The following is a 115,343-nucleotide window of genomic DNA, read 5'->3' as shown; positions in this document are numbered from 1 at the left end:
GCGCAACGTCAGCCGGGGAATTGTGTTGCTGGATCACGCGCAGCGCGATGGGCTGGAAGGTTTTATCACTATTACCGGCGGCAAGCTGATGACTTACCGGCTGATGGCCGAATGGGCGACGGATGCCGTGTGTCGCAAGCTCAATCATCATGCTCCCTGCACTACCGCAACCGCGCCGCTGCCTGGCTCCCGCGAGCCGACTGAACAGGCACTCAAAAAAATCATCTCTCTGCCGACGCCGCTACGTGGTTCGGCGGTCTATCGCCATGGCGATCGTACGCCAGCCTGGCTTGGCAGCGACAGACATAACCGCAGTCTGGTTTGCGAATGTGAAGCCGTCACCGCTGGAGAAGTGCAGTACGCGGTCGAAAACCTCAATGTCCATTCGCTGCTTGATTTACGCCGCCGCACACGCGTCGGGATGGGCACTTGCCAGGGCGAATTGTGCGCCTGCCGTGCCGCTGGTTTGCTTAACCGCATGCATGTCACGACTGAAAGTGAATCTCTGCACCAACTGGCCGATTTTCTTAATGAGCGCTGGAAAGGCGTTAAACCCGTCGCCTGGGGCGATGCGCTGCGGGAAAGTGAATTCACTCGCTGGGTTTATCAGGGATTGTGTGGTCTGGAAAAGGAGGCGGAAGATGAGATTTGATACGGTTATTATCGGGGGCGGGCTGGCCGGTTTGGTGTGCGGGATCCGTCTTGTTCAGAGCGGCCAGCGCTGCGCTATTGTCAGCCGTGGACAGAGTGCTCTGAGCTTCTCCTCCGGCTCGCTGGATTTGCTTTCGCATTTACCCGACGGTCAACCTATCGATACGCTTGATAGCGCCATCGCGCACCTCCAACAGCACCATGCTAATCACCCTTATGCCCGGCTCGGCGCAGACCAGGTTCGCCATTACGCACAACAGGCGCAGACGTTGCTGGCAGATTGCGGGCTGGCGTTACAGGGCAATGTTGATACGCCGCACCAGCGCGTGACGCCGCTTGGCACATTCCGCACCGCCTGGCTTAGCCCGCAGGAAGCGCCGGTAAAAACAGAAATTCACCAGCACACTGGCGTAGTCGGTATCAGTGGCTTTCTTGATTTCCAGCCGCAGCTTGCGGCAGGTGCGCTGCGTAAACGCGGTATTGATGCACAGGCAGAAGAGATAGATCTGCCGCTGCTGGATCGGCTGCGCGACAACCCCAGTGAATTTCGCGCGGTGAATATCGCCCGCCTGCTGGACGCACCCGAACACTACAACGCGCTGTACGAAGCGCTGCTGCCGCTAAGCCAGCACTACGCGATGCTCTATCTGCCCGCCTGCTTTGGTCTGACGGACAGTAGCGTCTTTACGCGCCTTAATCAGCAACTGGCCTGCCCGCTGCGCCTGCTGCCCACGCTGCCGCCTTCCGTACCGGGTATGCGCATGCAGCAACTCCTGCAACAGGCGTTTATACGCAGCGGCGGTAACTGGATGCCCGGTGACGATGTACTGCGTGCCGATATCGCCGACCAGCGTGTCACACAAGTGTGGACGCGTAAACATGAAGATATCCCACTGCGTGCGCGCAATGTGGTGCTCGCCAGCGGCAGTTTTTTCAGTAACGGGCTGGTTGCCGGGCGCGATCGCGTGCGGGAAACGGTGTTTGATCTCGACGTGCTGCAAAGCGCACAGCGTCAGGAGTGGTATCGCGATGATGTGTTTGACAGCCCGCCGTGGCAGCAGTTTGGCGTGCAGACCGACGCGCAACTACACGGCTTGCGTCAGGGGAACGCCGTGAACAATCTCTATGTGGTTGGTTCCGTGCTGGGCGGTTTTGATGCCATCGCCCAGGGGTGCGGCGGCGGCGTTTGCGTCGTCACCGCGCTGCATGCCGCACAGCAAATTCGCGCACAGGGAGGCGAACAATGAACAATACGCAATTTGAAAGCTGCATTAAATGCACCGTTTGCACCACCGCCTGCCCGGTCAGCCGCGTCAACCCCGCTTATCCTGGCCCGAAACAGGCAGGCCCTGATGGCGAGCGCCTGCGGTTAAAAGACGCCGCGCTGTATGATGATGCGCTGAAGTACTGCACCAACTGCAAACGCTGCGAAACCGCCTGCCCGTCCGGGGTGAAAATTGGCGATATTATTCAGCGCGCCCGTGCTCAGTACGCGCCGAAAAAACTCTCCATACGTAATACTATTCTCAGCCACACCGACCTGATGGGGACGCTATCAACACCGATGGCGCCGCTGGTAAATGCGGCAACATCGCTCAAACCCGTGCGCCAGTTGCTGGATACCGCATTAAAAATCGATCACCACCGCACGTTGCCAAAATATTCCAGAGGCACATTTCGCCGCTGGTATCGCAGCATTGCCGCAAAGCAACAGACATTTGCGCAGCAGGTGGCGTTTTTCCACGGTTGCTACGTGAATTACAACCATCCCCAGTTGGGTAAAGATCTGATCCGCGTGCTGAACCATATGGGCATCGGCGTACAGTTGTTGCAGCGGGAAAAGTGCTGTGGCGTCCCATTGATTGCGAATGGCTTTTTCGATAAAGCGAAAAAACAGGCGCAGTTTAATGTGCGCTCACTGGAGCAAGCCATCGGCACCGAGGGATTGCCGGTTATCGCAACCTCGTCCACCTGTGCTTTCACCCTGCGCGATGAATATCCTCACCTGCTGGATGTGGATAACAGCCATCTGCGCTCGCATATCGATTTAGCCACGCGCTGGATCTGGCGCATGCTCGACGAAGGTCGCTCGTTGCCGCTGAGAGAAACCCCGCTGAAGGTGGTCTATCACACGCCGTGTCATATGGAAAAAATGGGCTGGACGCACTACACGCTGGAGCTGCTGCGGCGCATCCCCGGGCTTGAGTTGACGGTGCTGGATTCGCGCTGCTGCGGGATTGCCGGAACCTACGGCTTTAAAAGCGAAAACTACCCGACATCGCAGGCGATTGGCGCGCCGTTGTTCGAGCAAATTGAAGCCAGCGGCGCGGATCTGGTGGTGACGGATTGTGAAACCTGCAAATGGCAAATTGAGATGTCCACCAGCAAACGCTGTGAACATCCCATTACGCTACTGGCAAACGCATTGGGGTAACGGCATGCCGTTACCCTCAGCGATTACTCTACCGACAGCGTTTCCACCACATTGATCCAGCCGTGATCGCTGGCAATATCTTTGCCCGCCAGCCAGCGGCGCAGAATGTTCAGCGCCATCATGGCGCACACTTCCTGGCGCACCACCAGCCCGTGGCGGGTAGTATTGAATTTCACCCGCAGCGCGCGGGTGCCTTCCGGCGTCGCCAGCGCGAAGTTAAGATGATCCTCTTCAAGACCGGTCACTGTCAGCGCCAGCCCGGCGAGATGGCGATTGCGCAGCTCGGTGGTCCAGCGAGCGCTTTGCGCCAGCGCTTCCGCCTGCGACGGTAACACTTCGCTGGCCAGCAGCGGCGCACCAGCGCGTGAAAGTTGTAATGCCACCAGACCGCCGGTGAACTGTTCGCTCAGCGTCAGACTGAGCTGACGTTCCCGCAGGGTTGCGGCAAGCGCGGCCGGTAAACCGTCGGTGCCTTCAAAAATCAAACTTTCCCCGGCGACGCGTTTCACTTCCGGCCACAGCGCTTCCATCGCGGCGCGATGTTCTGCCGGGCCAGTCAGTTTTAATTCGATAATCGGCATCGAAGAGCGGTAGCCCATCACCACGCCTAGCGGCAGTTGCAGGTGTTGCAGGCTCTGCGCCAGATCGCTCTCTGAGCGACCAAAAGTGGTTAAGCGCAGGCAAACCGGCGGCTCCGGCAGGGTAAAGCGTGCGCGCAGGCGCGGCAGAATTTCTTGTTCCACCATCACTTTAAATTCCGACGGTACGCCCGGCGTGAAGAACATCAGGCAACGGTTGAGTTGCAGAGCAAAACCACAGGCGGTACCGACCGGGTTATCCACCAGTTCGGCGCTGGCCGGGATCTCGGCCTGTTTGCGGTTACTCGGCGCCATCACGCGGCCACGTTCGGTAAAGAAGCGTTCCATTTGTGCCAGCCACGCTTCGTGTAGCACCAGCGCTTCACCTTTGGCGGTCGCCGCCGCCAGCGCGCTGAGATCGTCGCTGGTCGGCCCCAGGCCGCCATTCACAATCAGCACATCCGCGTGCTCACTACGTTCACGCAGGATAGCAACCAAATCATCAAGGTTATCGCCCACGGTGTTACGGCGCGTGAGGGGCACCCCCTGGTTAAAGAAAAAATCAGCCAGCCAGGCCGCATTGGTATCCACAATCTGGCCATGCAGCACTTCATCGCCGGTCGATAACATCTCCACATTTAACATCGTTAGCTCCTGCAATCGAGGTTGAAACACTATAGCGCATGCGCAGAGGAAAAACGGAGACAAACGGGCGCGGACAGATGCCGCGCCAGGGGATTAGAAACTGGCGCTAACGCCAACATACGGGCCATCAGCCACAGCGTTGTCCCGACGTCCTTCTTTACCGGTCATGTCGATGTAGCGGTAACCAGCCTCAACCGTCAGCGGGCGCATAATGGTGTAACGCGCCCCGGCGTTCGCTTCCTGGTACTCTTTCACGCCGCTGGAGAGTGAATCCGGCGAGTAGTAGTATTCACCGAAGATGCTAAAGCTACTGGCGATTTTCCACTGCAGCCCGCCGCCGACCGCAACGGCATAACCTTCGCTGCCCACATCCGGATTCAGATAAATGCCTTTCCCGCCGACGGTTGCAAGGAACGGACCAAGCGGGATGTTGTAACCAAGCCCCAGGCCGGCGATATCACCATCATCTTCACTGTGTGCCCAGTTACCGCTCACGGCGATGCCGCTGGTTTCGGTACCCAAACCAAAACCAAAGTTGGTGTAATCTTTCCCAATCTGGCCGTTCAGACTCACGGCCTGCGCCCCAGCAGAGACCAGCAACACGCTGGCTAAACCTAATAAAGCAACGTTCTTCATTTTTGATTTCCGCACATAACGGGCCTGATGCCCAAAAGCCTCTGATTGTACGCTTATTTTTCTGTCAGAAGAATGAATAAAAAGGTCAGTAAATATAGATGGGGTCAATTTTTCCGCACCAGCGATTGCGTTAACATGGCGCATTCTATTCATCACGCTAAAGGAATTAACCATGCGACAACGGACGATTGTATGCCCACTGATTCAAAATGACGGCGCCTATTTGCTGTGTAAAATGGCCGACGATCGCGGTGTTTTTCCCGGTCAATGGGCATTATCCGGCGGTGGTGTTGAGCCGGGCGAGCGGATTGAAGAGGCGCTGCACCGGGAGATCCGTGAAGAATTGGGTGGCAAGCTGGAGCTGAGCGAAATCACGCCGTGGACGTTTCGCGATGATATCCGGGTGAAAACCTACGCCGATGGCAGCAAAGAGCAAATCTATATGATTTACTTGATTTTTGATTGCGTCAGCGCCAATCGCGAAGTCAGCATTAATGACGAATTCCAGGATTACGCGTGGGTAAAACCTGCGGATCTGCACCGCTACGATCTGAACGACGCGACCCGCAATACATTAAGGATGAAAGGGTTGCTCTGAAAGCATGCTCAATGGCTGACCTTTTCCACCACTTCCGCCGGTAGCCCGGTTAATGTTGCTACGACATCGGGCTCCATTCCTTTTTCCAGCATCACTTTGGCAATGCGCAGCGCTTCTTGTCGAACACCTTCGGCTCGTCCCTTTTCCAGGCCAAACGTCATGCCTTCTTCGCGAAGATATTGTGCAATATTCATTAACGCCTCCTTTTGCTGATGATCCGTGGTTCTGCTGGCAATGGCGGTTAAAAACGCTGCCGGATCGGCGGTATGACCCGCCTTCAACAAATAATGCAGCAACGTCTTCAACTGTTCGCCGCCAGTGTAGCCCAGCGCCAGCAGGCTGACCAGTTGCTCCTGAAACTCCAGCATATCGCGTTGCCGGACATGTTTTTGTAAAAGCTCAAGCATCGCAATACGTCGATGTTGCACAATTTCAGCATCGGGAAGTTGGGTGATATCCACCAGTGGAAACGCGCTGGTGTAGAGTTTTTCCGCCTGCTGCGGCAACTGAAAGGCATCCAGCCAGCGTAGCGACCACGGATACGGCGTGACGCGTCCATGATAAAAAAGCATCGGGATAACCACTGGCAATTCACCATGCCCTTTATCAAGATGGCGCTGCATTGCGGCAATGGCATAGCGCATCAGGCGAAAGGCCATATTTTTATCCGGTGAACTTTGGTGTTCAATCAAGGCATAAAGATAACCGTCGCCAGCGCGTGTTCTCAGCGAATAGAGAATATCCGAGTAGCAATATCGCAGATCTTCCTCAACAAAACTGCCCGATTCCAGATGCAGCGTGGAAAGATCACACAGTGCAATCAAATGCTCTGGCAGGTGAATGTCGAAAAAATCACGAGCGGTTTGCGCATGTGATAATAATTTGCGAAACACCGCATCGTGCGGTGTAGAAGAGGATGAATGCGGCATCGCTATCCCTGCGTTTCAGAAGCCAGAGCGCAAACTAACACACTTGCGGGAGGGGGGTTTATCGGCCAGTCAGTTTGTCGTAAAGGCTCGCAAAAATAGTCCTGCCGCTATTTTTACGTGTTACCGTCAAGGGTGCTAACCCACTGCTGAACGGCGCGCCGGGAGATCTTAATACCGCCATTTTTAAGCGCTGCGGGCAACATCAGCCAGCGTACCGGCTGCTGGAAACGGGCCAGTTTATCAGCGACCCATTGGCTCAGCGCATCGGCATTTACGTCACCTGCGCACTCCACCACCGCCACCGGGCGTTGACCAAATTCGGCGTCATCGACAGGCACCACCAGCACCTGCTGCACTTGGGGGTGGCGGGCAATAATGCGTTCAACTTCTTCTGGCTGAATGCCTTCCCCACCGCTGAAAAAAAGATTGTCCAGACGACCGTGAATGGTCAGGCAGCCATTGTTCAGCTCGCCGCGATCGCGCGTGGCAAACCAGCCTTCACTGTTTACCAACGGGAGGAGTTCTCCGTTGCACCAGTAACCCGACGCCATGCTGGCGGCACGCAGCCAGACTTCCTCGCCGACAATTTTCACTTCACGCCCTGGCAACGCGTAGCCAACATCAGGCTGACCATCGGCTTCTTTCGCACACACCGTCGAGGCAAATTCAGTTAAGCCGTAACCGCACCAGCTGCGAATCCCGCGCTCGCGGGCCTGCTGCGTGAGTTCGACGGGGATCGCCGCGCCGCCCAGTAACACCGCTTTCAGCGAGACTGGTACATTGTCATTCAACAAGCGCCACAGCTGCGTTGGAACCAGCGAGGCGTGACTGCACCCGGCCAGCGCCTGCTCCAGCGGCGCTTTTTGCCGCACGGTGATCCGCGCGCCAGCCAGCAGCCAGCGCCATAAAATCCCCTGCCCCGAAACATGAAACAGCGGCAACGAGAGAAGCCAGTCGTCTTTCGCGGTAAACGGGATCAGCGCCAGCACGCCCTGTGCACTGGCAAAATGCGCCGCGCAGGTATGCACGGCGGCTTTCGGCAGCCCGGTAGAACCGGAAGTCAGGGTCATTGACGCCAGCCGTTGAGGCTGCCAGTCAACGGCGAAATCGCCATCAGCCTCGCTTAACGCCAGCGATGTTAAACCGGCGTACGCCGCGTGTGACTCCAGGTCGAGCGCAAAACGCAGCGTCAACTGTGGTAACAGCGCCTCCAGTTGCGTGGCGGGCAACTGCGGGTTCAGCGGTAAAACCCGCGCACCGCATTGCAACAGCGCCAGCCACGCCAGCAACGTCTCTGGCTGGTTGCGCGCGCGTAACATGACGCCATCGCCCGACTGCACGCCCTGGCGGGCAAACCCGCTGGCCAGCCTGTCAATACGCATACAGAGCTCACGCCAGTTAAGGCTTTGCTGCTCAAGACGAATTGCCGCCTGCTCGCCACGTACCTTACGCCAGTGACGCCAGGGCCAGTCGGGGAAAATCATAGCAATGGTTCCAGCGCATCAACCGACAAGCAGGGTAAATCACTCTCAGGCCAGCGGCGGAGCAGCTGCGTTTGCATTAATTGCAGCGTATCGAGACCCGGCACCGTTCCCGGCGTCAGCCAGGCGGCGATACGCGCCAGTTGCGTCAGACCAAGGCTCGATTCAATTGACGAACTGATAACGGTCGTCAGCCCCAGCGCTTTCGCCGCAGCAACCTGTTGTTGGACTTTCTGCAAACTGCCGGTCAGCATCGGTTTAATCACCACGGCACCGACTCCGGGCTGCTGCTCAAAACGAAAGTCCGCGTCACGCAGGCTCTCATCCCAGGCGAGGGTAATGCCGGTCTCGCGGGCAAACGCCAGTGACTCCTCGCGCGTCTTGCAGGGTTCTTCAAGAAACGCAATGCGCGAGCGATAAGCCGGATTGACATACTTCGCAAACTGTTGCGCTTTCAGCGGCGTCCAGGCGCGGTTAGCATCGAGGCGCAAACAGAGATCGGGAATCGACTCCAGCAGCAAGTTGACCACCATGCCGTCACGCACCGCTTCATACAACCCCACTTTCACTTTCGCCAGCTTCTCACCCGGCAAAGCAGCAAGCGCGACGAACAGTTCATCCGGGTCACCGCTACACAGCATCGCGGCACGGTAATCCGCCGCCTGCGGCAGCGCATCGCTAAGCTCTGCCAGCGCGCAACTCAAACCAAATGCCGCAGAAGGCGCATCCGGCAGCGGTGGCTGTTCGCCGTCGCGCCAGCTACGCACCCACGCCACCACAACAGGCTGAACGTCATCCAGCGTTTCCAGGCTAAACCCCGGCAGAGGGGAAATCTCCCCCCAGCCTTCACGCTCGCCCTCGGTGAGATGAACGAACAACCCGTCACGTGTTTTCAGGCGCCGCTCACGCAGCACCACGCCCGCATCAAGCGGGATTTGCCAGCGGTAAACCTGCGCCTGTCGCATTATGGATTCCGTTTGAATTTGCTGAAATCAGGCTGGCGTTTTTCGTTAAACGCATTGCGGCCTTCCTGACCTTCTTCGGTCATGTAGAACAGCATGGTGGCGTTACCCGCCAGCTCCTGCAGGCCCGCCTGACCATCGCAGTCGGCGTTCAGCGCAGCTTTCAGGCAGCGCAGCGCCATTGGGCTGTTTTGCAGCATTTCGCGACACCAGCGCACAGTCTCTTTCTCAAGATCGGCAACCGGTACAACGGTGTTGACCAGTCCCATATCGAGCGCCTGTTTGGCATCGTACTGACGGCAAAGGAACCAGATTTCACGTGCTTTTTTCTGCCCAACGATGCGCGCCATGTAAGACGCCCCCCAGCCGCCATCGAAGGAGCCAACTTTCGGGCCGGTCTGGCCGAAAATGGCATTTTCCGCCGCAATCGTCAGATCGCACATCATGTGCAGCACGTGACCGCCGCCGATGGAGTAACCCGCCACCATCGCCACCACCGGTTTCGGGCAGGTGCGGATCTGGCGCTGGAAATCCAGCACGTTGAGATGATGCACGCCAGAATCATCCTGGTAGCCGCCGTAATCGCCGCGCACTTTTTGATCGCCGCCGGAACAGAAGGCTTTATCCCCTTCGCCAGTCAGAATAATCACGCCCACGCTGTCGTCATAACGCGCATCAGCCATGGCCTGAATCATCTCTTTAACCGTCAGCGGACGGAACGCATTGCGCACCTGCGGGCGGTTAATGGTGATCTTGGCAATACCATCGGCCGATTTCTGATAACGGATGTCGGTGTAACCTTCAGAACAGTCACGCCATTCAACCGGCGCATAAAGCATGTTTTCATCTGGGTGGATCATAATGTGTCCTTTGTCTCAAGACGCAGAATACGCGCCAGGGCGGCAATAACGTCAGCGGGATTTTCCCGGTGCGCGTTGTGCCCGGCGGCAGGAATGGCGTGACAGTGGCGCGAGACTTGCGTCGCCAGCGCCTGAAATTTGCTGTCATGTTCACCGTATAAATAATGTACTGGCACAGAAAGTGTCTGAAGGGCGGCGCGCAAATCAGGCTGGCAGGCAAGCGAAGTGGCCTCCAGCATCGCCGCCAGCGTTGCGCCGTTATTCTCGTCGCGTGTGGCCACCAGCGCCGCTCGTTGCGATTCGCTCAGCGTGGCAAAAACGGGTTGCCGGTACCAGGCGTCAAATACCTCACTCAATGGCTGCTGGCGAAAACGCGCAGCCCACTGCTGATCATTACGCAGCCGCTGTGCGCGATCGTCAGCGGATGTCAGTCCCGGGTGGCCACCTTCAACCACCAGACCGCACAGCCCGGCAGGATGCAGGCAGGCGTGGTACATCGCCACGCGCCCACCAAGCGAATACCCCACCAGCCAGTAGTTGCGTATGTTGTAATACTCAAGGGTGGTGCGCAGCAGCGCGTCCAGCGCATCAAAGGACGCAACGCCAATATGGGCTGAACCGCCATGTCCGGGCAGATCGAGGTACAAGCGCGGGAAATCACTCAGCGCGTCGCCAACGGGTTGCCACTCGCGGTTATCGCCGGAAAAACCATGCAGAAACACCAGCCACGGTTGCGGCTGGTGTCCACTAATGGTTTTACCGTGCAGGATCACAGATGGCTCACCTGCGCCAACAGCGTTTGTAACGTCCGCGCGCCGTCGGTTGCGTTCACCACCAGTTCAATCACCGTCGCACCTGGCTTGCACCAGGCGCCTTCCAGCGCCTGCTCAAGCTCAGCCCAATTCTCTGGTTGATGGTAAGCCAGGTTAAACATCGCTGCAGCATGCGCAAAATGGACATTCTGCGGCATCAAATAAAATTGCTCGCGCTCGGCGGGCGGCGTGGGCAGTAGCGAGAAAATTTGCCCACCATTGTTATTCACCACCAGCAGGACGAACGGCGCAGAAGCCTGCCGCAGCAGCGCCAGCGCATTGAGATCGTAAAGCGCGGAGAGATCGCCCACAATCGCCAGCGTAGGGCGCGCGGTAGCGCGCTGAACGCCCGCCGCCGTTGAAAGCAAGCCGTCGATACCGCTGGCGCCGCGATTGCTGTAAACCGGATACCCGGCCGGGAGCTGCCCCAGTGCATCGACCAGCCGCACGACCAGGCTATTACCAAGAAAAAGCTGCCCCTGGGCTGGCAAATAATCCGCGATGCGGTGCGCCAGTTGCGCCTCGCCAAAAATATCGCGCTTCGCACAAACGGTTTCCCAGGCCTGCGCTGAAAGGTGTGGGATCGCCTCGCACCAGGGTGCGCGCGGTTCAGCCGGATGCAGCTCCAGCCAGTCGGCAACGCTTGAAACCAGCCGACGCCCGCGATGATGGGCCGGATCGAGCCGCCCTTGCAGGCGATCAATCAGCCAGTACTCTTCCGGTTCGCAGGTCGCCTGCCACTGCAACAGACGTTTGCCGGTCAGGCTGCTACCAAACTGCAACACAATCTGCGCCTGATTCAGCTCCGCCACTGCCTGGCCATTACCGAGCCAGAGATCGGCGCACGGCAGCGGTTGCCCGGTCTGCGAAAGCGCATCACCAATCAGCGGCCAGCCGAGCGTTTTCGCCCATTCAGCAAGCAAACGGCCTTCAGCCGCGCTCATGCGCCCTGCCACTATCACGCCGCGTTTTTGTCGCCAGAAAAACCAGTCGCGCTGCGTTTCGCTGCTCACCCTATTCGGTGCGCGCAACCATGGCGTGTCTGCCTGCCACCAGTCACCCAGCGCCTGCTGCCAGGCAAGGCCAGTATCATCCATTTCACCGTACAGCGGCTCAGCAAACGGGCAGTTAATATGTACCGCGCCGCCCTGTAACGAACCCAGCAGGTTATCAAGGGTGGAAACCAGCCAGCGCGCAGGAATGTCCTGCGACGGACGCGGGAGCGCGAGAGATTCCGTAGGATGCGTGGCAAACATGCCCGGCTGACGAATTGCCTGGTTGGCACCGCAGTCAATCAACTCTGGCGGTCGGTCCGCCGTCAGCAACACCAGTTTTTCACCGGTCAGCCCCGCTTCAATCAGCGCGGGATAAAGATTCGCCACCGCCGTGCCGGATGTCACGATCACCGCCACCGGCTCATTGCTGGCCTTTGCCAGCCCCAGCGCAAGGTGGCCTAAACCACGCTCATCAAAATGGGTGTGATGAATAAAGGCGTGATTTTCCGCTGCGGCCAGCGTTAATGGGGTGGAACGGGATCCGGGGGCAATGCATACATGCCTGACGCCGTGACGGGTAAGGGCTTCGAGGATCACCGCCGCCCAGCGTCGGTTAAATGAGCTTATCGACATGAATTTGTCCGGTATCAATATTACGGCTTAGTATAAATAATCAGGAACTATGTATTTTTGATATGAGTCGGTTATGCGTGACTAAGTTGTAATAATGATCGCAATCCCGCCGCTTTGTTCTCAATTTCCTGCCACTCTTGCTCCGCGTCTGAACCGGAAACAATGCCTGCACCGGCATAAAGACGTACGGTATTGCCGTCAATTTTTGCCGAACGCAGGGCAACGCAGAACTCACTCTGTTGCCGCGAAAGATAACCCGCCGAACCGGCATACCACTCGCGCTGAAAAGGCTCATGATGCGCAATAAATGCCCGCGCCTCACGGCGTGGCAATCCTGCAACTGCCGCTGTTGGCTGGAGCATTTTCAGGCAGAGCGCGTCATCCGGCGTTTGCAGATCGGTCCAGATACAGCGGCGAAGATGCTGTACTTTACGCAGCCGGACCACTTTCGGCGGCAGCACCTCCAGCGCACCAGTTTGCTGCTGTAAACGCTGGCAGATATCCTCCACCACCAGCATATTCTCCCGCTGGTTTTTATCATCAGCCATTAGCCAGTCGGCAAGCTGTTGCGCCTGCTGGTCATCTTCACGATTAGCAACCGTTCCGGCCAGCGCTTCAGTGCGTAAGGCGCTACCACGGCGACGCCACAGCCGCTCCGGCGTTGAGCCTAAAAAGGCCGTTTGCGCATTAAACGCCATCATGAAATGAAAACAGTGATGATTGAGGCGACGGCTGGCGGCCATCAACGCGGCGGCGTCCACTGCGCTGGCAAAATGGTAATCCGTTGCGCGGGCCAGTACGACTTTATCCAGCTCGCCGCTTTCCAGCGTTTGCAGCGCCTGCGCAATCAGCGTTCGCCAGCCATCGCGCTCAGGGATGTGATGCTGCTCAAGGCACGTTTGCTGCACGTTTTGCAACGGTGTCGATTCCACCAGCGCCGAAAGAAACGTGAGCGCGCGCTGCGCGTCATCATACAGGGACGTCTCGCTGAAAATATAGACGCGCAGAAAGGCATGACCGCCTTCCCGACGCCACTCCAGACGCGGTAAAAACAGTTCGCCTTGTATGGGATCAAACGCGTTAAGCCCCCAGATGCGAACATCTTCAGCGCTTTGCTGCAAAAAATCTTGCGCCTGGGGTAAAGAAGAGAAACGGCGCAATGCGCCAAGCGCGGCGGCTTCGTCATCGCCGCTACGTTGCTGCCAGTAAAATTGCGGCCACACGCCCTGGCTGGCAAGCCAGGTCAGGGGATCAAAAGCGTCGTTTAACGGGAAAGGGGCATCAAAAAAGCAAAATCCTGACGACCGGGGAATGTCGTCGGTCAGGCAACGGTGTAAGTGTGAAAGCGCCGAGGAAATGGAGTACACGCGAGCCCCTCCCTGTTAAAAACCACATAGTATACGGGGTACTTAGCGTAATAACAGTACCCCCTTCCAGGGAGGGGAAGTGAAACGTTAGCGGCGGGCTAACAGCAGACCGAGCACCAGACCCACTGCGGCACCGGCACCAATGCCCTGCCACGGTTTTTCATGCACGTAGTCATCTGCGCGATAAACGGCTTTTTTCGCACGGTAGTAGTACGTATCCGATGCACTGCTGACGCGGTTTTTCACTTCATGCAGCGCCTGTTCGGCACGGGCCTTCAACTCAATGTACTTTTGATCTGCGGGGTCGCCCGATGAGCGGAGAATTTCTTCCAGCGTTTCGCTCAGCAGGGTCAGGTCGTCATCAATATGTGATTCATAAGAATGATATGCCATCTGTTGTCTCCATGTTATGCACCTGTCCGCTAACTATAGACAAAGGCTGTCGGTTACGCCTGGCGGATCTCGCGCGCCATCCCGATATGTGCAATACCATCTTCGTCATACACATCGGTAACGGGTTGAAAACCAAAATGGGCATAGAAAGATTGGAGATGCGCCTGCGCGCCCAGATATAGCGCATGCTGCGGCCAGTGTTGCTCGCAGGAAAGCACCGCGCGTTCCATCAACTGATAGCCCAGTTTTTCGCCGCGAACCTGCGCACTGACAATCACACGACCGATAGCCACCGGAGAGAGATCATCATCACTTTTCAGAATCCTCGCATACGCCACCAGTTCGTCACCTTTCCAGCCGAGAAGATGGCGGTTCTCGCCCACCAGGTCATCACCATCCACATCCAGATAAGCGCAGGCCTGCTCAACCACAAACACTTCGCAGCGCAATTTCAGTAACGCATACAACTCAGAAACGGTCAGTTCGGAATGGTGCACATCCTGCCAGCGGATCATGTTGTTCTCCTCATTTATAGTGACCTCGTTATACTAGATTCTTTTTCATTCGGGCAAAGATTGTGGAACTGATTTTCTTAGGCACCTCTGCGGGCGTACCTACACGGGCGCGTAATGTCACGGCGATGCTGCTCAATTTACAACACCCAACCCGCGCCGGGCTTTGGCTGTTTGATTGCGGCGAAGGAACCCAGCACCAGATGCTGCGCACCGCCTTTCACCCCGGCAAGCTCGATAAAATTTTTATTACTCACCTGCACGGCGATCATCTTTTCGGACTGCCTGGGTTGCTATGCAGCCGCTCGATGGCCGGTAATGTTCAGCCACTGCAGATTTACGGCCCAAAAGGGATCCGCGAGTTTGTAGAAACCACGCTGCGGCTTAGCGGTTCATGGACCGACTACCCGCTGACCATTGAGGAAGTGACGCCGGGGCTGGTGGTGGATGATGGCTTGCGCAAAGTGACTGCTTATCCGCTGTCGCATCCGATCGAGTGCTACGGCTATCGTATTGAAGAGCATGATAAACCCGGCGCGCTGAACGCGGCGGCGTTAAAAGCGCAGGGCATCCCGGCCGGGCCGCTGTTCCAGCAATTAAAAGAGGGGAAAACTGTCACGCTGCCTGACGGGCGCATCGTCAATGGCGCGAATTATCTTGCCCCGGCAGAAAGCGGAAAAAAACTGGCGATTTTTGGCGACACCGCGCCCTGCCCGGCTGCGATGGAACTGGCGCAAGGCGTTGATTTACTGGTGCATGAAGCCACGCTTGAGCAGGCAATGGAGGAAAAAGCGAACAGCCGGGGACACAGTTCAACCCGCCAGGCGGCGCAGCTCGCCGCTGATGCCGGCGCAAAAAAGTTGGTGATTACCCATCTCAGTTCACGTTATGACGAACAGGGCAGCCAGGCGATGCTCGCCGAGTGTAAAACGTACTTTTCGCAAACGACATTGGCTGAAGATTTTGCGGTAGTTCACATTTGATTTTAATTTAGGCACTCTATTTTTTCTCCACCATGCCGATAATAGATATACGCAGGCATTTCCTATTTGAGGGCATGATGGACAATTTCCAGAAAGACATCGATGACAGGGCGAATCTTACTCTGTCGAACCGGTTTGAGCTGTTGCTGTTTCGCCTTGGCACATCGTTAGATGCCACCAAATCCGAGTTATTTGGCATCAACGTGTTTAAGCTACGCGAAATCGTACCGATGCCCACCTTTACCCGTCCCGCAGGGATGAAAGCGCCGCTGATGGGGATGGTTAACATCCGCGATCAGGTGATCCCGGTGATTGACCTCGCCGCAGTGGCGGGTTGTAAACCTGCAAGCGGTCTGAACATCTTACTCATTACGGAATATGCCCGTAGCGTGCAGGCATTTGCCGTTGAGTCCGTGGAAAATATTATTCGCCTGGACTGGAAACAGGTGCACACGGCCGAAAAAGCGATCAATGGTCGCTACATCACCAGTATTGCCTGCCTGGATGACGATAAGGATACCAACAACCTGGCGATGGTGCTGGACGTTGAGCAGATCCTCTATGACATCGTGCCTGCGGATCATGACGTTCACGGCGATCATGTGCCGGACAAGAAATTCAACCTGAAGCCGGGTTCTGTTGCCATTGTGGCGGAAGATTCCAAAGTGGCGCGCGCGATGCTGGAAAAAGGCCTCAACGCGATGCAGATCCCGAATGCAATGCATATCACCGGTAAAGACGCGTGGGAAAAAATCCAGTTGATGGCGCAGCAGGCCGATGCGGAAGGTGTTCCAGTAAGCGATAAGATCTCAATGGTTCTGACCGACCTCGAGATGCCGGAGATGGATGGCTTTACCTTAACGCGCCTTATCAAAACCGATCCGCGTTTGAAAAACATCCCGGTGGTGATCCACTCATCGCTCTCCGGTAGCGCTAACGAAGATCACGTGCGGAAAGTGCAGGCAGACGGTTACGTGGCGAAGTTCGAGATTAACGAACTCTCTTCCGTGATTCAGGAAGTGCTGGATCGCGCAGCGAATAACATTCGCGGCCCGCTGATCAGCCACCATCAGGTAACGTCTACCCCGCTGCTGGCGAAATAATCTTTCCACGTTTATTTGGTTAGCCCATAAAAAAACCGCCGATACCGGCGGTTTTTCTTTACCTCTTTCCAGGCCTTACATCATCGGCATCGCCAGTTGAACGATGCTGATCAGCGGCTGCGGATAGATACCTAACAGCAGCACCAGCAGCGCGGAGATAAGTACCACGATCCCGCCTGCGCTGTAAGCCCAGTTAGACGGCGCATCGCGGTTCAACTGTTGCGGTGCGTTCAGGTAGAGACTCACCGCCACGCGCAGGTAGTAATACAAACCAATCGCCGAGCCAAGCACCACCGCGGCAGTCAGCCACCACAGATGCGCTTCAACACCGACCGCCAGAATGTAGAACTTACCGATAAAGCCCAGCGTCATCGGAATACCCGCCAGCGACAGCATCATCACCGTCATTACCGCAGACAGGATTGGACGATGCCAGAACAAGCCACGGTAGGAGTAAAGCGATTCTGCGTCCGGGCCGCGATACGGGCTGGACATCAGGCTGACCACACCGAACGCGCCAAGGCTGCTGAACAGATAACCGGCCAGGTAAACACCGACGGTTTCCATCGACATCTGGCCGCCTTGCAGCGCAATCAGCGCCACCAGCAGATAACCCAGGTGCGAAATAGAGGAGAAGCCCAGCAGACGTTTAATGTTGGTCTGGCTCAGCGCCATCAGGTTACCGAAGATGATGGAGACGAAAGCGATGATACCCAGAACCACGCGAACCGCTTCGCTTTCACCCACTGGTGCGTAGAGAAACAGACGCATCACCACGCCAAAAATAGCGATTTTACTGGCGGTGGCCAGGAACGTGGACACCGGAGCAGGCGCGCCCTGGTAAACGTCTGGTGTCCACAGGTGGAACGGCACCAGCGAGAGTTTAAAACCAAGCCCGACAATCATCATGCCCAGACCCGCCAGCAGCAGCGGTTCATGTAGCATGCCTTCACCCAGGCTTTTACCGATCGCGACAAACGACAGGTTGCCGGTTTGCGCGTAAACCAGCGCAATACCGAACAGCAGGAACGACGAGGCGGCAGCAGACAAAATGGTGTATTTGATACTGGCTTCCAGCGAGCGTTTCTGGCGGAAGGCGTAGCCCACCAGCCCGAACAGCGGCAGAGAGATCAGCTCAATACCGAGGAACAGCGCCGCCATGTGATTCGCGTTCGCCAGCAGAATGCCGCCGAGCGCGGCAATCAGTACCAGCAGATAAAACTCTTCTTTGTTATCGCTGTACCCTTCCAGCCACGGATAGGCAAAGGTGCAAGTGGCGAGGCTCGCCAGCAGCACCAGCCCGGTGTAAAGCATGGCGTAGCCATCGACGCGCATCAGCGGGGTGACATCCATCGCCCCCGCCTGGCCGACGAACCACAAAGAGAGCAGCGCGACGTTCAGGCCAATGACCGACAGCGTGGCATTGAGAAAATGGTTGCGTCGCCACGCAATGGAGAGCATCACAACCACCACCGTCAATCCGACGATTAGCAGCGGCAGCAGCGCAATCAGGTGTTGTGGAGTTATCGTCATGGCGATTTACGGCCTTGTAGTAGTAACAGAATTAACAAACCACTGCTGGATATTGCCCATCGCGGCGTGCGATGTATCCAGAATCGGCTGCGGATAGAAGCCAAGCAGTACCAGAAGCACAACCAGGATCAGAATCATAAACAGCTCGCGCAGCGACAGACCCCGCAGTTCCTGGCTGGCGAGTTCGCTTTTCGCCTTGCCGAAGTAAGCACGATGCAGCATCGCCAGCGAGTACACCGACGCGAACACCAGGCCGAAGGTGGAAATCACCGTGATCGTCGGCACAACCTGATAGCTGCCGAAGAGGATCATGAATTCACCCACGAAGTTACCGGTACCCGGCATCCCAAGCGTTGCGACGGCAAAGAACATCGACAGCGCTGGCAGCCACTTAATCTTGCTCCACAAGCCGCCCATCATACGCATATCGCGCGTATGCAGACGTTCGTAGAGCTGGCCGCACAGAATAAACAGACCCGCAGCGGAAAGACCGTGGGCAATCATCTGAATCACCGCGCCCTGGTAAGCAAGCTGGCTGCCGGTGTAGATAGCAATCAGCACAAAGCCCATGTGAGACACGGAGGTGTAGGCGATAAGACGTTTGATATCGGTCTGGGTGAAGGCCATCCACGCGCCGTAGAAGATGCCGATCACGCCAAGCCACATGGCGATAGGCGCAAACTCTGCCGACGCGTTCGGGAACAGCGGCAGCGAGAAGCGCAGCAGACCGTAGGCGGCGGTTTTCAGCAAGATCCCCGCGAGGTCAACAGAACCGGCGGTCGGTGCCTGCGAGTGCGCGTCTGGCAGCCAGCCGTGCAGCGGCACCACCGGCATTTTTACCGCAAAGGCGATGAAGAAGCCGAGCATCAGCAGATATTCGACATTGCCGGACATCGGTGTTTTCAACAGATCTTCGTAAGCGAAAGTCCATACGCCGGTCGCGTTGTAGTGCACCAGCACCAGCGCCAGGATGGCAATCAGCATGACCAGACCGCTCGCCTGGGTATAAATGAAGAACTTGGTCGCCGCGGTAATACGCGTCTTCCCGTCGGAGGCTTTGTGGCCCCACAGCGCGATCAGGAAGTACATCGGCACCAGCATCATTTCCCAGAAGAAGAAGAACAGGAACATGTCGATGGCAAGGAACACGCCGATAACGCCGCCGAGGATCCACATCAGGTTCAGGTGGAAGAAGCCCTGATATTTCTCGATTTCACGCCAGGAGCAGAGCACCGCCAGTACGCCAAGGAAGCCGGTCAGCACCACCATCAGCAGCGACAAACCATCCATCGCCAGATGAATGCTAATGCCAAAGCGCGGGATCCAGTCATGCTTGAACGTTTCCTGCCACTGCGGAAGGCCGGTGACTTGCGTCAGAGAATAGCCGCCCTGCAACCAGAGTTGCAGAGAAAGCGCCAGCGTCAGTCCCATGGTGATCAGCGCGATCCAGCGCGGCACCTTCACGCCGAAGCGTTCGGTCTGCCAGCAGAGGAAGCCGCCGATAAAGGGAATCAGAATTAGCCAGGGTAGTAACATGGCGATTTTTGTTCCTTGTTTAAGTCCGTCTCAGGCTATCTTGCTCGTCATAGCGAACCCCGGCTGTGCTCGCAATCCTCACATACATCTGTACGCTCCGGTTGCTCTGCGCAGGCGGTGTCCACTCTGACTTCGCCGATAACGCCTGTCCATTCGGACCAGATTTTCAACGAATTTCTAAAAATTCTCTTTCCGTTTGCCAGCCGGATAAGCGCACTCAACCGGCCAACAAACTCAGCGCAATACCATCAACAGCGCCAGCACGACAACCGCGCCAATGCTCATGGATGCCACATACCAGCGCAGATAACCGTTCTCGCTAAACAGCAGACCTTTGCCTGCGAAGCGGGAAAGGATCGCCGGTATGTTCATCAGCGCATTCAGCGGATCGCTCTTCAGCAACCATGCAACACCGAGGTATGGCTTCACAAAGACGCGATCGTAAAGCCAGTCGAAGCCCCAGGCATTGAACCACCAGGTCCCGAAGAAACGTCCCGTAGCGCTGTTGGCTATCGAATGCACCAGTGTGCGATTACCCAGCCACAGCCATGCTGCCAGCAGGATACCGATAATCGCTACCGCACCGGATGCCACTTCCAGCATCACGACACTGCTGTGCGCAAGCTCGGTAGTTTCCGGCAACACGCCTTTCAGCGGCGGCACGATCATTGCGCCAACAAAAGTAGACAGCACCAGCAGCACGATCAGCGGCAGATGATGGGTAATTCCCTTCCCTGCATGCGCGTGGATTTGCTCTTTTCCGTGGAAGACAATGAAAATCAGACGGAAGGTGTAGAGCGATGTCATAAAGGCACCGACCAGGCCAGCAATCATCAGATTGATATGACCATTCGCAACTGCACCGGCAAGGATTTCGTCCTTACTGAAGAAGCCCGCGGTGATCATCGGCAACGCTGACAGCGCTGCGCCACCGACCAGGAAGCAAGCGTACACCAGCGGAATCGACTTACGCAGGCCACCCATTTTGAAGATGTTCTGCTCATGATGACACGCGAGGATCACTGAACCGGAGGAGAGGAACAGCAGCGCTTTAAAAAACGCGTGCGTCATCAGGTGGAAAATCGCCGCATCCCAGGCCTGTACACCCAGCGCCAGGAACATGTAACCAATCTGGCTCATGGTGGAGTAAGCGAGCACACGTTTGATATCGGTTTGCACCAGCGCGGCGAAACCGGCCATCAGCAGTGTTACCGCCCCGACAATCCCGACCAGATGCAGTACTTCCGGCGTCAACAGGAACAAGCCGTGCGTACGTGCAATCAGGTAGACACCGGCGGTGACCATTGTCGCCGCGTGAATCAGCGCCGAAACCGGGGTCGGGCCAGCCATCGCATCGGCAAGCCAGGTCTGCAACGGTAGCTGTGCGGATTTACCAACCGCACCGCCCAGCAGCATCAGCGTCGCCCACATCAGCATGTTATTGCCGTTAGCGAAGTGCTGCGGAGCCAGTTCAACCATTTCGCGGAAGTTCAGCGTGCCCAGTTCGTTGTAAAGAATGAACAGTGCGAAAGCGAGGAACACGTCACCCACGCGGGTGACGACAAACGCTTTCATCGCCGCGGCGCCATTCTTCGGATCGGTATAGTAGAAACCAATCAGCAGATAGGAACACAGACCCACGCCTTCCCAGCCGAGGTACATCAGCAGCAGATTATCACCCAGCACCAGAACGACCATGCTGGCGATAAACAGGTTGGTATAGGCGAAGAAGCGGGAGTAACCCTCTTCACCGCGCATATACCAGGAAGCGAACATGTGGATCAGGAAGCCGACGCCGGTGACCACCGAAAGCATGGTCAGGGAGAGGCCATCCAGCACCAGATTGAAGCCGATGTTGAAATCACCGACCGCCATCCACGTCCACAGCGGTTTTGCGAAAGGTTGCTGGCCATGATTGAAGAAATCAACGCCCGCATACGCGCTAACCAGCGCAGCCAGACCAATCGACCCGACACCTACGGTTGCAGAAACATTTTCCGACCAGCGGCCGCGGGAAAACGCCAACAGCACAAAGCCAATAAAAGGAAAAATAATGGTTAAGGCGAGCATGTTCATCCACGCATCTCACTTACTGAATCGATATTCAGATTCTGGCGGCGACGATGGAGTTGCAGTAGCAACGCCAGGCCAATGCTCGCTTCGGCAGCCGCGAGGCTAATGGCGAGAATATACATCACCTGTCCATCGGTCTGACCCCAGTAGCTGCCCGCGACCACAAAGGCCAGCGCAGCGGCGTTAATCATGATTTCCAGCCCAATCAGCATAAACAGCAGGTTGCGGCGGATAACCAGACCGGTCAGCCCCAAAACAAACAAAATCGCAGCGAGGATCAATCCATGTTGCAACGGGATCATGCGTGCTCCTCCGTTTTTCTTTTCGCGCGGTCTTCCGTGCGATTGCTCAGCACTTCACCTGGACGGTCTTCGCGACCCAGATGGAAAGCGACAACCAGCCCCGCCAGCAGCAGCATAGACGCCAGTTCTACCGCCAGTACATAAGGGCCAAACAGCGTAATGCCCACCGCTTTCGCGCCAATCGCCGTACCCTCGATGCCCTGATCGTTAACGCCGAGGATGGCGTAAATCATCACCGCCAGCAGCACTGCGGAGAGCAGCGCCGGGCCAATCCAGATTTGCGGCGACAGCCAGTTGCGCTCCTGCTCGACCACGGTATTGCCGAGGTTTAGCATCATCACAACGAACACAAACAGCACCATGATGGCCCCGGCATAGACGATGATCTCCAGCGCCCCGGCGAAGTACGCGCCGAGCGAAAAGAAGACCCCGGCAATGGCCAGCAGAGACACAATCAGATACAGCAACGCGTGTACCGGGTTGGTATGCGTAATCACGCGTACCGTCGTCAGGATGGCGACCAGGCCACAGATATAAAAAGCGAACTCCATTGCCCCTCTCCTTACGGTAACAGGCCCTTGACGTCGATAGGCTTGGCTTCATTTTCCGCTTCGCCTTTATCTTTGCCGTCGATTGCCATACCTGCCATCCGGTAGAAGTTATATTCCGGGTATTTGCCCGGACCGGAGATCAGCAGATCCTCTTTTTCGTACACCAGATCCTGACGTTTGTATTCGCCCATCTCGAAATCCGGGGTGAGCTGAATTGCCGTTGTCGGGCACGCTTCTTCGCACAGGCCGCAGAAAATGCAGCGTGAGAAGTTGATACGGAAAAATTCCGGATACCAGCGGCCGTCCTGCATCTCCGCTTTTTGCAGCGAGATACAGCCGACAGGGCAGGCTACCGCACACAGGTTACAGGCAACGCAACGCTCGGAACCGTCCGGGTCGCGCGTCAGCACGATACGGCCACGGTAGCGCGGCGGCAGGTAGACCGGCTCTTCCGGGTACATACGCGTTTCACGTTTGGCGAACGCATGCAGGCCAATCATCCAGATACTACGAACCTGGGTGCCGAAGCCCACGAGTAATTCTTTTAAAGTCATGGTCTTTTCACCCCTTATTGCGCTTGCCAGAGAATGACAGCCGCCGTTCCCAGCAAGTTAATCAGCGTCAATGGCAGGCAGACTTTCCAGCCGAAGGACATCACCTGGTCATAACGCGGACGCGGCAGCGCGGCACGGATCAAAATGAACATCATCATAAAGAACGCGGTTTTCAGCGCGAACCAGATGAATGGCGGTAACAACGGCCCTTGCCAGCCACCGAAGAACAACGTGACCATCAGTGCGGAAATGGTGACGATACCGATGTATTCCCCGACGAAGAACAGGCCGAACTTCATACCGGAATATTCGATGTGGTAACCATCCGCCAGCTCCTGCTCCGCTTCAGGCTGGTCAAACGGGTGACGGTGACACACCGCAACGCCCGCGATAGCGAAAGTCACAAAGCCAAAGAATTGCGGGATAACGTTCCACAAACCGGCCTGGTTGTTAACAATGTCGGTCATGTTGAATGAACCGGCCTGCGCAACCACACCCATCAGGGAAAGCCCGAGAAACACTTCATAGCTCAGGGTCTGCGCGGAAGCACGCATCGCACCGAGCAACGAGTATTTGTTGTTACTCGACCAGCCAGCGAACAGCACCGCGTAAACCGCCAGACCCGCCATCATCAGGAAGAACAGGATCCCGATATTGAGGTCGGCCACCACCCAGGTAGGGCTGACCGGCACAATGGCGAACGCTAACAGCAACGAAGTAAAGGCAATCATTGGCGCAAGAGTAAAAATCACGCGGTCCGAAAAGCGCGGGATCCAGTCCTCTTTAAAGAACATCTTGATCATGTCCGCAACCAGCTGGAGTGAACCACCCCAGCCTACGCGGTTCGGCCCGTAACGGTTCTGGAACAGACCGAGCAGACGACGTTCACCAAAGCTCATGAACGCACCGCAGGTGACCACCACCAGCAGAATGACGACCGCTTTCAGAATGCTTAACAGAATGTCGATAACATCCGGTGTTAACCAGCTCATGCTTGCGCCTCCTGCAGATTTTCAAGACGTGCTCCGGCCAGTACCGGCGCGATGCCCGGCATCCCCATCGGCAGACCAACCTGCCCTGCCGCCAGACCTTCAGAAACCTGCAACGGCAGGCTGATAGTCTGCCCTTCGTAAGTGAAGGAGATATGCGCACCCGCGTTCACACCAAGCTTCGCTGCGTCTGCCGGATTCAGCTTGATGTACGGCTGCGGCATGCGGCTCTGGAACACCGGCGAACGCTGCGACAGTTCGTCGCTACCAAACAGGTGATAGTAAGGCGCGATACGCCACTTGCCATCCTGCACTTCGAACGCGCCCGGTACGGTAGTGAAATAATCAAGACTGCTTTCAGATGCTTCGATCAAGCGTACGCCCGGATCGCCGTGACGCAGATGACCACCCACTTCGTCCTGGAATTTGTTCCAGGCCTGCGGGGAGTTCCAGCCCGGCGCCCATGCAAACGGGATTTGCGAACGCGGCGCAGACGGCTGGTTGTTCCCTTCCATTGAGAAAGCGAACATAGTGTCTTTGTCCTGCGGCTGACGCGGTTCATGCACGCTGATATTGGCGCGCATTGCTGTGCGACCACTGTAGCGGTGCGGTTCACGCGCCAGTTTCTGGCCACGAATACGGAAGCTCGCATCCGGCGCGGCGTCTTTAATACCGGCCAGTTGCGGCAGTGCTTCAACGGCCGCGTCGATCACGTGATCAAGCTGAGTCCAGTCCACTTCGCGGTTTTGTACGGTACTGTGCAACGAGTGCAGCCAGCGCCAGCTTTCCAGCATCAGCGTTTTGCTGTCGTAATAGGTCGGGTCATAAACCTGGAAGAAGCGCTGCGCGCGGCCTTCGTTGTTGATGACCGTACCGTCGCTTTCAGCAAAGCTGGCGGCGGAAAGCACCAGATGAGCGCTGTCCATAATGGCGGTGCGCTGATGATCAACCACCAGCACCAGCGGCGCTTTCGCCAGCGCCGCGTCAACGCGGGCCGCAGAAGCGTGACGGTGCAGATCGTTTTCCAGCACGACAACGGCGTCAGCACTGCCGCTTTCCAGCTCAGCCAGCGCGTCATCGAGGCTACCGCCGCCGATAAGCCCCAGCCCCATACTGTTCACCGAACGGGCAATCATGGTGATGCCGACATCGGAACCACGGCCTTTCAGTGCTTTCGCAACGTTTGCCGCCGCCTGAATCACCGCCGTGCTCCCGGCGTTAGTTCCGGAGATAATCAGCGGTTTTTTGGCCCCGGCCAGCGCCTGAACAATCACATCTACTTTGCTTTTCAGGTCGTTGCTCAGACCATCAACCGCAGGGGACGCCTCGTCCAGCGCATGCGCGATGGCGAAACCTAAGCGAGCCTGGTCTTCTACCGGTGCGCAGTAGGTCCACGCTGCGATATCGTCCAGACGCGTGCTGTCGACGTTAGTAACGAACAGCGGATGTTTAGCGCGCTGACCAATGTTCATGATCGCCGCGATCTGCCAGTCGGCCACTTTCTGCGCCGCCGCCATTTCACGGGCTTTGCCTTTCACCGCCTGGCGAACCGCCAGCGAGACGCGCGCGCCGGTCTGGGTGATATCTTCACCGAGGATCAACACCGCGTCGTAAGATTCAATTTCACGCAGCGCCGGTGTACGGATGCCGCCTTCGCGCAGCACTTTCAGCGCCAGCTCAAGACGTTCCTGCTCACCTTTGGCGATGCCGGTATAGAAGTTTTCCGCGCCGACTAATGCACGCAGCGCGAAGTTGCTCTCTACGCTTGCGCGCGGAGAACCGATACCGATCACTTTCTTCGACTGACGCAGAATATCCGCGGCACCCTGCATCGCCTGCTCGGCGTTAAGGGTGATCAGATCGTCGCCACGGCGTTGAACCGGCTGACGCGGTCTGTCTTTCAGGTTGACGTAGCCATAGCCGAAACGACCACGGTCGCAAAGGAAATAGTGGTTAACGGTACCGTTGTAACGGTTTTCAATGCGGCGCAGTTCACCATAACGTTCACCAGGGCTGGTGTTACAACCCAGCGAGCACTGCTGGCAGATGCTCGGCGCGAACTGCATATCCCACTTACGGTTATAACGCTCGGAGTGGGTTTTATCGGTGAAAACACCGGTCGGGCAGATTTCTACCAGGTTGCCGGAGAATTCACTTTCGAGCACGCCGTCTTCAGGGCGACCAAAGTAGACGTTGTCATGGGCGCCATACACGCCAAGATCCGTGCCGTCCGCGTAGTCTTTGTAGTAACGCACGCAGCGGTAACAGGCGATACAGCGGTTCATTTCGTGAGAGATGAATGGGCCGAGATCCTGATTACGGTGCGTACGTTTGGTGAAACGATAGCGGCGGAAGCTGTGACCGGTCATTACGGTCATATCCTGCAGGTGGCAGTTGCCCCCTTCTTCACAGACCGGACAGTCGTGCGGATGGTTGGTCATCAACCACTCGACCACACTTTCACGGAACTGCTTCGCTTCGTCGTCATCAATAGAGATAAAAGTACCGTCGGATGCCGGTGTCATACAGGACATCACCAGGCGGCCACGCGTGTCTTCCGCGTTTTGATATTGCTTCACCGCACACTGGCGGCACGCACCCACGCTCCCCAGCGCCGGATGCCAGCAAAAATAGGGAATATCAAGGCCTAAAGAGAGACACGCCTCAAGAAGGTTGTCTGCTCCGTTTACCTCGTATTCTTTGCCGTCTACATGAATAGTAGCCATTAGCATGCTTCCAGTTGTCTCAGTCAGCGACTAAGAGTTAATCAAAATTCTGTTCGCGTCCCCTCATCGGCTCGATGAAGAGAGAACCATTACCAGCGCGCTTTCAGCAAGTTTGGCTGGATACCGCCAATTGCATGGGTATTGCTGAATTGCTGTTTAATGCCCGCTTCGAACTCTTCGCGGAAATATTTAATCGCGCTCTGTAACGGTTCAACCGCACCTGGCGCATGCGCGCAGAAGGTTTTACCCGGCCCGAGTTGTCGACACAGTTGCTCAAGTGTCTCGATATCTCCAGGCTGGCCTTCACCGCGCTCCAGCGCACGCAGGATTTTCACGCTCCACGGCAGACCATCGCGACATGGCGTACACCAGCCGCAGGACTCGCGGGCGAAGAACTCTTCCAGGTTACGCACCAGCGGTACCATGCCAATTTCATGGTCAACGGCCATCGCCAGCGCTGTACCGAGACGGCTACCTGCTTTACCGATGCTTTCAAACTCCATCGGCAAGTCGAGGTGTGCTTCGGTCAGGAAGTCAGTACCTGCCCCGCCCGGCTGCCAGGCTTTAAATTTCAGGCCATCACGCATACCGCCCGCGTAATCCTCAAGGATTTCACGCGCGGTGGTACCAAACGGCAGCTCCCACAGACCCGGATTCTTCACGCGGCCGGAGAAGCCCATCAGTTTGGTGCCCGCATCTTTGCTGGTCGAAATGTTCTGATACCACTCAACGCCGTTAGCCAGAATAGCCGGGACGTTACACAGGGTTTCGACGTTGTTCACACACGTCGGTTTGCCCCATGCGCCAGAACTTGCCGGGAATGGCGGTTTGGAACGCGGGTTGGCGCGGCGGCCTTCCAGCGAGTTAATCAGCGCCGTTTCTTCACCGCAGATATAACGTCCCGCACCGGTATGCACGAACAGTTCGAAGTCAAAACCGCTGCCAAGAATGTTCTTGCCGAGCAAACCGGCTTCGGTTGCTTCAGCAATCGCGCGGCGCAGATGCACCGCCGCTTCAATGTATTCACCGCGCAGGAAGATGTAGCCACGGTAGGCTTTCAGCGCGAATGCCGAAATCAGCATCCCTTCCACCAGCAGATGCGGCAGTTGCTCCATCAGCAGGCGGTCTTTGTAGGTGCCCGGTTCCATTTCATCGGCGTTACACAGCAGGTAACGGATGTTCATGGATTCGTCTTTCGGCATCAGGCTCCACTTCAGCCCCGTGGAGAAGCCCGCGCCGCCGCGACCTTTCAGACCAGAATCTTTGACCGCGTTGACAATCTCATCCGGCGCCATGCCGGTCAGCGCTTTGCGCGCACCGGCGTAACCGTTTTTGCTCTGGTACTCTTCGAGCCAGACCGGCTGTTTGTCATCGCGCAGACGCCAGGTCAGCGGATGCGTTTCAGGAGTACGGATAACTGTTTTCATTTATACCGCTCCAGCAAGTCAGGGATCGCGTCCGGCGTCAGATGGCTGTGAGTGTCCTCATCAATCATCATGTTCGGGCCTTTATCGCAGTTACCCAGACAGCAGGTCGGCAGCAGCGTAAAGCGACCGTCGAACGTTGTCTGGCCCGGTTTGATCTTCAGATGGCTTTCAATCGCTGATTGAATGCCCTGATAGCCGGTGATATGGCAAACCACGCTGTCGCAATAGCGAATAACATGGCGGCCAACAGGCTGGCGGAAGATCTGGCTGTAGAATGTTGCCACGCCTTCGACATCGCTCGCCGGAATACCCAGCACATCAGCGATGGCGTAAATTGCGCCGTCCGGCACCCAACCACGCTGTTTCTGAACGATCTTCAGCGCTTCAATGGACGCCGCACGCGGGTCTTCGTAGTGGTGCTTCTCGTGCTCAATTGCCTCACGCTCTGCCGCACTCAGCTCAAAAGCCTCGGTTTGTGGTTGTTGATTCTCGTGCATAATTAGCGATCCACATCTGACATAACAAAATCGATACTACCCAGATAGACAATCAAGTCTGATACCAGACTGCCGCGGATGGCCGACGGGATTTGCTGCAGGTGCGCAAAACTCGGGGTACGAACGCGGGTGCGGTAGCTCATGGTGCTGCCGTCGCTGGTCAGGTAGTAACTGTTAATACCCTTGGTTGCTTCAATCATCTGGAAGGATTCGTTGGCCGGCATTACCGGGCCCCACGACACCTGCAGGAAGTGAGTAATCAGGGTTTCGATATGTTGCAGCGTGCGCTCTTTCGGCGGCGGCGTTGTCAGCGGGTGATCCGCTTTGAACGGGCCTTCCGGCATATTGTTGAGGCACTGCTCAAGAATGCGCAGACTCTGGCGCAACTCTTCAACTTTCAGCATCACGCGGGTGTAGCAGTCGCTCACGCCACCGCCAACCGGGATTTCAAAGTCGAAGTTCTCGTAACCGGAGTACGGGCGCGCTTTACGCACGTCGAAATTGATGCCGGTCGCACGCAGGCCTGCACCGGTCGTGCCCCACTCCAGCGCTTCTTTCGCGTTGTAAGCGGCAACGCCCTGCGAGCGGCCTTTCAGAATGGTATTACGCAGCGCCGCTTTCTCGTAAGAGGCCAGGCGTTTTGGCATCCAGTCGAGGAACTCGCGCAGCAGGCGATCCCAACCACGCGGCAGATCGTGCGCCACGCCGCCAATGCGGAACCAGGCCGGGTGCATACGGAAACCGGTGATCGCTTCCACCAGATCGTAAATTTTCTGACGATCGGTAAAGGCGAAGAACACCGGCGTCATTGCGCCTACGTCCTGAATAAAGGTTGAGATATAGAGCAGGTGGCTGTTGATGCGGAACAGTTCAGACAGCATCACACGGATCACGTTGACGCGATCCGGCACGGTGATGCCGGCCAGTTTTTCCACCGCCAGCACGTAAGGCATTTCGTTTACGCAACCGCCGAGATACTCAATACGGTCGGTGTAAGGAATGTAGCTGTGCCAGGACTGACGCTCACCCATTTTCTCCGCGCCACGATGGTGGTAACCGATATCCGGTACACAGTCGACGATCTCTTCGCCGTCCAGTTGCAGGATGATACGGAACGCACCGTGCGCAGAGGGGTGGTTCGGGCCGAGGTTGAGGAACATAAAGTCCTCGTTTTCGGTACCGCGTTTCATGCCCCAGTCTTCCGGCTTGAAGGTCAACGCTTCCATTTCCAGATCCTGCTTGGCTTTGGTCAGCTCAAACGGATCGAATTCGGTCGCGCGCGCCGGGTAATCTTTACGCAGTGGGTGACCCGTCCAGGTTTGCGGCATCATGATGCGCGTCAGGTGCGGGTGACCATTAAAGGTAACGCCAAACATCTCCCAGGTTTCACGCTCATACCAGTTGGCGTTCGGGAAAAGTTTGGTCAGCGTCGGCACATTCAGATCGTTTTCAGCCAGCGCCACTTTCAGCATGATGTCGCGGTTGCGATCGATGGAAATGAAGTGGTAGAAAACGGAAAAATCCGCGGCGGGCAAACCGGCGCGGTGTGTGCGTAGACGTTCGTCCATGCCGTGCAAATCGAACAGCATGACGTACGGTTTCGGTAATTTCTTTAAGAAATCGACCACTTCCAGCAATTGCTCACGCTTAACCCAAACGACGGGTACCCCGGTGCGGGTCGCCTGAACGGTAAAGGCATCCGGCCCAAAACGGTTGCGCAATTCGCCAATGACCGGATCATCCAGATGATCCCGGGTCTGCCATGCGGCTTCTTGCGCAGTTAAATCGGTCATATTGTTCACCATTGCAAAGGGTCCGTGGTGACTGTTGGGTATGGCTTCGCGTTATTGGATTATTGAAATGCGAAGTTTCTTCCATTACCCACAGGCGCAAATTAAATCTCGTCAGGCGTACGCAGATTGGTTACGGCGATACGCTCGCCACGCTTACGGTCGCGTTCCGACTGCATATTGGCGCGATAAACGCCCTGATCGCCAACCACCCACGAGAGCGGACGACGCTCCTTGCCAATCGACTCCTGCAGCAGCATCAGCGCCTGCATATAGGCTTCAGGACGCGGCGGGCAGCCAGGGATGTAAACATCCACCGGGATAAATTTGTCGACGCCTTGTACGACTGAGTAAATATCGTACATACCGCCAGAGTTCGCGCAGGCCCCCATGGAGATAACCCATTTAGGTTCCAGCATCTGGTCGTAAAGGCGCTGAATGACCGGCGCCATTTTGGTAAAGCAAGTGCCCGCCACCACCATCAGGTCTGCCTGACGAGGAGAAGCACGCAGCACTTCCGCACCAAAACGCGCAACGTCGTGCACCGCCGTAAAGGATGTCACCATCTCTACGTAACAGCACGACAGGCCAAAGTTATATGGCCAAATTGAGTTTTTTCGTCCCCAGTTCACCATATCGTGCAGGGCATTCTCGAGTTTGCCCATATAAACGCTACGGTTAATTTCTTGTTCCAGGGGGTCGGTTACGATCTCCTGTTTCTGCAGGGGGTAACGGTCGTTCTCACCGTTAGGATCTATGCGGGTGAGCGTATAATCCATCTTATTGCCTCGCGGTTAGCGTTGACTGTCAGTGTAGCTGTTAGTCTCTGGGTTGATTTGCTCACGGCGCGAACGCACGGGCGTCCAATCCAGCGCGCCAATACGCACCAGATAAACCAGACCAGCCAGCAGCACTAATATAAAAATTGCGGCTTCGACAAACCCGACCCAACCACTCTCGCGAATGGAGGTTGACCATGCGTATAAATAGAGCGCTTCCACATCGAAGATGACGAAGAACATGGCCACCAGGTAGAACTTGGCGGATAGACGTAAGCGAGCGGAACCGACGGAGTCGATACCCGATTCGAAAGGAACGTTTTTGTGCCTCGCGCGTGCGCGACCGCCCAAAAACCGACCGCCGATCAGCATCAGGCAACACAGGCCAATGGCGACAATAAGAAAGATAGCGAATGCCCAGTGATGAGCGATGATTTCAGTGGATGTTGACATACGCATTGCTTAACTCAAAAGGTAGCGTTATTACCTCTGCTCTTGCTGGCAGATGACGCCACATCGATTCACGGGGAGGAATAAAAAACCACACATTAACTGTGTAAAAGGCGAAAACAGCTAAACGATGTGGGTTTTTACTCCTTTCTATAACCTTTTGTCAACTTTAACAAAGGTTTCCTCACATTAGTTTACATCGGCAGCAATTCATTAACATTTAGTGCCGTTTTCTTGAACGGCTTCAAACATTCACAAGAAATATCCAGGTGTTGAATCGTGTCCGTAGCGAGGTTTTACACTCATTACCCGCTTATTTTGACAGGATTTTGTCCGGATTCCTCCCCCTCAACGGGAGTATTTTCTTGATCTGAGACACGCTTTTGTTAATTCATTCAGTGAAACAGCAACAATCCGCCTTGATTTTTAACATGACCAGCAGGCATGAAAGACTATAGTTGAAAAATGCAGATCTTGCTGTGAGTGATATTAAATTATTGAAAGAAAGAATAATTTTCAGGAAGAATGTTTCTGTGATTCAGAATCTGTGCGTAAAATGAACCGATAACCGCTTTTTTGCCGCCAGCGGTTCATTTTTGCACTTACATTTTGTTACCAGAATTGGCAGGGAATGTTAGCTAAAATCCCCTTCTATAACCAACGGATCGCCTCCTCCTTCGGGAGTACCGCCGCTGTAATGCCAGGGGTTTTGATAATGTTCCATGGCCTGGAAAATTACCTGTGCCAGCTCGTTGCGGCTTTGTGGGTTATAACAAAGCAGATATTCCGTATCCGGCAACAACGGCAGCCCTTCGGCTCTGCCCAGCACACGCAAATCAGGGCTCATCATTTCCACCGGTCGCGCGGTTACACCTAATCCGGCTTTTACGGCCGCTTTTACCGCCGACAGCGACGAAGCAACATAAGCCATACGCCAGGGAATATCCGCATCATTTAGCGAATTGATGACCATATCGCGAAATGGGCTGGGCTCATCCAATAAGACCAACGGTATCGCCTCACTTTTCTGTAACACATATTCAGCCGAGCAGTACCAGTGCGTTGGCGATGTGCGTAACGTCAGGCAATCAAACTGCGCGGAACGGTGAGTCGTCACCACGAGATCAACGTCATGCTCTTGTTCGCGTTCGTCAGAAAAGGGGTTGCGTTTCACGCGCACATCAAGAGCCAGCTTCGGGTATACCGAGCTAATACGATTAAGCAAAAACGGTAAAATGGTGTCCGCGGACTCATCAGAAGCGCCAATAGTTAAGACGCCCTGAAGATTGCTAAACATTAACGACGTGCATGCTTCGTCATTGAAACGTAAGATCTTTCGCGCATATCCCAGTAACTGAATACCATGTTCAGTTAAGAGTTTATTGCGGCCATGACGGGCAAATAATTCTTTTCCCACTAATTGTTCAAGCCGCTGCATTTGCTGACTTACGGCGGATTGTGTGCGACAAACTGCAGCAGCGGCCGCAGCAAAAGTGTTTAGATCGGCGACCGCAACGAAAGTTCTCAGCAGATCGAGGTCGAGATTCAATATCGGACGATTTGCATTTATCATAATTTTTCACTTACGGGTCGTTCGCGCGGAGTGACCCGGGTTTATGCTGTGCTCGTAAGATTAAGTAATTCCATTTAAAAAGTGCATCCAGCAGGATCATAACCAGGTAAAGCTGGCAGTCGTTCAGATGTTTATAGTTCGCTGTCTAACGCAAGCTGAACTGAATGGCTTTATTTCGCCTTCTGCCATTCCTTTTAGATATATAAAAGATGCCAAAGCGCGTTATTCCTTTTAAGAAAAACATGTTTGTGCAACGTTCATAGGCTATACATAGCACTGCGCCATATAGAACCAGCCTATATAACTGGTCAGAATTAAAAGCGAGTAATAACAATCAACTACAATTAAGAAATAAACCTTAACTAAAGCAAGGCTTTTGGTGTCGGTTCCATTTCTTGCCCCACGAGTTTAACCTAAAACCTTTATATTTATAAGCATTATTGCGAATAATCTTAAGCAAACAAATGGCTTGTACCACACCATCATCTTATTAATATTAGTGATAGTCATCGTTCCTATTCTCAATATTAAATAGCTATTAATTAAGTGAAGAACTAACTATTAATAATGCTTAACATTGCGTTTACAGCCAACTCACCTCTTCGCCTGGCGACTGAGGAGGTAATCTATCGCGCTGGTTTTGAGCAGGAAGCGAATTCTACCGTAGCACAGTCGCCTAAAACCGAGACTAAACGAACGCATTTAGAAGGTTAAAAATATCATCAGAAAAAACAGAATCAGCATGAAAAACCAAATTTAAAAACAAACGCGGAAAAAACAAAAAACAAAAAGCACGATAAATAGTTAAAAAAGCGTTAACCATCAGAGACGTTAAGACAAAATCTTCTCCTGCTAACCCTTCAAAACGGACCGACGTGGGAGTACATTGTTCCGTGCTCACTTCCACGGCAGGCAGTGGCTATTCTAGCTAAAAGGTCAAAGGTTCATGTCCTCCATCGAAAAATCCAGCAAATTAGATAACGTCTGTTACGACATCCGTGGCCCGGTTCTGAAAGAAGCAAAACGTCTTGAAGAAGAAGGCAACAAGGTCCTCAAACTCAACATCGGCAACCCAGCCCCTTTCGGCTTCGAGGCACCGGATGAAATTCTGGTTGATGTGATCCGCAACCTGCCCAGCGCGCAAGGTTACTGCGACTCCAAAGGGCTCTATTCCGCGCGTAAAGCCATCATGCAGCACTACCAGGCACGCGGCATGCGCGAAATCACTGTGGAAGACATCTATATTGGCAACGGTGTTTCCGAGTTGATCGTGCAGTCGATGCAGGCGTTGCTTAATAGCGGTGACGAAATGCTGGTGCCCGCACCGGATTACCCGCTGTGGACGGCTGCAGTCTCGCTCTCTGGGGGGAAAGCGGTGCACTATTTATGTGATGAGTCGGCAGGCTGGTTCCCCGATCTCGACGATATCCGCGCCAAAATTACGCCGCGTACGCGCGGGATTGTGATTATCAACCCAAACAACCCAACCGGCGCGGTTTACTCAAAAGAGCTGCTTCTGGAAATCGTTGAGATCGCGCGTCAGCACAACCTCATCATCTTCGCTGATGAAATCTACGACAAAATTCTTTACGACGAAGCGCAACATCACTCGATCGCCGCACTCGCGCCGGATCTGTTCACTATCACCTTTAACGGATTGTCGAAAACCTACCGGGTCGCGGGTTTCCGCCAGGGCTGGATGGTGTTGAGCGGGCCGAAAAAGCACGCGAAAGGCTACATTGAAGGGCTTGAGATGCTGGCATCGATGCGTCTGTGCGCCAACGTTCCGGCACAACACGCGATTCAGACCGCGCTCGGCGGCTACCAGAGCATTAGTGAATTTATTGTTCCTGGCGGGCGTCTGTATGAGCAGCGTAACCGCGCGTGGGAGCTGATCAATGAGATCCCGGGTGTTTCTTGCGTGAAACCAAGCGGCGCGCTGTATATGTTCCCGAAAATCGACGCAAAGCGCTTCAATATTCATGACGATCAGAAAATGGTGCTCGATTTCCTGTTACAGGAAAAAGTACTGCTGGTACAAGGCTCTGCGTTTAACTGGCCTTGGCCCGATCACGTGCGAATTGTGACGCTGCCGCGCGAAGACGATCTGGAAATGGCGATTACCCGTTTTGGTCGTTTCCTCTCGGGTTACCACCAGTAAGCACTCCGGGGGAGGATTTGCATCTTCCCCCACTCTCTGCGCACAATGACTCAGGTCGCAGTCACAGACAAGGTTAACCATGAGTCAGAGCCATTTTTTCGCCCACCTTTCCCGCCTTAAACTCATCAATCGCTGGCCGCTGATGCGCAATGTGCGCACGGAGAATGTCTCCGAACATAGCCTGCAAGTCGCGATGGTCGCCCACGCGCTGGCGGCGATTAAAAACCGTAAATTCGCAGGCCAGGTCAATGCTGAACGCATCGCGTTGCTGGCGATGTACCATGATGCATCGGAAGTGCTGACCGGTGATTTACCAACGCCGGTAAAATACTTCAACTCGCAGATCGCCCAGGAATATAAAGCCATCGAGAAGATCGCCCAGCAAAAACTGGTCGAGATGGTGCCGGAAGAACTGCGCGATATTTTTGCGCCGCTGATCGATGAACATCACTACACCGCAGAAGAGAAATCGATCGTGAAGCAGGCAGATGCCCTGTGCGCTTATCTGAAATGTCTGGAAGAGCTCTCCGCCGGGAACAACGAATTCTTGCTGGCTAAATCACGGCTGGAAAAAACACTCGATGCGCGCCGCAGCCCGGAAATGGATTATTTTATGCAGGTGTTTGTGCCGAGCTTTCATTTGTCGCTGGATGAAATCAGCCAGGATTCGCCGCTGTAACTGAACATGCCGGGTCAACAGCCCGGCCAGGTCAGAACGGAAACAGCACCGGGATTAATAGTGCGCAGACCACCATCACCAGCAAGGTGAACGGCACGCCAATTTTTACGAAATCACTAAACTGATAGTTACCCGGCCCTAAAACCAGCGTATTCACCGGTGAGGAAACGGGCGTCATAAACGCAGCCGAGGCCGCCATCGCCACGACCATTGCGAACGGGTAAGGCGAAACGCCCATCGATTTCGCCGCCGCCAGGGCAATCGGCGCCATCAATACCGCAGTAGCGGTGTTAGAGATAAATAAACCAATCGTGGCGCACATCACGAACAGACATATCAGCATCAGGTGCGGACCATAACCGCCGCCCAAATCCATCAACCCTTTCACCACTAGATCCACACCGCCGGTTTTTTGCAACGCCAGCGCGAACGGCATCATGCCGACAATCAAAATAATGCTCGGCCAGTGGATCGCTTTATACGCACTTTCTGCATCAATACAGCGAAACTTGCCCATCAGCATACAAGCAATGATCGCGGCAACCGGATTGGGAATTTCATCGGTCAGCATCAAAGCAACCATCAATACCAGACAGAAAATAGCATGTGCCGCCTGGCTGTGCGCCGGGGATGCGGCGCTCTCTTCCACAGGCAAGTTGAGCACCACAAAGTCGCGCCCGTGCGAACCAAGCTGGCTGATGAGTTTCCAGTTCCCGACCACCAAAAAAACGTCGCCCAGTTGTAACGTTTCATCCGTCACCGCACCTTCCAGCGCCTCGCCGTTGCGTTTCAGACCAACAACGTTAAGACCGTAACGGGTGCGAAAACCGATTTCCCGCACTGTTTTACCAATCAATTCCGAATCGGGGATCAACGACACTTCCGCCATCCCTACATCCAGCGCCTGATCGGAGAAATACTCACCGCGCAGGATCATCGGCTCAAGCAGTTGTTCAGCGCAAAACTGGCGCAAGTCGACTTCAGCGGCTGACATATCAATCAGCAGCACATCGCGGGCACGAAATTCGGACACCCCATTAACGTTAACAATGACACGCCGGAAATGTCGCCAGCGCTCAACACCGATAATGTTGGCGCCATACCGTTCGCGCAGCTGTAAATCATCCAGGCGCTGCCCAATCATTGGCGAACCGGGGCGAATCGCCAGACGGCGCGCGCGCCCGGCCAGACGATACTCCTTAATAAGATCGCGAAAACTGCGGCGTTTCCAGCTTTCACGCGCGGTATCGTCATTCTCCCCTTTCAACGTGAAACGCATCAACAGCATATAAATGATGCCAAGCAGCAAAATCACCAGCCCCAAAGGCGTCACGCTAAAAAAGCTGAACCCGTCAAAACCTTCACGTAGCAACTCACTGTTAACGACAAGGTTCGGCGGTGTCGCTACCAGCGTCATCATGCCGCTAATAAGGCCAGCGAAACTGAGCGGCATCATCAGCCGTGACGGCGAAATCTGCATGCGCATTGACACACTCAGTACCACCGGGATGAAGATCGCCACCACGCCGGTCGAACTCATAAATGCGCCAAGCCCGGCAACGGTAACCATCAACAGCACCAGCATTTTGATTTCGCTACTGCCCGCCATGTTGACGAGCCACGCCCCCATATTCGTCGCTACGCCGGTGCGCACCAGGCCATCGCCGATGATAAACAGGGCGGCGATTAACACGACGTTCGGGTCGCTAAAACCAGAAAACGCTTCGGAAAGCGTCAGCGTTCCACTGAGAACAAAGGCAACAATGACAAACAGCGCAACAGCATCCATACGCACTTTGCCCGTTGCAAAAAGCACCACCGCGATGCCCAGCAGACACAGTACCCAGATAAGTTCACCGTTCACAACGTATCCTTGTCAGTTGATAGTGGAGAAATAGTGCCATAAAAAAACCCCACAAAAGTGGGGTTAAATCATGGGATCAGGCCCTTAGCGTGACATTCACCAGGCCGTCCGGCCGTTTGGCGACATCAAGCGTTTCAAGCGTGGTGAGCCGGAAATCAACTTCATCAAGCCGGGGTGCATCTACCGGAACATTTACCGCAATCACATGGCAACCTGCGGCAAGGCCGGAAAGGACACCCGCCGGCGCATCTTCCACCACCACGCACTCTGGCGGTGAAAGTCCCAGCAGCTGCGCGCCGAGGAGATAAGCATCAGGCTCGGGTTTACCGCGCGTGACCTGCTCGGCAGTGACAAACACTTTCGGCGTCGGCAAGCCGGTCGCACGATGTCGCGCGTGAGCGACAGGCACAGACCCGGAAGTAACGATGGCCCACGGAATAGCTGACTCATCTAAATGCTGAAGCAGCGCAATCGCGCCAGGTAGCGCGGTAATGCCATCGGTGTCTGCCGCTTCAATCTGTTCAAGCCAGGTAAATTCAGCCGCAATCTCTGCTTCAGACTTGCCCGGTAAGAAATGCCGCAGCGAGGTAATCGCCTGTTTGCCATGGATAAAATTCAGTACTTCATCATGCGCGATACCAAATCGATCAGCCCAGTTACACCAAGCCCGCTCCACGGCGGGCAGCGAATTCACCAGGGTGCCATCCAGGTCAAACAGAAATCCTTTACACTGCACACTCACCTCCTCAGGCGTTGATAATCTGATTAATTTCGTTACTGCTCAGGTGGTACTGACGCGGGCAGGAGTGCCACACACTCAGCATGCGCTGATATTTTTCCCACATCGGGGTTTGCGCGTTAAAGCCGTGGGTACCGGCGTCGAAATGGGTATAACGGCCTTCGATGTTGACCATAAAACGCACGTAGCCGAGGTAACGCGCTTCCGTTGCGGCGTCAAAGCCGAGGAAAGTCACGCGGCGCTCATCAATGGCGCTGGTGTCTTTCAGGTTGGCCCAGGAGACATGCAGTGCGTGGTACATCTCCATAATGTCGATAACCGTGCGACAGGTCTCTTCTTTCAACTCGCCGAATTCACGATCCAACTCGCGCATTTGCAGTCCATATCCACGCTCAATAATGGTTTGCAAACGGCGATAGCGCTCCGCATTAGCCGGATCCATCATGGTCATCATTTTGTATTGGTTGGATAAGATCAGACGTTGGGCATTGGTCATTTCCATCTTTCGACTCCTGTGGCACATCGGCGCATTAAAAAAGATGCCTTGAGTTTACCTGCTGAAAAAGACGGCTTTTTTGATTTGCCGGGGGTTTTGGGTAGAACACGATGAAAAATAAAAAAGAAGACATCGCAAAAATGCCTTCTTTTATAGAGATGGCGAAACTTGCTCAAACTCACAAATCATCAAGAAATGTTTTATCGAGCTGTTTAAAAGCACGCTTAAGCGTGTCGGCCAGCGCCTGATAATCAGGCTTACCCTCTACAGGTGCCAGCGCCTGACCCGCTTCTTGCAACTTACCGCGCACTTCATAAAACCAGTGCAGAATCGAGGGCGGTAGGGGCGTCACGGAGCGCTTCCCCAGCCACCATAGCCCTTGCATCGGCAAGCTCAGCGCAAACAGCGCGGTAGCCACCGCCGGTCCAAGCTGGCCGCCGAGCGCAATTTGCCAACAGAGAGTAAACACCGCCACCGGCGGCATAAAGCGCGTGGCATAGCGCATTGCGCGGATTACCCGGTTTTCAACGAACATCGGAGCGAGGCGTTTTTCCATAGGCCAGGTCTTCGCATAGTGCTGACCCCGACGAAATAAACTAAAAAAAGTGACGGGTCGATTCTCTGAAGTGGACATGGTTTACCTCAACTTCACATATAAAAATTAAAAAATTTGTGCAAAACAACAACTGTGAATGACATCGTTAAAATTTTTTGTCAATCCTACCCGGTATCAGGTATCCTGTGGCGGCCTTGACCGGTTCATTAGACGAATATCTTTAAATCGTCAAATTTAAGCTCATTATGCCACTGCCTGAAATTTGCGCAAAATAGCTTAAAATTTTATGTATTCTTTTCATCATGCCAGAAAGTAAACCCGGCATGATGTTAATCATAATTGTCAGTATCCACCTGCGCTACGCTGTGCGACTCACTGACCTTTTTTAGCCACGTATCATAAATAGGTACTTCCATGTCGAGTAAGTTAGTACTGGTTCTGAACTGCGGTAGCTCCTCACTGAAATTCGCAATCATCGATGCAGTTAATGGTGACGAGTACCTTTCTGGTTTAGCCGAATGTTTCCACCTTCCTGAAGCGCGCATCAAGTGGAAAATTGATGGCGGTAAACAAGAAGCGGCTTTAGGTGCAGGTGCCGCTCACAGCGAAGCGCTGAACTTTATCGTTAACACTATTCTGGCACAAAAACCAGAACTGTCTGCACAGCTGACCGCAATCGGTCACCGCATCGTGCACGGTGGCGAAAAATACACCAGCTCTGTGGTTATCGACGAATCCGTTATTCAGGGCATCAAAGATGCAGCCTCTTTCGCACCGCTGCACAACCCGGCTCATCTGATCGGTATTGCCGAAGCGCTGAAATCTTTCCCGAACCTGAAAGATAAAAACGTGGCGGTGTTCGACACTGCGTTCCACACCACCATGCCGGAAGAATCCTACCTGTATGCGCTGCCGTACAAACTGTACAAAGAGCACGGCGTTCGTCGCTACGGCGCACACGGCACCAGCCACTTCTATGTGACTCAGGAAGCAGCCAAAGTCCTGAACAAACCGGTTGAAGAGCTGAACATCATCACCTGCCACCTGGGCAACGGTGGTTCTGTTTCCGCTATCCGCAACGGCAAATGCGTTGATACATCCATGGGTCTGACCCCGCTGGAAGGCCTGGTAATGGGTACCCGTTCTGGTGATATCGACCCGGCAATCATTTTCCATCTGCATGACACCCTCGGCATGAGCGTTGAAGCTATCAACAAAATGCTGACCAAAGAGTCTGGCCTGCTGGGTCTGACCGAAGTCACCAGCGACTGCCGTTATGTAGAAGACAACTACAAAGATAAAGAAGACGCGAAGCGCGCAATGGACGTTTACTGCCACCGTCTGGCGAAATACATCGGCTCTTACACCGCGCTGATGGAAGGTCGTCTGGACGCGGTTGTATTCACCGGCGGTATCGGTGAAAACGCCGCCATGGTACGTGAACTGTCGCTGGGCAAACTGGGCGTTCTCGGCTTTGAAGTTGATCACGAACGTAACCTGGCTGCCCGTTTTGGTAAGTCTGGCTTTATCAACAAAGAAGGCACCCGCCCGGCTGTCGTTATTCCGACAAACGAAGAGCTGGTCATCGCGCAAGACGCGAGCCGCCTGACTGCCTGATTCCACACACCGCCAGCCCACGCTGGCGGTGCTGTTTTGTAACCCGTCTCGCAAGACGGTAACGAAAGAGGATTAACCGTGTCCCGTATTATTATGCTGATCCCTACCGGAACCAGCGTCGGCCTGACCAGCGTCAGCCTTGGCGTTATCCGTGCTATGGAACGCAAAGGCGTTCGTCTGAGCGTCTTTAAACCGATTGCCCAGCCACGCGCCGGTGGCGATGCGCCGGACCAGACCACCACTATCGTGCGTGCAAACTCTGGCCTGACTGCAGCAGAACCGCTGAAAATGAGCCACGTTGAGTCGCTGCTCTCCAGCAACCAGAAAGACGTGTTGATGGAAGAGATCATCGCCCGTTACCACGAAAGCAGCAAAGACGCTGAAGTGGTACTGGTTGAAGGCCTGGTTCCGACGCGTAAACATCAGTTCGCGCAGTCGCTGAACTTTGAAATCGCGAAAACGCTGAACGCAGAAATCGTGTTTGTGATGTCTCAGGGCACCGACACGCCGGAGCAGTTGAAAGAGCGTATCGAACTGACCCGCAACAGTTTCGGTGGCACGAAAAACACCAACATCACTGGCGTTATCGTTAATAAACTGAACGCACCGGTTGATGAACAAGGCCGTACCCGCCCTGACCTGTCAGAAATTTTTGATGACTCGTCTAAAGCTAAAGTTATTCATATCGATCCGGCGAAACTGCAAGAAGCCAGCCCGCTGCCGGTGCTGGGCGCTGTGCCGTGGAGCTTCGATCTGATTGCCACTCGCGCAATCGACATGGCGCATCACCTGAATGCGACCATCGTTAACGAAGGCGATATCAAAACCCGCCGCGTGAAATCTGTGACCTTCTGCGCGCGCAGCATTCCGCACATGCTGGAACACTTCCGCCCGGGTTCACTGCTGGTGACTTCCGCAGACCGTCCGGACGTGCTGGTTGCCGCTTGCCTGGCTGCGATGAACGGCGTGGAAATCGGTGCGCTGCTGCTGACTGGCGGCTACGAAATGGACGCCAGCGTACGCAAACTGTGTGAACGTGCATTCGCCACCGGCCTGCCGGTATTTATGGTGAATACCAACACCTGGCAGACTTCCCTGAGCCTGCAGAGCTTCAACCTGGAAGTTCCGGTTGATGATAACGAGCGTATCGAAAACGTTCAGGAATACGTGGCTGGCTACATCAATGCCCAGTGGATCGATTCTCTGACCGCGACCTCCGAACGCAGCCGTCGTCTCTCTCCGCCGGCCTTCCGTTACCAGTTGACTGAGCTGGCGCGTAAAGCGGGCAAACGCGTTGTTCTGCCGGAGGGCGACGAACCGCGTACCGTGAAGGCTGCCGCTATCTGTGCTGAACGTGGTATCGCGACCTGTATCCTGCTGGGTAACCCGGACGAGATCAACCGCGTTGCCGCTGCGCAAGGCGTTGAGCTGGGCACCGGGATTGAAATCGTCGATCCGGACGTAGTGCGTGAAAGCTACGTTGCTCGCCTGGTTGAGCTGCGTAAGAGCAAGGGCATGACCGAAGCCGTCGCCCGCGAACAGCTGGAAGACAACGTGGTTCTCGGCACGCTGATGCTGGAACAGGACGAAGTTGACGGTCTGGTTTCCGGTGCTGTGCATACCACCGCGAACACCATCCGTCCGCCGCTGCAGTTGATCAAAACCGCGCCGGGCAGCTCACTGGTTTCCTCCGTGTTCTTTATGCTGCTGCCGGAACAGGTTTATGTGTACGGTGACTGCGCAATCAACCCGGATCCGACCGCTGAACAGCTGGCAGAAATCGCGATTCAGTCTGCGGATTCCGCTATCGCGTTCGGTATCGAACCGCGCGTGGCAATGCTCTCCTACTCCACCGGTAACTCCGGCGCGGGTAGCGATGTAGAGAAAGTGCGTGAAGCAACGCGTCTGGCGCAAGAAAAACGTCCAGACCTGGTAATCGACGGTCCGTTGCAGTACGACGCTGCGGTTATGGCTGACGTTGCGAAATCCAAAGCGCCGAACTCGCCGGTTGCAGGTCGCGCTACCGTGTTCATCTTCCCGGATCTGAACACTGGTAACACCACCTACAAAGCCGTACAGCGTTCTGCCGACCTGATCTCCATCGGGCCGATGCTGCAGGGCATGCGCAAACCGGTTAACGACCTGTCCCGTGGCGCGCTGGTAGACGATATCGTCTACACCATCGCACTGACCGCGATCCAGGCTTCACAGCAGTAATCTGCTTTAACCGGCAACAAAAAGGCGACCATCAGGTCGCCTTTTTTATTTCTGACAGAAATTATGTTCTGTTGGCAAGCGAAGCAGATTTTGGCTCGCCTTATTACCAGGAGTGATATCTCACAGCGCGACAGGTGCTTATTTGTAGACGTTTCGACATGGCTTTCAGGGGCCGCTTCTGTGAAAGCGGCTCTATGCTTGCGCGGCCATATCGCCTGTCAGGACATAAAAAACAAAACACCGATAATGTCGGTGTTTTGCCTGCGGCAGAAAAGCTGATTACTCTGCTTCCTGCACCGCTACCGCATCATTGCTGGCATTACGCGTCATCCACAGCGCCAGCGCTTTTAACGAATCATTGGTGAACTCGTCGCAGCGCGCGGTGATCTCTTCCGGCGTCATCCAGCATACTTCGCTAACTTCTTCTTCCTGCAACGCGAACGGCCCGTGGGAAACGCAGCTGAACAGCCCGCCCCAGACCCGACAGTGTTCATCTTCAAAGTAAAACTGGCCATGCTCGGCAAACGGCACACCCGCAATGCCTAACTCTTCTTCCGCTTCGCGGCGCGCGGAATCCAGCAGGTTTTCCCCTGCCTGCACCACACCACCGGCGGTAGCATCCAGCATACCGGGCATAAAATCTTTAATCTCTGTGCGACGCTGCACCAGCACTTTGCCCATCCCATCATGCACCACAATGTAGGTTGCGCGGTGACGCAGACATTGCGCCCGCATTTGCTGCCGGCTGGCCTGCGCGATCACCTCATTGTCTTCATTGACAATATCCACCCACTCCATGCCTGCAAAATGACTCTGTTCCACCATCGGGAAATCTTCTCTTTAGGGCGCTCTGTTGGCGCGTTTCGGTTGAAAGGTAACTTACGGATTAATCGTGACCTGCGCAATAACCCGCTGATCATTAAGTGTGATAACGCGCAATACGTCCTCTTCCAGCATGCCGTAGCTGGCCGCGAATCCGCCTTTTGGAATACTGACCGAGCCGGGGTTGAAGTGGAAAATATCACCTCGCTTCTCAGCAACCGGAATATGTGTATGACCATAGACCAGCACATCGCCCGCCGCCAGCGACGGCTCGTCATCCGGGCCAAAGAGATGGCCATGTGTCAAAAACAGGCGGCGTTCAGGCAGTAAAATCTGCTGCCAGGGCGCAGTAATCGGAAACTTCAGCAGCATCTGATCCACTTCACTGTCGCAGTTGCCGCGCACGGCAATAATCCGGCTGGCCTGTTCGTTCAAACGCTCCGCAACCTGCGCTGGCGCATAGCCTTCGGGTAAGGCATTGCGCGGGCCGTGATTCAGCACATCGCCAAGGATCACCAGCCAGCGGGCATCACTTTGCGCGAACCGTTCCAGTACGCGTTCCGTCGCGGGCAACGACCCATGAATATCCGATGCAAACATCAGTTTCATCACTGCACCTCATGTGGAAGAAAACGCCCCATAATAACGGAAGTTGCCGGGCTTATCAGCCCGCGCGCTTAGCGGAAAGTGCAACAAAGCGCTGGACCGATGAGCGTTGCCACTGGAAGGTGGCGTAATCCGCCAGCCGCTCCGGTACATTGTCGCCGTTCAACACGAGCCGGTTCAGCATCAACGCCAGGTCAACATCGGCGATGCACCATTCGCCAAACAGATTCGGTTTATCGTGCGCCAGCAGCTCACCGGCAATCGCGAACAGCTTGGCGGCACTCGCCTGCCCGGCAGCACTGAGCGGCGCTTTTTTGGCTCCGGCAAACACCACCGTTGTCGAACGCTCTTCGCGGATAGACATTAAATCGCTACGCAGCCAGGCCTGAATTTGCCGGGCGCGCGCACGTTTTTGCAGATCAAGAGGATAAATACGTTCCCACTCCGGCGGGGCAAAGCGCTCCTCCAGATATTCATCAATCGCCGTGGATTCACTGAGCTCAAACCCTTCAATCTCCAGCACCGGCACACGTTGCGTCAGGTTAAAACCCGGCCAATCGGGTGCACGTTGCGCACCACTATCGAGATCGACGGTTTTCAGGGTAAAGGGCAGCCCTTTTTCATGCAGTGCGACATAGGCCGACAGCACATACGGGGAAAAATACTCTGCGTCAGACCATAAGGTGATAGCCGGTTCGCTCATAACATCCTCGTTCAGTAGTTGGGATTTTTCTTCAAAATATAACGTCCTGTGCGCCCTGTCACTTGATGAAAGTTCACGCATCAGAGGTAACACCTATACTCAAACTCAGACGTTTCTTTTCCGCTTCACGGGAGCTTTGATGATAGACCTCTATTTTGCGCCCACACCAAACGGTCATAAAATAACGCTTTTTCTGGAAGAGGCGGAGCTGGAATATCGCCTGATCCGAGTGGATATCAGTAAAGGCGATCAGTTTCGCCCCGACTTTCTGACCATCTCCCCTAACAACAAAATCCCGGCCATTGTCGACCATCTTCCCGCCGATGGCGGCGCGCCGCTTAGTGTGTTCGAATCCGGGGCGATCCTGCTCTATCTGGCGGAAAAAACAGGGAAATTGCTCAGTGGTGAACTCCGTGAGCGCTATCTTACGCTGCAATGGCTGTTCTGGCAGGTCGGCGGGTTGGGGCCGATGCTCGGACAGAACCATCACTTTAACCACTTTGCGCCGCAGCCGGTGCCCTACGCTATTGAGCGCTACCAGGTAGAAACCCAGCGTTTGTATCAGGTGCTGAATAAACGTCTTGAACGCGTACCGTGGCTGGCAGGCGAGCATTACAGCATTGCCGATATTGCCGCCTGGCCGTGGATCAATGCCCACTCGCGCCAGCGCGTCGATCTGGAGGATTACCCGGCGGTATTTAACTGGTTTGAGCGTATTCGTACACGTCCGGCGACCGAGCGGGCGCTACAGAAGGCGCAACAAGCGTAAGTATTGCGGGTAACCTCTTCACATTGCTGAAAAATTTGATGCAAAATGTGCCCGCCATCGCATGCGGGTTTTGCTGAGTCACATATGCTGAGGAAAGGCACACATATCCTGGAGGGAAGCATGAAGATACTGATTACCGGCGGAACTGGCCTGATTGGTCGTCATCTGATCCCCCGCCTGCTGGAGTTAAAACACAGTGTGACCGTGGTAACGCGCAACCCCGCCAAAGCACAACAGTTGCTTGATGCGCGCGTCAGCCTGTTAAAAGGGCTAAATGAGCTGAGTAACCTGAATGATGTCGATGCGGTGATCAATCTGGCTGGTGAACCCATTGCCGATAAGCGCTGGAGCGAGGAACAAAAACAGCGTCTGTGCAACAGCCGCTGGCAGATAACCCAGCAGATTGCGGATCTGATCAACGCCAGCGACACACCGCCGCAAGTGCTGATTTCCGGTTCAGCTTCCGGTTACTACGGCGATCTCGGTGAAGTGGTGGTCACAGAGGAAGAGCCGCCGCATAACGAATTCACCCATAAGCTGTGCGCCCGCTGGGAGCAAATCGCTTGTGAAGCGCAAAGCGATCGCACCCGGGTTTGCCTGCTGCGCACCGGCGTGGTGCTCGCACCGAAAGGCGGCATTCTCGGCAAGCTGTTGCCGCTGTTTCGTCTTGGCCTTGGCGGCCCAATAGGCGATGGCCGCCAGTATCTGGCGTGGATCCATATCGATGATATGGTCAACGGCATACTCTGGCTGCTGGATAACGACCTACGCGGGCCATTCAACATGGTGTCGCCCTACCCGGTTCGTAATGAGCAGTTCTCACATACGCTCGGTCATGTGCTGCACCGTCCGGCTATCATGCGCGCACCGGCGTTTGCGGTGCGCCTGATGATGGGCGAATCCTCTGTGCTGGTGCTGGGCGGTCAACGTGCGCTGCCAAAACGCCTCGAAGCCGCCGGTTTTGCCTTCCGCTGGTACGATCTGGAAGAGGCGCTGGGAGATGTGGTTCCCTCCTAATTTTCGTGGCATCCGTACGTCACTGGCGGTGGTAAGCTAGAGCGCCTTACCACCGCAAAGGCGATTTCATGACGTTGCACACGCCCCGCTTTACGCTCTCTTCATTTCAGGAATCCGACTGGCCGTTTTTTCTGCATCTGCGCTCAAACGACAGCGTGATGCGCTATATGACCGAAATCGCCTCAGTGGCGCAAATCCGAACCCTGTTTGACGATCGCCTGCGGGACAGCAACGCCTTTATCATTCGTGACCAGCACAGCGCGGTTGGCGATATCGGCCTGCGTATCAGCCAGCATAACCCACACGAAGCCGATGTCGGCTATTCGGTTGCGCCAGCAGCGCAGGGGCGAGGCATCGCCTCCGAAGCGCTGCAAGCGCTCTGTGATTACGTTTTTTCACAGAGCAACGTGAATGCGCTGAATGCGTGGGTGCTGGCGGACAATCAGGGTTCCGTACGGGTGCTGGAAAAGAGCGGCTTTACCCGCGTACAGGTGCTGGAAAAAGTGTATCTGCTCCATGGCGAATATTATGACGACTGGGTTTACCGGCGGGAAAAATAAGGCTTACGCGCTGAGCTGACAGCCACGTTTAAAGAGAGGGATATCGAAGGGATGAAATCCGGCAAAACGCGGTTTTGGCTATATCTGGGGCTGTTCACGATATGGATTATCTGGATACTGTTTGCCAGCAGGCTCAGCCATAAAGTCTACCTGCAAGCGGGCGTGCCCGACACGCTGGTGATGCTGGCGATTGCCGTGCTGGTGGCGTTATTAGCGACATGGTGCAGCAGGAAAAAAGTTACCCGCAACAAAACCCGGTTGCTGACGTTTTTGGGCCTCTTTGTGCTGATGGAGATGACGTTGTGGAATGCGCCGGAAGCCTGGGTGCGCTATAGCGCAAACGAGATGGTACACAGCGAAGTGGCTTTCTCGATTGGTCACCCTGGCCCGCCAATCAGTAAGAGTAAGCACTGCGAAGCCGGGTTACGTTTCTATGACGAGTGGCTTCAGCGCCCGATTGAGCTGTGCACGCGCGATGTCATCGTTGTGCCCGGCGCACAGAAAGTACAGCTGGAAAAACGCGTCAGCGCCAGAGGCGCCGTGTTTACCCATTATCGTTTTATCTCAGCGAACGGCATCCCGCAGGGATGGTGGCCTGTCTCGCCACCTTCCCGTTAAGGTGCTTTATTTCAGTGAACCTTTGAGGAACTGCTGCAAACGCGGGCTTTTCGGATTGCCGAATAACTCATCCGGTGTGCCTTCCTCTTCAATCTTGCCCTGATGCAGGAAGATAACGTGGGTGGAAACATGGCGGGCAAACCCCATTTCATGGGTCACCACCACCATTGTTTTCCCCTCTTCCGCCAGCTGTTGCATGATGCGCAGCACTTCACCCACCAGCTCCGGATCCAGCGCCGATGTGGGCTCATCAAACAGCAACACTTCCGGCTCCATCGCCAGCGCACGGGCAATGGACACGCGCTGCTGCTGACCGCCGGATAAATGCACCGGGTATTTCTGCTGCTGCATCGCATCAATGCCGACCTTCGCCAGGTATTTCACCGCACGCTCGCGGGCTTCCTGCTTGCTCAGGCCAAGCACCTGAATGGGCGCTTCCATGACGTTTTCTAATACCGTCATATGGCTCCACAAATTGAAGTGCTGGAACACCATCGTCAGGCGGGTACGCAGCAGACGCAACTGGTTTTTATCAGCTACTTTTAACTGGCCGTCTTTGTCGCGCACCAGGTTGATATTTTGCCCGTTAACCACAATCGAGCCTTCGCTCGGTTTTTCGAGAAAGTTAATGCAGCGCAGAAATGTACTTTTACCGGAGCCGGAAGAGCCGATGATGCTAATCACATCACCTGCGTTCGCCTGCAACGACACCCCTTTCAGCACTTCATGCTCGCCGTAGCGCTTGTGTAGATCGATAACGTTTAATTTATTCTCAGACATCGTGTTCTCAGTGCGTCGAAGAAGGTTTCATATGCTGAAGCCAGCGCTTTTCCGCTTTGCGAAAGAGGCTAATCAGCACATAAGAGATAATCAGATACAGCACTGCGGCAAGACCAAACGCGGTAAACGGCTGATAAGTCGCAGAGTTAATATCGCGAGCAATTTTCAACAGATCCGGCACCGTGGCGGTAAACGCCAACGCCGTGGAGTGCAGCATCAAGATCACCTCGTTGCTGTACGCGGGCAGCGCAATGCGCAACGCTGAGGGCAGAATAATGCTGCGATACATTTTGAACGAGGAGAAGCCATATGCGCGCGCCGCTTCAATCTCACCATGCGGTACAGAGCGGATCGCCCCGGCGAAAATTTCAGTTGTATAGGCGCAGGTATTGAGCGTGAGCGCCAGCACCGTACAGTTAAGACCACTGCGGAAAAAAGCGTTCAGCAGTTCGGTACCTTTCACCACTTCCAGCGTGTACATGCCGGAGTAGAACACCAGCAGTTGCACATACAGCGGCGTGCCGCGAAACACGTAGGTGAATAACCAAATCGGGAAGCGGATAAATTTATTGCTGGAAACGCGCCCGATAGCCAGAAACACCGCCATCACGCCGCCCATCACCACCGAAGAGATCAGCAACCACAGCGTGATCGCCACACCGGTCAGGCGATAGCCGTCGCTCCACAGCAGGGATTTCCAGTACTCCTGAATAATCTCGATCACAGGTCAGCCCTCTTCACACCTACCGAGTAGCGACGTTCGAGCAGAAGCAGTACGCCATTGGAAGCCGTTGTAAAAATGAGATAAATAATGCCGCAGACGATCGCGAAATAGAAAGGCTCCCAGGTGCTTTTCCCGGCAAGCTGCGTTGCTTTGACCACATCTTCCAGCCCCAGCAGCGAGACCAGCGCGGTGGCTTTGAGGATCACCTGCCAGTTATTGCCAATGCCCGGCAGCGCGTAACGCATCATCGCCGGGAACAAAATGCGGCGAAAAGTCTGGCGACCGGTAAAACCGAAGGCGGTTGCGGCTTCAATGTGCCCCTTCGGCACGGCCATAAAGGCACCGCGGAAGGTTTCAGTGAAATAAGCGCCGTAGATAAAGCCGAGGGTGATGATACCCGCCACCATCGGATCGATATCAAGCTGTTCCATACCCAGCGCATCGGTAACGCCGTTGAGCGCAATTTGCAGGCCATAAAAAATAAGCAGCATCAGCACCAGATCAGGTACACCGCGAATAAGCGTGGTATAGCCTTCAAAGATCAGCGCGAGAAGCCGGTTTTTCGAGAGCTTCGCGCCCGCGCCCGCCAGGCCAATCAGCACCGCCAGCACCACGGAGCTGAGTGCCAGCTCCAGCGTGACCAGCGCGCCTTGTAAAATGACTTGAGAAAACCCGTACAGCATGCAGCCAGTCCTGTCGTGTGTGGTGTTGCCGTGTCTCTTCCCCTCCCGCCGCGGGAGGGGCCGCACGTTAATCACGCGTGGTATTAACCACCGTAAACATCAAAATCAAAGTATTTCTTCGCCAGCTTTTCGTAAGTCCCGTCAGCGCGCATCTCTGTAAAAGCTTTATTCAGTGCGTCGCGCAGTTCGGTGTCGCCTTTACGCACACCCATACCGGTACCGACGCCAAACAGTTTTTCGTCTTTAATGGAAGGACCACCAAATTTATAGGCTTTGCCCTGCGGAGTTTTCAGGAAACCTTCGCTGGCGGCCACTTCATCCTGAAACGCGGCGTCGATACGGCCAGCGGTCAGATCGGAGTAAATATTGTCCTGCCCCTGATAGGAGACGATTTCCACGCCTTTCGGTGCCCAATGTACGTTGCCGTAGGTTTCCTGCGTGGTGCCTTGCAGTACGCCAATGCGTTTGCCTTTCAGTTTGTCCAGCTCAGGCTGAACATCAGAATCTTTCGCCACCACCAGGCGGGAATCCGCCGCGTAGAGCTTGTCGGTAAAATCAATTTCCTGCTGACGTTTTTCCGTAATGGAAAGCGACGACATAATAGCGTCGATTTTTTTCGCTTTCAGAGACGGGATCAGCGCGTCGAGTGGGTTTTCGATAAACACACATTGTGTATTAATGCGTTTACACAGCTCTTTTGCCAGATCGATATCAAAACCCACTAATTCCCCCTGCGCATTCTTCGATTCGAAAGGCGCATAGGTTGGATCGGTACCGATACGTAATTTTTGCGGAATGGCGGCGAATACGTTGGAAACACTGGAGAAAGCGAGCACCAGAGAAAGAGATAACACCAGTTTTTTCATCATTATCCTCAACAGACTGTCTTCCCTAAGGGAATTCTCATCACAATACGGTGCCGCTATCGTGCCACTTTATGCCCCGTCAAGGCAAAAAATTATGGCTGTCTAATGGCTTTTATTTGCATTCTGAATGCTTAACTATGCACTCATGCACCATCACGAAGCATTCAACGCACTGTTCTGGAGCATTCACCGTATCTCTGCACCATGCCGATTTTCCGGCATGGCACAGTTTTCCCTTTTGACCCGGCATAGCGGGTCGGCCAGTCTTAATCGCCGTAGACGTTAAAGTCGAAATATTTCTTGGCGAGTTTGTCGTAGGTGCCGTCTTTGCGCAGTTCGGCAAAGGCTTTGTCGAAGGCGGCTTTCAGCTCGGTATCATCTTTACGCAAGCCGATACCGGTACCGTCACCGAAGTATTTTTTGTCTTTGACTGATGGGCCAGCAAACGCAAAATCTTTCCCGGCAGGCTGTTTCAGGAAGCCTTCGCTGGCGGCGACTTCATCCTGGAACGCAGCGTCCAGACGACCTGCAGCGAGGTCAGAATAAATCAAATCCTGGTTCTGATAAGCCACCACATCGATACCTTTGCTGCGCCAGTTGTCATTGGCGTAGCCTTCCTGCGTTGAACCTTGCAGGACACCAACATGCTTGCCTTTCAGCGACTCCAGCGTCGGTTGAATCGGCGAGCCTTTCGCTGCGATCAGGCGGGAATCTGCGGCGTAGAGCTTGTCAGAGAAGGCGATCTCCTGCTGACGTTTTTCGGTAATCGACAGAGAAGAGATGATGGCATCGATTTTCTTCGCTTTCAGCGAGGGGATCAGCGCGTCGAAATCGCTGCCCACCCAGGTGCATTTCACATGAATGCGTTTGCACATTTCATTGCCAAGATCGATATCAAAACCCACGAAGTTCCCTTTTGCATCTTTCGATGAGAACGGTGCGTAGGTCGCATCAGTTCCGATGCGTACCGTCTGGGGAAGCGCTGCATAAACGCTGGCCGTCGCCGACAGGCCCAGCAGTAAAGACAGAGCGAGAACCGTCTTCTTCATACATTACCCTCAAGTGTTCTGTTTTTATTTTGTATTACGTTGTGTTGTGTGTGTTGCTGACAGTTACCTTGCACGTCTTATGCCACTTTCCCGGCCGTTAAAAAACACCGCGTTAAATATGTTAATAAAACGTTGCAAACTTACTTAATGATGAAAGATAGCAGCTCTGCTGAACGAACCGCAGTGCTAACACAGCGAAAAGAGGATTAAATGTTGAGGATATGATCGCGCTTGCAGAATTGCCCCAAAAAAGCGCATGCCGGTAAGCGGCGCACTATTTTGCGACATCGCTCCCTTGCCAGCGGGTAAAAAGGTCGTGCGGTAATTCAATATCGAACTGATCCAGCACGCGGTTAACGGTCTGATCAACCACCTCCTGCAAACTTTGCGGGCGATGATAAAACGCCGGAACCGGCGGCATAATTACCGCGCCCAGTTCCGCGGCTTGCGTCATCAAACGCAGGTGCCCAAGATGCAACGGCGTTTCACGCACGCACAGCACCAGGGGTCTGCGCTCTTTGAGCACCACATCAGCCGCACGCGTCAGCAGGCTGTCGGTATAACTGTGCACAATGCCGGAGAGGGTTTTAATTGAGCACGGCAAAATCACCATGCCTGTGGTTTTAAACGAGCCGGAAGAGATGCTGGCAGCGATATCGCGCGCGTCATGCACCACGTTCGCCAGTGACTGCACATCGCGCAGCGAGTAATCGGTTTCCAGCGCGAGGGTCTGGCGGGCGGCCTGACTCATAACCAGATGGGTTTCCACTTCCGCCACGTCACGCAGCACCTGCAGCAGGCGCACACCGTAGATAGCACCGCTGGCGCCAGAGATCCCCACAATGAGTCGTTTCATGATTGTTGCCCCTTTTTACACGCACGAACTTTGCCTGATTATAGAGGGCGTTGCAACAGATTGCGCCCCTCAGAGCGAGGGGCGCAGGAGGATCAACCTTCGTTATGCATCTCTAAACTTTCCACTTCGTTCTGAAGCTGCACCGCTTTGGCATCATCATTACGCAGGGAGTCGAGATAATCGAGGTATTGCTGATCGACATCTTTGGTGACGTAGACACCGTTAAATACCGAGCATTCGAACTGCTGAATATCCGGGTTTTCGGCGCGCACCGCATCAATCAAATCGTTAAGATCCTGGAAAATCAGCCCGTCTGCACCAATTATCTGGCGGATTTCGTCCACTTCACGACCGTGCGCAATCAGCTCATTTGCCGTTGGCATATCGATACCGTAAACGTTCGGGAAACGAATTTCCGGGGCGGCAGAAGCGAGATAAACCTTCTTCGCGCCCGCTTCACGCGCCATCTCGATAATCTGCTCAGAAGTGGTGCCACGCACGATGGAATCATCTACCAGCAGCACGTTTTTATCGCGGAACTCAGCGCGGTTGGCGTTCAGTTTGCGGCGCACAGATTTACGTCGCAACTGTTGACCCGGCATGATGAAGGTGCGGCCAACATAGCGGTTTTTCACAAAACCCTGACGGTACGGTTTGCCGAGAATACGGGCGATTTCCAGTGCGATATCGCAGGAGGTTTCCGGGATCGGAATCACCACGTCGATATCCAGATCTTCCCACTCGCGGGCAATCTTTTCGCCAAGCTTGGTGCCCATGTTGACACGTGCGCTGTAGACGGAAATTTTGTCGATGAAGGAGTCCGGGCGCGCAAAGTAAACGTATTCAAACAGGCACGGATTGCTGACCGGGTTGTCCGCGCACTGGCGGCTGAACAACTGGCCTTTTTCAGTGATATACACCGCTTCGCCTGGCGCGATGTCACGCAGGAATTCGAAGCCGAGCGTATCAAGCGCCACACTTTCAGAGGCAACCATATACTCGGTGCGGCCATCGCCGAGCTCGCGTTTGCCCAGCACCAGCGGGCGGATGCCATTCGGGTCGCGAAACGCAACCATGCCGTGGCCGATGATCATTGCCACACACGCGTACGCGCCGCGGATCTGGCGGTTAGTGGCGGCAATGGCAGCAAAAATGTTGTCTGCTTCCAGCGGATAGTGGCGGAAGTTATCCAGCTCGCTGGCAAAGATATTGAGCAGGATTTCAGAATCAGAGGTGGTGTTAATGTGGCGACGCTTCTCTTCGAACAGCTTTTTACGCAGCTCGTGCGCGTTGGTCAGATTGCCGTTGTGCGCAAGCGTAATACCGTACGGGGAGTTAACGTAAAAAGGCTGCGCTTCTGAAGCGCTGGAGCTGCCCGCGGTGGGATAACGTACGTGACCAATACCCATATTGCCCTGCATACGCTGCATATGGCGGGCTTCAAATACATCACTCACCATGCCGTTCGCTTTACGCAGACGGAAACAGTTATTGGCATCAATCGTGATGATGCCCGCAGCATCCTGCCCACGGTGCTGAAGCACCGTCAACGCGTCATAAATCGACTGGTTTACCGGCATAAAACCGGCGATACCGACAATACCGCACATACGTCTTTTCCTCGTTAAGAGTTTGGTTTAGTAGGCGTAATTGTCGAAGACAGTTTGAACACGGACAGCGCGCAACAACCGGAGCGTACATGTAGTACGCGAGGATTGTGAGCACTGCCCAGGTTCAAAATGGCGAGTAAAATAGCCTAATACACCAAACTCTAAGCCACATCTCAGGGTTTATACCCTGGGCAAGAAACTCGACGAGCTTTGCAGATAGTCAAAGAACCACCTGATGATGAAGCTGAATTGCGGGATAAGCTGCGACTTCTGCCAGTCTTCACTCTTCGACAGGCCTGTAAAGGTATCCAGAAAGAACAGAATGGCGGCGACGATCAGCACGCCGCGTAGCGCGCCAAAACAGATCCCCAACACCCTGTCAGTACCCGACAGGCCGGTTTTCTCCACCAGCGCACCGATCACATAGTTAACGATAGCGCCAACAATCAGCGTCGCGATAAACAGGACCGCGATGGCGATGCCATTGCGCACCAGTTCGTCTTCAAAGCCCGTGAACCAGACAGACAGGTAAGTGTAGTAATGACTGGCGACAAAGAAAGCACAGCCCCATGTCACCAGCGATAACGCTTCACGAACAAAGCCGCGGATCAGGCTTACCAGACAAGAAAAACCAATCACCGCAATGATGGCGTAATCAATCCAGACCATATGTGTCCCACGATTTTACGCCCTGTCGTCCAGTTCGGGGCGCATTCTAACAGAAAAAGAAAACGTTTGCGTAGGGATTTCCTTCCCGCGCGGAAATAAAAATGGCGCTGAAAAAATATTCAACGCCATCGGAACTTTGGCCTCTTCGGGCGTGGTAATTATTGGCTTCTCTCACCCACTTACCTCAAAAAGTGAGGCAAGTTTCGGCCATTAATTCGCGCTATAGTTCATGACGACACCGCTTAAACCCGAGATCTGTTTAAGCTCGCCGAGCGAATCTTTTAGCTTGTCCCGTGATGCATCCGGTCCCACCAGAATGCGGGTGATTTTACCCTGAACCGGCGTCGTCGGCGACGTGTAAACGCGATACCCCGCGCCACGCAATTTGCCCACCACTTCATTCACTTTATCGGCGTTTTTCAGCGCGCCCAGTTGCACCACATACGCTTTACCGGTTGGCGCGGATTTATCTTCCTGCGTTTTCGCCGGCGCGTCGCTGGCTGCCGTCTGCTGCTCACGCACGGCTGGCGGTTGTGCCTGCTGCTGCGGTTTTGGCTGCGGCTTGTCGACCGGTTTTGGCTTGGGCTGTTCTACTGGCGTACTGGTCACTTCCGGGGCCGGGTTGTCATTTGCCGCCAGGCGCGACGAATCCAGCGATGGCGCAGCCGCGTTTCCGGCGCGCACCTCCTCCGCAGCCCCTTCCGGCGGCTGCGCCGGTAACGCTTGCGTTGCCGCAGGCATCATATCCGGCTCATCGCGATCGCCGGGTTTCGGCACCAGCGGAATTGCCGCGAATTCATCCTGGTAATGCTTTTTCTGCCCGTCGAGCAGCCCGGGGAGAATAATCACCCCGAGCGCGACCAGCACAATGGTACCCATCAAACGGTTCTGAAACTTACTTGCCACCGGTTCTCCCCGCTTTTTCCATCGCTTCCATGACATGCGCCACCGTGTGGAACGAGCCACACACCAGCACGGTATCGCAGGCGTTAGCGTCCGCCATTGCCGCCTGCCAGGCCTGCGCGACATCCGGCCATGCACGACCGGTTTGCAGATGTTCCAGCAGTTGTTCCGCTGTCGCACCGCGCGGCCCTTCCAGAGGGGCACAATACCAGCTATCGACCACTGGCTCCAGACAGGCAAGCGTTCCGGCGATGTCTTTATCATGCAGCATGCCGATCACCGCCAGCACACGCCCGGTTTTCGGCTGCGCGGAAAGACGTCCGGCAAGATAACCTGCCGCGTGAGGATTATGCGCGACATCAAGAATAAGACGCGGCGATTCGCTCACAATCTGGAAGCGTCCGGGTAAAATCGCCCCAGCGATGCCGTCGCGGATAGCCTGCTCGTTCACCGCCAGCTTACTGGCACGCAGTGCGGCTAAAGCCGTTGCGGCATTTGGCTGCGGCACCTGCGGTAACGGCAATCCGTTCAGCTCGCCCTGCGCATCGCGAAAATGCCAGCTATCTGCGCTCACTTCATACTGCCAGTCCACGCCGCGACGCAGCAATTTAGCACCTTTTTCCTGCGCCACCTCGTCAATGGTGTGCGGCATGTCCGGTTCGCCCACCACCGCCGGTTTCCCGGCGCGGAAGATCCCCGCTTTTTCGCGGCCAATACTTTCACGATCCGGCCCCAGCCAGTCGGTATGATCAAGCGCAATGCTGGTGACAACGGCGACATCGGCATCGACCAGATTGGTCGCGTCCAGGCGCCCGCCAAGGCCGACTTCAAGGATCACCACGTCAAGCTGCGCCTGTTTAAACAACCACAGCGCCGACAGGGTGCCGTATTCAAAATAACTCAGCGAAATATCGCCGCGCACCGCTTCGATTTCGGCAAACGAGTGAGTATGCGCGCTCTCGGCCAGCTCATCCCCCTGCACACGCACGCGCTCGGTGTAACGCACCAGATGCGGTGAACTGTAAACGCCGACGCGATAACCCGCAGCCAGCAGGATGGATTCCAGGGTGCGGCAGGTCGTGCCTTTGCCATTGGTTCCGGCAACGGTAAAGACAAACGGCGCGGGACGGAGCACATCAAGACGCGCCGCCACCTGGCTTACGCGCTCAAGGCCCAAATCGATGGTTTTACTGTGCAGGTTTTCCAGATAAGAAAGCCACGCGGCCAGGGGCGACGTGGCTTGCGGAATGCGTTTTGTGTCCATGATGCCCGTTAATAATGTACGGTTTGAAAAGCAAAAGGGCAGAGCCTGTTGGCTCTGCCCTTCGGTATTATCAGGCTTCGCCTTCCTGATCGGTCGGTGACGGCATCACCGTGCCCGTCAGCGTATCTTCCGGTTCCGGCGACGGCAGATTCATCAGCTTCGCCAGAATACGCGCCAGTTTAAGGCGCAGTTCCGGGCGGCGGATAATCATATCGATTGCGCCTTTTTCAATCAGGAACTCGCTGCGCTGGAAGCCCGGCGGCAGTTTTTCACGCACGGTTTGCTCGATAACGCGCGGACCGGCAAAACCAATCAACGCCTTCGGTTCAGCGATATTGAGATCGCCCAGCATCGCGAAGCTTGCGGAGACGCCGCCCATGGTCGGGTCGGTCAGCACGGAGATATACGGCAGACCGCGTTCCTGCATTTTCGCCAGCGCGGCAGAGGTTTTCGCCATCTGCATCAGCGACATCAGCGCTTCCTGCATACGCGCACCGCCGGAAGCGGAGAAGCAGATAAGCGGGCAATTGTCTTCCAGCGCCTGCTCGACCGCACGCACAAAACGCGCGCCGACAACCGAGCCCATTGAGCCGCCCATAAAGGCGAACTCAAACGCCGCGGCCACAACCGGCATGCCGTGCAGCGTGCCTTTCATCACCACCAGCGCGTCTTTCTCGCCGGTTTCCTTCTGCGCTGTCGCCAGACGGTCTTTGTATTTTTTGGAGTCGCGGAACTTCAGTACATCTTTCGGCTCAAGTTCGCTACCCAGTTCTACCAGTGAACCTTCATCCAGCAGGCTATGCAGGCGATTACGCGCTGACATCCGCATGTGGTGGTCACATTTCGGGCAGACCTCAAGGTTACGCTCCAGCTCGGCGCGATACAGCACCTGGCCGCAGCTGTCGCATTTTGTCCACACGCCTTCAGGAATGCTTGCCTTACGGGTGGGGGTAATGTTGCTCTTAATTCTTTCAATCCAGCTCATTGATAACCTTTATACATGAACCTGGTAGCCCATAAATGGTGCACATTAAAACATAACGGTTCGCAACTTGGGATAAAAAAGTGGTCGAACCGCCACTGACTTCTTATTTTGCCTGTCGCGACGCGGCGCGACGATGACGAATAACTTCAAACACTCCGGGAAGTATAGACACCACGATAATTCCCACAATCAGCAGCTTAAGATTCTCCTGGATAGCCGGGATGGTGCCAAAGAAATAGCCTGCGTAGGTGAACAGTAATACCCACAGCAGCGCTCCAGCCACGTTGAACAGCGCGAAGTGGCGATAGGACATATGCCCCATGCCGGCGACAAAAGGTGCAAAAGTACGCACGATCGGTACAAAACGCGCCAGGATAATCGTTTTTCCGCCGTGCTTCTCATAAAACTGATGCGTTTTATCGAGATAGCTGCGACGGAAAATCTTTGAATCCGGATTGCTGAATAGACGCTCACCGAATAAACGTCCAATGGTGTAATTCACCGCATCGCCCGCAATCGCGGCAACCAACATCAGCACCACCATCATATGGACATTCAGATCGTTGGTGCCAAGCGATGCCAGCGCACCAGCGACAAACAGCAGCGAATCACCCGGCAAAAACGGTGTCACCACCAGCCCGGTTTCGCAAAACAGGATCAGGAACAGGATGGCGTAAACCCAGATGCCGTATTGCGCTACCAGCTCCGCCAGATGCACATCAATATGCAGGATGAAATCAATAAGGAAGTGTATTAAGTCCATGTCTGGTTATGCCTTTTTAAATTGCGACTAGTCCGCCAGGAACAGCGGGCCCATTGGCGCAGCGGGAAGCTCAAAGCGCGCGGGATAATCCACCGCCACCAGATAGAGCCCTTCCGCTTTCGCCGTTGCTGCCGCCAGCGTTCTGTCCTTTACCGCCAGCAACTCTGCTATCCAGCTCTCCGGCTGGTTGCGGGCGCCTACTTCCATCAGGCTACCGACAATATTCCTGACCATATGATGTACAAAGGCATTGGCTTTGATATCGACCACAATATAAGCACCGTAACGGCTGACGTTGATATGCATCAGGTTGCGCCACGGCGTGCGCGACTGACACTGCACTGCGCGAAACGAAGTAAAGTCGTTTTCACCGAGCAGGCACTGCGCCGCACGGTGCATGCGCTCCGCGTCCAGCGGCTGGTGATAGTGCGTCACACCGTGACCGAGCACCGCCGGGCGCAAACGATGATTGTAGATGACGTAGCGGTAACGGCGAGCCGTGGCGCTAAAACGCGCATGAAAATCATCCGGGACATCTTTGACCCAACGTACCGCGATGTCTCCAGGCAAATTCGCATTTACACCCAGCGTCCAGGCTGCGTCTTTGCGCAGCGCCGTGGTTTCAAAATGCACCACCTGGCCGGTCGCGTGTACGCCTGCGTCGGTACGCCCGGCGCAGAACACGTTAATGGGCTCGTTGGCCACCTGCGAGAGCGCTTTCTCCAGCTTCTCCTGCACGCTGCGTACTTCCTGCTGACGTTGCCAGCCGTAATACTTGCTGCCGTCATACTCAATGCCAAGCGCAATTTTGTAGACCGGCGCTTTTAGCTCGTCCTGCATCAGTACAGATACTCCTGAACCAATTTTTCAGCGACTTTCACCGCCATCAGCGCACCGCCAAAACGTACGTTATCGGCAACTGACCAGAACTGCACCTGCTCCGGCATACCGTAATCGTTACGCACGCAACCGACAGAAAGGTGCGCCTGGCCGGAGGCATCGCCAACCTGGGTCGGGAACTCCCCCGCTTCAGAGAGCGCGATATCTTCAAAGCGGCTGAACGCGTCGCGTGCCTCTTCCGCCGCCAGTGATCGAATCGCTTCAAAGCTCACCATCTGCGCGTGGCCGTAAAATACCGGCGACTGTACGCAATTTGCCGAGATCATCAGCCCTTCGTCCTGCAAAATTTTGCGCATCTGATCAACGAGAACCCGCTCTTCACGCACGCTGCCTTCGCTGTCCGACAGCAGCGGCAGCATGTTGAACGCCAACTGGCGGCCAAAATAGTCGTCTTCATCAATCGGGATACCATTCAACAGCTTGGCGCTCTGCCCGGCCAGCGCGTCTACCGCCTGCTTGCCGTTGCGGGAAACGGACAGCAGGCACGTTACGCTCACGCGTGATAAACCACCTTCATCAATCAGCGGTTTCAGTGCCGCCAGCAACTGGCTGGTGAGGCTATCCGGCACGGCAATAATGTTGCGATTACGGTAATCCGCCAGTACGAACGGGTTAACATCCGGCATCACCAGCGGCACATCCGGCTCCAGAGCAAACAGACCGCTGGTGTCGATCACCAGGCAACCCGCGTTGGTCGCTTCTTCAATATAGGTCGCCGAAGCCTGCGCTCCCGCGACGAAAAAGGCTAGTTGCGCCTGCGTCCAGTCAAACCCGGCTGCATCTTCCACACGCACGGTTTTACCGGCAAAACGCAGGTTTTCACCCGCGCTTTCGCTTCTGGCCAGCGCATACACTTCGCCAACCGGGAACTGGCGCTCCGCTAACGTTTCGAGCAAGGCTTCTCCGACAGCGCCCGTGGCGCCGAGAACGGCAATATTCCAGCCTTCAGACATGGTGATTTACTCCAGGAAAAAAGCGTCCCCGCCGTCATATTCAGCAGGGAGCATTAAGATGACATTAACGTGCCGGGTTATGCGTGGCGTTGAAGCCAAGCTTTTGCAGCAGCGCGGCGGCGCTGGCGTCATCGCACTGCACATACAGCGATGACCATTCACGGCGCTCAAGGTAATTTTTGCGCAGCTTATCAAACTCACCCGGCGTGCCCGCTACTTTTCGCAGCAGCGCATCGTCGCGGCGCACATCATACACCAAATGCACCAGCCTTTTTAGCGTTGACTGATCAAGCGGGCCATGCAGCGTAATACGGCCAAACTCTGGTGCGGGCAGCAGCGTGTCGAGCGCCACTTGCTGGCGCTTACCGAGAAAATCGCTAAAGGCTTCAAACACCTGCGTGGTGCCTCGCGCTTTGCCCTCAAGGGTGTACCCGGCGATATGCGCCGTCCCGATATCGACAAGGTTAAGCAAGTCGACATTCAGATCTGGCTCCGGCTCCCACACGTCCAGCACCACGCTCAGCGCCTGCCCGGCCTGCAAATGTTGCAGCAGCGCAGCGTTATCGACCACCGGCCCGCGGCAGGCGTTTATCAGAATAGTGCCAGGCTTCAGGCGCGAAAGCAGCGCATCATCCGCCAGGTGCAGCGTTTTATACGGTCCGTCTTTAAACAGCGGCGTATGGAATGTCAGCACATCGGCTTCGCGCACCAGTTCATCCAGGCTGCGGAAATCCCCGTCGTCGCCACGATCGGCGCGCGGCGGGTCGCACAACAATGTACGCACACCAAACGCTTCCAGCCGCGCCTGTAAGCGACCACCCACATTACCGACACCCACGATACCGACGGTGCGATCCTGCAACGCAAAGCCGTCGCGCTCCGCCAGCATCAGCAACGAGGAGAAAACATATTCGACGACCGCAATCGCGTTGCAACCTGGTGCGGCGGAAAAAGCAATGCCCGCCTGCTGCAAAAACGCCTCATCAACATGGTCGGTGCCTGCCGTCGCCGTGCCGACAAATTTGATCCCCGTGCCCTGTAATAAACCGCCATTCACCTTCGTGACAGAGCGCACCATTAAGGCGTCCGCATCGGCCAGTTCCGCCACGGGAATCGGGCGACCGGGAACCGCTTTTACCTCACCAAGGCGACTAAAAAGATCGCGGGCGTAAGGCATATTTTCATCAACAAGGATTTTCACGCTTCAGTACCTGTTTGAGAACGGGAGTTGAGCGCGCAAGTGTGCCATAATCTCGCGGCCGGGCATACCCGCAATGCCGCCACCGCCACGCGAGAGTAAGAGGAAACCATGATTCAACCCATTCAGGGTGCCCCCGCGCGCCCTCCCGGGCAAGAGCCAGCTCCAGCCGCCAATAATATCGGCGAACAACCGTTATCCACGATGCAGCGCACCGTGCTCGAGCGTCTGGTTATTCGCCTGATTGCGCTGACCCAACAGCAGAGCGCGGAAGTGTGGGCGGGCGTTAAGCATGATTTAGGGCTGAAGAACGACACGCCGCTGCTTTCCCGCCATTTTCCGGCCGCAGAACAGAACCTCAACCAGCGTGTAGAGACGGCAACGCAAAACCACACAACTCGCCAGATGGTGTCACAGCTGACGGAGCTGTTAAGCCAGGGGAATAATCGCCAGGCGGTGAGTGATTTTATTCGTCAGCAGTTCGGGCAGACGGCGCTAAGCCAGTTGACACCGCAGCAGTTGAAAACGGTGCTGACGATGCTGCAAAACAACCAAATCACCATTCCACAGCCGCAACAGCGCCCTTCCACCGAGCGCCTATTGTTGCCCGCGGAGCATAACTCGCTCAACCAGGCGGTTATCAAACTGACGGCGGCCACCGGCGAATCGGGCAAACTTATCTGGCAATCGATGCTGGAGCTGTCTGGCGTGAAAAGCGGCGAACTGATCCCGGCAAAACACTTTACGCCGCTGATGACCTGGCTGCAGGCGCGTCAGACATTGAGCACGCATCCCGCGCCGACACTGCACGTCATCCAGACGGTGCTGAAGCAACCGCTGGATAACAACGAGATGCGCAGCATCACCGAATACGCGCAGCAGACATGGCAAGCGACGCCGCAGACGGTGTTAACCACCGCGCAGGTGCAGGATATTCTTAATCATGTGTTCTTGCGCCGCACCGAGCGGGCGTCGGGGATGATTGAGGTGCGCGATATTCAACCGATTTACAGCCCGTTCGTGGCACCGATTGTAGAGACGGTAAAAGCGATTTCTACCCGTCCGGGTTTCTTCTTTATCGCCCTGCTGATCGTAGCGTTCCTGTTCTGGCTACTCAGTTAAAAAAATCCCCTCCGCTGGAGGGGATTCGCTTTTACAGATTGTCACCGTTATGTTTGATCACGTCCTGATACCACCAGAACGATTTCTTGCGGCTGCGCGCCAGCGTGCCGTTGCCATCATTGTCTTTATCGACGTAGATTAAGCCGTAACGTTTTTTCATTTCACCGGTGCCCGCCGAAACCAGATCGATACAACCCCACGGCGTGTAACCCATTAAATCAACACCATCTTCCACTACCGCTTTTTTCATCTCGCTGATGTGGTTACGCATATAGTCAATGCGGTACTGGTCATTGACCACACCGTCGCTTTCGGGCTTATCAATCGCGCCAAAACCGTTTTCCACCACAAACAGCGGCAACTGATACATGTCGTAGAAGTAGTTCAGGGAGTAACGCAGACCAACCGGGTCGATTTGCCAGCCCCAGTCGGACGCTTTGACATACGGGTTCGGCACCAGGCTCTTGGTTTCGTCGTAATCCAGTTGCGGGTTATCTTCTTTCGCTTTGGTCACGAAAGACATGTAGTAACTGAAGCCGATATAGTCGACGCAGCCACGCGTGAGGATCTGCAAATCCTCATCGGTAATGTCGAGTTTGAAACCACGGCGCGCGAAGTAGTTGAGCAGATGCTGCGGGTAATAACCGCGCACATGCACATCGGTAAACCAGTAGCGGCGATGCATTGCCACCACCGACATCATCATGTCGTCCGGCGCGCAAGTTAACGGATAGATTGGGCACATGGCGATCATGCAGCCAATTTTAAAATCCGGGTTGATTTTATGTCCGGCTTCTACCGCCAGCGCACTCGCCACCAGCTCGTAATGCGCCGCCTGATACATAATCACTTCGCGATCTTCACCGGGTTGGTACTTCACGCCGGAGTTGGTAAACGGCGCGAAATCTTCGTGGTAGTTGGCCTGATTATTGATTTCGTTAAACGTCATCCAGTATTTCACCTTGCTGCGGTAGCGGGTGAAAACGGCATTGGCGAAGCGGACAAAGAAGTCGATGAGTTTACGGTTGCGCCAGCCGCCATATTCGGTGACGAGGTGATAAGGCATTTCGAAATGGGAAAGGGTAATCACCGGCTCGATGTTGTACTTCAGGCATTCGTCGAACAGATCGTCATAGAATTGCAGCCCGGCTTCGTTTGGCTCCAGTTCGTCGCCTTTCGGGAAAATACGCGTCCAGGCGATGGAGGTGCGAAAACATTTAAAACCCAGCTCGGCAAACAGCTTAATGTCGTCTTTGTAGCGATGGTAAAAATCGATGGCATCATGGTTGGGATAATTTTTACCGGGCAGCACGCCGTCGGTAATTTCACGCGGTACGCCGTGCGCGCCTGCGGTCATTACATCGGCGACACTCACGCCTTTACCGCCTTCCTGCCAGCCGCCTTCCAGCTGATGCGCGGCAACAGCGCCACCCCATAAAAAATCCGCTTTAAACCCAGGCATATCTCTCTCCTTTCGCTCAATGTTGAACCAAGGATAAACAAGCCCGCGATGACATGACATCATTGCGGGCTTGTTTTGTGAAACCGGTTGCAAAGAGTTTTATTGCTGCGGTTTTCGGCGCTATTTACGTGGGCGGAAAGCAATTAACGTCACGATAATGCCGGTCACCGCCGATATGGCCCCGGCGAGGAACACCGACGGATAACCGAGCGAGGTTGCCAGCAGGCCGGTCAGCGGGCCGGTAACGGCATACGAGATGTCCTGAAACGCGGCATAACCGCCAAGCGCCGTACCGCGCACCTGCGGCGGCACGCGTTTTACCACTTCAACACCGAGCGCGGGGAAGATCAGCGAACAACCGCAGCCGGTTAGCGCCGCGCCAAGCAGCGCCATCCACGCGTCGTGCGCCTGCCAAAGCAGCAACAGCCCCACGGTTTCAACCATCAGCGAGGCTATCGCCACCCGCACGCCGCCAAAACGGTCCGGCATCCAGCCAAATAGAATGCGCATCAGCACAAACGCACCGCCAAAGGCGGTCAGGGTAAAGCCCGCCATTGCCCAGCCGTTGCTGGCGAAATAGAGCGAAACAAAGGTACCGATAACCGCAAAGCCGACGCCCTGCAATGCCAGCCCAAGCCCCGGCTGCCAGATAAGCCCAACCACGCTCCACAGCGACGGGCGCTCACCCGTATGTGCCGGTACTTTGCGCACGCTGCCGTTAAAGGCCCAGGCAACAAACGGTAACGCGATAGTGGTCGCAGCAAGCGCCGCAAAACCAAACTGGCTGTGGATCAATAACCCCAGCGGCGCACCGACCGCCAGCGCGCCATAAATCGCCATCCCGTTCCACGACATCACTTTGCCGGAACGCGCCGGGCCAACCAGCCCCATGCCCCAGGTCAGCGTTCCGGTCAGTAACTGGCTTTCACCAAAGCCGAGAATTAAACGCCCCACCACCAGCAACGCGAATTTCGCCAGCGGTTCAACCGGCAACAGCGCAGCGAGAAGCCATGCCACACCGGCCAGTGCGCAGGCAAACATTCCCTGCAACGCTGAGCGTTTAGCGCCGAACTGATCCGCCAGCCGCCCGGCGTAGCCGCGCGTTAAGACAGTAGCAAGAAACTGAATTCCGACAGCGATACCGACCATCGTGTTGCCGTAGCCAAGCTCGTGGTGAACAAACAGCGGGATCACCGGTAGCGGCAGCCCAACCGTCATATAGGTGAGAAACACCGCGAAAGCGATGCGAAACAGCGAGACATTCGCTGAAGAAGAACGAACAGATTGTGATTCTGCAGACATGCATTACTCCATAACGCAGAGTAAGGCGGGATTTGGAAGTACCACGCCCCCTCTACCTGAGTTTCAGGATTAAGGCGCGTTGGTTAACGTTAAACGCTTACGCATTATCGTGGGGATAATGTTGCGGGTGGAGTTTGCCTGTCAACGTAGCGGGTTGTCAACGCGTAAAAATCCCCTGAATAAACGCGGAATTATTTTCGCCGCCAGGGTGCGTGCTAAACTCTGCCAAAAAGCCTCGACCAGTTCGGTAAGAGGGAAATTCGAAAGCAATCAAGACAGAGCCCAAAAATGCTGCTGCATTCGCAGAAGAGGGTTTAAAGCGGGCAATAAAAAAGGGAGCCTCAGGCTCCCCTTCTCGCGGTAAGACAAACTTATTTCAGTTTGCGCATCACCAGAGTGGCGTTGGTGCCGCCAAAACCGAAGCTGTTAGACATCACGGTAGTCAGCGTGGCATCCATCGGTTTAGTGACGATGTTCAGGCCTTCAGCCTGCTCATCCAGCTCTTCCACGTTGATGCTCGGGGCGATAAAGCCGTGCTCCAGCATCAGCAGGGAGTAGATCGCTTCCTGCACGCCCGCAGCACCCAAAGAGTGACCGGTCATCGCTTTGGTCGCGGAAATCGCCGGGCTGTTGTTGCCGAACACTTCGCGGATAGCGCCCAGTTCTTTCACATCGCCAACCGGCGTGGAAGTCCCGTGGGAGTTCAGATAGTCAATCGGGGTATCAACGCCGTGCATCGCCATCTTCATGCAACGCACTGCGCCTTCGCCTGACGGCGCTACCATGTCTGCACCATCGGAGGTCGCACCATAGCCAACGATTTCCGCATAAATGTGCGCGCCGCGCGCCAGCGCGTGCTCCAGCTCTTCAACCACTACCATACCGCCGCCGCCTGCGATAACGAAACCGTCACGGTTTTTATCGTAAGTACGGGACGCTTTTTCCGGCGTTTCGTTGTATTTGGTCGAGAGCGCGCCCATCGCGTCGAACTCGCAAGCCATTTCCCAGCACAGCTCTTCGCCGCCGCCGGCAAAAACGATGTCCTGTTTGCCCAGTTGGATCTGCTCTACCGCGTTACCGATACAGTGCGCGGAAGTGGCACACGCGGAGCTGATAGAGTAGTTAACGCCGTGAATTTTAAACGGTGTTGCGAGGCACGCGGAAACCGCAGACGCCATCGCTTTGGTGACCACATACGGGCCAACCGCTTTCAGACCACGCGGGCTGCGCATTGCATCAGCACCGAAAACCTGAGATTTAGACGAGCCGCCAGAACCTGCAATCAGGCCCACGCGCGGGTTGTTCTGATAAACCTCGTCTTTCAGGCCAGCATCGTCAATCGCCTGCTGCATGGAGAGATAGGAATAGATAGAGGCATCGTTCATGAAACGAACCACTTTACGGTCAATCAAACCAGTGGTGTCCAGTTTAACGTTACCCCATACGTGGCTGCGCATGCCGGAATCTTTGAATTCCTGAGAGAATGTGATCCCTGAGCGTCCTTCACGCAGGGATGCCAGGACTTCCTGCTGGTTGCTACCAATGCTGGAAACGATGCCCAGGCCAGTAATCACTGCACGTTTCATTCAATACCCCTAAAGTCGCACTAATTAAGTTTCGAGTCGCAAGATAGCGTACACTTGTACGCCGAACAAGTCCGATCAGACAATTTCTGAGGAAATTTGCGCCTTTCTTTGTCCCTCGTTAAGATCGTGACACTGCTTGATGGACGAGTAACTTACGTGAAACAAACCGCTATACAATCCGCCAACCTGGAATTCAACGCTGAGGGTACACCTGTTTCCCGAGATTTTGACGACGTCTACTTCTCTAATGATAACGGGCTGGAAGAGACACGTTATGTTTTTCTCGGCGGCAACCGTCTTGAACACCGTTTTCCTGACCACCCGCGCCCGCTGTTTGTGGTGGCGGAGAGCGGTTTTGGCACCGGTCTGAACTTCCTTACTCTCTGGCAGGCGTTTACGGCCTTTCGCGCAGTTAACCCCGACACTACCCTGGAAAGATTACATTTCATCAGTTTTGAAAAATTTCCGCTCACCCGCGACGATCTGCGCAAAGCGCACGCCCACTGGCCGGAACTGGCGAGCTGGGCAGAACAACTGCAAGCGCAGTGGCCGCTGCCTTTTGCCGGTTGCCACCGCCTGTTGCTGGATGGCGGTCGTGTGACGCTCGATTTATGGTTCGGTGATATCAACGACCTGACCGATACGCTGGATGATTCGCTCAACCAGAGCGTAGACGCCTGGTTCCTTGATGGGTTTGCACCCGCCAAAAACCCGGACATGTGGACAGCAAATCTGTTTCAGGCGATGGCGCGACTTGCAAGGCCAGGCGGTACGCTGGCGACCTTTACCTCGGCGGGTTTCGTCCGGCGCGGTCTGCAAGAAGCGGGTTTTACTATGCACAAAAGCAAAGGTTTTGGCCGCAAACGCGAAATGCTCACCGGGGTGATGGAAAACCCGCGAGCGCCTGCAGTCCGTGCGCCGTGGTTTGCCCGCAGCGGTACAGAGAAACGCGAAGTGGCGTTAATTGGCGGCGGTGTAGCCAGCGCCCTGTTGTCGCTGGCGTTGCTGCGTCGCGGCTGGCAGGTCACGCTGTATTGCGCCGATGAGGCTCCTGCCGAAGGCGCATCCGGCAACCGTCAGGGCGCGCTCTATCCGTTGCTCAGCGCCCACGATCCGGCGCTGGCGCGCTTCTTCCCGGCGGCTTTTACCTTTGCCCGCCGCGTGTACGATGCGCTTCCCGTCGAATTCGACCATCAGTGGTGCGGCGTGACCCAACTTGGCTGGGATGAAAAAAGCCAGCACAAAATCGAACAGATGCTGACGCTGGATCTGCCCCCGGAACTCGCCAGGCGCGTTGAGGCAAGTGAAGCCGATGCGCTCTGCGGTGTGGAAACCGGCTGCGGTGGCATCACTTACCCGGCTGGCGGCTGGCTTTGCCCGGCGCAGCTCACGGCAGCAGCCATCGCGCTGGCTTGTGAACAGGGCTTACAGGTGCACTATGGTCATGATGTCGAGCAATTAACGACTGACGATAATCACTGGCAGTTGCATATCAAAGGCGGCGAGTTACGCCAGCATGCCGTCGTGGTGCTGGCTAACGGGCACCGCATTCACCATTTTGCGCAAACGGAAAAACTGCCGGTGTACCCGGTGGCAGGCCAGGTCAGCCATATTCCCACCACGCCTCAGCTCAGCCCGTTGCGCCAGGTGCTGTGCTATGACGGCTACCTGACGCCGCAAAACCCGCACAATCAGCAGCACTGCATTGGCGCAAGTTATCATCGCGGTCAGCAGGATACCGCCTACAGCGAGGCCGATCAGCAGCAGAACCGCCAGCGGTTGCTCGACTGCTTCCCGCAGGCGTCATGGGCCAAAACGGTGGATGTCAGCGCGGGCGATGCGCGCTGCGGCGTGCGATGCGCCACGCGCGATCACCTGCCGATGGTTGGCAACGTCGCGGATTACGGCGCAACGCTTAACGCCTATGCCACCCTATCAGAACACAGCGAAACAGCCGTCAGCGCGCCCGTCTATGACGGTCTGTTTATGCTGGGTGCGCTGGGTTCACGCGGGCTGTGTAGCGCGCCGCTGGCGGCAGAAATCCTGGCATCGCAAATGAGCAATGAACCGATCCCGCTGGACGGTGAAACGCTCGCGGCAATGAACCCGAATCGTTTATGGGTCAGAAAGTTATTGAAAGGTAAAACGGTGAAATGAAGTGAATGTTTTCCCTCTCCTGAACGGAGAGGGAAAGGACGGCTTAGTGCGCTTTCGCCTGCTGATACAGGTTTTCCCACATGCCGAGCACCAGCGCCTGATCGCGCGGCGATAATTCCCCCGCCTGAATAGCGGTTTGCACACTGGTGGTCACTTTTCCATACAGGGTTTCCGGCGCATGGTCATCGCCGCTCTCCAGCTCCGCCACCGCCAGCGTCAGGTGGCCGCGCAGATAACCGCCCGCGAACAGCTCATCATCACTGGCGTGGTCCACCATGTTATCTATTAACGCCAGAATGCGTGATTCAAACTCCGCGATCATCTCTCTTCCTCATTTAAAAAATGGCCTTACAGGTCTTCCGGCCACGGAAACTGTGCTGCCGCTAAGGGCGGCGTCTGGTAATAATCCTGTAGTGCTTTAATAAAACGCGCCGGACGTTCAGGAATGCCCTGCTCCAGATACGCCATCACCTGTGCATGCACACGGCGCTGGAACACGATGCGATCGGGTTCGAAATCGCCTTCCAGATTGTCGCAACTGACGTTAAACGGGAAACCCGCCGCCACGCAGAATAACCAGTCAAACGCCTGCGGTTTGACTTCAACATCTTCGAATTTCCCCTGCGTCGCCGCATCGCGTCCGTCCGGGCAGTACCAGTAACCAAAATCAACCAGCTTGCGCCGCTCGGCTCCCGCGATGCACCAGTGCGAAATTTCATGTAACGCGCTGGCATAAAAGCCGTGGGCAAAAACAATGCGGTTATAAGGTGCATCCGCATCAGCAGGAAGATAGATCGGTTCGTCGTCGCCTTTAATCAGACGGGTATTAAAATCGTCGGCAAAACAGCCGTCGAAAATATCAATGAGTTGTTGATAGTGATGCGTCATACATTCACCCCCAGATACTGGAGGATCTCCTGCCCGTGACTGTCATAGAGAAGTTTTGCGCTCATCACCGCCGAGACAATCACAATCATCGGACGAATGAGCTTTTGCCCTTTGCTGAGCACCAGACGCGAGCCCATGCGCGCGCCGAGAAATTGCCCGGCCAGCATAACAAAGCCGGTGCCCCACACCACTTTGCCACCAATAATAAATAGCAGCAGCCCGCCGACGTTGGAGGTGGCATTCAGCACTTTGGCATGAGCGGTCGATTTTGCCAGGTTGAAACCCGCAAGCGTGACAAACGCCAGCGCGTAAAACGAGCCTGCGCCCGGACCAAAGAAACCGTCGTAGAAACCAACACAACCGCCGGAAACCAGCGCGAAAGGCAGGCCGTACAAGCGGCGCTGACGATCCTCTTCGCCCAGCCCTGGCATCAGCAGGAAATAGAGGCCAATACAGATAATCAGAATTGGCAGGATCTGGCGCAGCACATCGGATTGCACATGCTGCACCAGCAGCGCGCCGGTGGTAGAACCGAGGAAGGTCATCAAAATATTGAGCTTCTGATCGGCGAGGTTTACCACTTTGCGGCGAATAAAATAGAGCGATGACGAAAGCGAACCGCCGCAGGCCTGCAATTTATTGGTCGCCAGCGCCTGCGCCGGTGACATGCCCGCCGCCATCAGCGCCGGAACGGTTAGCAGCCCACCCCCGCCCGCCAGCGCGTCGATAAACCCGGCTAGCAGCGCGACAAAAAAAAGCGTCACCAGCAGCAGCGGTGACACCATAAACAGTTGTTGAAAGAGTTCCATCAGAGTGCGTGTTCATCCAGTAAAGCCTGGCAGGACGGCGGCAACGGCGGCGGCGTCTTTTTCTCAGGCGTTGAACTACCCGGCTTCGCCGGTTCAAACCAGCTTTGCAATTCTGCGCCACAACCATCGCCTGGCGGTGGCAGCGGTTGATCCTGACACTCCAGGCTGTCCGCCGGGCAGCGCAGGCGCACATGCATATGCGCGCGATGCTGGAACCACGGGCGCACTTTGCGCAGCCAGTCACGATCGCTTCCTGCATCAAGGCATAGCTGCTGCTTGATTGCCGGATTAACGAAAATGCGCGTTACCTCGTTATCTTCCGCCGCCAGCTTGATCATGCTGCTGATTTCCGGCTTCCACAGCGCGGGAACCACCTGTTTGCCATCGCTGGAAACCAGATCCAGCGCCTGTGGTTTCAGCAATTGCGCCGCGCTCCAGCGTGCTTTGGGAAGCTGCAGGAAGATATCGACATCCAGCCCCGACTGGTGGCTGGCGTGACCGCCGTTAAAGCGCCCACCGGCTGGCATCCCCATATCGCCTACCAGCACCGTACCCAGCCCGAGGTTGTACACCTGCGTGCTGAAGCGCTGAATGAACAGCACCAGATCCGGATGACCGAAATAGCGCCGTTGATCGGTGCGCATCACCTGGTAGTGATCCGATTGCAGCGGCAGCTCATGCGCGCCAACGATGCATCCATTGGAAAACGCGCCGATAGATTGTGGGCTACCGGCAACGGGATGGGTCAGTTTTTGCCATGGCGTCGCCGCCATGGCAGTTGCGCTCACCAGCAGGGCAAACAGGGTGATTGCCGTTTTTTTCATGATTACCAGCGTGGAATATCGGTTATTACATCAGCGTTTTGCGCGCGCTGACGCAGGAAGTGATCCATCAAGACAATCGCCAGCATCGCTTCCGCGATCGGTACGGCGCGAATACCAACGCACGGATCGTGACGACCTTTGGTGATCATTTCGACCTCATCGCCAAAGCGGTTGATCGTCTTTCCGGGCACGGTAATGCTTGAGGTGGGTTTCAGTGCGATATTGGCGATAATTTGCTGACCGCTACTGATACCGCCCAATATGCCGCCCGCGTGATTGCTCTGAAAGCCCTGTTTGGTGATTTCGTCGCGGTTTTCGCTGCCGCGCAGTTTTACCACCTCGAAGCCATCGCCAATTTCAACGCCTTTCACCGCGTTAATGCTCATCAGCGCATGGGCAATATCCGCGTCAAGGCGGTCAAACACCGGCTCGCCAAGACCTGCCGGTACGCCATCGGCAACCACGGTCACTTTCGCGCCAATGGAATCGCCCTCTTTTTTCAGGCCGCGCATCAGCTCATCCAGCGCGTCAATTTTACCGGGGTCCGGGCAGAAAAACGGGTTCTGCTCCACCTGATCCCACGCTTTGATCTCCAGCGGGATGTCGCCCATCTGCGTCAGACAGCCGCGAATAACAATGCCAAATTTCTGCGCCAGGTATTTTTTAGCAATAGCGCCAGCCGCCACGCGCATCGCCGTTTCACGAGCAGAAGAACGGCCACCGCCGCGATAATCGCGCACACCATATTTTTGTTCGTAGGTGTAATCTGCATGTCCCGGACGGAACAGATCTTTAATCGCGCCGTAATCCTGCGAACGCTGATCGGTGTTTTCAATCAGCAGACCAATACTGGTGCCGGTGGTCACGCCTTCAAACACGCCGGAGAGGATTTTCACCTGATCCGGCTCGCGGCGCTGGGTGGTGTAGCGCGATGTTCCCGGGCGGCGTCTGTCCAGATCGTGTTGCAGATCCGCTTCGGTCAGCGGAATGCCCGGCGGCACGCCGTCGACAATACAGCCGAGCGCCAGGCCGTGCGATTCGCCGAAGGTGGTTACGCGAAAGAGTTGTCCAATTGTGTTTCCTGCCATCACGGCTCCGTTGTCGTTGTCTGTGTTGAGCGTCGTTTTAATCTTTATAAATGCTGAAATGTTCGCGAGCGGCGATAAGCTGCGCTTTGGTCAGCATGAAGACGCCGTCCCCGCCGTTATCAAACTCCAGCCAGGTAAACGGTACGTCCGGATATTGTTCCATCAGATGTACCATGCTGTTACCCACTTCACAAATCAGGATGCCGTTGTCAGAGAGGTAATCCGGCGCGCAGGCGAGGATGCGGCGCGTCAGTTTCAGGCCATCGCTGCCAGAGGCCAGGCCCAGTTCCGGTTCGTGGCGATACTCAGACGGCAGATCTGCCATATCTTCTTCGTCAACGTACGGCGGGTTGGTCACAATCAGGTCGTACTGCACTTTCGGTAAGTCGCGGAAAACGTCGGAGCGGATTGGCGTCACATGGTGAATAAGACCGTGCTCTTCGATGTTGTGCTCGGTTACCGCCAGCGCGTCTGTGGAGATATCGACGGCGTCCACTTCCGCTTCCGGGAAGGCATAAGCACAGGCAATCGCGATACAGCCGCTACCGGTACACATATCAAGAATGTGCTTCGGCTGTTCATCGATAAGACCAGCAAAATGGTTGTTGATCAGCTCGCCAATCGGCGAACGCGGCACCAGCACGCGCTCATCGACATAAAATTCGTGGCCGCAAAACCAGGCTTTATTGGTGAGGTAAGCCACCGGAATACGTTCATTAACGCGGCGGATCACGCGCTCAACAATGCGGTGACGCTCGCTGGAGGTCAGACGCGCGGTGCGCATATCTTCCGGGATATCCAGCGGCAGGTAGAGCGTTGGCAACACCAGTTGTACCGCTTCGTCCCACGGGTTGTCGGTGCCATGGCCGTACCAGATATTGGCGGCGCTAAATCGGCTTACCGACCAGCGCAACATGTCCTGAATGGTGTGCAGCTCGTTCACTGCTTCGTCGACGAAAATTTTATCCATGGTATCCCCCAGGCGCATGCTCGCATTAAATTCGGCGGCTAGTTTGCCACGAAGACGGCGATAAATCAGCATTCTCACGCACCTGCGCGGGGTAAAAATGCATTTTGCTGCACCGCTGGCGCAATGAGTCGGGTACACTGAAAAAAAGAAAAGATGAGATGCGCAGATGAAAAAGAAACCATCGCTTAGCGAGGAGGAACAGGCGCTGTTCCGGCAACTAATGACCGGTACGCGCCAGATTAAGCAGGACACCGTAGTTCATCGCCCGGCGCGAAAAAAAATCACTGAAGTGCCGGAGAAACGGTTGTTGCAGGAGCAGGCCGATAACAGCCACTATTTTTCTGATGAGTTCCAGCCGCTGTTAAACACCGAAGGCCCGGTAAAATATGTGCGCGACGATGTCAGCCATTTTGAGCTGAAAAAGATCCGCCGTGGCGATTATGCCCCAGAGCTGTTTCTTGATCTGCACGGTTTAACCCAGCTTCAGGCGAAGCAGGAACTGGGGGCGTTGATTGCCGCCTGCCGTCGCGAACATGTGTTTTGCGCCTGTGTAATGCACGGCCACGGCAAACATATTCTCAAGCAGCAGACACCGCTATGGCTGGCGCAGCACCCGCATGTGATGGCGTTTCACCAGGCCCCGAAAGAGTATGGCGGTGACGCGGCGATACTGGTGCTTATTGAAATAGAAGAGTGGCAACCGCCGGAGTTGCCCTGAAGCACAGAAACGACAAGAGCCGCGCAATGCGGCTCTTTATCTTTCATGGTCCGGCGAATCAGATAGCTTTTGGCATCTTCAGGTTGCAGGGACTCATTTGCCAGTTAAAGACACCTTTACCGTCTTCACCCAGCGTGACGCAGGCGATGGCGGAGGTGGTAAACATCGGCGGCGCTTCACCCGGGCAGAGCTCGGACACCAGGTATCCGACCAGCGGCAGGTGAGAGATCACCAGCACGGCGGAAGTACCTTCATTTGCCAGCGCCTGCAAATAGGCGCTAACCAGGCCGATATCGCCACAGGGCGTCAGTTCCGGCAGGACATCCACGTTGTCAGGCAGGTTCATACACTCCCCTACCTTATCCAGCGTCTGTTCAGCACGTAAAAAAGGGCTGACCAGAACACGTTCAATATCCACTTTTTGGCCTTTCAACCATGTTGCCATTTGACGGGTTTCGTCACAGCCACAAGGGGTTAAGGGACGAACCGAGTCACTGGCTGCATCGAGGGCAGCGTCGCCGTGACGCATGATAAAAACTTGCATATTGCACCGCTTTTGTTAACCAGAATCATTAATACTTTCACCGCAAAATCATTTCGCGACATCGGAAAATATTAATGGCCGGGCATTGTGCCTGATCCATTCGTTGAATGAAACGCTGTTTTTTACCTCAATGGCGCAAGTATAGTCAATCACTGTTTATTAAATAACCGTAAAGCCCATGAGGTATAACAGAATTACTTTTTTAGACACTCACTGAAACGTTCAGTTTCTTTTGTCGGCCAGAAAGTTACACCTTGTTCCGCCATCCGTAACAGCGGCTCACAAGGGGCAAAACGCTCGCCGTACTGCGCCTGTAAACGCTGTAGTGTCGCCACCACTTCGCTTACGCCCAGCGCATCCATATAGTGGAACGGCCCCCCCAAAAACGGTGGGAAACCGATACCAAACACGGCGCCAATGTCGCCATCGCGCGCACTGCGAATCACCTGTTCATCAAAGCAGCGAGCCGCTTCGTTCAGCATCAACATCACGCACCGTTCTGCTATCTGCTGAGACGGTAACTGCGTGCCATCTGAAACACCGATTAAACGGTAGATCGATGGGTCTGGCTGCTTTTTGCTTTTACGCCCTTTCGCCGGGTAAAGATAGAAACCGCGCTCATTTTTTCTGCCTTTGCGATCGTCATTCAAGATTGCGTTAACCACACTTGCAGGCGCGCTAAAACGTTCTCCATAGGCAGCTTCCAGCACCGGGATAATTTTGGTGCCGGTATCGATCCCCACTTCATCCAGCAACTGGATGGGCCCCACCGGAAAACCGAATTTCACCAGTGCCTGATCGATCGTTTCAATGCGTTGCCCTTCGCTTAACAGACGCATCGCTTCATTAATGTAGGGCGCGAGAATGCGGTTAACGTAAAAGCCCGCTTTATCTGCCACCACAATGGGCGTTTTGCCCTGTTTTTTCGCCAGCTTAACCGTCGTGGCAATGGTCTGCTCATCGGTGCCGGCATGGGGGATCACCTCGACCAGCGGCATTTTTTCCACTGGGCTGAAAAAATGTAATCCGATGACCTTTTCCGGACGCGCCGCATTCGCAGCAATATCGCCGATAGGTAAAGACGAGGTATTGGACGCGAAAATAGTATGCGCTGCGCAGTTGGCTTCGACTTCACCTACCATTTTCTGCTTCAACGCTAAATCTTCGAATACTGCTTCAATCACCAGATCGCGGTGGGCGAAGCCACGATAATCGAGCGAACCGGAGATCTTCGCCATCTGGCTATCGCGCTCGGCGGGTTTCAGGTAACGACGGCGCACTTTTTTATCCAGCTGTTGCCAACTGTATTTCAGCGCATGGTTAATGCCCTTCGCATTAATATCTTTAATGCGAACCGGCAAACCGCCTTTGCTGGCCGTGACAAACGCGATACCGCCGCCCATCAACCCACCGCCCAGCACGCCGACACTATTAAGCGGGCCAGGTTCGACGACGCTGCCAGGATCTTTTTTGATATCGGTACTGGTAAAGAAGAGATGCCGTAGCGCCTGCGATTGCGGCGTCATCGCCAGTTGGCCAAACGCGCGTGCTTCGGCGTCATAACCGCTGCTGCGCCCCTGGGCAAGACCGGTTTCTATCACTGAGAGAATGCGCGACGCAGCAGGGTAATTCCCCTGGGTTTTCTGCTCCGTTTGCTTCGCCACCATGCGGAACAATAAAGTGCGGCCAAGCGGCCCGGCAAGAACACGCTCGCGCACCGGTAAATGGCGGCTGGCAGGACGCCCCTGCGAAACCAGCCCGACGGCGGCGTCCAGCAAAATGGAAGGCGGAACCACATCGTCAACCAGTCCCACTTTTAAGGCCTGCCGTGGGCGTAACTGCTTACCGGTGAGGATCATCTCCAGCGCGGTACTCACGCCAATCAGGCGCGGCAAACGCTGCGTACCGCCGGAGCCGGGAAGCAAGCCCAGTTGTACTTCCGGTAATCCCAGCACCGTTTTGGCATCGTTCGTACAAATCCGGCGATGGCACGCCAGCGCCAGTTCCAGCCCACCGCCGAGGCAAGGGCCATTAATCGCGGCAATGATCGGGATCGGCAGCGCATGAATTTCTGCCATTAACTGCTGCCCCTGACGGGCTAGCTCTTCGGCCTCTTTCGCCGTCTGGCAGCGGGCGATCATGTTGATATCCGCGCCCGCAATAAAGTTGTCCGGTTTTGCTGAGATAAACACTACGCCGCGCAACGCTTTGTTATCGCGGATCTGTTTTAAAATGGCGCGAACATCTGTCGCGAACTCCGCTTTCAGCGTATTCATCTTCTCGTTCGGTACATCAATAGCGACTACCGCCACATTGTCGGGACGCACGCTGAGGGTAAATGCCGATGTTGTGGTCATTACTCTGCCTCCAGAACCATTGCAGCACCCAGACCACCTGCGGCACAGGCCGTTACCAGCCCGAAACCGCCACCGCGGCGGCGCAACTCATGCAGGGTTTGGGTGATCATACGCGCGCCGGTAGCGGCAAACGGATGCCCATAAGCGATAGAACCGCCAAGCACGTTAAATTTACTGTCATCCACTTCGCCAGTTGCCTGAGAACGCCCCAGCACTTCACGAGCAAAACGCTCGCTGGCCATGAGTTTGAGGTTACTGAGAGTTTGCGCGGCAAAGGCTTCATGCATATCAAGCAGGGTTAAATCCGCCATTGATAACCCGGCTCGCTCCAGCGCCAGCGGCGTTGCCCACGCCGGGCCAAGCAGCATATCTTCACGCACATCAATGGCGGTAAACGCATAGCTGCGCAGGTATCCCAACGGCACCAGCCCCAACTCTTTGGCGCGGGATTCGGTCATCAGGATCACCGCCGCTGCGCCATCGGTAAGTGGCGTACTGTTGGCCGCCGTCACCGTGCCGTGTTGGCGATCAAACGCCGGGCGCAGTTTTGCATAATCCGCCAGACTTGAGTTTGTGCGTACGTTGTTATCTTTTTCGACCGGATCGCGAAACGGTGGTGCATAAGCGGTCATCACCTCTTCAGCCAGTTTGCCTTCGGCCCAGGCTTGTGCGGCAAGCTGGTGTGAGCGGTGCGCCAGTGCATCCTGCTGCTCACGGCTGATACCGTAAGTTTTCGCCATCTGTTCCGCGGTATCGCCCATGCGCAAGCCGGTGGAATATTCCGCCACCGCCGGGGGAACAGGCAGCAGATCGCGCAGACGCAGGCGCGAGAAGAGTTTCAGTTTTTGCCCCATGCTGCGCGCTTTGTTGGCATCCACCAGCGTTCGCGCCAGTTTTTTGCTGACGCCAATTGGCAGCACTGAAGATGAGTCTGCGCCACCGGCGATACCGGCACGAATGGTGCCCGCCAGCAGGCTTTCGGTGACATTCGCCACCGCCTGAAAGCTGGTCGCGCAGGCGCGACTTACGCTGTAAGCATCGGTATGCACACTCATGCCGGTGCCAAGCACAATTTCGCGCGCAATATTCGGCGCTTCTGGCATTTGAACCACCTGGCCAAAAACCAGTTGCTCAATCACTTCGGGGGGAATTTCGCTGCGTGCCAGCATCTCTCCCACCACCATTTTGCCAAGATCAATGGCCGGCACACCGTGAAAGACGGTCGCCTGGCGGGCAAAAGGGGTACGTAACCCACTGACAATGGCAATGCGGTCGCCCTGGCGGGTGACAAGCGGTAATGCCTTCATAACACTCCCCTGTTAACAGCGTAATGCATTAAGTGGTCTGACCTGATAACAGTCTTAACCAATTTTTTACATTTAGCCAATGGGAGGGAGAAAAAAATGGGAGCTAAGGCACAGAGATACTTAACAAAACGCTCCCGTTGAGCGGGAGCGTTGGCGGGGTAATTAACGCAGACCGAGCTGGAAAATCAGCGTTTCGGCTTCGCAAGCGAAGACAAAATCGATATCCAGGCGCACACCGTCTGCCACTTCTGTAAACGTGGAGGTGATTTGGCACGGATCGGATTCCACACTGCGGGCTCTGGCGCTCAGCGCCGCCAGGGTTTCGTCAGCATCGGCGCGTTTAGCGAACACGCGGCTGTAAGAGGCGGTGCAGTCGGAGTTGTCCATAATGGTGCCAACATCCATACAGCAACAAACCGGGGTTTCATCAGCACTGCATTTACTCATGGTAGATTTCCTCTGAATTCGCACCCAAGGTGCCAGATAAACGTTGCGCATATTTTACGCCGCGAGGGAATGTGGCTCCAGTCGTTAATTTCGCAAGCGGTGATAAGTGACCGAAATCACACTTAAAAATGATCTAAAACAAAAATCATCTAATCGACTGATTAACACCGTGGGCAATTTTGCTGCGCAGATCCCGTTTCGAAGATCACAATTGAAAAATCTTATATACATACTTGCAACATTTCCTCTGGTCAGACCTATACTCTCGCCACTGGTCTGATTTCTCAGATGTACCTCAGACCCTACACTTCGCGCTCCTGTTACCCCGCGTAACAAAGTTTGTATAAAAATAAATCGATTTCGAATGAGGTTATGGTCATGAGCCAGAAAACCCGGTTTACCAAATCTGCGTTGGCAGTCGCAGTGGCAATCATTTCTACCCAGGCCTGGTCTGCAGGCTTCCAACTCAACGAGTTTTCATCCTCTGGCCTTGGCCGAGCTTATTCCGGTGAAGGTGCTATCGCTGATGACGCAGGCAACGTCAGCCGCAACCCGGCGCTGATCACCATGTTCGATCGCCCGACCTTCTCTGGTGGTGCGGTGTTCGTCGATCCGGATGTTAACGTGACGGGCCGTTCTGCCATTGGCAACAATGCCAGCCAGGACAACATCGCCCCGACCGCGTGGATCCCGAACCTGCACTTCGTGGCACCAATTAACGATCAATTTGGCTGGGGCGCGTCCGTGACCTCTAACTACGGGCTGGCCACCGAGTTCAATAACAACTACGCCGCCGGTTCAATGGGTGGTAAAACCGACCTCGAAACGCTGAACCTCAACCTGAGCGGCGCGTATCGTCTGGATAGCCACTGGAGCTTCGGCCTCGGTTTCGACGCCGTGTATGCCAAAGCGAAAGTTGAGCGCTACGCGGGCGATCTGCCGCAAATCATCGGCGCAGGTCTGCCGGGGCTGGTGCAATCCGGTCAGTTGTCCGCGCAACAAGCCGCCGCGATTGGCGCGCAGGCTGGCGGTATTAGCCGCGATACGCAAATCGCCCATCTGAAAGGTGATGAGTGGGGCTTTGGCTGGAACGCCGGTATTCTCTACGAGCTGGATAAAAATAACCGTTACGCATTAACCTACCGCTCTGAAGTAAAAGTCGACTTCGACGGCGATTATAAGAGCAGCCTGCCCGCGACGCTGAACCCGATCAATGCGGCACTGGGCCTGGGCTTGCCATATGGCACTGGCGGTTCCACCACCAACGGTTCGCTCTCATTACATCTGCCGGAAATGTGGGAAGTGTCGGGTTATAACCGCGTTGATCCGCAGTGGGCGGTTCACTACAGCCTGACTTACACCAGCTGGAGCCAGTTCCAGGAACTGAAAGCGACCGGCAACAACGGCCAGACGCTATTCTATAAAGATGAGAGCTTTAAAGACGCCTATCGTATTGCGCTGGGTACCACCTATTACATGGATGATAACTGGACCTTCCGCGCCGGTATCGCCTTCGATGATAGCCCGGTTCCGGCAGACAAACGCTCCATCTCCATCCCGGATCAGGATCGCCTCTGGCTGAGCACCGGTGCGACCTACGCATTTAATAAAGATGCGTCCGTCGACGTCGGCGTTTCTTATATGCACGGTCAGAAAGTGAAATTCACCGAAGGCCCGTATACCTTCAGTTCTGAAGGTCGTGCATGGCTGTACGGCGCGAACTTCAACTACGCGTTCTGATAAACCATCAGGCATAAAAAAAGGTGAGCGCCGTGCTCACCTTTTTTATTTGCTGTGCTTTGGCTTATTGCGAGTCGATGTCTTTCAAATCGCCCTCTATCGCCTGCGCGTTCGGGTTTTCCTGCGGTTTCAGCTTACCGCCGTTGGCGATAAAGTCGTGGCGCTGGAAGTAGGCTTCACGCACCAGAATGTACGGATCGGAAGACTGGCGCAGCAGGCCGTCTGAATCCAGCAGTTGCGCGCGCGATTCAATGCCTTCGACCGTCCATTTGCCCACCGACAGCGGCCAGGTCAGCCACGACAGCACTGGATAAAGCGTATCGGCCATATCACCACCGTCTTCACGCAGCGTGAAACTGCCATAGAACGGCAGTTGCATATACGGGCCGTAACCCATGCCGTAATGCCCCAGCGTGCTACCAAAACGGTGCGGTTCAACGCGCTGCAATTTCGGGTTCGCAGCACCCGCGACATCCATCAAACCGCCCATCCCCAGCAGGGTGTTCAGGAAGAAGCGCGTAAAGTGAACCATCCCCTGGTACGGATCGCCTTGTAAGAAGAAGTTTACCATTACCGCCGGTTCTTCAAGGTTGCTGGTGAAATTGCTCAAGCCATTACGCGCTGGCTGCGGCACGTAATCACGCCACACAACGGCAACGGGCCTGACAACATACGGATCCAGTACATTGAAGTTGAAGCTGTACATGGTGCGGTTGAACCCTTCCAGCGGGTCTGAACGTCCCTGCGAATCTTTACCGGAACTGGCACAACCGACCAGCACAGTGGTAGCCAGCGCAAGCGCCGACAGGCGGAATTTCATAGGTGTCTCCCTGAAGAAAATGGTCATCGCTGAATGCCATTTTGAATAACGCAAACGCGGAAATCCGTTTTGCGCAGACAATGCGCAACGCATTGTATCAGCACATATTCCGATGTCCACGCGGCGAACAAATCTCACTCAGCCTAACCGAACTCACCTTTACGGATCGTTAACAATTCTATACAAACTTCCTCAATATCGTATTGCCATTATTGCTTTTCGCGCAATTTAGGACGATGCCGTCACGGAATAAGCGCGAAAACCGCTACGCTTAAATTTTTCCGCCATCACCAAGCGAGGCCATCGTGGACAATATTAAAGAAGAGAAACTCGACAAACACAGCGATGACATACAAGTGGAGAGCGACGAGAAGAAAAGTGGGAAAAAAATAGAACTTGATGAAGAGCGCCTGCCCTCACGCGCGATGGCGATTCATGAACATATTCGCCAGGACGGCGAAAAAGAGCTGGAACGCGACGCGATGGCGCTGTTCTGGTCAGCGATTGCGGCGGGCTTATCGATGAGCGCGTCGCTGCTGGCAAAAGGGATTTTCCACGTACAGCTCGACGGTGTTCCCGGCGGTTTCCTGCTGGAAAACCTCGGTTACACCTTCGGCTTTATTATTGTCATCATGGCGCGCCAGCAGCTGTTTACCGAAAACACCGTCACGGCCGTATTGCCAGTAATGCAGAAACCCAGTTGGGTTAACTTTGGCCTGATGACGCGCTTATGGAGCGTGGTGTTACTGGGGAATCTGGTTGGTACAGCTATTGCTGCCTGGGCGTTCGAGTATATGCCCATATTCGATGAAGCCACGCGCGACGCTTTTGTCAAAATCGGCATGGATGTAATGAAGAACACGCCGCTGGAAATGTTCTCTAACGCCATTATCTCCGGCTGGATCATCGCAACTATGGTGTGGATGTTCCCGTCCGCGGGCGCGGCAAAAATTGTGGTGATCATTTTAATGACCTGGCTTATCGCACTGGCGGACACCACGCATATCGTGGTCGGCGCGGTGGAGATTTTCTATCTGGTGTTTAACGGTACGCTGCACTGGAGCGAATTTATCTGGCCTTTCGCCCTGCCGACACTCGCCGGGAATATTTGCGGCGGCACCTTTATTTTTGCCCTGCTCAGTCACGCGCAGATCCGTAACGATATGATCAATGCGCGTAAAGCCGAAGCAAAAGCCCGCGCCGACAAGCAAAAACAGCAACGTGACGGCGCAGAAAAAGAGGCATAAACGGCGACAGTTTAATCACTTGGCGGCCGGTGAGCTTAACGCGAGACCTAAATAACGTTATACTCCCGCCGCTTTGTCCCCTTAGTTAAATGGATATAACGAGCCCCTCCTAAGGGCTAGTTGCAGGTTCGATTCCTGCAGGGGACAATATCCTGCTTCCTGCAAACATCGTTCAACGTCGTTATTCTCTTACAAATTCAGTAAGTTAAATAACTCTCTTCGTCTTCTCATCGCCATTGTTTCTTATCAACAACCTGCTGGTTAGTATTACGCCATCAGTTGCTGCATGACCTTAATAAACGCGGAGGTCACCTGCTCTTCCTGCGCGTGACGCCCCTCTTCAATCACCCAGCGCCCTCCTGTCATCACCCTTTTTATCGGGTTTGTCGAACAGGCGAAAATCCAGCGGTTCAGACGTTCACGATCGCCTGCGGCAGCCAGGAAGGGATCGCGGCTGTCGAGCAACAGCATATCGGCACGATCGCCTGGCGCCAGTTGACCAATCGCCTGCCCCAGCGCACGGCGTCCGCCCTGCAATGCCCCCTGATACAGCACATTTCCGACATAGGGTTCATCCGGCAAAGACAGTAAGTTGCGCCGCCGTTTGTTTAACCGTTGTCCGTACTCAAACCAGCGCAAATCCTCGCTGACACTGACGCTAATATGGCTGTCGGAGCCAATTCCCCAGCATCCCTGCTGCGCAAGATAGTCCGCCCCCGGAAAAATACCATCGCCAAGATTGGCTTCAGTGGTCAGGCAAAGACCCGCCACTGCGCCGGAAGCGGCAATCTGGTGAGTTTCCCGTGGCGTAATATGCGTGGCATGGATCAGACACCACTGCTCATCCACCGGCATATGCTGATAAAGCCACTCCACCGGACGCAATCCAGACCAGGCCACGCAGTCATCAACCTCTTTTTGCTGCTCGGCAATATGAATATGCACCGGCTGCTTTTGCGGACAGGCCTTAAGCACGTTCCGCATCTGTTCCGGCGTAACGGCTCGCAGCGAGTGGAAGCATAGCCCGGTACGCTGCATCGGCTCAGCAGCAAGCTGGGAAGTCAGTGTGTCATGCAGTGCCAGATAGCTTTCAATATCGTGAATAAAGCGACTCTGCCCGGCGGTCGCTGGTTGCCCGCCAAAACCGGAGAAACTGTATAGCACCGGCAGTAATGTCAGGCCTATGCCCGCTGTTTTCGCCGCCTGCGAAATACGCAACGCCAGTTCGGCTGGCTGGGCGTAAGATTTTCCGCCACGATCGTGGTGCAAATAGTGAAATTCGGCAACGGAGGTATAACCCGCCTTCAGCATTTCGATGTACAGATAACTGGCAATGATTTCCAGCTGTTCGGGGGTGATTTTATCCACCAGCCGGTACATTAGATCGCGCCATGTCCAGAAGCTGTCTGCCGGATCGCCCACCACTTCGGTCAGCCCGGCCATTGCACGCTGAAATGCGTGCGAATGCAGGTTTGGCATGCCCGGCACCAGGAAACCTTCCAGGCGAATCGTCGTGTCGTCTGGCTGACTACCGCTTTCGAGCGCGGTGATGATGCCCTGCGGGGAAACCGTAATGCGAACATTCTCCGCCCAGCCCTGCGGCAACAATGCTTTTGCCGCGAAATATACCGTCATATATCCCCTCACCGCCTGCCGTTATTTAATATGTATATACATGCTTATATATATACATCCAAAAGTGCGTAGAGTAAACTTCAACGGTCATCCGGCCGAGGAAAGGGTTAATGGAGCAAAGCGATATTTTTAAAGCAGCCACAGGCGAGACACGTCTCGATCAGCCCGCCCCTTTCTATGAAAGGGTGAAGAGCATGATTAAAACCAACATTCACAGCGGCGCCTGGCCGGTGAACTACCGCGTGCCGTCCGAAAGCGAGCTGGTCAGCCAGTTTGGCTACAGCCGGATGACCATTAACCGCGCGCTGCGAGAACTGACCGCCGAAGGGCTGTTGGTGCGTATGCAGGGCGTTGGCACCTTTGTCGCCGAAGTCCGCGGGCAGTCGGCATTGCTGGAGATTAACAACATTGCCGATGAGATTGCCAGCCGCGGCCATCGCCATCATGCCAGAGTGCTGGAACTGACCCAGCAGCATGCAGATGCTCAGCAAGCGCTGGCTTTTAATCTGCCGAAAGGCAGTCGCCTGTTCCATTCGTTGATTTGCCACTATGAAGATGGCGTTCCGGTGATGCTGGAAGACAGGCTGGTGAATGCGCTGATTGTGCCAGACTATTTGCAACAGGATTTCACCCGTATCACGCCGAATGCCTATCTCTCGTCCATCGCACCGATTGTCGAGGGTGAGCATATTATCGAGGCGGTAAACGTGCCCCGCAGCGAATGCGTTTATCTGGAAATAGATGAGCACACCCCCTGCCTGCAAGTGAACCGTCGCACCTGGACCGGTCGTCAGGACAAGAAAATCGTCACCAGCGTGCGCCTGGTCTATCCGGGTTCCCGTTACCGCCTGGAAGGAAGCATGCGCAAATGAGGCTGCTGCCTTATAGCGGCTACGCTGAGATGCGCTGGAAAAATGGCCAGGGCATCACCCGCGAAGTGTGCCGTTTTCCCGCCAGCGAGCAGTATGACTGGCGCATATCGGTTGCGACAATTCGAGAAGACGGGGCGTTTTCACGTTTCTCCGGTTACCTGCGAAACATCAGCGTACTGGAAGGCGAAGGCATGTTCCTGACGATTGATGACAAGCGCAGCGCGTTAATTCCACCGTTTCAGGCGACGGATTTTAACGGCGACAGCGAGGTGTTCTGTGAGGTTATCGGCGGGCCGTTACTCGATTTCAACGTGATTTACCGCCGCGAAACCACCCAGGCAACGGTGTGCTGGCAGCGCGATGGCACATGGCAACATCAGCAGGGAACCATGCTGCTGTTCAATGCCGGAAATCGTCTTGACGTCATCGTTGGAGGCGAACGGCATACCCTGCACCATTACGACAGCCTGCTAATCGATAACCCGGCGACGGTTACCGTCAACGCAGGCAGCGACACGCTTTTCGCCTGCGTGACGCTGACATCCCGTTAACACCGGCTAAACTGCGGCGTCGACCTTCTGAAACGCCGCCAGCCCTCGTCATTATCGGCAATTAACCCGCTCATAAACCCCATCCGCACACAGCGGCATTTCGTCGCGGGCCAGCACAGCTTTTATGAACATTACGACCGCCAGCGGCGCGGCTTTGGTGATTTGGCACGCGCCGCTTAACGCCTGCGCTTGCTGTTTATCAGACTGAACCAGCACTGCCAGGCGCACCTCTTCGCCATTGATACGTCTTGAGCAAAGCAGCATTGCCAGCGATTTCCCTGGCGTACGCCACAGCCGCTGCGTGTACCAGGTAATCGCGAAACGCACCACGTGCCCGCCTATACGCGCGACAGATCGAGAACGCGTATACCACTGAGCGGCTTAATGGCGTCACTCATCAGCCCCCTCCTTTATCAGTAAAGCAAGCTGACGGCTCAGTTCGCCATCCGCAATCAGATCCCGGACGGCATGCATATCCGTGTACAGCGGCGTATCGGTTTCACGAAACGTGACCTGCTGGCGCACCCGCGACAGTGTCAGTTCTGTACCCACCGAGGCACGCAGCGGGCGGTGAAATTCAATCGCCTGACAAGCGCACAGCAGCTCAATAGCCACAATATCCACCGCATTTGCCACCGCCTGCATCGCTTTTCGCGCCGAGGAGACGCCCATGCTGATATGGTCTTCCTGCCCGGCACAGGTGGAAACCGTATGTACGCTGGCGGGCGCCGCCAGGCTGCGGTTCTCCCCGGCGAGCGCGGCGGCGACATACGGCGGGATCATCATCCCGGAATTGGCCCCGCTTTTACCGACCAGAAAAGCAGGTAAGCCGCTAAGATGCACGTTAGTGATACGGTCAGAACGCGCCTGCGACGCGGTGCTCAGTTGCGCAATAGCCACCGCCAGCGCATCAAGTGCCAGTGCCAGCGGCGCACCGTGACCGTTGCCGCCAGGCAAAATCACCAGCGTATCGTCTTCAATCAAAAACACCGGGTTGTCGGTCACCGAATTGAGTTCGGTAGTAACGATATGACGGCAATGCGCCAGTTGATCGCGCACCGCGCCGTGGATTTGTGGGATGCAGCGTAAGCTGAGCGCATCCTGCACCCGGTGGTCGCGGTAACGCTGAAGGATCTCGCTGCCGCGCAGTAAACGGCGCAAAATCTGCGCTGTTTCTTGTTGCCCGTCATGCGGACGCAGGGCGTGCAGACGCGCGTCATAGCCGCGGGTATTGCCTTTCAGCGCTTCGAGACACATGCCGCCTGCCATATCCGCGACCGGCAGCAACTGCTCGAAATCCCGCACTGCCAGACAAGCCAGTGCGGTAATTTCGTAGGTGCCGCTGATCAGCGCGTGTCCTTCGCGCGGGCCGGGAATACGCGGCGCAATGCCCGCTTTCGCCAGTGCGTCGGCGGAGGGTAATAACTCGCCCTGATACCAGCACTGCCCTTCGCCAAATAACGATAAGCCGATATGTGCAGTAGCAATCAGATACCCCACGGAACCGCTGGCAGGCGACCATGGCGTCACCTGCCGGTTCAGCATCAGGCACATACGCTGCGCCAGTTCAGAGCTGACACCGCTGTAGCCCTGCAACAGCGATTTCAACATCACCGCCATCATCGCCCGCACTTCCCGCACCGACAGATCCGGTCCCATCCCGCAGGCGTGACTGCGCAGCATATTGAGTTGCACGCTGGCAATTTGATCCACAGAGAGACGCTCGGTCACCAGGTCTCCCACGCCGGTCGTCAGGCCATAAATCACCTTTCCGTCAGCAATCGCCTTGCGAATGTACCCGCTGACCTTATCCATTTGCGCCAGCGCTTCATCAGCCAGAATAACGGGTGCGCCATCGGCAATGCGCACCAGCTCATCAATGGTCGTGGCATCCGTGCCTAAGGTGACCGCATCCATATGCGGCATGGAAGAACGGATTGTTGTCGTCATCTCGCAGCCGTTCCTTACTTGCTCAGTTGGTGTTTAACCAGCCACTGGTGCGCCACATCATCAATACTGGCGAACTCAGCAAGCTGCTCGTTCATGGCGATCAGATCTTCGGTGGTGAGCTGCGCGGAGATTTTGTTCAATGTGCTTTCAATGGTCGGGTTCAGCGTGCTGCTGGCGACAATGGGCACAATGTTCTGCGCGGCAAACAGGTGTTTCGGATCCTCCAGCGCAACCAGGTGATCTTTTTTGATTTCCGGCGTAGTGGAGTACAGGTCAGCGACCTGAACTTGGTTATTTTTCAGCGCCGTCAGCGTCAGCGGACCAGCGACATCCAGCACTTTGAAGGTTTTGAAATTCAGGCCGTAAACTTCACGCAGGCCGGGAACGCCTTCATGACGGGTTTTCCACTCCGCCGGGCCGCCAAGCACTAACTGCCCGGCGACAGATTTCAGGTCGTCGATGGTTTTCAGTTTGTATTTGTCGGCGGTTTTCTTGGTTACCGCCAGCACATCGCTGTTTTGCGCCGTGGACGTGTTCAGCATTTTCACTTTTTCCGGCAGCTTAGCGGCCAGCGCTTTCGCCACATCTTCCGAACTGTGTGCTTCGTTTTTCGCATCCAGATAGCTCAGCAGCGCGCCGCTGTATTCCGGGATCACGGTGATGGAACCGTCGAGCAGCGCCGGGATATAGACTTCACGGCTACCAATGTTGAGTTTTTTCTCGACCGGAATGTTTTGCGCTTCCAGCGCCCCGGCGTAAATGGTCGCCAGCAACTGGTTTTCCGGAAAATCCGCCGAACCTATAATCACTTTCTGGCCGGCATCCGCAGCCCAGACAGAAGAAGCGACAGACAGCAGCGCGGCACTGAACAACGTTAAATAGCGTTTCTTAATCATCTTATTAACCTTCTGTAATTAAAGGACTCAACATCACTGGTTTTTGGTTTTCCGGGTGATGCCCGGTGAAACCACGACTTTCCCTGAAAGCGAAAAAAAGAGATCAATGATCAATGCCAGCAGCGCGACGAGGAGGGCCCCGGCTGTCATCTGCGCAAAGTCGTTGGCGGCACGCCCGTCGATAATCAATCGCCCCAGGCCGCCGAGTGAAACGTATGCCGCAATGGTCGCAGTGGAGACAATTTGCAGCGCGGCACTGCGGATCCCGGAGAGGATCAGCGGCATTGCACAGGGCAACTCAACCTGCAACAGCACCTGAAGCGGTGTCAGACCAATCCCTTTTGCTGCGTCATGCACGCTGGGATCGACAGAACGGATACCCGCATGTACACCCAGCGCCACGGGCGGCAGCGCCAGCACTACCAGCACGATGATGCAGGGCAAAACAAAGGCCAAATCCGATTCGAAATAACCCGCCATCAGGATCACCAGCAAAATAATCAGACCAAAAGAGGGCAGCGAACGCAGGGCGTTGGTGGTGCCAATCAGCAGCGCCTCCCCCTTCCCGGTATGGCCGGTGTAGCAGCCGACCGGAAACGCAATGGCGACGGCAATCGCCAGCGCTGCCGCGCTGTAACCGATATGCTGCAACAGCAGCGGCACAATGCCGTCATCGCCGTACCAGTGGCTGAGATCGAAAAACCATTCACTCATCAGTTATCCCCTTTGCGGTTGCCAGCGACTTAAAGAGCGGGTTATCGCCACCACCAGCCAATCGAGAATGAAGGCCAGCGCGATGCACAGCACAATCCCGGCGATAATCGGGGTGAGGAACTGAAGCTGAAACCCCTGGGTAAACAGCGAACCTAACTGTGGTGCGCCAATCAGCGCGGCAACCGACACAATGCTGACATTCGAAACTACGGCTACGCGCAGCCCGGAGCCGATCACCGGCACGGCGAGCGGCAGGTCGATCTGCAAAAATTGCTGTAGCGGTTTGTACCCCAGCGCAAAAGCCGACTGGCGGGTATCTTCGGCTACGGAATCCAGCCCGTCGCACACGGTTCTGACCAGCAGCGCAAAGCTGTAGATAGTCAGCGCCACGACCACGTTAATTGGGTCGAGAATTTGCGTATTCAGCAACGGCGGCAACAGGACGAACAGCGCCAGCGAAGGAATGGTGTACAGCAGGCCGAACAGGTTCAGAATGATACCTTTCACTTTTGGCAGGTTGTTCACCGCCCAACCCACCGGGATCGCCAGCAGCAGGCCGATCAGGATCGGCGTAATCGACAAATAGCAGTGCCAGAGCAGCAAGCTGAGGATCCTGTCGCTTTGCCCCCACAGCCAGTCAAATCTCATAGTGCCTCCTGCGTCAGCGACTTGCAGGCATCCAGCACATTTTCCAGCGCCAGCGATCCCAACGGGGCAAGCTGTTCATCGACCACCACGGCGCGATGGCAGGGAGAACTGAGCGCCGAATCCAGCAACTGGCGCAGCGTGCCGCCCTGCGGAGAAAACGTCGCACCAAGGTTCACATTTTCCGGCGCTATCACCGTTACCTGCTGATGCGTGTCAAACCAGCCGCAAGCTTTGCCCTGTTGCGTCACCAGCAGCCAACGTTGTGTGCTGATATTTCGTGCCTGCGCAAGTGTCGCGCCCATTTCGATAGCCGGTTCTGCCCGCAACGCCGTCAGCGGTGCGGAAGTGTGGAAACTGAGTTTGCGATAACCGCGGTCGCGGCCAATGAAATCGGCAACAAATTCGCTCTGCGGCGCATTCAGCAGTTCGCCCGGCGTCGCCAGTTGCGCCAGCTTGCCGCCAGGTTTCAGCACCGCGACACAATCACCCAGTTTCATTGCTTCATCAATATCGTGCGTGACCATAATAATGGTCTTGCTGACCTCTTTCTGAATGCGCAGAAACTCGTCCTGCAACTGTTCACACACCACAGGGTCAACGGCGCTGAAGGGTTCATCCATCAGCATAAACTCCGGGTCGGCAGCCAGCGCACGCGCCACGCCGACGCGCTGCTGTTGGCCGCCGGAGAGTTGCCACGGATAGCGTTTCGCCAGTTGCGGTGCCAGGCCGACCACTTCCAGTAATTCCGCTGCTCTGGCCCTGGCTTTGCTTTTCGCCGCCCCATTGAGGATGGCGGTAGTGGCGATGTTATCGATGATGTTTTTATGCAGGAACAACCCGGCATTCTGGATCACGTAACCAATACGGCGGCGCAGCTGCACAACATCCATCTGAGCGGTGGATTCGCCATTGAGCAAAATCGTCCCGGAAGAGGGTTCCACCAGCCGGTTGATCATGCGTAATGAGGTGGTTTTTCCGCAACCCGACGGCCCCACCAGCACAGTAATTTTGCCTCCTGGCGCGACAAGGTTCAGGCCATCGACCACGACGGTACCGTCGCGGTAATGCTTGGTCACATTGTTGAAAGTAATCATCGTTACGCCTTATGGTTATCGTTTGCCATCCCGTTGTGACGGCAATGCAAAAATACTTTTTGTATATCCTTGTATGTACAACTAGCAAGCCATGTGCCATAACGTAATCGCAACATTCGTGATTTAAATAAAATCAAATAAAAACAAAAATATATAAAAATTTCGTTAATAAAATCAGCGTAACAGAACGGATTAATCCTGCTTATTTTCCCAGTCAGCTCGCTTTAAAACAGCGCAGACACGCACTAAAAACGAGCATTTCAGCGCCACCTGGCACAATAAGAGTGCAGGAAAGTGCATCAAAACCCTTTCCTTCAGTACCAGGAAAAAACACATCAATAACAACGCATTGTTTTGTATGTAAAATAAATAATTCGATTAAAGTGGCACCATATGTGCTTATCATGTATATACAAGACGTATACAACAGCATCGCAACGTCAGTAAGCATGTATTCCGCTATCAAACAAAGAAGGTAAACCACATGAGTAGTGAATTATCCCGTTATCGTGATGTTGAGATCAGAGCGCCACGCGGCACGACACTGAATGCGAAAAGCTGGCTGACCGAAGCGCCGCTGCGCATGCTGATGAACAACCTTGATCCCGAGGTCGCGGAAAACCCGAAAGAGCTGGTGGTCTATGGAGGAATTGGACGGGCAGCGCGTAACTGGGAGTGCTTTGACAAAATGGTTGAAGCGCTAAAGCAGCTCAACGATGACGAAACGCTGCTGGTGCAGTCCGGTAAACCGGTCGGCGTGTTTAAAACCCACATCAACGCACCGCGCGTCCTGATCGCCAACTCCAACCTGGTTCCCCACTGGGCTAACTGGGAGCACTTTAACGAGCTGGACGCTAAAGGGCTGGAGATGTACGGCCAGATGACCGCCGGCTCCTGGATCTATATCGGTAGCCAGGGGATCGTTCAGGGCACGTATGAAACCTTCGTCGAAGCGGGTCGCCAGCACTATGACGGTTCGCTGGTCGGCCGCTGGGTGCTGACCGCCGGTCTGGGTGGTATGGGCGGCGCACAGCCGCTGGCCGCCACGCTGGCGGGCGCCTGCTCGCTGAACATTGAGTGTCAGCAATCCCGCATCGATTTCCGCCTGCGTACCGGTTATGTGGATGAGCAGGCAACGGATCTGGACGATGCGCTGGCGCGTATTGAACGTTACACCCGCGAAGGCAAAGCCATCTCTGTGGCGCTGCACGGTAATGCAGCGGAAGTCTTACCGGAGCTGGTTAAACGCGGTGTTCGTCCGGATATCGTGACCGATCAAACCAGCGCCCACGATCCGCTGAACGGCTATTTGCCGATTGGCTGGCAGTGGGAAGCGTATCGCGAACGTGCGAAAAGTGAACCGGCCGTGGTGACTCAGGCGGCGAAAGCTTCCATGGCCGAGCACGTTAAAGCAATGCTCGCCTTCCAGCAGCAGGGCATTCCGACCTTCGACTATGGCAACAATATTCGTCAGATGGCGAAAGAGATGGGCGTCAGCAACGCCTTCGATTTCCCGGGTTTTGTGCCCGCCTATATTCGCCCGCTGTTCTGTCGCGGTATCGGGCCATTCCGCTGGGCCGCACTCTCCGGCGATGCGGAAGATATCTATCGCACCGATGAAAAGGTAAAAGAACTGATCGCGGATGATGCGCATCTGCACCGCTGGCTGGATATGGCGAAAGAGCGCATCAGTTTCCAGGGCTTACCTGCGCGTATCTGCTGGGTTGGTCTTGGGCAGCGCGCACGTCTGGGGCTGGCGTTTAACGAAATGGTGCGTCGCGGCGAAGTCTCCGCGCCGATTGTCATTGGCCGCGATCACCTGGACTCCGGCTCCGTTGCCAGCCCGAACCGCGAAACCGAAGCGATGAAAGATGGCTCCGATGCGGTTTCTGACTGGCCTTTGCTGAACGCCTTGCTCAATACCGCCAGCGGCGCAACCTGGGTTTCTCTTCACCACGGCGGAGGCGTCGGCATGGGCTTCTCGCAGCATTCGGGGATGGTTATCGTCTGTGATGGTACGGATGAAGCGGCAGAGCGTATTGCCCGCGTACTGCATAACGATCCGGCGACGGGTGTGATGCGCCATGCTGACGCAGGCTATGATTCAGCTGTCGCCTGTGCCAAAGAGCACGGCCTCAACTTACCAATGATTGCAAAGTAAAACTGGCGGCGCGGCGAGTGCTGCGCCGAACCATGACGGGAGAACGCGGATGCGCATTTTATGGCGTCACTGTCAGATTGCCACAATGGAAGCGGGCAAATACAACCTGATCCCTCACGGTGCGCTGATCACCGACGGGCCGCAGATTTCATGGCTGGGCGAAGAGGGAACGCAGCCAGACGATGAGGTCGATCGTGAAGTGGATTTGCAAGGACGGCTGGTTACACCCGGGTTGATCGATTGCCATAGCCATAGCGTGTTTGGCGGCGATCGCAGCCAGGAGTTTGAGATGCGACTCAACGGTGCGAGCTACGCGGAAATCGCCGCCGCAGGCGGCGGCATTATCAGTACCGTCAATGCCACCCGCAACGCCAGCCAGCAACAACTGCTGGAAAGCGCCCGCAAGCGCATTAACGCGCTGCGTAAAGACGGCGTTACCGCGCTTGAGATCAAATCCGGTTATGGCCTCAGCTTTGCCGATGAAAGCAAAATGTTGCAGGTGATCCGCGCGCTTGGCGCAGAAATGCCGCTTACTCTCTTCAGCACCTGCCTGGCAGCGCATGCATTGCCGGGCGAGTATCAGGGGCGCGCTGACGACTATATCGATGAGATTTGCCAGCACTGGCTACCCGCCTGGCACGCGCAAGGGCTGGTCGATGCGGTCGATGCTTTTTGTGAACATCTGGCCTTTTCACCGCAGCAGGTGGAACAGGTTTTCCGTAAAGCGCAGCAACTTGGCTTACCGGTAAAACTGCATGCCGAACAGCTTTCTCTGCTGCACGGCGCAGGGCTGGCTGCCCGCTACAATGCGCTTTCCGCCGATCACCTCGAGTATTTGTGCGAAGAAGATATCGTACTGATGGCGCAGCACGGCACCACTGCCGTTCTGCTGCCGGGTGCTTATTACTTCTTACGCGAGAGCCAGCAGCCACCGGTAGCGCTGCTGCGTCAGCACCAGGTGCCGATGGCGATTTCCAGCGATCTGAACCCCGGTACGTCGCCCGTGTTGTCGCTGCGCCTGATGATGAACATGGCCTGCACGTTGTTCCGTCTGACGCCTGAAGAAGCGCTGGCGGGAGTGACTTGTCATGCCGCCCGCGCATTAGGCATCAGCGAACGTTGCGGCACGCTCCAGGCGGGTAAAGAGGCCAGCTTTGTCGCGTGGGATGTGTCGCATCCGGCAGAACTCAGCTACTGGCTGGGAGGAACGCTGTCAAAACAGGTTATCTATCAGGGGGAGGAAGTCTGGCATGACTAACGCATTCGAATTACATCAGGGGCGGCTGCCGCTTTTGGTCAGCATGCCCCATCCCGGCACGCAATTGACGCCGGAAATTGCCAGCAGCCTCACTGCGCGAGCACGACGTCTGGAGGATACGGACTGGCATATCCCGCTGCTGTATCAGCCGATTCGTGAACTTGGCGCCAGCGTGCTGAGCGCTAATTATTCCCGCTATGTGGTGGATTTAAACCGCCCGGCAGATGACAAACCGTTATACAGCACCGCGACTACCGGCCTGTTCCCGGACACCTTTTTTGACGGCGAGCCGCTGTTCGAAGCGGGTAAAGCGCCGGATGACGCCACGAAAGCTGCTATTTTGCATACTGTGTGGCAGCCCTATCACCAGGCGCTGGCGCAGGAACTGGCGCGGTTACGCGACACGTTCGGCTACGCGCTCCTGTGGGATGCGCACTCCATCAAATCGGTGGTTCCGCGTTTGTTTGACGGCAAACTGCCGGATCTGAACTTCGGCACTGCCGATGGCGCAAGCTGCGCACCGGAACTGAGCACCGCATTACTGGCGTGCAGTGAGGCATTTCCGCACTACACGAAAGTGCTCAACGGTCGCTTCAAAGGCGGCTATATCACCCGGCATTACGGCGCACCGCAACAGAACATCCATGCGATACAACTGGAAGTGGCGCAGTGTTGCTATATGGATGAAACGAGCTTTGCTTTCTCCGAAGAGAAGAGTGAAGCGTTCCGCCAGCTACTGACTTCCCTGATCAATACCGCGCTTGACTGGAGCCGACAACGACTGCCCCGTTAACACTAAAAGGGATGCGCAAGCATCCCTTCATGACGGGATTCATTCCCGTGAATTTGCACCTGTATTTCCAGCCACCGCTTAATACTTAACTCATTACTGGCATGACGCCTGCCCCGGATAACAAAACACTCGGCTGGATTACAGGGGCATCTTACGTTTTATAACAGCAAAAAATGATTTCATTTCACAGGCAGAACCCGTCATATTCGAATGACCAGCAATGCCCCTCGCTTCATTCAGCAAGACACTATTCCCGGCAGCAATGTCGTCAGATGGCGCTCCGCCAGTAACGCAATCGCACGTTCAATATCGGGCGCGAAATAACGGTCTTTCTCATAATGCGCAACCTGTTCACGCAGCAGATGGCGCGCCTGTTCCAGCAACGGGCTGCTGGTTAAGCCTTCGCGCATATCCAGCCCCTGGCAAGCGGCCAGCCACTCGACAGCAATGACGCCACGCGTATTTGCCGCCATTTCCCACAGACGACGCCCGGCGGCCGGTGCCATCGAGACGTGATCTTCCTGGTTTGCCGAGGTCGGCAAACTGTCCACGCTATGCGGATGTGAAAGCGCTTTGTTTTCGCTTGCCAGCGCCGCTGCGGTGACCTGAGCAATCATAAAGCCGGAGTTAACACCGCCGTTTTTCACAAGGAACGGCGGCAGTTGCGACATATGGCTGTCCATCAGCAGGGCGATACGGCGCTCCGCAAGCGAGCCTATCTCGGCAATCGCCAGCGCAATGTTGTCTGCCGCCATCGCCACCGGTTCAGCGTGGAAATTTCCCCCGGAGATCACTTCATTTTCAGCGGCGAAAACCAGCGGGTTATCGGAAACCGCATTCGCTTCGGTTAGCAGCACTTCTGCGGCAAAACGCAGTTGCGTCAGACATGCGCCCATCACCTGCGGCTGGCAGCGCAGGGAATAAGGATCCTGCACTTTATTGCAGTTGTGGTGAGACTGAGAAATGGCGCTGTCATCGGTTAATAGATGACGATATAACGCCGCCGCGTCAATCTGTCCGCGTTGGCCGCGAACGTCATGAATACGCGCATCAAAGGGACGACGCGAACCGAGCGCCGCCTCAGTGGTCAACGCACCGCAAACCACAGCAGAAGCGAACAGATCTTCGGCTTCAAACAGGCCGCGCAAAGCAAATGCGGTCGACGTTTGCGTACCGTTCAGCAGCGCCAGCCCCTCTTTTGCCGCCAGCGTGATCGGCTCAAGGCCGGCATTTTTCAGCGCTTCACTCGCCGGTAACCATTCACCCTGCCAGCGCGCTTTGCCTTCGCCAAGCAGCGTCAGCGACATATGTGCCAGCGGTGCGAGATCACCGGATGCACCCACCGAACCTTTCGCCGGGATCCACGGATAAACCTCCGCGTTAACCATTGCCACCAGCATCTGGATCACCTGCAAGCGAATGCCGGAAAAACCGCGCGCCAGACTGTTGATCTTCAGCACCATAATTAAGCGAACCAGCGCATCATCCAGCGGCTCGCCAACGCCTGCCGCGTGAGAGAGCACCAGCGAGCGTTGCAAATTCTCCAGATCTTCCGTCGCGATACGCGTCTGCGCCAGCAAACCGAAGCCCGTGTTGATGCCATAGGCGGTGCGGCCTTCCGTCATAATCGTGTTGACGCAGGCAACGCTCTCATTAATGGCCGCAAACGCGCCATCATCCAGCGACAGATGAAGAGGCTGGCTGTAGATTTCGCGCAACTGCGCGAGGGTGAGTTGGCCCGGAATAAGGGTGAAATTTTTCATGCTTTGCCCTGCTCCTGCATTGCAGCAACCATCGGAAGATTGAGCGCCTGCGCTGCGGCGCACTCAATCGCAATCTCATACCCGGCGTCAGCGTGATGAATCACACCGGTAGCCGGATCGTTGTGCAGCACGTGCGCAATGTGTGCCGCCGCTTCATCTGTGTCACCACAAACGATCACCATCCCTGCATGCCGGGAAAAAACCATTCGCACGCTACCGCCATGATATCGCGAGGCACAGGTCGCGCCGCTGGCGGCGTTAAGCAACGGCCAGTTGGATACGACGTCAGAACCGTTATGCATCGCTTCGGTTTCACGGTTCTGGCTTGCCACCGAACCAGAATCAAGATGGCTGCGACCAATGTCGCCACACAACACTCGCGCGTTCGGGTTTTCGGCAATATCGGGATCAGGGTTATTCAGCAGCATGCGCAACGGCGCTTCGGTGAGCCAGCTTTTCGCATCACGTTCCGTACCGCTGTGGGCGCGGAAAGTCTGCTGGCGGATGAGGATGTGCGGCATCGGTGTTCTCTCCTGAGGACATGTCCTGATGTGTAAACATATATACTTGCCTATACAATTACGCGCAAGGCAGGATTTAACAGAAAAGATACAATTTTATTATAGTGCGCCAGCAATCACGCTTTTGCTGACGCAAACGATCAGGAGCCGAAACAACGCTAGAAACGCTAACGCCTACACGGGAAAAGCAGGCTGGCATGGGAGACAATTTGTGAGGTTGGCCATGTACGGGCGAACAAGCAGGCAGGAATTGTGCTCTTTGATGTGCAACAGGCGGCACTCATCAGCCGGGAAGCTCACGGCTTTGATGATATGCCAGGGCTCTTCAACAATTTTCCCAGCGTCTCTTCCCTCAGCGGGATTTTTCGCCGCAGGATTATTTTCCCCTCCCATTCACTTTTTTATGCATCGCATCGCAGAAACACGGCGGCGCATTTTTCCGAAAGAATTGCAGATGCTGTGACCCGCTTCAAAAAATTAGCCTTATTATTCAAGCGGAAATGAACCGTTTCAGCAGGCCATTTTTTTCGTCGCTCAATAGCAATTTATTTAGCAGTGAAAGTATTGTGTCGCCAAAGCCCGACACAATGTAAGTTACTAAAATTAAATAGAAAAAAGGCTCTTGTAAGGCCTAAAAATTAAGCGTACATTAGCCCCGTTTGGTGAGGAATTCACCCGAAATTCTGAGATGGAGCTGTGGCCGAAATAGAGATAATTCTCATTTTCGATGTGGCGTAGTTTCACCTCTCTATACTCAGTCCTGAATGGTCATGAATGCATACTTAGGTGTGCGGAGCGATGAACGTGAAATATTTCTTTATGGGCATTTCGGTGATGGTTATTGTGTGGGCCGGCACATTCGCCCTGATGATCTAACCTGAGCATATCGTGCTGTACAAAAAAGGAGCCAAAAGGCTCCTTTTTTGTTTTGCCCGCCAACGAATCAGGCGGGCAAGGCACAGTTATGGTTCCAGATCTTCTGCCGCGCTCTTTTGCGCTGCCGGCAGTAACCCATCGGCGCGGAACATCGCTTTAATGCCGCGTACCGCCTGGCGGATACGATCGCGGTTCTCGATCAGCGCGAAGCGTACATGCGTATCGCCATAGTCACCAAAGCCGATGCCCGGAGAGACGCACACTTTCGCCTCTTGCAGCAGTTTTTTGGCAAACTCCAGCGAGCCCATCGCCGCGTACGGTTCCGGAATTTTCGCCCACACGTACATTGACGCTTTCGGCATTTCGACCATCCAGCCCGCTTCATGCAACCCTTTTACCAGCACATCGCGACGGCGTTTATATTGAGCGGCAATATCGCGCACACACTGCTGATCCCCTTCCAGCGCGGCGATCGCTGCCACCTGTAGCGGCGTGAAGGTGCCGTAATCGTGATAACTTTTGATACGTGCCAGCGCGTTGACCAGCACCGAATTACCGACCATAAAGCCGATACGCCAGCCCGCCATATTGTAACTTTTCGACAGGGTGAAGAACTCAACAGCGACATCGCGTGCGCCCGGCACTTGCATAATCGACGGTGCTTTCCAGCCGTCAAAGACAATGTCGGCGTAGGCCAGATCGTGAACCACCAGCACATCGTAGCGTTTTGCCAGCGCGACCACTTTCTCGAAGAACTCCAGTTCAACGCACTGCGCCGTCGGGTTAGACGGGAAGCCTAGAATCATCATCTTCGGCTTCGGGTAGCTTTCGCGGATGGCGCGCTCCAGTTCATTAAAGAAATCGACACCTTCCACCAGCGGCACAGAACGCACCTGCGCTCCCGCAATCACCGCACCGTAAATATGAATCGGGTAACTCGGGTTCGGCACCAGCACGGTATCACCGTGATCCAGCGTCGCCAACATCAGATGCGCCAGCCCTTCTTTCGAACCAATGGTGACAATCGCTTCGGTTTCCGGATCGATATCCACTTGATAACGATCCTGATACCAGCGGGAAATCGCCCGGCGCAGGCGCGGAATGCCGCGCGACGTGGAGTAACCGTGCGTATCCGGGCGTTGCGCGACAGTACAGAGTTTCTCAACGATATGCGGCGGCGTCGCGCCATCCGGGTTGCCCATACTGAAATCTATAATGTCTTCGCCGCGGCGTCGCGCAGCCATTTTCAGTTCAGCGGTGATATTAAAAACATACGGGGGGAGACGATCGATACGCGTAAAACGACGTTCAGGACTGAAGTCAGCCATAGATTCCTCGGAGTAACGTTAGCGCCCGGACCGTCCGAGCGACGTCGCCGCATTTGCGGCGTGCTTAGAACATAGCCCGAAAAAAATCTCGCTGTCGAGAGGTAAGCGCAAAAATAACGCAACGCCATAAAAGAGGAAGTTTAATTTAGGAAAGAGAAAGCGAAACTATCCTCTTATAGAAAAATCCATCATATATTTTAACAATAAAATAAAGATAAAATTACCTTAAAAAATCACCAGTTAGCGCAGCTTAGCGTCTCTTCTTTCGACTCTTTTCAATCCCCTTTTGGAAAAGTGGTCTTTCCTCATTCAGCGAATGAATACTGCGGCTGGTCATCTGCGCCGGGGTTTTTTATCATAGCTTTTTGACGCTATTCATATGAGTCCCCCGTGCACGAAATATTCGACATGCTGCTGGCCGTTTTTGACCGAGCGGCGCTCATGCTGATCTGCCTTTTTTTCTTGATCCGCATCCGCCTGTTCCGCGAACTGCTGCATAAAACGGCGCACTCGCCAAAAGAGCTGCTGGGCGTGACGGCCATCTTCTCAATGTTTGCCCTGTTCAGCACCTGGTCCGGCGTACCGGTGGAAGGCTCGCTGGTTAACGTGCGTATCATCGCGGTGATGTCCGGCGGGATTTTGTTCGGCCCGTGGGTCGGCATTATCACCGGCGTGATTGCCGGGATGCACCGCTATCTGATTGATATTGGCGGCGTGACGGCGATCCCCTGTTTTATTACCAGCATTATTGCCGGCGTGATGTCCGGGATGATTAACCGCAAAGTGCCCAAAGCGCAGCACTGGCGGGTGGGCATCATCGGCGGCATGATTTGCGAAAGCCTGACCATGACGCTGGTGGTGCTGTGGGCGCCGACTACCGCGCTCGGCCTCGATATTGTGTCCAAAATTGGTGTGCCGATGATCCTCGGCAGCGTCTGCATCGGCTTTATTGTGCTGCTGGTGCAAAGCGTGGAAGGGGAAAAAGAGGCGATTGCCGGTCGTCAGGCGAAGCTGGCACTGGATATTGCCAATAAAACACTGCCACTTTTCCGCAATGTGAATAGCGAATCCTTGCGGAAAGTCTGTGACATTATTCGTCGGGATATCAACGCCGATGCCGTGGCTATCACCAATACCGACCACGTGCTGGCTTACGTTGGTGTCGGGGAAAATAATTACCGCGACAGCGACGATATTATCAGTCCAACCACTCACCAGGCGATGAACACCGGCGAAATTATCATTAAAAACAATGATGAAGCCCACCGCACGCCCGAAATCCACTCAATGCTGGTGATCCCGCTGCGTGAACAGGGCATCGTGACCGGCACGCTGAAGATCTATTACTGCCACGCGCACCAGATCACCTCCTCATTACAGGATATGGCCGTTGGCTTATCGCAGATTATCTCGACACAACTGGAAGTTTCCCGTGCCGAACAGCTGCGGGAGATGGCAAATAAAGCGGAACTGCGCGCTCTGCAAAGTAAGATCAACCCGCATTTCCTGTTTAACGCCCTGAACGCTATCTCGTCGTCGATTCGCCTGAATCCGGACACTGCCCGGCAGCTCATTTTCAATTTGTCGCGTTATCTGCGCTATAACATTGAATTAAAAGATGATGAACTCATTGATATCAAAAAAGAGCTCTATCAAATCAAAGACTATATCGCCATTGAGCAGGCTCGTTTTGGCGATAAGTTGACGGTGATTTATGACATTGATGAAGAGGTCAGTTGTGTGATCCCGAGCCTGCTGATCCAGCCTCTGGTTGAAAATGCGATTGTGCATGGCATTCAGCCGTGTAAAGGCAAAGGCGTGGTCACCATCAGTGTGGAAGAGTGCGGCAACCGCGTGCGTATCGCGGTGCGCGATACGGGCAACGGCATCGATCCGCAGATGATTGCCCGCGTTGAAGCCGATGAGATGCCCGGCAACAAGATTGGCCTGCTGAATGTTCACCAGCGCGTGAAATTGCTATATGGCGAAGGGTTGCATATCCGCCGTTTAACGCCGGGCACGGAGATCGCGTTCTTTGTTCAGCGCCAGCCGTCGCCTGCCGCATTGTTGCCTTAACAGGAGAGCTGTATGAAAGTCATCATTGTTGAAGATGAGATCCTGGCGCAACAGGAGCTGAGCTGGCTTATTAAAGCCCATAGCCAGATGGAAATTGTCGGCACCTTTGACGATGGTCTCGACGTGCTGAAGTATTTACAGCACAACAAAGTCGACGCCATTTTTCTTGATATTAATATCCCTTCTCTGGATGGCGTTTTGCTGGCGCAGAATATCAGCCAGTTCGCCCATAAGCCGTTTATCGTCTTTATTACTGCCTGGAAAGAGCATGCGGTGGAGGCATTTGAACTGGAAGCGTTCGACTACATCCTGAAACCGTACCAGGAGTCACGCATCATCAGCATGCTGCAAAAACTGGAAACGGCCTGGCAGCAGCAATCAGGCCCGGTAGCCAGCCCGCAGCCACGGGAAAACGCGACCATTAATCTGGTGAAAGACGAGCGCATTATCGTCACCAGTATTCATGATATTTATTATGCGGAAGCGCATGAGAAGATGACGTTTGTCTATACGAAGCGGGAATCTTATGTGATGCCGATGAACATCACCGAGTTTTGCAGCAAACTGCCGGCGGCGCACTTCTTTCGCTGCCACCGCTCTTACTGCGTCAACCTGGATAAAATCCGCGAGATTGAACCCTGGTTTAACAACACCTATATTTTGCGGCTGCGAGACCTGGAGTTTCAGGTGCCCGTCAGCCGCAGCAAAGTTAAAGAGTTTCGTCAGTTAATGAATCTTTAAAGCACGTAACCCAGCGTCTGGCGCAGATGCGCGCCAGAACCCAACAGGCCCGGGTTATCATGCACGATCAGAAATACCGGGATATCCTGGACGTAGGATTTAAAGCGCCCTTTGTCCTCGAAACCGCCGCGAAAACCGGAAGCGGTAAAGAAATCGAGGAAGCGCGGCACAATACCACCGGCAATGTACACGCCGCCGAAAGTGCCGAGATTGAGCGCGAGGTTGCCGCCAAAACGCCCCATAATGACGCAAAATAGTGACAACGCGCGACGGCAGTCAATGCAGCTGTCTTCCAGTGCGCGTTCAGTCACATCTTTCGGTTGCAGATTTTCCGGCAGGCGGCCATCTGATTTGACGATTGCGCGATAGAGATTAACGAGACCGGGACCGGAGAGCACGCGTTCAGCGGAAACGTGGCCGATTTCCGCGCGTAACTCTTCGAGAATAATCCCCTCTTCTTCGCTGTTTGGCGCGAAATCAACATGGCCGCCTTCGCCCGGCAAACTCACCCAGCGCTTATCCACATGCACCAGATGCGAAACGCCAAGCCCGGTGCCTGCGCCGTAAACGGCGATCGGTTTACCTTCAACCGGCGCCAAACCGCCAAACTGGATTAAGTGTTCGGCTTTGAGCATCGGGATCGCCATTGATACGGCGGTGAAATCATTAATGATTTCCAGATGGGCGAAACCGAGGTTTTTCTTCATTTCGGCAATCGAAAACGCCCAAGTGTGGTTGGTCATTGCCACCCAGTCACCGGTTATCGGGCAAGCGATGGCGATACAGCCATCTTCTACCTTGACGTCGTGCTCTTTCAGATAAACACGCACCACGTCTTCCAGGCTTGGATAATCGAGGCCGGAGTAGGTTTTGGCCCGGGAGATGTCACCGCTATCGACATCACACAACGCTAAGCGCGCGTTCGTGCCACCCACGTCTCCCACTAAAGCATACTTTGTCATTCTTTTACGGCTCCGCTAAAGTCAGAATAAATCTTTGGCACACTGTAAATTCAAGGCGCTGTAACGACAACGACCATATCATGAGTGCCCCAGGATTATCGATCTTCATCACAGATTACCTTAAAGGTTTCAGCCCGGTTGCATCCTCCGTTGCCAGGCTTCGTTACAAGGATAAAAAGATGCTCCATCCGCGTGCGAGAACGCTGCTCTTACTGGCGCTGCCTGCGCTCACTATTGGTGTTGCGTCGAGTCTGATCTTAGCGCTGGTGATGAAAATCGCTGCCCTGCTGCAAACCGTGTTGTGGAGCGGCGTGCCGTGGCGGCTCGGCATCTCACCGGATTCCCCCTGGTGGATACTGGTCGTGTTGACGCTCACCGGCGTTGCTGTTGGCCTGGTGATCCGTTTCAGCGCCGGTCATGGCGGGCCGGATCCGGCGACGGTGCCGCTGATTGGTTCGCCAGTTGCCGTCAACGCGCTGCCGGGGCTGGCACTGGCGCTGATCCTCGGTCTGGCAGGCGGCGTAAGCCTTGGCCCCGAACAACCGGTGATGGTGCTGAATATCGCCCTTGCCGTTGCACTTGGTGCGCGCATTTTCCCGCGCGTTGCGCCGCTGGACTGGACAATCCTTGCCTCCGCCGGCACGCTCGGTGCGCTGTTTGGCACGCCTGTGGCGGCGGCGCTTATTTTCTCGCAAACCCTGAAGGCCAGTGAGGACGTGCCGCTGTGGGATCGCCTGTTCGCGCCGTTAATGGCTGCGGCAGCAGGCGCATTAACCACCAGCCTCTTTTCGCAACCACATTTCACGCTGCCCATTCCCCATTATCCGCAGATGCATATAGTTGATATTTTTAGCGGCGCGGTCGTGACGCTGTTCGCCATTGCGCTGGGAATGGTGGCTGTCTGGTGTTTGCCGCGTCTGCATCACTTCATGCATCGCCTGAATAACCCGGTGCTGACGTTGGGAATGGGCGGCTTTTTGCTTGGTCTTCTGGGTATGACTGGCGGCCACGTTACCCTATTTAAGGGGCTGGATGAGATGCAGCAACTGGCGTTTGCACATACCTATACCGTAACCGATTACCTGCTATTTGCCCTGGTGAAGCTCGCCGCGCTGGTGATTGCCGCCGCCTGCGGTTTTCGCGGTGGGCGTATATTTCCGGCGGTGTTTGTCGGGGTGGCTTTAGGCTTAATGCTGCATGAACATGTCGATGCTGTTCCGGCTGCGGTCACCGTTTCCTGTGCCGTATTAGGGCTGGTATTGGTTGTAACACGCGATGGCTGGTTGAGCCTGTTCCTGGCGGCCGTCGTCGTACCGGACACCACCTTGTTGCCGCTGCTGTGTATCGTGATCCTGCCCGCCTGGTTAGTGCTGGCCGGAAAACCGATGATGATTGTCCCCCGGCGCAGTAAGTAACTACTCACTGTTACGCGTTTCCAGCGCATGGGTGACATCACGCAGCAGATCCGGCAAATCGGCTTGCGGCAACATCACTTCAATCAGCGCAAGCCGGTGATGATGCGAGGCGGCTTCCAGTGCTTCCGCCAGTTGCACCGTTTCGCTAACGCGCCAGCATTCGGCCTGGCAGTCATGGCTGAGCGCATGCGGAATATGTGTCCAGTTCCAGCGCGCAATATCGTTATAACGCTGGTGCGCACCGTGGATCGCCCGCTCCACCGTATAACCATCATTATTGAGCAACAAAATGATTGGTCGCTGCCCGTCACGCAGTATGGACCCCAGCTCCTGAATAGTGAGCTGCGCTGCGCCGTCGCCACTAAGCAAAATGACCCGCCGCTCCGGGCAGGCGGTTTGTGCGCCGAACGCGGCGGGCAGGCAATAACCAATCGATCCCCACAGCGGCTGCGTCAGCATGTCAATCTCGGCAGGCAGGCGCAAAGACGCCGCGCCAAAGGCGGCGGTTCCCTGATCGGCCAGTAAAATATCACCGGGGCGAATAAAAGCCTGCAGTATTTGCCAGAATGTATGCTGATTCAATGTGCCGGAGTGATGCGGGGAATTATCGGAAGGCTCTGGAACAGGATCGAGCACGCAGCGTGGGTTATTGCGACAGACCGAAATCAGTGTATTCACCGCGTCCTGCATTGCAATCCCGCTGAACCACTCTTCCCCTACCCGCGCCGCAAAGGGCTGGATATCAATCGTACGTTCCACGGGCAGTTGCTGAGTAAACCCGGCGGTGATGGTGTCCGTAAAACGCACGCCGACACACATTACCGCATCGGCACTCTCGATCGCTTCACGCACCTGCGGCGGGCTTGCAGCACCGCTGTAAGTGCCGACAAACCCAGGCTGCGTTTCATCAAACAAGCCTTTCCCCATTAACAATGTGGCGTGCGGGATGGGCGAATCCTTCATCCAGCACTGCAATATTTTCTGTACACCAAAGCGGTGAGCAAGAAAATCCGCCAGCAGCGCAACGCGCGGGCTTTCGCTGAGCATTGCCTGTACACGGCGGCGAAAACTCTCCAGACGCGCTTCGTTAGCCTGAAGCGGTGCGGGAGTGATAACGTTTACAGGCGGCGTTGCTGCCATTTTTGCCACGTCGGCGGGTAACATCAGGTAACCGGGGCGGGATTCACTGAGCATCGTGCGGATCACGCGATCAATCTCATAGCAGGCGTTTTCTGCTGTTAATACCGCCAGTGCGGCGCTAACAGGTTCATACATGCGCCAGAAATGGCTGAAATCACCGTCTCCCAGTGTGTGGTGCAGAATTTCACCGCGTTGCTGTACGCTGCGACAGGGCGCGCCCACGATGTGCAACACCGGAACATATTCCGCAAAGCTGCCGGCCACACCGTTAATCGCGCTCAACTCTCCCACGCCAAAGGTGGTCAGCAGCGCGCCCGCGCCCTGGCAACGCCCGTAACCATCGGCGGCATAAGCAGCATTCAGTTCATTGGCGCAGCCCACCCAATGCACCGCCGGGTGCTGGATAACGTGATCGAGAAACTGCAGATTGTAGTCGCCGGGTACGCCGAAAAGATGATGAATGCCGCAGCCGGCAAGCCTGTCCAGTAGATAGTCGGCAACTGAATAATCGTTTTGCATTGCGTTACATCTCCAAATACTGACACTTATCTGAGTATTGGAGAACTGTGATGAGAGTCCAGGATACGCGTCAGAGAGGAAGTGGCAAGCAAGCTTTACGGCACCTGACGGTGTAAGCTCAGCGAATGTAAACGTATACACTAACGCTACGCTGATAAAAAGGAGCAACCGCATGGTTTATCTGGCCGATCCCGCACGCTATGAAAAGATGCACTACCATCGCTGCGGCGACAGCGGGTTAAAACTTCCGGCAATTTCGCTTGGGTTGTGGCACAACTTCGGTGATACCACGCTGCTGGAAAACAGCCGCCAGTTGTTGCGGCATGCCTTTGATCTGGGCATTACCCATTTTGATCTGGCCAATAACTACGGACCGCCACCGGGCTCCGCAGAGCGCAATTTCGGCCGGATTTTGCAGGAGGATTTCCTGCCCTACCGCGATGAATTAATTATCTCGAGCAAAGCCGGTTATACCATGTGGGACGGCCCGTATGGCGACTGGGGCTCACGTAAGTACCTGATTTCCAGCCTTGACCAGAGCTTGCGCCGCATGGGTCTGGAGTATGTTGATATCTTCTATCACCATCGCCCGGATCCCGAGACGCCGCTGAAGGAAACCATGCGCGCACTGGACCATATTGTGCGCCAGGGCAAAGCCCTGTACGTCGGGCTTTCCAACTATCCGGCGGCACAGGCGCGCGAAGCTACCGATATTCTTAATGACCTCGGAACACCGTGTCTTATCCACCAGCCGAAATACTCAATGTTTGAACGCTGGGTCGAAGCGGAATTGCTTGATGTGTTGCAGGAAAAAGGCGTCGGCAGTATTGCGTTTTCACCGCTGGCAGGCGGGCAACTGACCGAGCGTTATCTGCACGGCATTCCACCCGATTCCCGCGCCGCCAGCGGCAGCCGCTTTCTCAATCCGGAGCAAATTACGGACGAAAAGCTGACGACCGTTCGCGCGCTGAATGCGCTGGCGGAACGGCGCGGACAGAAGTTATCGCAGATGGCACTGGCCTGGGTGCTGCGCAACGATCGTGTCACCTCGGTGCTGATTGGTGCCAGTAAAACGAGCCAGCTTGACGATGCAGTCGGCATGCTGGCAAACCGCCACTTCACAACGACTGAAAGTGACGAGATCGACGCCATTCTCAGTGGCGCAAAATAACAGCAAATTTAGCAAAAAATGCTGCCATTCATGATTTAGGAGTTCCGCCAATAATACGGGGTTTGGCCGCCCCGTAATATTGTTGTAACAGGCCGTTTCGGCCCGATCGTGAAGGAGAAGAGTATGTTCAGGTCACTGATTCTGGCAGCTGTGTTAATGGCTTCTGCGCCGCTGGTCGCAAATGCTGGCGAAATCACCCTGTTGCCATCTGTAAAATTACAAATTGGCGATCGCGATAATTACGGTAATTACTGGGACGGCGGCCGCTGGCGCGACCGTGACTACTGGGGCCGCAACTATGAGTGGCGCGGCAACCGTTGGCACAAACACGACCGCGGCTGGCATCGCGGCTGGGACAAACAGAACGCGTATGAACGCGGTTACCGGGAAGGCTGGCGCGACCGCGACGATCATCGTGGCCGGGGACACCACCACTAATTCAAAAAAAGGAGCGCAAGCGCTCCTTTTTCTCATGCGATTTACAGGCCTGCCGCACTGCCGATTAACAGCCAGCCATTCAAACTGACCACCAGCACCACAATCACCCAACCAACCCGTTTAATGAATGTCGTGTTGACTAACTCGCCCATTAATTTGCGGTTACTGGTGAAAATCAGCAGCGGCACCAGCGCCAGCGCGATACCGAAACTGAGCAGTACCTGACTCATCACCAGGATCCTCGTCGGATCCAGCCCCAGCCAGATAACAATAAACGACGGCATCATGGTGATGGTGCGCCGCACCCACAAGGGAATATGAAAACGCACAAACCCCTGCATCACTACCTGCCCGGCCAGCGTCCCCACCACCGTAGAAGAGAGCCCCGCTGCTACCAGGCTAAGACCAAAAATGGTCGCTGCCGCATGGCTTAATAACGGCTCCAGCGTCAGGTACGCCTGGTCGAGATCGGCGACGCCGGTGTGACCATTAAAATGGAACGCCGCTGCCGCTGTCGCCATCATCGCCAGATTCACAAACCCGGCGATAGTCATGGCGATGCCTACATCCCATTTTGTGGCGGAATAACGCTCGCGCTGAGTACCCTGGTGCAGATGCTGTGTCAGAGACGAGTGCAGGTAAATAACGTGCGGCATAATGGTCGCGCCCAGGACGCCAGCCGCCAGGAACACCGCTTCGCTACTCGGCAAACTCGGGATCGCAATGCCTTGCGCCAGTTGAGCGAGCTTCGGCTGGGAAAAAACCAGCTCGACAATATAAGCCGCAGCGACAAACAGCAGCAGGCCGCCTATTACTTTCTCCAGCGGTTTTTGCCCTCGCCGCTGTAACATCAAAATCAAGAACGTCGCCACACCAGTGAGCACCGCACCTTGCAGTAACGAAACGCCGAGGATGAGCTTAAACCCGATGGCGGCACCGATAAACTCTGCCAGATCGGTTGCCATGGCGATAATTTCTGCCTGAACCCAGTAGAACCACACCAGCGGGCGCGGATAGTGATCGCGGATCTGCTCTGCAAGGTTCTTCCCGGTGGCAATCCCCAGTTTGGCGGAAAGCAGCTGGATCAACATCGCCATGATATTGGCCCAGACCACCACCCACAGCAGTTGATAGCCAAAACTGGCGCCCGCCTGAATATTGGTAGCGAAGTTGCCCGGATCGATATAACCGATAGCAGCAATAAACGCCGGTCCCATTAAGGCAAACCGTAATTTGCGCGCTGCACGCCCATTACTATTCTCAACGCGACTACTGTTCATTTATTGCCCCTAAATATAGCCTTTGCTATGTTTTATGCTACCAAAATGAGAATGATTATCAAGTTCATTTAAATGGGTTTACCTGATTTCTCTGATAGCCAGAAACAATAGAAGGGTTGAATGTCAAGGATGGTGACGGCGGCAACAGCATTTGCCGCAGCGTTATGTTAAGAGTCTAGCAGTATGACGCAACTTTTCACGCTTTTACTTAACATAACAGAAATGTATGTTGGATCACTAATTTTGAGTCTGGTCACAGGTCATTAATATAGTGTGTGTTTGATCTCGTTTTCTTTTGCCTTGTTACATAGAATGTGCACGAAATTCCTACCCGTCTCATATTTGGAGCAAATATGTCCCGCGTTTTGCACTTTGTCCTGGCGCTTGCTGTTGTGGCGCTGCTTGCCCTGCTCGTAAGCAGCGATCGCAAGAAGATCCGCATTCGTTTTGTTATTCAACTGCTGGTGATTGAAGTTTTACTGGCCTGGTTCTTCCTGAACTCTGATATTGGCCTTGGCTTCGTTAAAGGCTTCTCCGAGATGTTCGAAAAACTGCTCGGTTTCGCCAACGAAGGTACCAACTTCGTCTTCGGTAAAATGAATGATGAAGGTCTGGCGTTCTTCTTCCTGAAAGTGCTGTGCCCGATTGTCTTCATTTCTGCTCTGATTGGTATTTTGCAACACATTCGTGTGCTGCCGATCATTATCCGCGCCATCGGTACGGTGCTGTCCAAAGTGAACGGCATGGGCAAACTGGAGTCGTTTAACGCTGTCAGCTCCCTGATTCTGGGCCAGTCTGAAAACTTCATCGCTTACAAAGACATTCTCGGCAAAATGTCTCGCAACCGCATGTACACCATGGCAGCGACCGCAATGTCGACTGTTTCGATGTCCATCGTCGGCGCGTACATGACCATGCTCCAGCCGAAATATGTTGTTGCGGCGCTGGTGCTGAACATGTTCAGTACCTTTATTGTGCTGTCGCTTCTCAACCCGTACCGCGTGGATGAGAGTGAAGAAAACCTGCAAATGGCGAAGCTGCACGAAGGCCAGAGCTTCTTTGAAATGCTGGGTGAATATATTCTGGCGGGCTTCAAAGTTGCCATTATTGTTGCGGCAATGCTGATTGGTTTTATCGCCCTCATTTCTGGCCTGAACGCACTGTTTGCCGCCGTACTGGGTATCTCCTTCCAGGGAATTCTGGGCTACATTTTCTACCCGATTGCCTGGGTGCTGGGCGTGCCGGCTCACGAAGCGCTGCAGGTTGCCAGTATCATGGCGACCAAACTGGTTTCTAACGAATTTGTGGCGATGATGGATCTGCAGAAAATCGCGGCGAACCTCTCTCCGCGTTCAGAAGGCATCCTGTCCGTGTTCCTCGTCTCCTTCGCGAACTTCTCGTCTATCGGCATTATCGCCGGTGCAATCAAAGGCCTGAATGAAGAACAAGGTAACGTGGTTTCCCGTTTCGGTCTGAAACTGGTGTATGGCTCCACGCTGGTGAGCGTGCTGTCTGCGGCTATCGCTGCGCTGGTTATTTGATTGTCATAGGCTAAAAAAACCGGGGATTTCCCCGGTTTTTTTATTTGGCGTTTGCCAGCGGCTGCGGTTTACCCAGCAAATAACCCTGCAAGTAATCGACGCCAGCATTCAGCAACAATTCGCGTTGCGCTTCGTTCTCCACATACTCCGCAACCACAGTCAGCGATTTGGCCTTCGCCAGTTCGCATATCGCTTTGACAATCATTGCATCCTGCTTGTCCTGCAAAATATCCCGGACAAAACAGCCGTCGATTTTGATGATATCGGCCTGGAGCCCTTTCAATCGTTCAAAGTTGGCATAGCCGGTACCAAAATCATCAATCGCGATTTTGAATCCCGCCTTTCGCAACTGCTTAATATTCTGGATACTGATTTCCGAATTGGAGAAAGCCTGCTCTTCCGTTATCTCGATGATCACCTGCTGCGGCAATACCGCATAGCGTGCAAAAAGTGCCAGAAACTGCGAGGCGAACTCTTTTTGCATCAGGGTGAGTGGCATTAAATTCACCGAAAAACGCGCCGAATCGCCGGGCTGCGGGTGCGCCTGCATCCACTGGAGCAGGCACTCTATAACCTGCATATCAAACCGTGCGCCAAGATTGAACTGGGCAATAACGGGAATAAAAAGATCTGGCGTAATGAATTCGCCATCAACAACCAGCCGCGTGAGGACTTCCTGGTAACCGTCCCCTTCGGCATTCACGATCGGCTGCCCATAGAGAACTATGCCATTTTCGCTGAGCGCACGTTTCACTTTGTTCAGCTGTAACACTCGCTCCGTGGTTTGATCGGTAACCACTTGCAGGCTGTTTGTCAGCGCCAGTACCCGGTGCTCCGCACATGCCTGTTCTGAAAGCCAACTCAACTGGCCCAACGTCTGATGCAGCTCTTCACCCGAGCCCTGCAGTTCCCCCCAGGAAGCACCAAACTCAATATCCAGAACGGCATTGTTCCAGTAAATACGGCGACTGTTCAGGTAATCCAGCATATGATGCAAACGCGCCAGGATTTCTGGCCCATCAAGTAACAATAAAAGCTCACTGCCGGGAAGCTGGAAAAAGCGTTCCCCATCCTGTAGCAAAGGCTGAAGCTCACAAGTCACACTGCGTTTCACATGTACACGCATCATCATGCCGAAATGGCGGCTGAGGAATTCGAGGTTTTTCATATGCAGACAGCACACGATACCATTTGGCTGCTGCGCCATCTGCAGCTCCAGTGCGCGCAGGTTGGGCAGGCCTGTTAATGGATCGCTCATGGCCTGTTTTTCCCAACGCCCTTTCAGCCATTCGCTGCGGTTAAAAACACGCGTCATATAAAGTATGCAGATGGTAAAGCTGATAAGGACCGACATTACAAATGCCAGCGAGTAATCGGAACGCACGCCATGAAGAAAATTATCGTTGTACGCCAGTAACAGAAACGCCGAAACGCCCCAACTTAATGAAATGAGCGTAGAACTTAACCTGCTGATGCCAAAGGTGAATAAAATAAAAATAACCGGCACCAAATAACCCGCAATATAATCACTTTTATATGGAGCGCACAAAATAATAACAAGCGCAGCAAGCGAAATAAGCCAACACAACGTAAAGGCTCTATTTTTCCTGGAGAAACATGGTTTAAAACTTCTCAACCATAAGGCCCGGGCAAAGCGGGGATTAAGAATCATCCGCAAAGGATAATAAAAAACCATGGCAAAAATGAGTGCGGCGCAAATCAGGCTCTGGATGTCAACAATAGAATAAATAACCGATCCGGGACCGAAAAAATTCGATAAATTAACCGGATAGTTAAACCAGGCCCCAACAATATACATCGATGCTTTTATTCCGACAGGAGCAATAAAGCCTAACCACAGGATACGCACGCCCATATCTTTATTTGGCAGCCCATGACGCCAGCGAGAGCCCAGCTGCCAGCGAACAATACCGCAGATCAGCAACACCGAAAATAATTGGCAAAATAAAAGCATCGATGCTTCAGCGAGGGGAAGCTGAAAAAAAACCTCATTTACCAGAGCAAACCCAATGATAATCGGTAATATTCCATGCCGGCCAAATAATAGAAGTATTGCCAGCATTGCACTCAACGGTAACCAGGCAAGATAAACTTCACTGGCATCAACAAGAGTGAGTGGAGAAATAAATCGTGAAACCGGAATAGCCAGCAGGCATAAAATTAACGCGAGGAAGAATTTTCTTACCGCACTGTATTTACTGTATTTCATCAGCGTTAATTAAATGCTCCCAACTGGTCAAAAAAGAGTCGCCGAGATGATAGATTTATTCATAGAGCGAATCAAGCTATCAGCGGCTCGAATACCGCGCATAACTGTCGCCTTACCGGACGTATGCTTATTTAGGTATAGCAGAAAGAATTGAATAAAAGAGGAAGATAAAACAAAAACCCCCGCGTAAACGCGAGGGTTTGAATTTTGGTGGAGCTAAGCGGGATCGAACCGCTGACCTCTTGCATGCCATGCAAGCGCTCTCCCAGCTGAGCTATAGCCCCACAATATGCCTTAACGCGCCAATTCCGTTGGGTGCGGAATTTGGTGGAGCTAAGCGGGATCGAACCGCTGACCTCTTGCATGCCATGCAAGCGCTCTCCCAGCTGAGCTATAGCCCCAT

At 55.0% G+C, this 115,343-nt stretch carries 107 protein-coding genes and 3 tRNA genes (1 of these 110 running past the window's edge); 33 read left to right on the top strand and 77 right to left on the bottom strand.

Annotation, left to right across the window (positions count from 1 at the left end):
- The 3 genes in view from glpA to glpC are tightly spaced (each overlapping or abutting the next) and all read left to right on the top strand, a layout consistent with a single transcriptional unit that may run on beyond the window.
- Positions 1-652 carry the final stretch of an anaerobic glycerol-3-phosphate dehydrogenase subunit A gene (gene glpA, locus ACFX4U_RS12770; protein WP_313506625.1) on the top strand. 971 nt of this gene lie to the left of the window's left edge, so the window shows 652 of its 1,623 coding nt (coding positions 972-1,623); the start codon falls outside the window, past its left edge; it ends in the stop codon at positions 650-652.
- Positions 642-1,898, top strand: a complete 1,257-nt coding sequence (glpB, locus tag ACFX4U_RS12765; RefSeq protein WP_313506624.1) for a glycerol-3-phosphate dehydrogenase subunit GlpB — start codon at positions 642-644, stop codon at positions 1,896-1,898. Before glpA ends, glpB begins: the two co-directional genes overlap by 11 nt.
- Complete coding sequence (glpC, locus tag ACFX4U_RS12760; RefSeq protein WP_313506623.1) at positions 1,895-3,085, top strand: anaerobic glycerol-3-phosphate dehydrogenase subunit GlpC; 1,191 nt, start codon at positions 1,895-1,897, stop codon at positions 3,083-3,085. Before glpB ends, glpC begins: the two co-directional genes overlap by 4 nt.
- A 23-nt stretch (positions 3,086-3,108) precedes the next feature.
- Here the strand turns inward: glpC and ACFX4U_RS12755 are convergent, their stop codons facing one another.
- Positions 3,109-4,308 carry a nicotinamide mononucleotide deamidase-related protein YfaY gene (locus ACFX4U_RS12755; protein WP_313506622.1) on the bottom strand — a complete coding sequence of 400 codons (1,200 nt, stop codon included), beginning with the start codon at positions 4,306-4,308 and terminating at the stop codon, positions 3,109-3,111.
- Positions 4,309-4,401: 93 nt separating this feature from the next.
- Positions 4,402-4,944 carry a YfaZ family outer membrane protein gene (locus ACFX4U_RS12750; protein ID WP_017458576.1) on the bottom strand — a complete coding sequence of 181 codons (543 nt, stop codon included), beginning with the start codon at positions 4,942-4,944 and terminating at the stop codon, positions 4,402-4,404.
- 172 nt (positions 4,945-5,116) lie between these two features.
- On the opposite strand from ACFX4U_RS12750, the gene nudI reads away from it, so the two are divergent.
- Positions 5,117-5,542: a nucleoside triphosphatase NudI gene (gene nudI, locus ACFX4U_RS12745; RefSeq protein WP_313506621.1), complete on the top strand. Its 426-nt coding sequence runs from the start codon at positions 5,117-5,119 to the stop codon at positions 5,540-5,542.
- Positions 5,543-5,550: 8 nt separating this feature from the next.
- Here the strand turns inward: nudI and ACFX4U_RS12740 are convergent, their stop codons facing one another.
- The 9 genes from ACFX4U_RS12740 to ACFX4U_RS12700 all read right to left on the bottom strand — a co-directional run bounded on the left by ACFX4U_RS12740 (position 5,551) and on the right by ACFX4U_RS12700 (position 14,489).
- Positions 5,551-6,471 (bottom strand): Rpn family recombination-promoting nuclease/putative transposase, encoded by a 921-nt coding sequence (locus ACFX4U_RS12740; RefSeq protein ID WP_313506620.1) that lies wholly within the window; start codon positions 6,469-6,471, stop codon positions 5,551-5,553.
- A gap of 113 nt (positions 6,472-6,584) precedes the next feature.
- Positions 6,585-7,955, bottom strand: coding sequence for an o-succinylbenzoate--CoA ligase (gene menE / locus ACFX4U_RS12735; protein WP_313506619.1), 1,371 nt, complete (start codon positions 7,953-7,955; stop codon positions 6,585-6,587).
- Positions 7,952-8,917 (bottom strand): o-succinylbenzoate synthase, encoded by a 966-nt coding sequence (gene menC, locus ACFX4U_RS12730; RefSeq protein ID WP_313506618.1) that lies wholly within the window; start codon positions 8,915-8,917, stop codon positions 7,952-7,954. The genes menE and menC overlap by 4 nt, the downstream gene beginning before the upstream one ends.
- Positions 8,917-9,774 (bottom strand): 1,4-dihydroxy-2-naphthoyl-CoA synthase, encoded by an 858-nt coding sequence (menB, locus tag ACFX4U_RS12725; RefSeq protein ID WP_017458581.1) that lies wholly within the window; start codon positions 9,772-9,774, stop codon positions 8,917-8,919. Before menB ends, menC begins: the two co-directional genes overlap by 1 nt.
- Positions 9,771-10,547: a 2-succinyl-6-hydroxy-2,4-cyclohexadiene-1-carboxylate synthase gene (gene menH / locus ACFX4U_RS12720; RefSeq protein WP_313506617.1), complete on the bottom strand. Its 777-nt coding sequence runs from the start codon at positions 10,545-10,547 to the stop codon at positions 9,771-9,773. The genes menB and menH overlap by 4 nt, the downstream gene beginning before the upstream one ends.
- Positions 10,544-12,214 carry a 2-succinyl-5-enolpyruvyl-6-hydroxy-3-cyclohexene-1-carboxylic-acid synthase gene (menD, locus tag ACFX4U_RS12715; RefSeq protein WP_313506616.1) on the bottom strand — a complete coding sequence of 557 codons (1,671 nt, stop codon included), beginning with the start codon at positions 12,212-12,214 and terminating at the stop codon, positions 10,544-10,546. The genes menH and menD overlap by 4 nt, the downstream gene beginning before the upstream one ends.
- A 71-nt stretch (positions 12,215-12,285) precedes the next feature.
- On the bottom strand, positions 12,286-13,581 hold the full coding sequence (gene menF, locus ACFX4U_RS12710) for an isochorismate synthase MenF (protein ID WP_313506615.1): 1,296 nt from the start codon (positions 13,579-13,581) through the stop codon (positions 12,286-12,288).
- A gap of 87 nt (positions 13,582-13,668) precedes the next feature.
- Positions 13,669-13,974: a stress response protein ElaB gene (elaB, locus tag ACFX4U_RS12705; RefSeq protein WP_017458585.1), complete on the bottom strand. Its 306-nt coding sequence runs from the start codon at positions 13,972-13,974 to the stop codon at positions 13,669-13,671.
- 53 nt (positions 13,975-14,027) lie between these two features.
- The gene (locus ACFX4U_RS12700; protein WP_305735464.1) at positions 14,028-14,489 is read right to left on the bottom strand and encodes a GNAT family N-acetyltransferase; all 462 of its coding nucleotides are present in this window, start codon (positions 14,487-14,489) and stop codon (positions 14,028-14,030) included.
- A 62-nt stretch (positions 14,490-14,551) separates the two neighbouring features.
- Here ACFX4U_RS12700 and rbn point away from each other — a divergent pair, with 62 nt between their 5' ends.
- On the top strand, positions 14,552-15,469 hold the full coding sequence (gene rbn / locus ACFX4U_RS12695) for a ribonuclease BN (protein ID WP_313506614.1): 918 nt from the start codon (positions 14,552-14,554) through the stop codon (positions 15,467-15,469).
- A 77-nt stretch (positions 15,470-15,546) separates the two neighbouring features.
- Positions 15,547-16,572 carry a chemotaxis protein gene (locus ACFX4U_RS12690; RefSeq protein WP_025263901.1) on the top strand — a complete coding sequence of 342 codons (1,026 nt, stop codon included), beginning with the start codon at positions 15,547-15,549 and terminating at the stop codon, positions 16,570-16,572.
- A gap of 75 nt (positions 16,573-16,647) precedes the next feature.
- Here ACFX4U_RS12690 and nuoN read toward each other — a convergent pair whose 3' ends face one another.
- The 14 genes from nuoN to lrhA form a co-directional block, all read right to left on the bottom strand.
- Complete coding sequence (gene nuoN / locus ACFX4U_RS12685; RefSeq protein WP_020454521.1) at positions 16,648-18,105, bottom strand: NADH-quinone oxidoreductase subunit NuoN; 1,458 nt, start codon at positions 18,103-18,105, stop codon at positions 16,648-16,650.
- Between the two features lie 6 nt (positions 18,106-18,111).
- The gene (gene nuoM / locus ACFX4U_RS12680; RefSeq protein ID WP_020454522.1) at positions 18,112-19,641 is read right to left on the bottom strand and encodes an NADH-quinone oxidoreductase subunit M; all 1,530 of its coding nucleotides are present in this window, start codon (positions 19,639-19,641) and stop codon (positions 18,112-18,114) included.
- Positions 19,642-19,875: 234 nt separating this feature from the next.
- Complete coding sequence (gene nuoL, locus ACFX4U_RS12675; protein WP_313506613.1) at positions 19,876-21,717, bottom strand: NADH-quinone oxidoreductase subunit L; 1,842 nt, start codon at positions 21,715-21,717, stop codon at positions 19,876-19,878.
- The gene (gene nuoK, locus ACFX4U_RS12670) at positions 21,714-22,016 is read right to left on the bottom strand and encodes an NADH-quinone oxidoreductase subunit NuoK (protein ID WP_002463445.1); all 303 of its coding nucleotides are present in this window, start codon (positions 22,014-22,016) and stop codon (positions 21,714-21,716) included. The genes nuoL and nuoK overlap by 4 nt, the downstream gene beginning before the upstream one ends.
- The gene (nuoJ, locus tag ACFX4U_RS12665) at positions 22,013-22,567 is read right to left on the bottom strand and encodes an NADH-quinone oxidoreductase subunit J (RefSeq protein WP_200550344.1); all 555 of its coding nucleotides are present in this window, start codon (positions 22,565-22,567) and stop codon (positions 22,013-22,015) included. Before nuoJ ends, nuoK begins: the two co-directional genes overlap by 4 nt.
- Positions 22,568-22,578: 11 nt before the next feature.
- Positions 22,579-23,121, bottom strand: coding sequence for an NADH-quinone oxidoreductase subunit NuoI (gene nuoI / locus ACFX4U_RS12660; RefSeq protein ID WP_017458593.1), 543 nt, complete (start codon positions 23,119-23,121; stop codon positions 22,579-22,581).
- Positions 23,122-23,135: 14 nt separating this feature from the next.
- Entirely contained in the window at positions 23,136-24,113 is a 978-nt protein-coding gene (gene nuoH, locus ACFX4U_RS12655; protein ID WP_017458594.1) for an NADH-quinone oxidoreductase subunit NuoH, read from the bottom strand.
- Entirely contained in the window at positions 24,110-26,836 is a 2,727-nt protein-coding gene (nuoG, locus tag ACFX4U_RS12650; protein WP_313506611.1) for an NADH-quinone oxidoreductase subunit NuoG, read from the bottom strand. The genes nuoH and nuoG overlap by 4 nt, the downstream gene beginning before the upstream one ends.
- An 89-nt stretch (positions 26,837-26,925) precedes the next feature.
- Entirely contained in the window at positions 26,926-28,263 is a 1,338-nt protein-coding gene (gene nuoF, locus ACFX4U_RS12645; RefSeq protein ID WP_017458596.1) for an NADH-quinone oxidoreductase subunit NuoF, read from the bottom strand.
- Positions 28,260-28,760: an NADH-quinone oxidoreductase subunit NuoE gene (gene nuoE / locus ACFX4U_RS12640; protein WP_017458597.1), complete on the bottom strand. Its 501-nt coding sequence runs from the start codon at positions 28,758-28,760 to the stop codon at positions 28,260-28,262. The genes nuoF and nuoE overlap by 4 nt, the downstream gene beginning before the upstream one ends.
- Positions 28,761-28,762: 2 nt before the next feature.
- Positions 28,763-30,565 carry an NADH-quinone oxidoreductase subunit C/D gene (gene nuoC / locus ACFX4U_RS12635; protein WP_200550341.1) on the bottom strand — a complete coding sequence of 601 codons (1,803 nt, stop codon included), beginning with the start codon at positions 30,563-30,565 and terminating at the stop codon, positions 28,763-28,765.
- An 89-nt stretch (positions 30,566-30,654) separates the two neighbouring features.
- Complete coding sequence (gene nuoB, locus ACFX4U_RS12630) at positions 30,655-31,329, bottom strand: NADH-quinone oxidoreductase subunit NuoB (protein ID WP_007371088.1); 675 nt, start codon at positions 31,327-31,329, stop codon at positions 30,655-30,657.
- A gap of 15 nt (positions 31,330-31,344) precedes the next feature.
- On the bottom strand, positions 31,345-31,788 hold the full coding sequence (nuoA, locus tag ACFX4U_RS12625; RefSeq protein ID WP_017458599.1) for an NADH-quinone oxidoreductase subunit NuoA: 444 nt from the start codon (positions 31,786-31,788) through the stop codon (positions 31,345-31,347).
- Positions 31,789-32,413: 625 nt separating this feature from the next.
- On the bottom strand, positions 32,414-33,352 hold the full coding sequence (gene lrhA, locus ACFX4U_RS12620) for a transcriptional regulator LrhA (protein WP_045512998.1): 939 nt from the start codon (positions 33,350-33,352) through the stop codon (positions 32,414-32,416).
- Between the two features lie 946 nt (positions 33,353-34,298).
- Between lrhA and ACFX4U_RS12615 the strand changes: the two genes are divergently transcribed.
- Together ACFX4U_RS12615 and yfbR are read left to right on the top strand one after the other, a co-directional pair.
- A complete protein-coding gene (locus tag ACFX4U_RS12615; protein ID WP_020454530.1) occupies positions 34,299-35,513 on the top strand; it encodes a pyridoxal phosphate-dependent aminotransferase in 1,215 nt (404 codons plus the stop codon).
- A gap of 79 nt (positions 35,514-35,592) precedes the next feature.
- Positions 35,593-36,192 (top strand): 5'-deoxynucleotidase, encoded by a 600-nt coding sequence (gene yfbR, locus ACFX4U_RS12610; RefSeq protein WP_017458602.1) that lies wholly within the window; start codon positions 35,593-35,595, stop codon positions 36,190-36,192.
- A gap of 31 nt (positions 36,193-36,223) precedes the next feature.
- Here the strand turns inward: yfbR and ACFX4U_RS12605 are convergent, their stop codons facing one another.
- The 4 genes from ACFX4U_RS12605 to yfbV form a co-directional block, all read right to left on the bottom strand.
- On the bottom strand, positions 36,224-38,056 hold the full coding sequence (locus ACFX4U_RS12605; protein ID WP_313510621.1) for an SLC13 family permease: 1,833 nt from the start codon (positions 38,054-38,056) through the stop codon (positions 36,224-36,226).
- Positions 38,057-38,132: 76 nt separating this feature from the next.
- Positions 38,133-38,792 (bottom strand): sugar phosphatase, encoded by a 660-nt coding sequence (locus ACFX4U_RS12600; protein WP_313510622.1) that lies wholly within the window; start codon positions 38,790-38,792, stop codon positions 38,133-38,135.
- Positions 38,793-38,802: 10 nt separating this feature from the next.
- Positions 38,803-39,297: a YfbU family protein gene (locus tag ACFX4U_RS12595; protein WP_017458605.1), complete on the bottom strand. Its 495-nt coding sequence runs from the start codon at positions 39,295-39,297 to the stop codon at positions 38,803-38,805.
- Positions 39,298-39,469: 172 nt separating this feature from the next.
- Positions 39,470-39,925, bottom strand: coding sequence for a terminus macrodomain insulation protein YfbV (yfbV, locus tag ACFX4U_RS12590; RefSeq protein WP_044489434.1), 456 nt, complete (start codon positions 39,923-39,925; stop codon positions 39,470-39,472).
- A gap of 336 nt (positions 39,926-40,261) precedes the next feature.
- Here yfbV and ackA point away from each other — a divergent pair, with 336 nt between their 5' ends.
- Both ackA and pta read left to right on the top strand, forming a co-directional pair.
- Positions 40,262-41,464: an acetate kinase gene (gene ackA, locus ACFX4U_RS12585; RefSeq protein WP_017458607.1), complete on the top strand. Its 1,203-nt coding sequence runs from the start codon at positions 40,262-40,264 to the stop codon at positions 41,462-41,464.
- Positions 41,465-41,542: 78 nt separating this feature from the next.
- On the top strand, positions 41,543-43,681 hold the full coding sequence (pta, locus tag ACFX4U_RS12580; RefSeq protein ID WP_340222988.1) for a phosphate acetyltransferase: 2,139 nt from the start codon (positions 41,543-41,545) through the stop codon (positions 43,679-43,681).
- A gap of 279 nt (positions 43,682-43,960) precedes the next feature.
- Here the strand turns inward: pta and yfcD are convergent, their stop codons facing one another.
- From yfcD to yfcF, 3 genes are read right to left on the bottom strand one after another with little or no spacing between them, the layout of a single operon-like run.
- Complete coding sequence (gene yfcD / locus ACFX4U_RS12575; RefSeq protein ID WP_017458609.1) at positions 43,961-44,506, bottom strand: NUDIX hydrolase YfcD; 546 nt, start codon at positions 44,504-44,506, stop codon at positions 43,961-43,963.
- 54 nt (positions 44,507-44,560) lie between these two features.
- Positions 44,561-45,112, bottom strand: a complete 552-nt coding sequence (gene yfcE / locus ACFX4U_RS12570) for a phosphodiesterase (RefSeq protein ID WP_313510685.1) — start codon at positions 45,110-45,112, stop codon at positions 44,561-44,563.
- A gap of 55 nt (positions 45,113-45,167) precedes the next feature.
- The gene (gene yfcF, locus ACFX4U_RS12565) at positions 45,168-45,812 is read right to left on the bottom strand and encodes a glutathione transferase (protein ID WP_349350514.1); all 645 of its coding nucleotides are present in this window, start codon (positions 45,810-45,812) and stop codon (positions 45,168-45,170) included.
- A gap of 139 nt (positions 45,813-45,951) precedes the next feature.
- Here yfcF and yfcG point away from each other — a divergent pair, with 139 nt between their 5' ends.
- The 4 genes from yfcG to ACFX4U_RS12545 all read left to right on the top strand — a co-directional run bounded on the left by yfcG (position 45,952) and on the right by ACFX4U_RS12545 (position 48,776).
- Positions 45,952-46,581 (top strand): GSH-dependent disulfide bond oxidoreductase, encoded by a 630-nt coding sequence (gene yfcG / locus ACFX4U_RS12560; RefSeq protein WP_313510691.1) that lies wholly within the window; start codon positions 45,952-45,954, stop codon positions 46,579-46,581.
- A gap of 120 nt (positions 46,582-46,701) precedes the next feature.
- Positions 46,702-47,598 (top strand): TIGR01777 family oxidoreductase, encoded by an 897-nt coding sequence (locus tag ACFX4U_RS12555; protein WP_305735451.1) that lies wholly within the window; start codon positions 46,702-46,704, stop codon positions 47,596-47,598.
- A gap of 68 nt (positions 47,599-47,666) precedes the next feature.
- Positions 47,667-48,158, top strand: a complete 492-nt coding sequence (locus ACFX4U_RS12550) for a GNAT family N-acetyltransferase (RefSeq protein WP_305735450.1) — start codon at positions 47,667-47,669, stop codon at positions 48,156-48,158.
- A gap of 51 nt (positions 48,159-48,209) precedes the next feature.
- Complete coding sequence (locus ACFX4U_RS12545; RefSeq protein WP_313510693.1) at positions 48,210-48,776, top strand: hypothetical protein; 567 nt, start codon at positions 48,210-48,212, stop codon at positions 48,774-48,776.
- A gap of 6 nt (positions 48,777-48,782) precedes the next feature.
- On the opposite strand, the gene hisP is transcribed toward ACFX4U_RS12545, so the two are convergent.
- The 15 genes from hisP to pdxB all read right to left on the bottom strand — a co-directional run bounded on the left by hisP (position 48,783) and on the right by pdxB (position 62,982).
- A complete protein-coding gene (hisP, locus tag ACFX4U_RS12540) occupies positions 48,783-49,556 on the bottom strand; it encodes a histidine ABC transporter ATP-binding protein HisP (RefSeq protein ID WP_200550328.1) in 774 nt (257 codons plus the stop codon).
- A gap of 7 nt (positions 49,557-49,563) precedes the next feature.
- Positions 49,564-50,280: an ABC transporter permease gene (locus ACFX4U_RS12535; RefSeq protein ID WP_017458617.1), complete on the bottom strand. Its 717-nt coding sequence runs from the start codon at positions 50,278-50,280 to the stop codon at positions 49,564-49,566.
- A complete protein-coding gene (locus tag ACFX4U_RS12530) occupies positions 50,277-50,963 on the bottom strand; it encodes a histidine ABC transporter permease HisQ (protein WP_313510696.1) in 687 nt (228 codons plus the stop codon). The genes ACFX4U_RS12535 and ACFX4U_RS12530 overlap by 4 nt, the downstream gene beginning before the upstream one ends.
- Positions 50,964-51,046: 83 nt before the next feature.
- On the bottom strand, positions 51,047-51,829 hold the full coding sequence (hisJ, locus tag ACFX4U_RS12525; protein WP_313510698.1) for a histidine ABC transporter substrate-binding protein HisJ: 783 nt from the start codon (positions 51,827-51,829) through the stop codon (positions 51,047-51,049).
- Between the two features lie 266 nt (positions 51,830-52,095).
- Positions 52,096-52,878: a lysine/arginine/ornithine ABC transporter substrate-binding protein ArgT gene (argT, locus tag ACFX4U_RS12520; RefSeq protein ID WP_017458620.1), complete on the bottom strand. Its 783-nt coding sequence runs from the start codon at positions 52,876-52,878 to the stop codon at positions 52,096-52,098.
- Between the two features lie 274 nt (positions 52,879-53,152).
- On the bottom strand, positions 53,153-53,734 hold the full coding sequence (locus tag ACFX4U_RS12515) for a UbiX family flavin prenyltransferase (protein WP_313510700.1): 582 nt from the start codon (positions 53,732-53,734) through the stop codon (positions 53,153-53,155).
- 92 nt (positions 53,735-53,826) lie between these two features.
- The gene (purF, locus tag ACFX4U_RS12510; protein WP_305735446.1) at positions 53,827-55,344 is read right to left on the bottom strand and encodes an amidophosphoribosyltransferase; all 1,518 of its coding nucleotides are present in this window, start codon (positions 55,342-55,344) and stop codon (positions 53,827-53,829) included.
- Between the two features lie 180 nt (positions 55,345-55,524).
- The gene (gene cvpA / locus ACFX4U_RS12505; protein ID WP_017458623.1) at positions 55,525-56,013 is read right to left on the bottom strand and encodes a colicin V production protein; all 489 of its coding nucleotides are present in this window, start codon (positions 56,011-56,013) and stop codon (positions 55,525-55,527) included.
- A 210-nt stretch (positions 56,014-56,223) separates the two neighbouring features.
- Positions 56,224-56,919, bottom strand: a complete 696-nt coding sequence (gene dedD, locus ACFX4U_RS12500) for a cell division protein DedD (protein ID WP_313508618.1) — start codon at positions 56,917-56,919, stop codon at positions 56,224-56,226.
- A complete protein-coding gene (gene folC / locus ACFX4U_RS12495) occupies positions 56,909-58,180 on the bottom strand; it encodes a bifunctional tetrahydrofolate synthase/dihydrofolate synthase (RefSeq protein WP_313508616.1) in 1,272 nt (423 codons plus the stop codon). The genes dedD and folC overlap by 11 nt, the downstream gene beginning before the upstream one ends.
- A gap of 70 nt (positions 58,181-58,250) precedes the next feature.
- A complete protein-coding gene (gene accD, locus ACFX4U_RS12490; protein ID WP_020454558.1) occupies positions 58,251-59,165 on the bottom strand; it encodes an acetyl-CoA carboxylase, carboxyltransferase subunit beta in 915 nt (304 codons plus the stop codon).
- Between the two features lie 103 nt (positions 59,166-59,268).
- Entirely contained in the window at positions 59,269-59,928 is a 660-nt protein-coding gene (locus tag ACFX4U_RS12485) for a DedA family protein (protein WP_017458627.1), read from the bottom strand.
- 27 nt (positions 59,929-59,955) lie between these two features.
- Positions 59,956-60,768, bottom strand: a complete 813-nt coding sequence (gene truA / locus ACFX4U_RS12480; RefSeq protein ID WP_313508612.1) for a tRNA pseudouridine(38-40) synthase TruA — start codon at positions 60,766-60,768, stop codon at positions 59,956-59,958.
- Positions 60,768-61,781, bottom strand: a complete 1,014-nt coding sequence (locus ACFX4U_RS12475; protein ID WP_313508610.1) for an aspartate-semialdehyde dehydrogenase — start codon at positions 61,779-61,781, stop codon at positions 60,768-60,770. Before ACFX4U_RS12475 ends, truA begins: the two co-directional genes overlap by 1 nt.
- A 64-nt stretch (positions 61,782-61,845) precedes the next feature.
- Positions 61,846-62,982, bottom strand: coding sequence for a 4-phosphoerythronate dehydrogenase PdxB (gene pdxB / locus ACFX4U_RS12470; protein ID WP_349350513.1), 1,137 nt, complete (start codon positions 62,980-62,982; stop codon positions 61,846-61,848).
- 111 nt (positions 62,983-63,093) lie between these two features.
- Between pdxB and flk the strand changes: the two genes are divergently transcribed.
- Complete coding sequence (gene flk / locus ACFX4U_RS12465; RefSeq protein ID WP_313508625.1) at positions 63,094-64,101, top strand: flagella biosynthesis regulator Flk; 1,008 nt, start codon at positions 63,094-63,096, stop codon at positions 64,099-64,101.
- A gap of 31 nt (positions 64,102-64,132) precedes the next feature.
- Here the strand turns inward: flk and ACFX4U_RS12460 are convergent, their stop codons facing one another.
- The 3 genes from ACFX4U_RS12460 to fabB form a co-directional block, all read right to left on the bottom strand.
- Positions 64,133-65,563, bottom strand: a complete 1,431-nt coding sequence (locus ACFX4U_RS12460; RefSeq protein WP_200550319.1) for a 6-phospho-beta-glucosidase — start codon at positions 65,561-65,563, stop codon at positions 64,133-64,135.
- Between the two features lie 120 nt (positions 65,564-65,683).
- Positions 65,684-66,865, bottom strand: coding sequence for an MFS transporter (locus ACFX4U_RS12455; protein ID WP_313508607.1), 1,182 nt, complete (start codon positions 66,863-66,865; stop codon positions 65,684-65,686).
- Positions 66,866-67,236: 371 nt separating this feature from the next.
- A complete protein-coding gene (gene fabB, locus ACFX4U_RS12450; RefSeq protein ID WP_305735440.1) occupies positions 67,237-68,451 on the bottom strand; it encodes a beta-ketoacyl-ACP synthase I in 1,215 nt (404 codons plus the stop codon).
- 156 nt (positions 68,452-68,607) lie between these two features.
- On the opposite strand from fabB, the gene mnmC reads away from it, so the two are divergent.
- Positions 68,608-70,608 (top strand): bifunctional tRNA (5-methylaminomethyl-2-thiouridine)(34)-methyltransferase MnmD/FAD-dependent 5-carboxymethylaminomethyl-2-thiouridine(34) oxidoreductase MnmC, encoded by a 2,001-nt coding sequence (gene mnmC, locus ACFX4U_RS12445; protein ID WP_349350511.1) that lies wholly within the window; start codon positions 68,608-68,610, stop codon positions 70,606-70,608.
- A gap of 43 nt (positions 70,609-70,651) precedes the next feature.
- Here the strand turns inward: mnmC and ACFX4U_RS12440 are convergent, their stop codons facing one another.
- From ACFX4U_RS12440 to prmB, 6 genes are read right to left on the bottom strand one after another with little or no spacing between them, the layout of a single operon-like run.
- Positions 70,652-70,930, bottom strand: coding sequence for a YfcL family protein (locus ACFX4U_RS12440; protein ID WP_020454568.1), 279 nt, complete (start codon positions 70,928-70,930; stop codon positions 70,652-70,654).
- Between the two features lie 26 nt (positions 70,931-70,956).
- Positions 70,957-71,496, bottom strand: a complete 540-nt coding sequence (locus tag ACFX4U_RS12435) for an elongation factor P hydroxylase (protein WP_017458637.1) — start codon at positions 71,494-71,496, stop codon at positions 70,957-70,959.
- The gene (locus ACFX4U_RS12430) at positions 71,493-72,305 is read right to left on the bottom strand and encodes a sulfite exporter TauE/SafE family protein (RefSeq protein WP_305735437.1); all 813 of its coding nucleotides are present in this window, start codon (positions 72,303-72,305) and stop codon (positions 71,493-71,495) included. Before ACFX4U_RS12430 ends, ACFX4U_RS12435 begins: the two co-directional genes overlap by 4 nt.
- Entirely contained in the window at positions 72,305-73,129 is an 825-nt protein-coding gene (gene mepA / locus ACFX4U_RS12425) for a penicillin-insensitive murein endopeptidase (protein WP_305735436.1), read from the bottom strand. The genes ACFX4U_RS12430 and mepA overlap by 1 nt, the downstream gene beginning before the upstream one ends.
- A gap of 2 nt (positions 73,130-73,131) precedes the next feature.
- Positions 73,132-74,217 (bottom strand): chorismate synthase, encoded by a 1,086-nt coding sequence (gene aroC, locus ACFX4U_RS12420; protein ID WP_313508597.1) that lies wholly within the window; start codon positions 74,215-74,217, stop codon positions 73,132-73,134.
- A gap of 37 nt (positions 74,218-74,254) precedes the next feature.
- A complete protein-coding gene (gene prmB, locus ACFX4U_RS12415) occupies positions 74,255-75,187 on the bottom strand; it encodes a 50S ribosomal protein L3 N(5)-glutamine methyltransferase (RefSeq protein WP_131406943.1) in 933 nt (310 codons plus the stop codon).
- Positions 75,188-75,353: 166 nt separating this feature from the next.
- On the opposite strand from prmB, the gene smrB reads away from it, so the two are divergent.
- Positions 75,354-75,905, top strand: a complete 552-nt coding sequence (smrB, locus tag ACFX4U_RS12410; RefSeq protein ID WP_200550311.1) for an endonuclease SmrB — start codon at positions 75,354-75,356, stop codon at positions 75,903-75,905.
- Positions 75,906-75,963: 58 nt separating this feature from the next.
- Here the strand turns inward: smrB and sixA are convergent, their stop codons facing one another.
- From sixA to ACFX4U_RS12390, 4 genes are all read right to left on the bottom strand, one after another.
- Complete coding sequence (gene sixA, locus ACFX4U_RS12405) at positions 75,964-76,449, bottom strand: phosphohistidine phosphatase SixA (protein ID WP_305735435.1); 486 nt, start codon at positions 76,447-76,449, stop codon at positions 75,964-75,966.
- Between the two features lie 194 nt (positions 76,450-76,643).
- On the bottom strand, positions 76,644-78,806 hold the full coding sequence (fadJ, locus tag ACFX4U_RS12400) for a fatty acid oxidation complex subunit alpha FadJ (protein WP_313508595.1): 2,163 nt from the start codon (positions 78,804-78,806) through the stop codon (positions 76,644-76,646).
- Entirely contained in the window at positions 78,806-80,113 is a 1,308-nt protein-coding gene (gene fadI, locus ACFX4U_RS12395; RefSeq protein WP_097407745.1) for an acetyl-CoA C-acyltransferase FadI, read from the bottom strand. The genes fadJ and fadI overlap by 1 nt, the downstream gene beginning before the upstream one ends.
- A 162-nt stretch (positions 80,114-80,275) precedes the next feature.
- A complete protein-coding gene (locus tag ACFX4U_RS12390) occupies positions 80,276-80,560 on the bottom strand; it encodes a YfcZ/YiiS family protein (protein WP_200550308.1) in 285 nt (94 codons plus the stop codon).
- Positions 80,561-80,938: 378 nt separating this feature from the next.
- Here ACFX4U_RS12390 and fadL point away from each other — a divergent pair, with 378 nt between their 5' ends.
- The gene (gene fadL / locus ACFX4U_RS12385) at positions 80,939-82,300 is read left to right on the top strand and encodes a long-chain fatty acid transporter FadL (RefSeq protein ID WP_380218415.1); all 1,362 of its coding nucleotides are present in this window, start codon (positions 80,939-80,941) and stop codon (positions 82,298-82,300) included.
- 64 nt (positions 82,301-82,364) lie between these two features.
- On the opposite strand, the gene mlaA is transcribed toward fadL, so the two are convergent.
- Positions 82,365-83,120 carry a phospholipid-binding lipoprotein MlaA gene (mlaA, locus tag ACFX4U_RS12380; protein WP_017458648.1) on the bottom strand — a complete coding sequence of 252 codons (756 nt, stop codon included), beginning with the start codon at positions 83,118-83,120 and terminating at the stop codon, positions 82,365-82,367.
- A 305-nt stretch (positions 83,121-83,425) separates the two neighbouring features.
- On the opposite strand from mlaA, the gene ACFX4U_RS12375 reads away from it, so the two are divergent.
- Together ACFX4U_RS12375 and ACFX4U_RS12370 are read left to right on the top strand one after the other, a co-directional pair.
- Positions 83,426-84,367 carry a formate/nitrite transporter family protein gene (locus ACFX4U_RS12375; protein ID WP_305735431.1) on the top strand — a complete coding sequence of 314 codons (942 nt, stop codon included), beginning with the start codon at positions 83,426-83,428 and terminating at the stop codon, positions 84,365-84,367.
- A gap of 75 nt (positions 84,368-84,442) precedes the next feature.
- Positions 84,443-84,514, top strand: a tRNA-Arg gene (locus tag ACFX4U_RS12370).
- A 120-nt stretch (positions 84,515-84,634) separates the two neighbouring features.
- Here the strand turns inward: ACFX4U_RS12370 and ACFX4U_RS12365 are convergent.
- On the bottom strand, positions 84,635-86,002 hold the full coding sequence (locus ACFX4U_RS12365) for a formimidoylglutamate deiminase (RefSeq protein WP_313508590.1): 1,368 nt from the start codon (positions 86,000-86,002) through the stop codon (positions 84,635-84,637).
- A 110-nt stretch (positions 86,003-86,112) separates the two neighbouring features.
- Between ACFX4U_RS12365 and hutC the strand changes: the two genes are divergently transcribed.
- On the top strand, positions 86,113-86,874 hold the full coding sequence (hutC, locus tag ACFX4U_RS12360) for a histidine utilization repressor (protein WP_305735429.1): 762 nt from the start codon (positions 86,113-86,115) through the stop codon (positions 86,872-86,874).
- Positions 86,871-87,425, top strand: a complete 555-nt coding sequence (locus ACFX4U_RS12355) for a HutD family protein (protein WP_313508588.1) — start codon at positions 86,871-86,873, stop codon at positions 87,423-87,425. Before hutC ends, ACFX4U_RS12355 begins: the two co-directional genes overlap by 4 nt.
- Positions 87,426-87,476: 51 nt before the next feature.
- On the opposite strand, the gene ACFX4U_RS12350 is transcribed toward ACFX4U_RS12355, so the two are convergent.
- Genes ACFX4U_RS12350 through ACFX4U_RS12325 form a run of 6 tightly spaced genes read right to left on the bottom strand, consistent with a single transcriptional unit; the run spans position 87,477 to position 92,727 of the window.
- Entirely contained in the window at positions 87,477-87,755 is a 279-nt protein-coding gene (locus ACFX4U_RS12350) for a hypothetical protein (RefSeq protein WP_313508586.1), read from the bottom strand.
- A gap of 60 nt (positions 87,756-87,815) precedes the next feature.
- A complete protein-coding gene (gene hutH, locus ACFX4U_RS12345) occupies positions 87,816-89,351 on the bottom strand; it encodes a histidine ammonia-lyase (RefSeq protein WP_380218453.1) in 1,536 nt (511 codons plus the stop codon).
- A gap of 38 nt (positions 89,352-89,389) precedes the next feature.
- Positions 89,390-90,271, bottom strand: a complete 882-nt coding sequence (locus ACFX4U_RS12340) for an ABC transporter substrate-binding protein (protein WP_313508581.1) — start codon at positions 90,269-90,271, stop codon at positions 89,390-89,392.
- A gap of 33 nt (positions 90,272-90,304) precedes the next feature.
- Positions 90,305-90,985: an ABC transporter permease gene (locus tag ACFX4U_RS12335; protein ID WP_305735424.1), complete on the bottom strand. Its 681-nt coding sequence runs from the start codon at positions 90,983-90,985 to the stop codon at positions 90,305-90,307.
- A gap of 3 nt (positions 90,986-90,988) precedes the next feature.
- Complete coding sequence (locus ACFX4U_RS12330; RefSeq protein ID WP_305735423.1) at positions 90,989-91,633, bottom strand: ABC transporter permease; 645 nt, start codon at positions 91,631-91,633, stop codon at positions 90,989-90,991.
- Entirely contained in the window at positions 91,630-92,727 is a 1,098-nt protein-coding gene (locus tag ACFX4U_RS12325; protein WP_313508577.1) for an ATP-binding cassette domain-containing protein, read from the bottom strand. Before ACFX4U_RS12325 ends, ACFX4U_RS12330 begins: the two co-directional genes overlap by 4 nt.
- Before the next feature lie 484 nt (positions 92,728-93,211).
- Between ACFX4U_RS12325 and hutU the strand changes: the two genes are divergently transcribed.
- Genes hutU through hutG form a run of 3 tightly spaced genes read left to right on the top strand, consistent with a single transcriptional unit; the run spans position 93,212 to position 96,939 of the window.
- Positions 93,212-94,888, top strand: coding sequence for a urocanate hydratase (gene hutU, locus ACFX4U_RS12320; RefSeq protein ID WP_313508575.1), 1,677 nt, complete (start codon positions 93,212-93,214; stop codon positions 94,886-94,888).
- Between the two features lie 49 nt (positions 94,889-94,937).
- On the top strand, positions 94,938-96,146 hold the full coding sequence (hutI, locus tag ACFX4U_RS12315; protein ID WP_313508574.1) for an imidazolonepropionase: 1,209 nt from the start codon (positions 94,938-94,940) through the stop codon (positions 96,144-96,146).
- Complete coding sequence (gene hutG / locus ACFX4U_RS12310; RefSeq protein ID WP_313508571.1) at positions 96,139-96,939, top strand: N-formylglutamate deformylase; 801 nt, start codon at positions 96,139-96,141, stop codon at positions 96,937-96,939. The genes hutI and hutG overlap by 8 nt, the downstream gene beginning before the upstream one ends.
- A 236-nt stretch (positions 96,940-97,175) precedes the next feature.
- Here the strand turns inward: hutG and hutH (ACFX4U_RS12305) are convergent, their stop codons facing one another.
- Together hutH (ACFX4U_RS12305) and ACFX4U_RS12300 are read right to left on the bottom strand one after the other, a co-directional pair.
- A complete protein-coding gene (hutH, locus tag ACFX4U_RS12305) occupies positions 97,176-98,702 on the bottom strand; it encodes a histidine ammonia-lyase (protein WP_313508568.1) in 1,527 nt (508 codons plus the stop codon).
- Positions 98,699-99,223 (bottom strand): hypothetical protein, encoded by a 525-nt coding sequence (locus ACFX4U_RS12300; protein ID WP_313508566.1) that lies wholly within the window; start codon positions 99,221-99,223, stop codon positions 98,699-98,701. Before ACFX4U_RS12300 ends, hutH (ACFX4U_RS12305) begins: the two co-directional genes overlap by 4 nt.
- Before the next feature lie 252 nt (positions 99,224-99,475).
- Here ACFX4U_RS12300 and ACFX4U_RS12295 point away from each other — a divergent pair, with 252 nt between their 5' ends.
- Together ACFX4U_RS12295 and ypdK are read left to right on the top strand one after the other, a co-directional pair.
- On the top strand, positions 99,476-99,727 hold the full coding sequence (locus ACFX4U_RS12295; protein WP_313508628.1) for a hypothetical protein: 252 nt from the start codon (positions 99,476-99,478) through the stop codon (positions 99,725-99,727).
- Positions 99,728-100,027: 300 nt separating this feature from the next.
- Positions 100,028-100,099, top strand: a complete 72-nt coding sequence (gene ypdK / locus ACFX4U_RS12290; protein WP_099458783.1) for a membrane protein YpdK — start codon at positions 100,028-100,030, stop codon at positions 100,097-100,099.
- An 86-nt stretch (positions 100,100-100,185) separates the two neighbouring features.
- Here the strand turns inward: ypdK and alaC are convergent, their stop codons facing one another.
- A complete protein-coding gene (alaC, locus tag ACFX4U_RS12285) occupies positions 100,186-101,427 on the bottom strand; it encodes an alanine transaminase (RefSeq protein ID WP_313508564.1) in 1,242 nt (413 codons plus the stop codon).
- 390 nt (positions 101,428-101,817) lie between these two features.
- Here alaC and ACFX4U_RS12280 point away from each other — a divergent pair, with 390 nt between their 5' ends.
- On the top strand, positions 101,818-103,503 hold the full coding sequence (locus ACFX4U_RS12280) for a sensor histidine kinase (RefSeq protein WP_313508562.1): 1,686 nt from the start codon (positions 101,818-101,820) through the stop codon (positions 103,501-103,503).
- A gap of 12 nt (positions 103,504-103,515) precedes the next feature.
- Complete coding sequence (locus ACFX4U_RS12275) at positions 103,516-104,244, top strand: LytTR family DNA-binding domain-containing protein (RefSeq protein ID WP_020454597.1); 729 nt, start codon at positions 103,516-103,518, stop codon at positions 104,242-104,244.
- Here the strand turns inward: ACFX4U_RS12275 and glk are convergent.
- Positions 104,241-105,206 carry a glucokinase gene (gene glk / locus ACFX4U_RS12270; protein WP_305735415.1) on the bottom strand — a complete coding sequence of 322 codons (966 nt, stop codon included), beginning with the start codon at positions 105,204-105,206 and terminating at the stop codon, positions 104,241-104,243. The genes ACFX4U_RS12275 and glk overlap by 4 nt on opposite strands.
- Before the next feature lie 179 nt (positions 105,207-105,385).
- Between glk and ACFX4U_RS12265 the strand changes: the two genes are divergently transcribed.
- Positions 105,386-106,621 (top strand): ion channel protein, encoded by a 1,236-nt coding sequence (locus ACFX4U_RS12265; RefSeq protein ID WP_305735414.1) that lies wholly within the window; start codon positions 105,386-105,388, stop codon positions 106,619-106,621.
- Here the strand turns inward: ACFX4U_RS12265 and ACFX4U_RS12260 are convergent, their stop codons facing one another.
- Positions 106,622-108,280 (bottom strand): thiamine pyrophosphate-binding protein, encoded by a 1,659-nt coding sequence (locus ACFX4U_RS12260; protein ID WP_313508558.1) that lies wholly within the window; start codon positions 108,278-108,280, stop codon positions 106,622-106,624.
- Positions 108,281-108,452: 172 nt separating this feature from the next.
- Here ACFX4U_RS12260 and mgrA point away from each other — a divergent pair, with 172 nt between their 5' ends.
- Together mgrA and ACFX4U_RS12250 are read left to right on the top strand one after the other, a co-directional pair.
- Positions 108,453-109,451, top strand: coding sequence for an L-glyceraldehyde 3-phosphate reductase (gene mgrA / locus ACFX4U_RS12255; RefSeq protein WP_313508555.1), 999 nt, complete (start codon positions 108,453-108,455; stop codon positions 109,449-109,451).
- A gap of 123 nt (positions 109,452-109,574) precedes the next feature.
- Positions 109,575-109,889, top strand: a complete 315-nt coding sequence (locus ACFX4U_RS12250; RefSeq protein WP_200550276.1) for a DUF2502 domain-containing protein — start codon at positions 109,575-109,577, stop codon at positions 109,887-109,889.
- 41 nt (positions 109,890-109,930) lie between these two features.
- On the opposite strand, the gene ACFX4U_RS12245 is transcribed toward ACFX4U_RS12250, so the two are convergent.
- Entirely contained in the window at positions 109,931-111,169 is a 1,239-nt protein-coding gene (locus ACFX4U_RS12245) for an Nramp family divalent metal transporter (RefSeq protein WP_305735411.1), read from the bottom strand.
- A 353-nt stretch (positions 111,170-111,522) separates the two neighbouring features.
- Here ACFX4U_RS12245 and ACFX4U_RS12240 point away from each other — a divergent pair, with 353 nt between their 5' ends.
- Positions 111,523-112,710 carry a NupC/NupG family nucleoside CNT transporter gene (locus ACFX4U_RS12240; protein WP_017458673.1) on the top strand — a complete coding sequence of 396 codons (1,188 nt, stop codon included), beginning with the start codon at positions 111,523-111,525 and terminating at the stop codon, positions 112,708-112,710.
- Between the two features lie 40 nt (positions 112,711-112,750).
- On the opposite strand, the gene ACFX4U_RS12235 is transcribed toward ACFX4U_RS12240, so the two are convergent.
- The 3 genes from ACFX4U_RS12235 to ACFX4U_RS12225 form a co-directional block, all read right to left on the bottom strand.
- A complete protein-coding gene (locus ACFX4U_RS12235) occupies positions 112,751-114,940 on the bottom strand; it encodes an EAL domain-containing protein (RefSeq protein ID WP_313508552.1) in 2,190 nt (729 codons plus the stop codon).
- Between the two features lie 208 nt (positions 114,941-115,148).
- Positions 115,149-115,224, bottom strand: a tRNA-Ala gene (locus ACFX4U_RS12230).
- A 41-nt stretch (positions 115,225-115,265) separates the two neighbouring features.
- Positions 115,266-115,341, bottom strand: a tRNA-Ala gene (locus ACFX4U_RS12225).
- Between the last annotated feature and the right edge of the window lie 2 nt (positions 115,342-115,343).

This window comes from Kosakonia sp. YIM B13588, assembly GCF_042788165.1.
GTDB classification, from domain to species: domain Bacteria; phylum Pseudomonadota; class Gammaproteobacteria; order Enterobacterales; family Enterobacteriaceae; genus Kosakonia; species Kosakonia sacchari.
This window is presented reverse-complemented; position numbering and strand designations above follow the sequence as displayed.

Bases quoted from the DNA above. Each gene is read 5' to 3' on its own strand.
- glpB (WP_313506624.1), top strand. From the start codon at position 642: ATGAGATTTGATACGGTTATTATCGGGGGCGGGCTGGCCGGTTTGGTG.
- glpC (WP_313506623.1), top strand. From the start codon at position 1,895: ATGAACAATACGCAATTTGAAAGCTGCATTAAATGCACCGTTTGCACC.
- ACFX4U_RS12755 (WP_313506622.1), bottom strand. From the start codon at position 4,308: ATGTTAAATGTGGAGATGTTATCGACCGGCGATGAAGTGCTGCATGGC.
- ACFX4U_RS12750 (WP_017458576.1), bottom strand. From the start codon at position 4,944: ATGAAGAACGTTGCTTTATTAGGTTTAGCCAGCGTGTTGCTGGTCTCT.
- nudI (WP_313506621.1), top strand. From the start codon at position 5,117: ATGCGACAACGGACGATTGTATGCCCACTGATTCAAAATGACGGCGCC.
- ACFX4U_RS12740 (WP_313506620.1), bottom strand. From the start codon at position 6,471: ATGCCGCATTCATCCTCTTCTACACCGCACGATGCGGTGTTTCGCAAA.
- menE (WP_313506619.1), bottom strand. From the start codon at position 7,955: ATGATTTTCCCCGACTGGCCCTGGCGTCACTGGCGTAAGGTACGTGGC.
- menC (WP_313506618.1), bottom strand. From the start codon at position 8,917: ATGCGACAGGCGCAGGTTTACCGCTGGCAAATCCCGCTTGATGCGGGC.
- menB (WP_017458581.1), bottom strand. From the start codon at position 9,774: ATGATCCACCCAGATGAAAACATGCTTTATGCGCCGGTTGAATGGCGT.
- menD (WP_313506616.1), bottom strand. From the start codon at position 12,214: ATGTCGATAAGCTCATTTAACCGACGCTGGGCGGCGGTGATCCTCGAA.
- elaB (WP_017458585.1), bottom strand. From the start codon at position 13,974: ATGGCATATCATTCTTATGAATCACATATTGATGACGACCTGACCCTG.
- ACFX4U_RS12700 (WP_305735464.1), bottom strand. From the start codon at position 14,489: ATGATCCGCTGGCAGGATGTGCACCATTCCGAACTGACCGTTTCTGAG.
- ACFX4U_RS12690 (WP_025263901.1), top strand. From the start codon at position 15,547: ATGGACAATTTCCAGAAAGACATCGATGACAGGGCGAATCTTACTCTG.
- nuoN (WP_020454521.1), bottom strand. From the start codon at position 18,105: ATGACGATAACTCCACAACACCTGATTGCGCTGCTGCCGCTGCTAATC.
- nuoM (WP_020454522.1), bottom strand. From the start codon at position 19,641: ATGTTACTACCCTGGCTAATTCTGATTCCCTTTATCGGCGGCTTCCTC.
- nuoL (WP_313506613.1), bottom strand. From the start codon at position 21,717: ATGAACATGCTCGCCTTAACCATTATTTTTCCTTTTATTGGCTTTGTG.
- nuoK (WP_002463445.1), bottom strand. From the start codon at position 22,016: ATGATCCCGTTGCAACATGGATTGATCCTCGCTGCGATTTTGTTTGTT.
- nuoJ (WP_200550344.1), bottom strand. From the start codon at position 22,567: ATGGAGTTCGCTTTTTATATCTGTGGCCTGGTCGCCATCCTGACGACG.
- nuoI (WP_017458593.1), bottom strand. From the start codon at position 23,121: ATGACTTTAAAAGAATTACTCGTGGGCTTCGGCACCCAGGTTCGTAGT.
- nuoH (WP_017458594.1), bottom strand. From the start codon at position 24,113: ATGAGCTGGTTAACACCGGATGTTATCGACATTCTGTTAAGCATTCTG.
- nuoG (WP_313506611.1), bottom strand. From the start codon at position 26,836: ATGGCTACTATTCATGTAGACGGCAAAGAATACGAGGTAAACGGAGCA.
- nuoF (WP_017458596.1), bottom strand. From the start codon at position 28,263: ATGAAAACAGTTATCCGTACTCCTGAAACGCATCCGCTGACCTGGCGT.
- nuoE (WP_017458597.1), bottom strand. From the start codon at position 28,760: ATGCACGAGAATCAACAACCACAAACCGAGGCTTTTGAGCTGAGTGCG.
- nuoC (WP_200550341.1), bottom strand. From the start codon at position 30,565: ATGGTGAACAATATGACCGATTTAACTGCGCAAGAAGCCGCATGGCAG.
- nuoB (WP_007371088.1), bottom strand. From the start codon at position 31,329: ATGGATTATACGCTCACCCGCATAGATCCTAACGGTGAGAACGACCGT.
- nuoA (WP_017458599.1), bottom strand. From the start codon at position 31,788: ATGCGTATGTCAACATCCACTGAAATCATCGCTCATCACTGGGCATTC.
- lrhA (WP_045512998.1), bottom strand. From the start codon at position 33,352: ATGATAAATGCAAATCGTCCGATATTGAATCTCGACCTCGATCTGCTG.
- ACFX4U_RS12615 (WP_020454530.1), top strand. From the start codon at position 34,299: ATGTCCTCCATCGAAAAATCCAGCAAATTAGATAACGTCTGTTACGAC.
- yfbR (WP_017458602.1), top strand. From the start codon at position 35,593: ATGAGTCAGAGCCATTTTTTCGCCCACCTTTCCCGCCTTAAACTCATC.
- ACFX4U_RS12595 (WP_017458605.1), bottom strand. From the start codon at position 39,297: ATGGAAATGACCAATGCCCAACGTCTGATCTTATCCAACCAATACAAA.
- yfbV (WP_044489434.1), bottom strand. From the start codon at position 39,925: ATGTCCACTTCAGAGAATCGACCCGTCACTTTTTTTAGTTTATTTCGT.
- ackA (WP_017458607.1), top strand. From the start codon at position 40,262: ATGTCGAGTAAGTTAGTACTGGTTCTGAACTGCGGTAGCTCCTCACTG.
- yfcD (WP_017458609.1), bottom strand. From the start codon at position 44,506: ATGGTGGAACAGAGTCATTTTGCAGGCATGGAGTGGGTGGATATTGTC.
- yfcE (WP_313510685.1), bottom strand. From the start codon at position 45,112: ATGAAACTGATGTTTGCATCGGATATTCATGGGTCGTTGCCCGCGACG.
- yfcF (WP_349350514.1), bottom strand. From the start codon at position 45,812: ATGAGCGAACCGGCTATCACCTTATGGTCTGACGCAGAGTATTTTTCC.
- yfcG (WP_313510691.1), top strand. From the start codon at position 45,952: ATGATAGACCTCTATTTTGCGCCCACACCAAACGGTCATAAAATAACG.
- ACFX4U_RS12555 (WP_305735451.1), top strand. From the start codon at position 46,702: ATGAAGATACTGATTACCGGCGGAACTGGCCTGATTGGTCGTCATCTG.
- ACFX4U_RS12550 (WP_305735450.1), top strand. From the start codon at position 47,667: ATGACGTTGCACACGCCCCGCTTTACGCTCTCTTCATTTCAGGAATCC.
- ACFX4U_RS12545 (WP_313510693.1), top strand. From the start codon at position 48,210: ATGAAATCCGGCAAAACGCGGTTTTGGCTATATCTGGGGCTGTTCACG.
- hisP (WP_200550328.1), bottom strand. From the start codon at position 49,556: ATGTCTGAGAATAAATTAAACGTTATCGATCTACACAAGCGCTACGGC.
- ACFX4U_RS12530 (WP_313510696.1), bottom strand. From the start codon at position 50,963: ATGCTGTACGGGTTTTCTCAAGTCATTTTACAAGGCGCGCTGGTCACG.
- hisJ (WP_313510698.1), bottom strand. From the start codon at position 51,829: ATGAAAAAACTGGTGTTATCTCTTTCTCTGGTGCTCGCTTTCTCCAGT.
- argT (WP_017458620.1), bottom strand. From the start codon at position 52,878: ATGAAGAAGACGGTTCTCGCTCTGTCTTTACTGCTGGGCCTGTCGGCG.
- ACFX4U_RS12515 (WP_313510700.1), bottom strand. From the start codon at position 53,734: ATGAAACGACTCATTGTGGGGATCTCTGGCGCCAGCGGTGCTATCTAC.
- purF (WP_305735446.1), bottom strand. From the start codon at position 55,344: ATGTGCGGTATTGTCGGTATCGCCGGTTTTATGCCGGTAAACCAGTCG.
- cvpA (WP_017458623.1), bottom strand. From the start codon at position 56,013: ATGGTCTGGATTGATTACGCCATCATTGCGGTGATTGGTTTTTCTTGT.
- folC (WP_313508616.1), bottom strand. From the start codon at position 58,180: ATGGACACAAAACGCATTCCGCAAGCCACGTCGCCCCTGGCCGCGTGG.
- accD (WP_020454558.1), bottom strand. From the start codon at position 59,165: ATGAGCTGGATTGAAAGAATTAAGAGCAACATTACCCCCACCCGTAAG.
- ACFX4U_RS12485 (WP_017458627.1), bottom strand. From the start codon at position 59,928: ATGGACTTAATACACTTCCTTATTGATTTCATCCTGCATATTGATGTG.
- truA (WP_313508612.1), bottom strand. From the start codon at position 60,768: ATGCAGGACGAGCTAAAAGCGCCGGTCTACAAAATTGCGCTTGGCATT.
- ACFX4U_RS12475 (WP_313508610.1), bottom strand. From the start codon at position 61,781: ATGTCTGAAGGCTGGAATATTGCCGTTCTCGGCGCCACGGGCGCTGTC.
- ACFX4U_RS12460 (WP_200550319.1), bottom strand. From the start codon at position 65,563: ATGCCTGGGTTTAAAGCGGATTTTTTATGGGGTGGCGCTGTTGCCGCG.
- ACFX4U_RS12455 (WP_313508607.1), bottom strand. From the start codon at position 66,865: ATGTCTGCAGAATCACAATCTGTTCGTTCTTCTTCAGCGAATGTCTCG.
- fabB (WP_305735440.1), bottom strand. From the start codon at position 68,451: ATGAAACGTGCAGTGATTACTGGCCTGGGCATCGTTTCCAGCATTGGT.
- ACFX4U_RS12440 (WP_020454568.1), bottom strand. From the start codon at position 70,930: ATGATCGCGGAGTTTGAATCACGCATTCTGGCGTTAATAGATAACATG.
- ACFX4U_RS12435 (WP_017458637.1), bottom strand. From the start codon at position 71,496: ATGACGCATCACTATCAACAACTCATTGATATTTTCGACGGCTGTTTT.
- ACFX4U_RS12430 (WP_305735437.1), bottom strand. From the start codon at position 72,305: ATGGAACTCTTTCAACAACTGTTTATGGTGTCACCGCTGCTGCTGGTG.
- mepA (WP_305735436.1), bottom strand. From the start codon at position 73,129: ATGAAAAAAACGGCAATCACCCTGTTTGCCCTGCTGGTGAGCGCAACT.
- aroC (WP_313508597.1), bottom strand. From the start codon at position 74,217: ATGGCAGGAAACACAATTGGACAACTCTTTCGCGTAACCACCTTCGGC.
- prmB (WP_131406943.1), bottom strand. From the start codon at position 75,187: ATGGATAAAATTTTCGTCGACGAAGCAGTGAACGAGCTGCACACCATT.
- smrB (WP_200550311.1), top strand. From the start codon at position 75,354: ATGAAAAAGAAACCATCGCTTAGCGAGGAGGAACAGGCGCTGTTCCGG.
- sixA (WP_305735435.1), bottom strand. From the start codon at position 76,449: ATGCAAGTTTTTATCATGCGTCACGGCGACGCTGCCCTCGATGCAGCC.
- fadJ (WP_313508595.1), bottom strand. From the start codon at position 78,806: ATGACCACAACATCGGCATTTACCCTCAGCGTGCGTCCCGACAATGTG.
- fadI (WP_097407745.1), bottom strand. From the start codon at position 80,113: ATGAAGGCATTACCGCTTGTCACCCGCCAGGGCGACCGCATTGCCATT.
- ACFX4U_RS12390 (WP_200550308.1), bottom strand. From the start codon at position 80,560: ATGAGTAAATGCAGTGCTGATGAAACCCCGGTTTGTTGCTGTATGGAT.
- fadL (WP_380218415.1), top strand. From the start codon at position 80,939: ATGAGCCAGAAAACCCGGTTTACCAAATCTGCGTTGGCAGTCGCAGTG.
- mlaA (WP_017458648.1), bottom strand. From the start codon at position 83,120: ATGAAATTCCGCCTGTCGGCGCTTGCGCTGGCTACCACTGTGCTGGTC.
- ACFX4U_RS12365 (WP_313508590.1), bottom strand. From the start codon at position 86,002: ATGACGGTATATTTCGCGGCAAAAGCATTGTTGCCGCAGGGCTGGGCG.
- hutC (WP_305735429.1), top strand. From the start codon at position 86,113: ATGGAGCAAAGCGATATTTTTAAAGCAGCCACAGGCGAGACACGTCTC.
- ACFX4U_RS12355 (WP_313508588.1), top strand. From the start codon at position 86,871: ATGAGGCTGCTGCCTTATAGCGGCTACGCTGAGATGCGCTGGAAAAAT.
- hutH (WP_380218453.1), bottom strand. From the start codon at position 89,351: ATGCCGCATATGGATGCGGTCACCTTAGGCACGGATGCCACGACCATT.
- ACFX4U_RS12340 (WP_313508581.1), bottom strand. From the start codon at position 90,271: ATGATTAAGAAACGCTATTTAACGTTGTTCAGTGCCGCGCTGCTGTCT.
- ACFX4U_RS12335 (WP_305735424.1), bottom strand. From the start codon at position 90,985: ATGAGTGAATGGTTTTTCGATCTCAGCCACTGGTACGGCGATGACGGC.
- ACFX4U_RS12330 (WP_305735423.1), bottom strand. From the start codon at position 91,633: ATGAGATTTGACTGGCTGTGGGGGCAAAGCGACAGGATCCTCAGCTTG.
- ACFX4U_RS12325 (WP_313508577.1), bottom strand. From the start codon at position 92,727: ATGATTACTTTCAACAATGTGACCAAGCATTACCGCGACGGTACCGTC.
- hutU (WP_313508575.1), top strand. From the start codon at position 93,212: ATGAGTAGTGAATTATCCCGTTATCGTGATGTTGAGATCAGAGCGCCA.
- hutI (WP_313508574.1), top strand. From the start codon at position 94,938: ATGCGCATTTTATGGCGTCACTGTCAGATTGCCACAATGGAAGCGGGC.
- hutG (WP_313508571.1), top strand. From the start codon at position 96,139: ATGACTAACGCATTCGAATTACATCAGGGGCGGCTGCCGCTTTTGGTC.
- hutH (WP_313508568.1), bottom strand. From the start codon at position 98,702: ATGAAAAATTTCACCCTTATTCCGGGCCAACTCACCCTCGCGCAGTTG.
- ACFX4U_RS12300 (WP_313508566.1), bottom strand. From the start codon at position 99,223: ATGCCGCACATCCTCATCCGCCAGCAGACTTTCCGCGCCCACAGCGGT.
- alaC (WP_313508564.1), bottom strand. From the start codon at position 101,427: ATGGCTGACTTCAGTCCTGAACGTCGTTTTACGCGTATCGATCGTCTC.
- ACFX4U_RS12275 (WP_020454597.1), top strand. From the start codon at position 103,516: ATGAAAGTCATCATTGTTGAAGATGAGATCCTGGCGCAACAGGAGCTG.
- glk (WP_305735415.1), bottom strand. From the start codon at position 105,206: ATGACAAAGTATGCTTTAGTGGGAGACGTGGGTGGCACGAACGCGCGC.
- ACFX4U_RS12265 (WP_305735414.1), top strand. From the start codon at position 105,386: ATGCTCCATCCGCGTGCGAGAACGCTGCTCTTACTGGCGCTGCCTGCG.
- ACFX4U_RS12260 (WP_313508558.1), bottom strand. From the start codon at position 108,280: ATGCAAAACGATTATTCAGTTGCCGACTATCTACTGGACAGGCTTGCC.
- mgrA (WP_313508555.1), top strand. From the start codon at position 108,453: ATGGTTTATCTGGCCGATCCCGCACGCTATGAAAAGATGCACTACCAT.
- ACFX4U_RS12250 (WP_200550276.1), top strand. From the start codon at position 109,575: ATGTTCAGGTCACTGATTCTGGCAGCTGTGTTAATGGCTTCTGCGCCG.
- ACFX4U_RS12245 (WP_305735411.1), bottom strand. From the start codon at position 111,169: ATGAACAGTAGTCGCGTTGAGAATAGTAATGGGCGTGCAGCGCGCAAA.
- ACFX4U_RS12240 (WP_017458673.1), top strand. From the start codon at position 111,523: ATGTCCCGCGTTTTGCACTTTGTCCTGGCGCTTGCTGTTGTGGCGCTG.
- ACFX4U_RS12235 (WP_313508552.1), bottom strand. From the start codon at position 114,940: ATGAAATACAGTAAATACAGTGCGGTAAGAAAATTCTTCCTCGCGTTA.